Raw genomic sequence first — 115,343 nt, 5'->3', positions numbered from 1 at the left:
TTCTCAAACTCGATGTCGATGTCGAAGGACTCGTGCCAGGGCAGTCCCTGACGAGCCACCTCCTCGAGGAAGGGATCTGGATCAAACTGCTCAACGTTGAAGACGCCAGCGCCTCCCCATATGCCCTTGGCGAGCATCAGTGCGCCCGTCGTAGCGGGGACACCCGTCGTGTAGCTGACACCCTGCGTGCCCGTCTCACGGTAGGCTGCTTGGTGAGAGCAGTTGTTCCATATATAGTAGGTACGCTCCTTGCCGCCCTTGACACCACGGATGCGACAGCCGATAGAGGTCTCGCCCGTATAGTTCTCGCCCAGCTCTTTAGGATTAGGCAGGACAGCCTTGAGGAATTGGATTGGCACGATCTCCTGACCGTTGTAGTTGATCGGCTCGATGCTTGCCATACCAATGTTTTGGATCACCTCTAGGTACTTGAGATACTCCTCCCCGAAGGTCATCCAGAAGCGCGCCCGACGTATCGTGGGGAAGTGCTTGACGAGTGACTCCAGCTCCTCGTGGTAGAGCAGATAGGACTCGCGTACGCCGATACCTGGGTAGTGTAGCGGGCGATGTATCTCCTGAGGCTCCGTCTCGATCCACTCGCCCTCGTGGTAGTACTTACCCTTTTGGGTGATCTCACGGATATTGATCTCTGGGTTGAAGTTGGTTGCAAACGCCTTGTGGTGGTCACCACCGTTGCAGTCCACGATGTCGAGGTAGTGCATCTCGTCAAAGTGATGCTTAGCCGCATAAGCGGTGAAGATACTGGTCACGCCTGGGTCAAAGCCACACCCTAGGACAGCCGTCAGGCCAGCTTCCTTAAAGCGGTCGTGATACGCCCACTGCCAGCTGTACTGATACTTAGCCTCATCGAGGGGCTCGTAGTTTGCCGTGTCAAGGTAGTTAACGCCCGCCTTGAGACATGCCTCCATGATGGTCAAGTCTTGGTAAGGGAGCGCCACGTTGATACAGATGTCTGGGCGGAAGCTCTCGAAGAGTCGTACCAGTTGCTCCACATCGTCAGCATCCACCTGAGCGGTCTGGATCTTGACGTTCTTTATTTGTGCTGCGATGGCGTCACACTTAGACTTAGTGCGGCTCGCCAGCATAATATCGGTAAAGGTCTCAGCATTCTGAGCCACCTTGTGAGCTACTACGGTGCCTACGCCACCAGCTCCGATGATGATCACTCTTGTCATAGAGGTTGTATAGTTAAAAGCGTTAGAGATTCATGAGGTTTGCGGTAGCTACGCCGGCATCCTTTGCGGCTGCTCGAGCGTCGTCGCTACTTTGCTCTGCCAAAGATACGAAAAAGAAGTTAGAGATTAGAGGTTAGAGATCGGAGCTGTCGGAGCTATCTGGGCCATCGGAGCTATCTGAGTGATCGGATCTCTAGCTTCTAACCTCTAACTTCTAACCTCTCAAGTCCAGCTTCCCCTTTGTCGTGGAGAGAGTTTTTATTATCTTTGTGGTATAATCAGTAGATAGGAATCATATATGAAGTTTACCGTCAATAGCAACGAGCTCTCCACGCTCTTGCAAAATGTGGGACGCCTTGTCCCTGCGAGCAATGTCTCTATGCCAGCGCTGGCTAACTACCTCTTTGAGGTGACTCCCGAGCGGATCTCCGTGACGGGTGGGGATACGATGATGCGCTCGACTGGTGTGATCGCTCCGCTAGAGTGTGATGGCGATATGCACTTCCTGATAGCTCCTACGCCACTACTAGACTATATCAAGTCGCTGCCCGTACAGCCGCTGACGCTGGAGATGCAGACGACTGAGGAAGGGGCGAGATTTATCCACTTGATCCACTCGACGGGATACCTGGATATACCCATCGGAGACGCTGAGCTCTATGTCTCTCGTGAGTCTCCCGAGGATAGTGAGGGGGCTGCGATGATGAGTATGAATAGCTCTAGCCTCCTCTCTGGTATATCGGCCGTGCTACCTGCGGCTTACCCTGACACGTCGCGCGAACAGCTACATGGTGTGCACTTCGTCATGCTCACGGATCGCCTCGAGCTCTGCGCGACGGACAATGTACAGCTCGTACGCTACATAGACTACGATGCGCGGATCGTCGAGAAGGAGGGCGAGGTGGCACAAGCTTCGCTCAAGGACCCAAGCTTCACACTCCCGATCAAGGTCTCTAGCTTCCTTCAGTCTATCCTACCAAACTTTGCCAATGAGGAGGCGCTCGTCATCTTCAATAATAAGCAAGTTGAGGTACGCTTCGGCACTTACAATGTGGTTTCGCAGGTGAGTGTGCTGGATTTCCCCAACTACAATGGGCTCCTCCCCGACGCCATGACCTACATGATCGAGATAGACGGTCAAGTCCTCCAGCGCGCTACGACGCGTGTCAACTATCTGAGCAATATCGTGGGGCTGGGCGCTGACTCGAGCTTGCTCTGTATCACTTTCGAGGAGCATGCGATGGTGATGAAGGGGGGCTTCTACGCACAGGGCGCCAACACGCCTGGAGTCGATGTCGAGGAGCGTATACCGGTGGACTATCCTGAGCAGATGGAAGGGATGCAGATCACCTTTAAGACGAACACCTTCATCAAGTTCCTCAAGGCGTTCAATGCTGAGAGCCTACAGCTACACATTACCAATGCTACGCAGCCGATCATGATCACACCGACTAAGGTGGCTGACCAGACGGATCTGCGAGGTATCACGGCTCCTGTACGTATCTAAGAACATCGAATCAGATAAACTATGAAGTTACAGCTGGAACGTCCGCTAATCTTCTTTGACATAGAGGCTACGGGACTGGATATTACGAATGACCGCATCATTGAGTTGACCATTCTGAAGCTGATGCCCGATGGCGAGCGGATTGTACGGACGCGACGCTTCAACCCTGAGATGCCTATCCCCGCCGAAAGCACGGCGATACATGGTATCACGGACGAAGATGTGCGTGACTGCCCTCCCTTTAGAGCTTGTGCCAAGAGCTTAGCGGAGCTGATCGACGGGTGCGACCTAGCGGGCTACAACTCGCAGCGCTTTGACCTGCCGATGCTCGGGGAGGAGTTTCTCCGTGCCGGCGTAGAGGTGGATCTGCTCTCTAGGCAGCATATTGACGTGCAGACGATCTTTCACAAGATGGAACCACGTACCCTCGAGGGGGCTGTACGCTTCTATTGTCATCGTGAGCATATCGGAGCGCACGGTGCAGAGGCGGACACGATCGCTACGCTCGATGTGTTGATGGCGCAGCTGGATAAGTATGGCGATGAGCTTCCACAAAGTGTCAAGGAGCTGTCCGACCTGACTACTTACCATCGCAATGTAGACCTTTCGGGACGCATCGTCTTAGACGACAACGACGTGCCAGTCTTTAACTTTGGCAAGCATAAGGGGCGCTCCGTCGAGGAGGTCTTTCGCCAAGAGCCAGGCTACCTGAGCTGGCTCATGCAGGCGGACTTCTCGCGAGACACGAAGCGTCAGTTCCTCCTGATCAAGGAGCAGATGAAGCCTTAGAGCGAGCCCTCACGCTACACGAGAGATAGCCATGCGCTTACAGAATAAGCATATAGTCGTAGGGATCACGGGCGGGATAGCTGCCTACAAGAGCGCCTCGCTCGTACGCCTGCTGGTCAAGGAGGGTGCCGAGGTGCAGGTGGTTATGACGCCCGCGGCTAAGGAGTTTATCACGCCGCTGACGCTCGCCACGCTCTCACAGCATGCGGTGGTCTCAGACTTCTTCGATCGCCGTGACGGCTCGTGGCATAGTCACGTGACGCTGGGCACGTGGGCTGATCTGATGATCATAGCGCCGGCTACGGCTAGCACGATCGGCAAGATGGCTCACGGTATTGCAGACAATATCCTCGTGACCACTTACCTAGCGATGCGTGCGCCAGTGCTGATCGCGCCAGCGATGGATCTAGACATGTGGTCTCACCCGACGACCGCCCGCAATCTGGAGATACTGGCGCAGGACGGTGTGGCGCAAGCGTTGCCCGCTGAGGGCTTTCTCGCGAGTGGTCTGACGGGTCGTGGACGTATGCAGGAGCCAGAGAAGATCTTAGAGCAGGCAGTCGCGATGCTCTCGGACACAAAGGCGAAGTTACCCTTAGCGGGGGAGTGCGTCACGATCACGGCGGGGCCTACTTACGAGCCGATCGACGATGTACGCTTCATTGGCAACCATTCGTCGGGACTGATGGGCATCTCACTGGCGGAAGCTTTTGCGCAGCAGGGCGCTGAGGTGCATTTGGTCTTGGGACCAACGCATCTACGGCCGACCAACTCGCACATTGTCGTACACTCTGTGATGACTGCCGAGGAGATGCTGGCGGCGGCTGAGGAAACCTTCGGGCGTAGCTCGGTAGCGGTCTTTGCAGCAGCGGTGGCTGACTACCGACCCGAGGAACGTGTCCAGGGGAAGATCAAGAAGGAGCGTCGTGGCGGTGAGCAGATGCAGCTCACGCTGACGCAAAACCCCGACATCGCAGCGACCCTTGGGGCGAAGCGTCGTGCGGGACAGTACTTAGTTGGCTTCGCTCTAGAGACTTCCGTGGACACTTCGGCAGCCGAAGGCAAGCTGTGTAGCAAGCATCTCGACGCAATCGTGCTTAACTCAACGAGCGATGCGGGAGCGGGCTTTGGAGTCTCGACGAATAAGGTGCTAATCCTGGACAAAGCGGGCGCTCGTTGCGACTTGCCTCTGGAGAGTAAGGCGGTTGTGGCGAAGCAGATCGTGGACTTCGTCTTAAAGCATCGCACGCAGCTCGTTTAGTCTTATGAACTTCCACCAGATGAAGCGTCTACTCCTCGCCCTTGTGGCAATACTTCTGTGGCTTCCTCAGCAAAGTCTGGCGCAAGAGCTGAATGCTCGCGTCACGGTCAATGCAGATCGCCTCGGCTCCTCCGCCGATCAGGCGATCGTGTCCGACTTAACCCAGCAATTGACCGATATGATCAACCAAACGCGCTGGACGAACGCCACCTTTTCACCCGTAGAGCGGATCGAATGCGCCTGGGGGCTGAACCTTTTGACCGCTTCGGACGACGGACTCTACACGGCCGAGCTGAGCATTTCCGCACAGCGTCCCGTCTACGGTGCATCCTATACGACTCCTCTGGTGGTACATCTGGACCGTGAGCTCAACTTTCAGTACGCTCCCTACCAGCAGCTGGTCTATTCGCCGACACAGATTGACAATAACCTCGTGGCGACGGTCGCTTTCTACGCTTATCTCATCTTAGCCTTGGACTTTGACTCCTTTGCGCCACTAGGAGGCGACTACGCCGCACGGCAGATGCAGCAACTAGTGGCGACAGCTCAGCAGATGATGGACTGGTCGGGCTGGAAAGCTTACGCCAGCGACAACAACCGCTACGCTATCAGCCAAGCTTACAACGATCCAGCGCACCAATCGTGGCGAAACTACTGGTATCAGTACCACCGCCAGGGACTAGACCTCCTTACGAGCAACTTGCGGCGTGGATATACCAACATACTCGACCAACTCTCTCTCCTCGAGGAGACATGGCAGGCGAATAGTCTGTCGCCGCTCCTACAGATCTTCGCGCAGACCAAGCTAGACGAGCTACCTCTTCTGGTAGAAGGCGCTTCGCAGGAGAGCCGTACGGCAGCTTACAAGACACTCTCCAAGATCTTCCCGACAGAAGGGAGCAAGCTCTCAGCCTTAAAGAAGTAATCCGCCACATGCTGCACAGCTTATACATACGGGACTACATTCTCATCGAGGAGCTCAGTTGCACCTTCCCCACGGGACTCATAGCGGTCACCGGCGAAACGGGAGCGGGCAAGAGTATCTTCGTCTCAGCCCTGCAACTGCTGGCGGGAGGTCGTGCCGACATGTCGACCATTCGTCAGGGTTGTGCGAAAGCCGTCATCGAAGGCGAGTTCACTCAGCTCAGCCCTCAGGTCATCGAATGGATGCAAGCGCAGGAGCTGGAGGTCGAGGAGAGCTGTCTCGTACGACGTGAGATACGACAGACGGGACGTAGTCGCATTTTTGTCAACGATACCCCCGTAACCCTCGCTCAGCTGGAGGAGCTAGGCGCACTCCTGCTGGACGTTCACTCGCAGCATCGCAATCTTTTGCTCCGTGAGGGCGCTTATCAGATCGCGCTCATCGACTCGCAGCTAGGCGCCGAGGTCGATCTCGTCGAGGCTTACCATCGATCCTACCAGCGCTACCACGACAACGCCATACGACTTAAGAAGCTTCGCACAGAGGCGCAGCAAGCCGAGGCGGAGTACGAGATCAACAGCCGAGCCTACGAAGAGATCTCGGCGCTCAAGCTCGAGCAGTACTCGCTCACCGACCTCACCGACGAGGCCGAGCGACTCACCCACACGCAGGAGATACAGGAAGGTCTGCAGAGTATCCTTGCGCTCCTCAATAGGCCTCACAGTATCGTCGATCAGCTCACCACGGCGCAGGAGCAGATGGAGCAGACCGCCACTTACCTCCCCGAGCTCAGCAACTATACCGAGCGCATGCGGAGCCTCGTCATCGAGCTAGACGACATCGAGAGCGACCTAAGCCGTCTGCAGGGCGAGGTCGCTTACAATCCCTCACGCCTAGAGGAAATAAACACCATCCTAGGCGGGGTCAATGCTTTACTCAAAAAGCATAACCTCTTATCCCCCGAAGAACTCATCGAGTACAGCCAAGAGTTGGGCGCTAAGCTTGCTCACACCGCTCAGTACGAGCAAGAGTTAGCCGCACTCCGCACCGAAGTCCTCCAGCAGCGCACCGAAGTGCTCACCCTAGGCAAGCAACTTCACGAGGCACGCGCCAAAGCTGCTAAGGCCATCGCACGAAGCGTCACCGAGACGCTCTGCCAACTGGAGATGCCGCACGCACGCTTTGACATAGCCCTGCAGCTCCTCGACAAGCCGACCGAGCGAGGTATGGATCAGGTTGACTTCCTCCTCTCAGCCAACAGCGACCAGCCACTCCGCCCCGTCACCGACATCGCTTCGGGCGGTGAGATAGCCCGACTGATGCTAGCGCTCAAAGCGTTGCGCAGTCAAGCCACCACAAGCTCCGCCGAGCTAGCCAGCTCGCCCGCCATCGTCTTTGACGAGATCGACACCGGCACCTCCGGCATCGCCGCCTCCCGCATAGGCGACATGCTCCACACGATGGGCGAGCGCCAGCAGATCTTCGTCATCACCCACCTTCCGCAGATCGCCTCGGCAGCCACCCAGCATATACTCATTTATAAAGAGGAGACCCGCGGCGAGACCCACTCGCACCTCCGCCTCCTCACCCCCGAAGAGCGCATCAGCGAGATAGCGCGCCTCCAGAGTGGCGACCAGATAACCCCCGAGGCCATCGCTGCCGCACACACATTACTCACAGCTCATGATTAAGCAAAAACTCATCTACGGCATCCACGCTCTCACCGAGAGCCTCGCCTCCCATAGCGACATAGACAAGATCTATATGAAAAAAGGAGCTGCCACAGGCGAACTCCTAGAGATCAAACGCACCGCACGTGCCCAGGGCATCCCCGTCATGGAGGTCCCCGCCGAGCGTCTCAACCGCTTCACACGAGGTGCCCACCAAGGGGTCGTAGCGCTCATCTCGCCGATCACTTACACCCGTCTAGAGTCGCTCATACCGATGCTTTATGACGAGGGGCAGATGCCTTTCATCGTACTGCTCGACGGAGTCACCGACGTGCGCAACTTCGGCGCCATCGCTCGTACCTGCGAGTGTGCTGGCGTCCACGCTATCGTCATCCCCGAGCGCGACAGCGTCTCCGTCACGGCCGATGCGGTCAACGCTTCCGCTGGAGCGCTCATGCGCATCCCCGTCTGCCGTGAGCGTGACCTCGTGACCGCTTGTCGCTTCCTACGCGATAGCGGGCTGCAGCTCATCGGAGCCGATGTGGATGCCACGACAAACTATACCTCCCTCCCGATGACGCCACCCCTCGGCATCGTCATGGGTTCGGAGCAAAAAGGCATCTCCACGGGCGTCCTCAAGCAGCTCACCGACCGCGTCTCCATACCGCAGCTGGGACAGATCTCCTCGCTCAACGTATCGGTCGCCACCGGCATCATGCTCTACGAAGTTGTCCGTCAGCAAGGCGCAAACCTATAAAAAGTTCACAATACAATCAGAAGTATACTATGAAAAAAGTAATCTCCACTCCCAATGCTCCTGCAGCTATTGGTCCTTACAGCCAGGCAATAGCCTTCGGCGACATGCTCATCACCTCTGGTCAGCTCGGGCTCGATCCCCAGTCTGGCGCTTTCGTTTCGGAGGATGTCTCAGCACAGACGGAGCAAGTCTTTCGCAATCTGAAGGCTATCCTCGACGAGGCTGGCTTTACCTTCGATCAGGTCGTCAAGACCACATGCTTCCTCGCCGACATGGGCGACTTTGCAGCGATGAATGCAGTCTACGAGAAGCACTTCTCGGGCGCCTTCCCCGCACGCTCAGCCGTAGCTGTCAAGACCCTTCCCAAGGGCGGACTCGTTGAGATCGAAGTGATCGCACACAAGTAGAAACTGTTGCAACAGTCTCAAGTAGTAGACCCCAAGTAAATAATAGCAAAACAGCACCTTGACCGCAGTCAGGGTGCTGTTTTGATTTAGTATGTAGCGAGAGAGGGTCACGATCCCTCGACCTCCGGATTATGAATCCGACGCTCTAACCAGCTGAGCTACCTCGCCATCCACAGAGGGGTTACCCCCTTAGATGGTGCAAAGGTACATAATATTCCCGAACAAACCAACGCCCCAACGAAACTCCACCATCTCGTCGCTCAGACTCCTTCGAGTTTTTCCGACATTTCCGAGGCAATTCGAGTTCCTCGGGGGGGGAAAGGGCTCCTTGGACGAGTAACGAAAAGTAGGGACGCACGGTGAGTATCTAGTGGGAGGGCGTCCGTTGTGTCAAAGCGAGACGTGTAGCGAAATGTAGGGACGCACGGTCGTGCGTCCGTCCCCGTTAAAACCAATGGTTGCTGTAACCTTTGACACAACGGACGCTCGACCGAGCGTCCCTACAACCGTTACACGTCTCGTCGTTCGACAACGGACGACCTCCCGCTAGACACGTCCCGTGCGTCCCTACCAATTGTCACGCATATCGTGCTGTGTCCGTAGTACATACGAGTTCCAAAAATAGTTCCCCCCTTGGAACTTTTTAGTTCCAAGGGGGGAACTTTTTAGTTCCAGCGGAGGAACTTTTCGGTTCCCACGTGGGGATCACTTCGTTCCTCCGTGGGGATTTTGAAATCCCTCCCTTGGGATTTTTTCGTCCCACACGGGGTGGAAGATTTTGGTTCCATCAGTATGGGACGACCTTTCCGAGCTATTTGCCATGTTGGCTGTTGGCTAGACTCTCTAGTTGCACTAGCGCTGTTAGTGTCACTAGAGTCACTAGCCACACTAGCACTCCGATCCCTAATCTCTCTCTCCTCTTGCCCAATCCGAAATAAATGTATAACTTCGCAGAAAATACAACTCACACGGCAGAGCCATCACAGCTCCCCATCACGCTACAACTAAGCACTAACTACTAATCACTAGCTACTTATCCCCCCATGAGCAAACAACTACGCATCTGGCTTTTCGTCCTCCTCGGCACGCTACTCACCTCCACCACCCTCCTCGCCCAAGGTGTCATAACCATGACCACCTCCAGAAAAGTCGGAGAGACCATCGAGCTCATGATCATGGCAAATGGCTCTGTGTCAATCTCTGGCGTTCGAGAGAATGCCCGAACAGATGGATCTTATACTAGGTACACCCTCACCAGCCAGACGGTCACCATCCGAGGCAATGTTACAGAGCTTTCGTGCAGCAACTTCTTAAACCCCAGTCAATTGACCAGCTTGGACATCTCGGGCTGTACCGCCTTGACAACGCTTTACTGCTCTTACAGTCAACTAACCAGCTTGGACGTGTCAAAGAACACCGCCTTGACAACGCTTTATTGCTCCAACAATCAACTGACCAGCTTGGATGTCTCGAATTGCACGACCTTGACATCTCTTGACTGCAAGGACAATCAATTGGCCAGCTTGAACGCATCGGGCTGTACTGCTTTGGCTGAGTCAAATTTCAAGTGTCAAAACAACCCACTGACTAGTATCAATCTTTCGGGATGCCAATCGTTGAAAAGTTTCTCGTGGACTGGTGGCAAACTAACCAGCTTGGACGTCTCGGGCTGCACCGCCTTGACAACACTTTGGTGCTACAGCAATCAACTGACCAGCTTGGAAGCCTCTGGCTGTACGGCTTTGACAACGCTTGGGTGCTCCAACAACCCACTGACTAGTATCAATCTTTCGGGATGCCAGTCGCTGAAGAGTTTCTCGTTTCCCAATCGCGAACTGACTCGCTTGGAGGTCTCAGGCTGTACGGCAATGACATCACTTGATTGCTCTGGCAACAAGTTAACCAGCTTAAATCTCTCGAAGAACGTAGCCCTGACAACGCTGAACTGCTCCAACAATCAACTGTCTAACTTAGATCTGTCAGATAACAGAGCCTTGAAGACGCTTAACTGCGTCAACAATCAACTGACCAGCTTAGACCTCTCGAACCACAGTACTCTAGAAAGCCTCTCTTGCGAAAAGAATCAGCTGATCCGACTCAATCTCTCTGGTTGTAGTGGCCTGAAAGAGCTTTCTTGTCATACCAATCAACTGATTCGACTAGATATATCTGGGTGTCGTGGCTTAACAAAGCTACATTGCTATGGCAATCAACTGACCAGCCTCAACGCCTCAGGCTGTAGCTCTCTGACGGAGTTAGACTGCAAGAGCAATCCGCTGAGGCGCTTGGACGTGTCGGGCTGTACTGCGTTGAAACAGCTTTACTGCCAGGAGAACCAACTGACGAACTTAAATGCTCAGGGCTGTACAGCTTTGACAAAGCTTTACTGCCAGGAGAACCAACTGACGAACTTAAATGCTCAGGGCTGTACTGCCTTGACGGAGCTATGGTGTCAGAGCAATCAGCTGACGAGCCTCAACGTCTCGGGGATGAGCAACTTGACCACGCTCTCCTGCTGGAAGAATCAACTGAGCAGCCTAGATGTAACGAGCTGTACTGCCCTCACAGAGCTTGCGTGCTACGACAATAGACTGGCCAGTCTAGATGTATCCAAGAACAATGGCTTGACAACGCTTGATTGCCAGCAGAACCAGTTGGCGAGCTTGAACCTGTCGGGCTGTCGTGCCTTGACAACGCTCAAGTGCAACAAGAATCAATTGACCAGTCTGAACCTTTCGGATTGTGTCGCGCTACAAGAGTTTTATTGCCCGAGCAATAAGTTGATCAGCTTGGACTTCTACACTTGTCGCGCGCTGACGAAGCTAGACTGTAGCGACAATGCGCTGAGCGGTATAGACCTACTCCAGTGCCGTGAGCTAAGCTGGCTACGCTGCAGCATTAATCAGATCAAGACGAGTGCTATGACCGCCTTGATAACTAGCTTGCCGGATCGCCAAGGTAAGACGGCTGGCATGCTACAGGTCGTGGACAAGGAGTCGACAAAAGAGGGCAACCTATGCTTCGCCGATCATGTAACGAAGGCTAAGGCTAAGAATTGGCAGGCGCAGTCTTTCCAAAGCGATAACTGGTCTGACTATGCGGGCTCAGAGGTGCCGACATTTGCTGTGACCAGCTCAGCAACTACGGGCGGCATGGTCGCTATCATAGGTGCTCCAGACCTGACGAAGGTGCCATACGGCACGGAGCTGACGGTCATCACGGAGTTTGCCGATGGCTACAAGCTCACAGCCCTGACGGCTAATGGTAAGGACATATTGGCTACGAAGAAGTTCCTCGTCACGGAAGCCACAGAGGTGAAGGCGACCTTTATGCCGCTCACCTGCAGCGTGTCGCTCATCTTCAATCAGGAGGAGGGTACGATCACTGTGCCTGGCGTTAGCAACCTTGATGAGGTGGTTCCAGACACGGAGCTGACGATCGAGGTGACTCCAGTGGCAGGCTACGAACTGACCTCGCTCACAGCCAACGGTAGGGACATCCTTGCTACCAAGAAGGTGGTGGTCACGGAGAATATGACGATCAAGGCGACCTTTGCTAAGAAGCACTTGAAGGTCTCTACGGAGAAGGTCGGCGAGGGTCTCTTTGAGGTGACGGGTGCTGACGACCTCAACTCGGTACTCTATGGTACGGAACTGACGGTCTCTGTGACACCTGCCACGGGATATGAGTTGACCTCGCTCATGGCTAACGAGACCGATATCTCCGCCACCAAGAAGGTGATCGTCAAGGAGAATCTCACGATCAAGGCGACCTTCACAAAGAAGGCCTTTGCGGTCACGCTCTCTAAGGAGGGCGAGGGTACTCTAGCGACCACTGGTGCGGAGGATCTGAAGGCTGTGCCCTACGGTACGGAGGTGACGATCGTCGCTACACCAGCTACGGGCTATGAACTTAAGTCTATAGAGGCCAACGGCACGGACATCACTGCTACTAAGAAGGTAGTGGTCAGAGAGGCTGTCGCAGTTAAGGCGACCTTCGTCAAGAAGACGTTTGCCGTCGAACTGACTAAGACGGGCGAGGGTACGATCACCGCGGATGTGGAGGATCTTAACGCTGTGCCTTATGGTACAAAGCTCACGATCACAGCAACGCCTGCCGAGGGCTACGAATTGGTCGCTTTGGTGGCTAATAATGTGGACATCTCCGACACGAAGAGCATCGAGGTTACCGAACCTATGACTATCAAGGCAACCTTTGCGAAGAAGAACTTTGCTGTCACCTTCGACAAGGTGGGTGAGGGTACAGTCACCGCGACAGGTGCAGATGATCTCAATGCTGTGGCTTATGGCACGGAGTTGACCATTGTTGCTACACCTGCTGCGGGTTACGAACTTCAATCTCTCGTCGCTGATGGTGTAGACATCACAGCTACGAAGAAGATCGTTGTCAAGGACAACCTGACCGTCAAGGCAACCTTTGCTAAGAAGAGCTACGCTGTCACCTTCGCTAAGGAGGGTGAGGGTACAATCACCGCAACGGGTGCCACCAGTTTGAATGCTGTAGCTTACGGCACAGAGTTGACCATTGTCGCTACTCCCGCTGCGGGTTACGAACTAACGGCTCTCACTGCCAATGGCACGGACATCCTCGCTTCTAAGAAGGTGATTGTTAAGGAGGCTGTCGAGGTTAAGGCAACCTTCTCTAAGAAGAGCTTTGCAGTCTCTCTAACTAAGGAGGGCGAGGGTACGATCTCCGCGACGGGAGCCAGCAACCTCAACTCAGTCGCTTACGGCACGGAGCTGACGATCGTTGCGACTCCAGCCGAGGGTTACGAACTAACGGCTCTCACAGCCAACGGCACAGATATTCTTGCTACGAAGAAGATCGTTGTCACGGACAGCCTAACTGTCACGGCAACCTTCACGAAGAAGAGCTTCGCCGTCACTCTAACTAAGGAGGGTGAGGGTAGGATCACCGCTACGGGTGCTAGCAACTTCAACGCAGTCGCTTACGGCACGGAGTTGACCATCAATGCTACACCTGCTATGGGTTACGAACTCGTATCCATTACGGCTGGTGGTACGGATATCACAGCTTCCAAGAAGGTAGTCGTGACCGACAACCTAACCGTCAAGGCAACCTTTGCTAAGAAGAGCTTTGCTGTCTCTCTAACTAAGGAGGGCGAGGGTACGATTACCGCGACAGGTGCCAGCAGTTTGAATGCTGTGGCTTACGGCACAGAGCTGACGATTGTCGCTACGCCTGCCAGGGGCTACGAACTCGTATCCATTACGGCTAATGGTGCTGACATCACAGCTACAAAGAAGATTGTTGTCAAGGATAACCTAACCATCAAGGCGACCTTTGCGAAGAAGAGCTTTGCTGTCACCTTCGACAAGGTGGGTGAGGGTACGATCACCGCTACGGGTGCCAGCAACCTCAACTCAGTCGCTTACGGCACGGAGCTGACGATTGTTGCTACGCCAGCTATGGGTTACGAACTAACTGCGCTTACTGCCAACGGAACGGATATCCTCGCTACGAAGAAGGTCGTTGTCGAGGGCAACCTGACCGTCAAGGCGACCTTTACTAAGAAGAACTTCGCCGTCTCTCTAACTAAGGAGGGTGAGGGTACGATCTCCGCAACGGGTGCAGATGATCTCAATGCTGTGGCTTACGGCACAGAGTTGACCATCAACGCGACACCTGCTATGGGTTACGAACTTCAATCTCTCGTTGCTGGTGGTGTAGACATCACAGCTACAAAGAAGATCGTTGTCAAGGACAACCTGACCGTCAAGGCGACCTTTGCGAAGAAGAACTTCGCTGTCTCTCTAACTAAGGAGGGCGAGGGTACGATTACCGCTACGGGTGCTAGCAACCTCAACTCAGTCGCCTACGGCACAGAGTTGACGATTGTCGCTACACCTGCCAAGGGTTACGAGCTTGTATCCATTACGGCTGGTGGTCCGGATATCACAGCTTCCAAGAAGGTAGTCGTTACGGACAATATGACTGTCAAGGCAACCTTTGCTAAGAAGAGCTTTGCCGTCTCTCTAACTAAGGAGGGTGAGGGTACGATCACCGCAACGGGTGCTAGCAACCTCAACTCTGTCGCTTACGGCACGGAGTTGACGATCAATGCTACGCCTGCCGAGGGTTACGAGCTAACGGCTCTTACGGCCAATGGCACGGACATCCTCGCTACGAAGAAGATCGTTGTCAAGGACAACCTAACTGTCAAGGCAACTTTCACGAAGAAGAGCTTCGCCGTCTCTCTAACTAAGGAGGGTGAGGGTACGATCACTGCGACAGGTGCCACCAGTTTGAATGCTGTGGCTTACGGCACAGAGTTGACGATCAATGCTACACCTGCCAAGGGTTACGAACTCGTATCCATTACGGCTGGTGGTATGGATATCACAGCTTCCAAGAAGGTAGTCGTGACTGGCAACCTAACCGTCAAGGCAACCTTTGCGAAGAAGAACTTCTCAGTCTCTCTGACTAAGGAGGGCGAGGGTACGATCACCGCTACGGGTGCCAGCAACCTCAACGCAGTCGCTTACGGCACAGAGTTGACCATCAATGCGACACCTGCTATGGGTTACGAACTTGTATCCATTACGGCTGGTGGTACGGATATCACAGCTTCCAAGAAGGTAGTCGTGACTGGCAACCTGACCGTCAAGGCGACCTTCGCTAAGAAGAACTTCGCCGTCTCTCTAACTAAGGAGGGCGATGGTACGATTACCGCAACGGGTGCTAGCAACCTTAACTCAGTCGCTTACGGCACGGAGTTGACCATCAATGCGACACCTGCTATGGGTTACGAACTCGTATCCATTACGGCTGGTGGTACGGATATCACAGCTTCCAAGAAGGTAGTCGTGACTGGCAACCTAACCGTCAAGGCAACCTTTGCGAAGAAGAACTTCGCCGTCTCTCTAACTAAGGAGGGTGAGGGTATGATCACTGCTACGGGTGCTAGCAACCTCAACTCTGTCGCTTACGGCACGGAGTTGACCATCAACGCTACCCCAGCCAAGGGCTATGAACTCGTATCCATTACGGCTAATGGTACTGATATCACAGCTACGAAGAAGATCGTTGTCAAGGACAACCTAACCGTCAAGGCAACCTTCGCTAAGAAGAGCTTTGCAGTCTCTCTAACTAAGGAGGGTGAGGGTACGATCAGCGCTACGGGTGCTAGCACCCTCAACTCAGTCGCTTACGGCACAGAGTTGACGATCAATGCTACTCCAGCTATGGGCTACGAACTTGTATCCATAACGGCTGGTGGTACGGATATCACAGCTTCCAAGAAGGTAGTCGTGACTGGCAACCTGACCGTCAAGGCGACCTTCACGAAGAAGAGCTTCGCCGTCACTCTAACTAAGGAGGGTGAGGGTTCGATTACCGCAACGGGTGCTAGCAACCTTAACTCAGTCGCTTACGGCATCGAGTTGACCATCAATGCTACACCTGCCAGGGGTTACGAACTCGTATCTATTACGGCTAATGGTACTGATATCACAGCGACGAAGAAGATCGTTGTCAAGGACAACCTAACTGTCAAGGCAACTTTCACGAAGAAGAGCTTCGCCGTCACTCTAACTAAGGAGGGTGAGGGTACGATCACCGCAACGGGTGCCAGCAACCTCAACTCAGTCGCTTACGGCACGGAGTTGACGATCAACGCTACACCTGCCGAAGGCTACGAGCTTACTGCGCTTACTGCCAACGGCACGGATATCCTCGCTTCCAAAAAGATCGTTGTCAAGGATAACCTAACCGTCAAGGCGACCTTCACGAAGAAGACGTTTGCGGTGACGCTGACGAGCAACGAGCATGGAGATATCACGATCGTTGAGCCAGTTAATCTAGAGGCTGTGCCTTATGGTACGACTCTGACGGTGAAGGCTACGGGCAAGAATGCGCAGTGCGTACTGACGGAGCTGACGGCCAATGGGAAGGATATCCTCGCTACAAAGAGCTTTGTGGTCACAGATGTGACGGAGGTCAAGGCGACGTTTGTGGATCACACGGGTGTGGAGACGACGGTCACGCAGCAGACCCAGCTTTACCCGAACCCAGCGACTGACTATGTCATCGTGGAGGGTGTAGCGCCTGCCAGCGAGGTGACGCTCCACAGCATGACTGGCGAACGGCTCTATGCGGGTCGTGCGGATAGTCGTGGCGTGCTGCAGATTGACTTGACACCCTATGCGGACGGGGTTTACCTAGTCTGCGTAGCGGGCGAGACTTACCGAGTGGTGGTAAGGCGATAGAATCAAAAAAGGGGCGAACGAGGGTTCGCCCCTTTTTTGATTAGAGATTAGAGGTTAGAATTTAGAGGTTAGAGGTTAGAAGGGACGAGTAACGGCTGTAGGGACGCACGATCTGTGCGTCCGTTCCCGTCAAAACCACGATGCTGTAACATTTGACACAACAGTCACAGTAACCTTTGACACAACGGACGCACAGATCGTGCGTCCCTACACGGGGCTACACGTATCGTTTTTGACACAACGGACGCCCTCCGACTGGACACTTTCGTGCGTCCCTACATTTCGCTACTCGTCTCGTGCGTCTCTACAACCGTTACTCGTCGGCTGGGTTGACACATTTTTGGAGATGAGCCATTTTTCAGTATCTTTGCAATGTACATGTTGACGAAATGACGCACGACGAGCAACTACAGGTGGACGCACTCTACCGAAACGCTATGCGACTCCTTGAGCAGCGTGACTCGCTACGACAAGAGGTGGAGACGCAACGTCTAGAGATAGCAGATCTCAAGGGACGGCTCGGTGAACTGTGTGACGAACTGGAGGAGCTGAAGAGTCGCAACCGGCAACTCCTGATGGCGCGCGCCCTAATCGTCAGTGGTGCAGATATGGGTATCGCTAAGGAGCGAATGACCCAGATGATCAAACGAATGGACCAAAGCATAGCTCTCCTAGAGCTACAGCATAGTATAGATACAACTCAGCCTCACTAATGGCACGGATGGAGCTAGAGGGTAGCAAAACCCTAGAGGATCGTCGGAACGAGATGCAGAGTATCACGCTACTTGTCGACGGTATCGCTATCCCCATTGATGTGCCACGTAGCGAGGAGCCTTACTATCGTCGTGCACAGCATACGATATCGGCTCTCGTCAAGAAGTATCGTGCAGCTTACCCACAGCCAGCAGAGAGCGATGAACAGCTTCACTGGCTTATGGCGGCTGTGGATATTGCCGTACAGTGTGAGGTGCTCAAGGAGAGCCAGGACACGACTGAGCTCCTGAAGCGTCTCTCTGAGGTTAACAGTCTACTGGAGCGAAAGCTGTAGACGAGGTGTGTGCGGGGCGTCGTGCCCCCACCTTTTTCCTCAGAAGAGCTGGAATATATAGCTAAGACCGGTCGTTTGACCACTGGGACACCTCTCAGTAGGGCGACTCTGTATCTCTACCGATCATGTCAGAGATATTGTGACAGATTAGATATACACACTTTAGGCAGAACGATTTATGGAGATTAGCATATACCTACTGATTCTATTCATATTATTAGCCCTAGTCGTAGGCGGAGGGGTCGTATGGCTCGCTGTGATGCGACTCCACAAGCAACGAGCGGAGCGCGTCGTCAAGGAAGCTGAGGAGCGCGCAGAGAAGGTCATCCTCGAGGCTCATAAGACAAAAAAGAAAGAACTACGTGAGGCTGACGGCATCCTTGAGAAAGCTAAGCAGGATGCTGAGATACTGAAGCAACAAAAGGTGATTGAGGCTAAGGAGTACGCCCTACAGCTCAAGAGTGAGCTGGAGGAGCGCTTGGCCGATCGCACGGCACAAGTACAGAGCCGAGAGGCTACCCTGCAGCAACTCGAGCAGACGCTTACAGCACGTACCAAGCAACTGGAGGATGTCTCGACAGAGCTAGAGCGTGAGCGCAAGCAGATGACCCAGCAGGAGCAGCTAGTTGCTCAGAAGCAAGAGGAACTAACCCAAGCGATCCGCACACAGCAAGCTAAGCTGGAGGAGATAGGTGGCCTGTCGGCTGCACAAGCCAAGGAGCAACTCATCGAGTCCCTGCGCCTAGAGGCTCGTGATCAGGCGGCCGCTTACACGGCTGAGGTGATCGAGGAGGCTAAGATGAATGCTTCGCAAGAGGCACGACGACTGATCGTGGCAACGATACAGCGTGTCGCTACTGAGACGGCTGTGGAGAACTCTGTCTCAGTCTTTCACATAGACAATGACGAGGTCAAGGGACGCATCATCGGCCGTGAGGGTCGTAACATTCGCGCTCTAGAGGCGGCCACGGGCGTGGAGATCATCGTAGACGATACGCCAGAGGCTATCGTGCTCTCAGCCTTTGACCCTGTGCGCCGTGAGATAGCTCGCCTAGCGCTACATCAGTTGGTACAGGACGGACGTATCCACCCGGCTCGCATTGAGGAGGTGGTAGATCGTGTCAGCAAGCAGATCGAGGAGGAGATCATCGAGACGGGCAAGCGGACGATCATAGACCTCGGAATCCACGGTATGCACCCAGAGCTAGTGCGTCTGGTGGGCAAGATGAAGTATCGCTCCTCGTATGGGCAGAACCTCCTGCAGCATGCACGTGAGACGGCCAATCTCTGTGCCACGATGGCATCTGAGCTGGGGCTCAATGCTAAGAAGGCGCGTCGTGCGGGCCTCCTGCACGATATCGGCAAGGTGTCTGACGAGGAGCCCGAGCTACCACACGCTATACTGGGTATGAAGCTCTGCGAGAAGTACAAGGAGAAGCCCGACATCTGCAACGCTGTCGGTGCTCACCATGAGGAGATAGAGATGGAGACGATCATAGCGCCTATCGTCCAGATATGTGACTCCATAAGTGGTGCTAGACCAGGAGCTCGTCATGAGATCGTCGAGGCGTACATCAAGCGTCTCAAGGACCTCGAGCAGCTGGCGCTCTCTTACCCAGGTGTGGTCAAGACCTATGCGATCCAGGCGGGCCGTGAGCTACGTGTCATCGTCGGTGCTGACGAGATAGACGATCAGGCTACCGAGACGCTCTCGGCAGATATCGCTCACAAGATACAGACTGAGATGACTTACCCAGGACAGGTCAAGATCACGGTCATCCGTGAGACACGTGCTGTGAGCTATGCTAAGTAGTCGGCTAGCAGATCCATCTCTAAGCACAAGCTCTCGGCAGGGGCTCCTCCGGAGGGCGCAAGCTACGATGTAAAGCTTAATATTTCGAGAGACAGATGCGTCGCAAGGTAATCTCCACGGTCGATAGGTACATCTTTACCCAGTTTCTGGCGACCTACTTCTTCTCCATTGTCCTGATCCTGGCAGTGGCGATAGCCTTTGACGTGACCGAAAAGCTGGACAAGCTCCTACAGCCTGACGTCCCGCTACGAGCTATCATATGGGACTACTACGCTAACTTCGTCCCTTACTATGCAAATCTCTTTAGTCCGCTCTTTGTCTTCATAGCGGTCATCTACGTCACCTCTCGCTTAGCAGAGAATAGTGAGATCATCGCTATCCTGAGCTGCGGCGTGAGCTTTCGTAGGCTCCTCAAGCCGTACATGCTGGGCGCTGCCGTGATTGCTATTTTGACTTTCTTCTTGAGTAGCTTCGTCATACCGCCAGGCAATCGCATCAGGATCGACTTTCAGAATCAGTATATCAAGGACAAGCGTATCACCTACGCCAATACGATCCAGATGCAGGTGGCGCCTGAGACCTTTATGTTTATGTCCTATTATAATGATGAGAGCAAGGTCGGGTACACCTTCTCGATGGATCGCTTTGAGGGCAAAGATCTCAAGAGTCGCGTGATGGCGAACAGTATCATCTACGACACGCTCTACAACTGGCAGCTACAGGACTACACGATCACTTACTTCGGCGAGCGACAAGACACGCTCCTTAGAGGGAATCAGCTCGACACGATCATACCGATCACGCCGCGGGACTTTCTCGTCACTGAGGGAGATGTCGAGATGCTCACCACGCCACAGCTATACCACTCCATCCAGAAGCAACGCATGAGAGGCGCAGCTACACAGCTCTACGCTATCGAGCTACACAAGCGCATAGCGATGATCCCCGCCTCGTTTATCCTAACGCTCATGGGCGTCTCGCTCTCGGCTCGCAAGCGCAAGGGGGGCATGGGTCTGGCCCTCGCTGTAGGGCTTTCGCTCAGCTTCCTCTATATCCTCTTTATGACGGTCACTGCCTCCTATGCAGTGACAGGAGCTATGGCTCCAGTGGTCGCAGCGTGGCTGCCGAACTTGGTTTACCTCGGCATCTCCTTCGTGCTCTACCGTCTAGCGCCTCGCTAGATAGAGCCTAGCGACGCCAGAAGGCAGGAGCGAAGAGGCTCAGCACGGTGAAGAGCTCTAGACGACCCGCCAGCATAAGAAAACTCAGCACAAGGAGGTCAAAAGAAGAGGCACTCGAGAAGTTGAAAACGTAGTTGCCAAAGGCGGGTCCCACGTTGCCGATAGCCGTCACAGAGGCGGTGCTGGCAGAGATGAAGTCATTGCCCGTGAGGGTGAGACAGAAGGTGCCTAGGAAGATGAGCGCGATGTAACCGAAAAAGAAGCCCATCACCTTGTAGACCACTTCATCGGGGACGCTCTTACCATTGATGCGCAGCGGAGCTACGAGGCTAGGAGAGATGCGGTGAGCGATCTCCTTGGGGAGTGTCTTGGACATGATGACGAAGCGGATTACCTTGAGACCTCCCGCCGTGGATCCTGCGCAGCCACAGACCAGCATGACGAAGATTCCGCACAGCATGAAGAAGGGACCCCAGCTAGCGTAGTCCGCATAGACATATCCTGTGGTAGAGATGAGCGAGATGATTTGAAAGAAAGCGTCACGTAGCGCTTTTCCTAGGTGAGGCTGTATGCCGTTGAGGACAAGGTGCAGGGTCACGAGAGAGGCTGTGACGAAGATGATGCCGAGGAACCAGCGGGTCTGCTCGTCGCGGAAGAGTTGCTTGATCTGCCCCTTGAAGGCAAAATAGATGAGCGTCATGTTTAGACTACCGATCACCATAAAGATCATCAGGATCGTCTCAAAGTAGGGACTATTGATCACCTCAAAAGGCTGATCATAGATTGAAAATCCACCTGTCGAGAGACAGGTAAAAGCCATACAGGTAGCATCGAAGAGAGGTATCGGCGTGAGGCGTAGCAGTACGATCAGCACCAGCGTCAGTAAGGTATAGACTGCCGAGAGACGTATGGCGACCTCCTTGATACGAGGCATAAAGCGGTCATGATCCACGCCCGTTACCTCGGCTTGGTAGAGGAGGCCGATGTCTTTGCCCAGCACAGGGCTCAGGGCGAGGGAGAAGACGACGATGCCGATACCGCCCTGCCACTGTATGATGGAGCGCCAGAAGAGGATCCCCTTGGGGAGATGCGCCACGGAGGTAAAGGCCGAGGCGCCCGTAGTGGTAAAGCCCGAGACCGACTCAAAGAGTGCATTGCTAAAGCGGGGCAGGTAACCCCCCACGAGAAAAGGAATCATACCTATCAGTGCCACCACCAGCCACGTCATCGCCACGGCGAGCATAGCCTCACGACGACCGAGTTTGTCGCTATGTTTCAGCCGTCCACATAGGAGTAGCGCTATGCCTACCACCAGTGATATACCTAGCGTGACTAGGAGTGGTGCTATGGTGTAGTCCCGCATTATGAGCGATACGACGATGCTGAGGAAAAGGAAGATGCACTCGATCAGACAGATCCCCCCCACGATGCTCCCCACGAAGGGTAGATTGATACGTCTCATGAGCTTGATTGAGTCAATATAGAAGTAGTGAAATTAGAAAGCGGCGGGGCTTTAGTCAAAGAGCTTAGCGAGTCGCTCCATAGACGTATTGGTACAGAAGACCACGACGCTGTCGTAGGGCTGGATCTCCATATTACCGTCGATCAGCATCGGCACTCCGTTGCGCACCAGACCGCCGAGGGTGATGCCCTGCGGTATGTCTAGCTCCTTGACGGGGCACTCGGTGATCGTCGAGCCACTCTTAGCCTGTAGCTCCGCCACGTCCGTGTGAGCGATGGTGAGCGACTTGACAGTCTTCGTGTCGGAGCCGAGGAGTGCGTGGAAGATGTTGCCCGCGGCGATCACCTTCTTATTGATGATCGTGCCGATGTCCAGCTTCTCCGCCAGGGGGATGTAGTCAATGTTCTCCTCTTTCGCAATGGTCTTGGCCACTTGAAAACGCTTGGCAGCGAGGCAGGCGAGGATGTTCGTCTCCGAGTTCTCCGTCAGAGCGACGAAGATGCTCTCCTCGTCCAGTCCGATCTCGGAGATGAGATTGAGGTCACGGCCATCGCCGTCGTAGAGCTTGACATTGGAGGGGATCTCGTCCTCGATCTCCTTGATACGCTCTAGATCTCGCTCGATAAGGTGAAAGTCAATATTGCTCGGAGCCTTCGAAACGGTGCGTAGCGCAATGAGGCTTCCGCCGAGGATGACCACACGCTTGACAGGGCGCAGATTCTTGTCGCAGTACTGACGGACGAGGTCAATGTCTTTGTTGAGACAGGTGAAGAAAACAACGTCACCGTGCTCTATGATCGTCTGACCATCAGGTATGAGCGTCTCCTCGCCACGCTTGATAGAGACCACGTGAAAGGCTTTATCGCCCAGCTCCTTAGTCCAGCTCAGTGGACGCCCCACGAGGATGCTCCCCTGGCGCACCTTGACGCCCACGAGGACGAAAGCCCCGTTGAGCAGCTCCACATAGACTCTCGCCCAGGGGTGCTTGAAGCTGTTAGCAATCTCCTCAGCGGCCAGCTCCTCAGGGTAGATGAGCTGGTCCACGCCTAGGCTCCCGAAGAAGCGGCGGTAGTGATCCGCCAGATAGCGGTGGTTGTTGATACGAGCGATGGTGCGCTTGGCTCCAAGCTGCGCAGCGAGCATGCAGGCCAGTAGATTCTCCGCCTCACCCGGCATCACGCTGACGAAGAGGTCGCAGTCGTGCACCTCCGTCAGCTGCAGATCCTCCAGCTTTGTCGGATCACCCACGATCGTGTAAGCGTCAAACTTGCGCTGCACACGACGTAGCAACTCCTTGTCAGAGTCAATGAGAGTCGTGGACTGCTGCTCCTCTCCCGACAACCTATAGGCTAGGTGGGTGCCCACTTCGCCAGCTCCAGCAATAACTATTCGCATAGCTCAGCTTTGATTCTATTATATATTGTGTCGGCATCGACGCCACAGTAGCGTCGTTGCTCGGCGACAGTGCCTTGCTCGATAAAAGCGTCGGGCAGGCCAAAGTGTATCATCCGTCCTCGGAAGCCCTGACGCTGAGCCAGGGCTGCAATCCGCTCGCCCACGCCTCCGATGAGTGTGCCCTCCTCAAGCGTGGCAATGCGGTCGTAACGCTCTAGAGCCGTCGTGATCAGCTCTTCGTCTAGAGGCTTCGCAAAGATCAAGTCGTAGTGCGCCACCTCGACACCCTCAGCGAGTAGGCGCTCCCGCACCTCCTCGGCGGTCACACCAATGGTGCCGATGGAGAGCAATGCGATGCGTCCGCCCTCATGTAGTGCGCGCCCCTTGCCTATCGGGAGGATCTCCGCTGGACAGCGCCAGTCCACCAGCGACCCCTCACCACGTGGGTAGCGGATCGCCATCGGACCCTCCTGCCCCTCGTAAGCCGTGCGCATCAAGTGGCGCAGGTAGTGCTCATTCATCGGAGCCGCAACCGTCATATTGGGGACAGTGCAGAGGTAAGCTAGGTCAAAGGCTCCCTGATGCGTCGCTCCATCCTGACCGACCAAGCCAGCACGGTCGATGCAGAGGACTACGTGGTAGCCTGGCAGAGCGACATCGTGGATGATCTGGTCATAAGCGCGCTGTAAGAAGGAGGAGTAAATAACACAAAACGGGATCATCCCCTCACGCGCCATCCCTGCGCTAAAGGTAACTGCGTGCGCCTCCGCAATCCCCACATCGTAGCTTCGCTCGGGGAAGGCTCGCATCATCACATTCAGCGAACTACCTGACGGCATGGCGGGTGTGATCCCCACGATGCGCTTGTCCTCAGCCGCTAGCTCGGTGACGGTCTCTCCGAAGACCTCCTGGAACTTCGGTGGATGCGCTCCTCGCTCGCTCTTGACGCGCTCTCCCGTCTTTACATCAAAACAACCAGGCGCATGCCATACGGTCGCATTCTCCTCGGCAGGCTTGTAGCCCTTCCCCTTGATCGTCCTGAGGTGTAGTATCTTCGGTCCTCGCATCGGGAGGATGCGTCGGAGCGTCTCCACGAGATGCTCTATGTCATGCCCATCAACTGGACCAAAGTAGCGAATCCCCAAGCCGTCGAAGAAGGAAGAGTGGTTTTGCGTCAGGAGCGACTTGACACTGTTGTTGATCCGCTGAATGTTTTTCTTGCGACGATCACTCATCAGATTCATCTGTCGCAGACCACGGTAGAGGTCGTAGCGGATCGTATTGTATGCGTGACTGGTGTTGAGGTCGACGAGGTATTTGTTTAGTCCACCCACATTAGCGTCGATGGACATGTTGTTGTCATTGACCACGATGAGCAGATCGTTGGGATAGGAGCTCACATTGTTTAACCCCTCGAAGGCGAGCCCGCCCGTCATCGATCCATCGCCAATGACCGCCACGACGTGACGCTCCTCTTGCTTGAGCTTGGCCGCAATCGCCATGCCGAGCGCAGCCGAGATTGAGTTTGAGGCGTGCCCTGCGGGAAAAGTATCGTACTCGCTCTCGCTAGGGAGCGGAAAGCCCGAGAGCCCGCCCCACTGTCGTAGAGACTCAAAGCGATCTCGTCTTCCTGTCAAGATCTTATGCCCATAAGCTTGATGCCCCACATCCCAGACGATGCGATCGTAAGGGGTGCGACAGACGTAGTGGAGCGCTACCGTGAGTTCCACCGCACCCAGACTAGATCCCAGGTGACCTGGTACGTGCGAGAGCACCTCCAGCTCATAGCGACGGAGCTCCTGACACAGCTGAGGAAGCTGCGCGAGAGAGAGCTGACGTAACTGCTGGGGCGTATCAATATGCGATAGTATAGGGTAGTCGCTAGCGTTCATGATGTCGTGTATCTACATGAAGGGTGGCTCCTCCGCATCGGTCGTTGCTGACTTATATAGATGCCTACTCTTCTTATCTTATGCAAAGATACTAATATGCGACAACACCTCATAGCCCAGGGCAGGGGTGACGCATGATAACCAGTCGTCTAGAAGCTGCATATGACGATAACTAGGGATGTGCAGTTCGGCCGCCGCTACAGAGGGCTCGAGCATCATTACAGAGGGGCTGCGGGACCTCACCGATTACACCTCCCTCCCGAAGCATTGAATTCCTACCTAGGAATTTGCCAAATAGGTACCTAGGAATTGCCCCAATTCCTACCTAGGAAATAAAAAATTCTTCGGACTTATTTTTTGATTCCTCCGAAGTTTCATTTGATTCCTCCGAAGAGTTTTTCCGTTCCTCGGTGGAGCATGTTCATTTCCTACGGAGCTGTTGGAAAACGCCTTCGTGGATATTGGTGTTTATAGGCACAGCGTGTCACGTCTGGTCGCACATGCTCTCAGCACCTCCAGAGAGTGATTGGCCTAACTGCGAGCACCTCTATCGCACAGGGTGTACCACAGAGAGATGCTGTATCCCCTCTCTACGGTACACCCCGTTTATCCCCTCGTGGAGCTAAGACAAAAGGAGTTGAGATCCAAGGATCTTAAGCCTCCTATATAGACATCGGCACATAGAGCTTATAGCACGCATCACCGACGAGGAGGATGTAGGATCCACGCTCTAGGGATGCCGTAGCAATTGTAGCCATACCATCGGAACCAGAGGTGGTGGAGATAATCTCCTCCCCCGAGATGGAGAGTAGGCGAATGAGCGTGTGTGGTGTCGTGCCAGTTATCTGGACCTGCCCCTCCACGAGCTCAATAGTCACAAGCTCCCGAGCGCCGATATGCTCATTGCTCAAAATGACTTCTCCACGACCATCATTTATCCCACCCTTAAAGTCAAGAGCCTGCCAATACTTAGGACGGATAATCTCAAGAAAGTCATTAGCAAATTGATTCTTCTCGCGTGTGGACTCAGAGTCTATAACAGTAATATGTCCTGCATCTATGATACAACCCTCTTGTGGTCGTACAGGGAGATCCGTGAGGAGTTGCTTCATCGCCTCTAGAGCTATATTGTTTTGGTAGATGCGCACCTCTTGTAGATCCTTTAGTCCTTGGAGAGAGAGGGCTTGGAGTGCATTTGCTGAGAGGTCTAGCACCTGTAGCTTTGTGTTGTGAGATAGGTCGATGCTTGTTAGATTCGTTCGAGCACAAAGTAGCGTCTCTAAGGCTCTGTTCTCCTCTAGGTTAATCGTCGTAACAGGATTCCCAGAGAGTGTGAGCTCTCGAAGTGTGAACAGCGTAGAGAGATCAACGTTTGCCAGTCGATTGTCAGCTAGGTTCAACTCCTTAAGATCTAGATGGACACCGCATATGATAGAGCTGAGTTGATTTCCAGACAGGTCTAGAGATTTCAGTTTCCCATTGTGAGATAGATCTATCTTCGTAAGCTGATTAGAAGCGAGAGACAGGGTCTTAAGATTGGGTTGACGAGACAGGTCTATAGCAGTCATCTTGATGGCTGGAGCTGAGAGGGAGGCTAGATCTCCTCTGATTGTAATCTCCTGGCTGGCAACGAAAGTCTTCCCCTGAGTGTCTACCGTCAGCCCCTCAATGCGAGGCTCCACACCGTTACTACTAGTCGCTTGTATAGTAATCGGGTCGCCTATGGGTAGAGCTGTATGGAGCGTCATGTAAGGCTCCTCCTGCGGAACGAGGTCTATAGGATTACCATTATTATAATCTAGCGGACGCCAACCTTTTGCCTGGAGATCTGCAATTTGCTCCTTTGAGAGATGCTCGTTTCGCTCTTGAGGACTTTGAGTATCTAGGAGGGTGATTTCAGCCTTAGTTTGTGAAGAGTGTGTCGGCAAGGCTGTCAGCAGATCTGCAAGAGCAGTCCCCTGCAAATTGTTGTGGTAGCAATTTACTTTGCTAAGCTTGGTCGCCGAGGGAGACACTGTAAGCTGTGTCAGCTCATTGTCCTCGGCCAAAACATCGGTGAGCTTCATGTGCTGGGATAGATCTAGTGTGCGAAGCTTATTACCAGAACATTTTAAAACCCACAAAGCCGTGTTTGACGACAGGTCAAGTGTGGCGAGTTTATTGCGAGAGCAGTCTAGGTTGGTCACCTTCGAAGTAGGAGCCGGCTGTAGAGACTCTAGCTGATTGCCGGCACACCACAGGAGTAGTAGCTCTGGGGTATACGAGAGGTCTAGTGTGGTAATCTGATTATCACTACAGTCCAGTACCGAGAGTCCCGAGAGGTTCGTTAGGTCTAGCGAAGAGATCTTGTTCCCATTACACCATAATGAAGAGAGCGCTGTCGATTTACTTAGATCCAGCGTCTGTATCTTATTATTGGCACAGGAGAAGTCGTTGAGCTGACTGAGCGTGCTGATGTCAATAGCGGAGAGCTGATTCTTGGCGCATGACACCTTGCGCAGGTTCTTTGCTTTAGAGAGATCTAGAAAGGTCAGCTCGTTCTCATAACAGTAAAGTCTTTGTAGTCGGTCATTACCTCCTAGCGTGAGTGTCTGGAGACTATTTTCATAGCAGTTGAGCCATAGGAGATCTGGGTGCGTTGAGACATCTAGAGTCGTAATCTTGTTCTTGAAGCACCAGAGCTTCTTAAGACTCTTAGCGTGCGTTAGGTCAAGTCCGACCAGCTGGTCCTCAGAGCAGTCTAGAGTCGTGATCTCGCCTCGTATCGTAATCTCACGAGATGTAGGGGTGTAGTAGTTCTTAGCGCTCGTCTGGACAGCCTCCTCTTTGACGCCTTCGATGGTCCATGGGCCATTTGCCTCGATAGTAAGATGTATCAATTCATTCGTTGCATCCTCGCCGAGCATCAGCGTGATGTACTCCTGAGCCATAGATAGACTCGGGATAAGAAGCGCCACAAGTAGTGACAAGCAGGTGGTAACTATAGGTCGTTTCATAAATGTAAAGGTTTGGTTTATACAAGAGTATGGCTACATCTTCTGTCGTAGTCAATAATTCCCTATGGCGAAGGTACTGTTTTTTTGCAAACTTCATCGTCTCTCACAACTTTGTCAAAGCTCGTACATTCCACCCGCTAATGCAATTTCTCAAGAATGATGTTTTTGATGACTTCATTGGGTGTCTTATAGTTTAGGTTTTTACGAGGTCTATTGTTTAGTAGGTTCTGAAAGCGTCTAAGGTCTGCGTCAGTTAAGTCTTCGAAAGTAGAGGACTTAGGAATAAACTGGCGTAGCAGTTTGTTTAGGTACTCAATATGAGGCTTATCCCAGGATTGATAGGGATGTGCAGTTCGTCTGCCGCTACAGAGGGCTCGAGCATCATTACAGAGGGGCTGCGGGACCTCACCGATTACACCTTCCTCCCGAAGCATTGAATTCCTACCTAGGAATTTGCCAAATAGGTACCTAGGAATTGCCCCAATTCCTACCTAGGAAATAAAAAATTCTTCGGACTTATTTTTTGATTCCTCCGAAGTTTCATTTGATTCCTCCGAAGTATTTTTTATTTCCTAGGTACTTATTGGGCAAATTTCTAGGTAGGGATTTTGGAAATTCCTAGGTAGGAAATCAGACGAGCTCATTTTTACAATGTGTCACCCCTGGTCGCAAGCTTTAGATTTGCTAGTCGGGCCCCTAGATGGAAGGGGTAGCACGCTGTGAAAAGGAGAATCGGAGAGGGTGAGGAGGTCGGGTGCGTGATGATGTCTACCGCCCATACGGACCGTCCCCCACCCAAGTGCATAGCACTCAGATGGGGGACGGCTTCTGTCTTGTTTAAGTGTGTAGCGACCGTGTGCGATGGCTACATGCTAGAGGGTGTGGAGGTAGCGAAGCCCTAGAGGCGACACCTCCGTGTGTGTCTTAACCCTCGATAGCGCCTGATGGGCAAGCAGCAGCGCATGCGCCACAATCGATGCAAGTATCAGCGTCGATAGAGTAGATATCGCCCTCAGAGATTGCGCCTACGGGGCACTCATCGATGCAAGTGCCACAAGCTACACAGCTGTCAGTGATTACGTGTGCCATAATTCTATTGGTTTTAAGTTGAGTATTAAGATTATCTATGATATTACCACAGCTTGGAGAGACTAAATGGGGTGTCTCTCATGCTTTGGTAGTGCAAAGATACAACAAACTTCTGAGAATACCTACTTCTAGGTATTGGAATGGTGTTTTTTTCTTCGTAAGGAGCAGAAGTAGGTAGCGAAGTAGCTCGCTGATACCTGCTTATTGGGATAAACTCTGGGGCTATCCCTAGGATTTCACCTCGCTGCCGATCATCGTTGCCGAGGTGACCCGCTCCACACGTACGGTGACCAGCTTGCCGATCTGATTATTGCCCTTGGGGAAGACGATCACTTTGTTTTGCTGGGTGCGCCCGAAGAAGTCATCGTGCGAGCGCTTGCTGTAACCCTCGATGAGCACCTCAAAGCTCTTGCCCACGTCACGCTCGTTGCTCTCGAGGCTCAGCTCGTTTTGCAGAGCGATCATACGATTGAGTCGCTCCACCTTGACCTCCTCAGGCACATCGTCGACGAGATGATGCGAAGCGTAGGTGCCGGGACGCTCGGAGTACTTAAACATGAAGGCGCTGTCCAGCCGTGCCAGCCTCATCACCTCCAGCGTCTCCTGAAAGTCCTCCTCCGTTTCACCCGAGAAGCCGCAGAAGACGTCGGTACTCAGCCCGCAGTCAGGCATATAGTCACGGATGCGCTCCACACGCTCTAGGTACCACTCACGCGTATAGCGACGACGCATGCGCTCTAGGATACGATTGCTGCCACTCTGCAGGGGGAAGTGGATATGATTACAGATATTATGGTAACGGCTCATCACCTCGAGCGTCTCGTCCTTCATATCTTTGGGGTGAGGCGAGGTAAAGCGAATGCGCATCGTCGGCACCGCTTCAGCGACGCTTCGTAGCAGATCGGCGAAAGTGTAGCTAGCGCCCGTCTCAGTATGCCAGCAGTAGGAGTTGACATTTTGCCCTAAGAGGGTCACCTCACGGTAGCCCTCCTGCGCCATGCGCTGCACCTCACGAGTGATGCTCTCTGGGTCACGGCTACGCTCACGACCTCGTGTGTAGGGGACGATGCAGTAGGTGCAGAAGTTGTCGCATCCACGCATGATCGATACGAAGCCACTGATGTGCAGCCCTGGAAGTCGCACGGGGATCACATCACTGTAGGTCTCACTCTTGGAGAGCTCAATGCTAATAGCTGGCTCGCCTGCCTCGGCTGCCGCTATCAGGTTAGGGAGGTCCGTATAAGCGTCAGGACCTGCCACCAGATCCACCCCATGATCCTGTATGAGGGTCTCCTGCACACGCTCCGCCATGCAACCGAGCACACCGACGATCTGCGGATGCCCCGAGCGTCTGCGCTGACCGTTGAGATTGTCCAGACGACGTATGATACGTAGCTCCGCATTGTCCCGCACCGAGCAGGTATTGATGAGGACAGCGTCCGCCTCGTCGATCTGATCGGTGAGCTGGTAGCCCGCCAGTTGCATCTGTGCAGCTATGATCTCGCTGTCAGCCACATTCATCTGACAGCCATAGGTCTCGATGTAGACCCGCTTGCTTTCTTGCTCTACTCTCTCGGTCATAGTAAGCGCAAAGGTACGAAAAGACTAGTTGTTGAGGCGCTCCCTCTGGATCCGCTTGTAAAGGACGACGTATAGAGCGACCGCTACACCCTCAGAGCCGATTGTCATAGCGACGATGATCGGTTGCTGCTCTAAATCGTAGAGCCATCCCATGAGGAAGGAGCCAAGGAGTAGCGACAGACCGTAGATCGTGTTAAAGATACCGAACCCTATGCCACGCTTGCTGAATGGTGTGATGTCGGCAATGGCAGATCTCATAACCGTCTCGTGCGCTCCCAGCACGACCCCCATCAGTGCCATGCCAGCCCAGAGCATCCCCATAGAGTGAGACAGGGTTAGCAGTGGCACAAAGGCTGTCAAGATAGGGACAATGAGCAGAATTAGCACACCCCCCGTCTTGTGCCCCAGCTTGCGCTTCAGACGATCGTAACCCTTCCCGATGAAGATCGCGACGAGGGCATCCACCGCCATGGCGACAGCATAGAGGATCGGCACCATCTCATCAGAGACGATCTGCTGCGTCTTAAGATGATAGCCTATCAAGCTGAAGTTGATCAGTCCGAAAGCAACGAAAAAGGTAAATGCCGAGTAGATCCAGAAGATCGGTTGTAGGCGCGGAGGCTTTTCGGAGGCATTCACCTGCGGGGTGAGCGCCTCTCGTACGAACTTGCGATGCACTAAGGCGAGGAACACCATCAAGATGATAAAGGGGATGACCAGCATCTGATAGCCTAGCTGAAAGACCTCTAGGCCACTGCGCCCCATGAAGTAAAAGAGTGCGGTAAAGATCAAGGGACCTAGGAATGCGCCCAACTGATCGAGCGCCTCCTGAATTCCGAAAGCGTACCCGAGGCCGATCTGATTCTCTGCGACGGCTGAGAGAATCGTGTCTTTAGCTGGGCTGCGCAAAGCTTTGCCTATTCGCTCGAGTAGGATAAAGGTGTAGAGCCACCCCCACGAAGTGGTCAAGCCCATCAACGGGATCACTAGATGCACCCCATAGCCCACAAAGAGGAAGAGCCAGTAGCGCTTGCTCTTGTCCAGCCAGGCACCTGAGAGCAAGCGTAGCGCATAGCCGAGGAATTCGCCCAACCCGAAGACTAGCCCCACCTGCGTTGCCGAGAGCCCCACCAAGCTGAGGTACTGCCCGTTGACACTGCGAGCGGACTCATGCACGAGATCTCCCAGCATGCTGATCACACCAAAGAGGAGCACGATCGTCAGCGCAGGAGAGCTATTCCGTAAGCCTATCTTTCTTTGTTGCCTTGCCACTGCTTATGCTACTAGAGTTCAGTCTAGTAGTTGACCTGCTAGGCTGTCTGATTACATCGTGAGGTTAAAGTTACGACTATAATCCCATACCAGCTATACACTTCACAAGGCTCACGAGTTATGACGTGTAACAACCTTGACGAGTATACTCGTCTCGCTTTAACGAGAGCTTACACTCTCTGCTAGTCTTGCGACTTGCCTTTCGACTTCGCTATCGGCTTGTGATCGCAGGCAGAGCAACCAGCGCAGCCTGAGGCTCCTCGCGGTCGGCGTATCAGTCGCCACACGCTACGAATGATGTAGAGTAGCGCGACAAGCAGTATGAGTAATACGACGATGGTCTGTAGATCCATAGACTTTTCTAGCTCTATAACTGCTATCGGAGTGTAATGAAACCGTTTGAGGCTGGCACCTATTGAGGTCTCAGTCGGCTAGAACTGGACTTTACGGATATCCATAAATCCATTCTCCAGATACACCTTGACCACCATAGAGCGCGGCAACTCACGTAGTGAGATCGCATGCTCGAGGGTCTGCGCATTGGCCGCTGAGGCATAGCGGTAGACTTGCTGCCCTGAGAGATCGTACACCTCGATGAGCGCAATAGGCTGATTGGCCTGGACTAGACAGCTCTCCTCGACCGCGTGGATAGAGATCTCTGGCGTGACAACTGCATGAGCAGGCTCCTCTACAGCCGTGGGTACGCCATAGCGCTTGAGCTGCAAGCTGAAGCGAGGATCGGCGACGCCCAGCTCGTGCACGAAGCGGTACTGAGGCTGACGCAAGAGGTCTTGCTCACGACCACTCTTGCGGTCGGTCAGTGTCATATACTCGTAGAGGCTCCTGTCCATATCACTGAAGTCTAGAACCATCTCAGATGCGTAACTAGCGCGTACACCGACATCTAGTCGTCCGGTCTCTCTCTTGGGATAGAGAACCATCTCACCCTCACCGCAGTCTGCGTCGACAACGTACACAAGAGGAGACTCACTATACTCATTATTGCCTAGTGCTGGGACATTGTCGCCCTCGGCATCCCACATGACATAGGCTGAGGCTAGTGGCGCATCGCCACCATGTCCCATCTGTAAGTGTATAGGCAGCGTGGTACTCTTGTGAGGCATCTCTGCACTCTGTACGGAGACTAGATCTCCACGACCAAGACTCCACGAAGCGAGTAGTACGGACTTGTCTCCTGAAGTGGGGAAGCGTAGCTGTGATGAGCTACCAGACTTGCTGCGTAGTAGGACGGCCTGCAGTGGGGCTATCGCCTTACCGCGGGTCGAGGCGATAGAAGCCTCGAGGCTATAGACCCGCCACTGATTATCCTCAAATACGTAGTAGTAAGGATAGATGACATCCTTATTGAACTCCCAAAGCTTGTCAAAGTCTATGGGCGTCATAAAGGGATTACCTACCATAAAGTAAGATCCAGCAGCGACGCCACTGATTGGCAACGCATATCCCTGCATCGTCACGCCACCATCAGTGATCGTGGCAATCTGGCTGGATGTAGGCTTCGCTGCATTGTAGCGCTCATATACGAAGCGGTAGGGATAGACTCCCTTGCCTCGATTGGCCCGCTCTGTATAAGCTAGTGGAGCAAGCGTCTCCTCGTTGTAGTAACGGAAGGTGCTACGACCTGTCGCCGCATCGTAGCTGTGCAGCGGATAAGCGGCAGCACGACTAGCGTCTGCGAAGAAGGGGACGCGTATGATACCATTGATCTGATTCAGATACTTATGATCGTCATAGCCCTTACGTCCAGACTCCCAGCCAGCAACCTTGAGTGCGAATCCATGGTAATATGCAGTGGGAGCAAAGGTCTGCGTCATAGTATCGAAGGGACGTGTAAAAGCTACATCCGTAGCACTATTAGGACTCTGTGATGCGACAAAGTAACGCTGATAGGTCTTCGGGTAGCCTGCTAGAGAGAAGTCTCCAGAGACCATATTGTTTAGCGGGGTGGCTACCATGTACCAGCGATCACGAGCCAGGAGCTTGCTATCGGCAGTCGTATGACCGGTTTGTTGATGCGCTACGGTCGTGCCACCATTATTCATCTTACCAAAGTTGTAGTCAACGAAAGCTCGCTCATAGGTGAGTAGCTGAGGACTACCTAGCTGTGCTCCATAGTGGAAGTAGATATCACTACATACAGGATCACCAAAGACATCTCTAATAGTGCCCTGAGCTGATAGGTCGGGGTAACCCTTGTCTACCTGTGCTGGGATATGAACGTCAGTACAGGCGGTGGGAACAGCCTGGATGGGTGTGCCATCAGCTTGAGACCAGTTGTTAGGATTGTTCCAGTTCTGATCCTTAGCATCTTGTCTCCACCAGAGCTCGCGAGGAGAGACAGAGATATCTGTAGTAAGCTCTATTACAGTTGCTTTGCCATCACACACGACCGTTGATACCGAGACTGTATACGTACCAGTATGCCCTAGCTCAGCCTGATCTATGACGAGCTTACGACCAGTCCTCTGCTCACCATTAGGCAAGGTCCAGGTGTAAACTTTATCGCCTAAGTTGATGACCTCTAGCTCTATCCGATCGCCTACGCAGAACTTACGCTGTTGCTCCTTAGAGCGTATGGCTGATGGCGATGCTAGAGAGTATATGGCGATAACCTCCTCTGAGGTATTGTCACACTGCTGATCGGTAATCTTAACGCGGTAACTCGATGGAACAGGGTTCTCGGTAGTACCCTTGAGCTCTTGGGTGATTCCCGCAGTCTTATCCACGTTGTTAAACGTATACTTCAGCTCTCCGGTCTCAGTATCGTAGATCTTGATGGTCGCATTTCCTACGCAGTTTACTGGGACGATATGCAACAAGCCTGAAGTGCGAGACGGACAGCTATAACCGATATAGGAGTCTCGATCATACGTCAGAGGAGGATTTTCTAGCGACAGCTGCGTCGTTGGTAGACAGGGCAATGTAAAACATTGCTCGTATTGACTCCAAGAACTAGGTTCAAAGTAGTACATTTCGAGTTCCACACTTCCATCCGTAGCGGGGAAGTCTATATAGATCGACTTCGGATCAGCTATATCTTTGTAGGAAGAGGTAAGTATCTTAAATCTATTCCAATAGAGATCGTCATTTGAAATGTTGGATCTAATATCACTATATGAAACGCCCTTTGGGAGTTTTGTGATCCTAAAGTAAGGCTGATCGGGAACTCCATTGAGGGTAAGTATGCCCTCCGATCCACCTGCAAATGGATAGATACGTACACGACCACAATCTACTTTGACAGTGCGTGGCTTTAAGCGACTTATATCTCCGACATAGTGTATTTTATTCGGAGTTATAGTCTGGTTAAGATTATAACTCTTGCCACAAGGATCCGTAAGCACAAAACGATACTCTCCCTCAGGCACATCGTAGTAGAGGCTGCTATTTATCCTCGCTTTGGGTGAGAATGGATAAGCATAATCACCCTTCATGTTTTCAGGAATTTTGTACGTCTCCCCAACGGCCAGGGCACCCTCTACGGGTTTAAACCCTGCTGGCGCAGACACAAATCGAATCGTATATCCTGCGAATGAAATGCGATCCTTAGACCTATATATGTAGAGTCGATATTTTTCCTCCCCTGTACACTTATCGTTTGTTCTAGACACATCAAGATAATAGCTGTATGTCTCAGCTTTTACCTCTTCTGTCTTGGTCTGTCCATTGCCAGCGATCGTAGTCAGTGTATAGTTCTCGCTATACTTTAGCGGTTTAGGAAAATCGGTATAGGAAGAAGCATCTTCGGTCAGCGTGATCTCTTGCTTATCATTAGGATTTGTCTTAGAGACTACACGAACGGTGATGGGAAGACATAAGAGTACATCATGATCCCTACGAGGTTTTACTTGAAGCACATAAGTAGGACTACAAGGGTCTGAATTGTTTCTCTCATAATCAACGTCAAGCGAATTCCAGTCATAATTAGTTGCAGAATATCCTCTAGGTAGTTCCTCTGAAGAGCCCTTAACACGAATGAATGCTAGAGGATGATATAAACTAGATTGTTGTCCCATCATCTTATAGGTCACTCCATCGGGAAGCTTATAGTAAATAGCTTCTTCGTCAGAGGCATAATTGGTTGAGCCAAAAGGAGCTGTCTTTTGGAACTCATGATACACTCTCGGCTTACTAGCATTCCAATCAGACCAAGTCTGCCAAGCATATTCATAGTAACGTGCCAAGGTGTCTTTATGATCAAAATAAGGCCTTAAGTCAGGCTCATTCGTGTTATTCTTCGTACTCTCATAGTTAAGTCTCAACCATCCGCACTGACGCATACGCATATCGGACGTCACCATGAACCATTTCCTGAATGGCATATTTTCATCGTTTATATTGGCGTTGGGCAGGTCTCTACGAACGTTCGTCATCTCAAGCGTCTGAACAGGAGCGACTCCACAAGCGTCAGAGACCTTGAGACGATACTGGCCTGCGGGCACCTCGTAGAGGAAGAGCTCCTTACCCTTCTCCAAGGAGAACTCCTTCTTCCCTTTATAAGCTGTCGGTGCCGCTTCGATCGTGAGCGTATAGGGCCCATTGCCATCCAGCACCGTGACGGAGAGGATGCCTGTAGGAACGGGCGCACTACTACTATTGGGGCGATAGTTGTTGAGAGACTTACGCACTTCACGAACCTTGACGGTTGGATTCTTGTAGGTGGAGGTGATAGTAGCCTTTTTAGGCGGCAAGTCTATCTTAAGGCCTGTCTCCTGGACCTCGATCCGTACGAGAGCCGTATAGGTGCCTGGGTAGAGGTTCGCGACAACATTGTTTGCAACATAGCCTTGAGGTGTCGTAACCGAGGTCTCCTTAGAATTGAGGAGATCGTAGTAAGCTTTGTAAGTATAGTTGGTCGGAGCCCCAGGGACTTTGCTTACCTTTATCTCGACCTTACCATTTTGTACGCAGGTAGACGGAGTCGAGACCACCGTAACGGAAAAGTCGGAGGCACTCTGCGCAAAGATGGAGAGCGTACCCAAGAGGAGCATCAGCCAGACTAGACTAAAGCGTCTAGCTACAGCACTGAGCGTAATATTATGTGGTGAAGGGGTATTCATAATCATAGTACAAGCGAACATAGGTGTTAGAGATATGGGCGACTTAGAACTGCTTGCCCACTATATTGACCTGAATCTGGTAGAAGCGATTGCGGTAGACGCACCAATCGGGTCGATCAGTCAATCCAGCCAGCACCGTCTCGTAGTCGGTAGAAGCGGGGGCGCCGTTTTGAATGGGGTAGATCTTGCTCAGCTTATCGTCGGAGCCTGCCACCTGATAGGTGATCTTGATGGCGGGCCTCTGCGCCTCTGCGAGTTGTGAAGAGGCTAGATACTCGGGTAGATAGAGCGTGATCTTGTAGTCGCCCACATAGATACCTCCGATAGAGGGGCCTGTCATAGTAGGTGGAACGATATATGCTGGATTGGGGCCTTTACTGAAGCTAAACTGATAAGGAGGCAGTGTACCCACCGTCGCTATGTCAGTCAGCCGATTGCTCGGGAAGAGCGTGTAGCTCTTCGGCATATTGAGGATCTCGATAAGGAGCTTCGAACTGTCTTTGTAGCCGTACGGGAGTACCCAAGAGTAGTTGTACTGAGGGTTGCTGGCAGTGGAGCCTGGCTTAGTACGGATAGCTACGATCCCCTTAAGTGTTAGCTCCACTTTGGCTAGGGAGCGCATCAGCTCGGCAGGAGCTCTATTTGTGGCGGTAAGATTGGGACGCTGCTCTTTATTGAATTTAGTCAGGTCAATAATATAGGGAGAGCTCTGAGTACCATCTCCTTGCAGAGACTCCGAGATGAGCACCCCTTTATAGAGTGCCGTCATCATAATCGAAGCCCCGACACCAGTCAACTCCTCTTCGGAGACAATGTTGGGAGCTTTTACCGTCTTCATCCCTTCGAGTTGACTACGCAGTATCACCTCCTGATTGTCGAGGAATGCCAGGTCAGAGCCCTTCTGCCCTGAAGCAGACTCATTGGCGATGAAGTAGAAGTCATACTTCTGTAGCTTGCTAAGCTTGAAGATAATGCGCTTATTTTCTCGTTGCTGGTTGGTTGCTAGGAGATTGATAACCGAGGCATTCTCACCCTCAGGGAAGACGATCATACGCAGCTCTTGGAGCTTGTTATCTAGCTCCTCCGTCGAGTTTCCAGCTCTGAGACTATTGGAGTGCAGGGCATGAAGTAAGTCAAACTGAATCGATACATAACCTGTCTCATCCTCCTCAAGACTATTGTAGTCCCGCACACAGCTGGTGCAAGTGAAGAGCGCCCCCAAGATGAGGAGGAGCGTATATATATGGGTATGTCGTAGTCTATTCATAGTGATGTGACAGCGTTGATTAGGGGGAAATGCTTAAAGTTCTATCTCGTAGGAGTGTACCATCCAGCCATCGACAAAGATATCGACAGCGTAGTGCGTGTTGTCGGGAAGCGTCTTGAGACGTATCTCTACGTCGTACTCAAACTGGCACTCGGGGCGGTAGTCAGGCTTCTTAGCGAGCAGCTTCTTGAGATCGTAGGTAAAGATCTTAGCACCCGTGTCGGAGCGCACGAGGCTCAGCTGAGGAAGGGTCTTCGGATCATCCAGTCGCAGTGTGCTCAGACGCGTGCTGCGCGTCGTACCCTCGTTGGGTAGTGGCGCCTGGTAGATGACATGCTTCGTAGGATTGGTCAGCTGACCCATGAAGTCGTAAGCAGCGTTGTTATCCTCGATCTCTATATGGAGCGGATAGATCACGTTGCGAGGCAACTCGGTAAGGCTTATGTCAAAGTCGTTGCTGTAGCGCGTGAGGTTTGGCGCGACGGGCACTCTAGTGCTTACACCCCCTCGAGGCATAGGGCAAACGATGGTGTCTGTAGCGAAGTAGAGTGGCTCGGGCAGTAGACCCTCGTGTTTGTCTTGCTCGTTGAGCCGGAGTGCCAGTCGGCAGTCGGGGTGCTTATTGCCCGAGGCTGGCTCTAGCTCACTCATAGTATAGTGCTGGGGGGTAGCTCCTACCCAGATAGTGTATCGATAGGTCTCGCCGCACTCGTTTGGTACGGGGATCTCTATGCTAGAGGCTGCCGTCAGATCGACAGACTCTAGATGCTTATAGGCGATGATCTCTCCTGATGTAGGGTCACTGATGACTAAGTGTAGCTCTGCAGCCTTGCCTATGTAAGCCGAGTCAGACATACAGGGCGTCTGCATATAGGGTGTGAAGACCAGTATCGTAGGGCACTCGCCTCGATCGTATACGAACTTGTCACAACTGACGAGTGATAAGACGAGGAGAGGCAGCAGAATTATATAGTGTATAGTGTGTCGCTTCATAAAGTGTACGCAGTAATTGAGGACATTCGTGCAAAGTTAAGTATAATGTAGCGAACTCTTCCTTGATCTGCTTGACATAATCGGTATTTCTTTTGACATAATCGGTATTTCCTCACGGAAATAGAGGTTAGAGATTAGAGATTAGAAACGTGTAACCCTTTGTAGGGACGCACGGAAGTGTCTAGCGGGAGGGCGTCCGTTGTGTCAAAGGTTACAGCGTCGTGGTTTTAACGGGGACGGACGCACAGATCATGCGTCCCTACAAAGGGCTACACGTCAAGGGCGTCCTCTGTAGAGCGCACCGCTAGCCTCTCGACTTCTTCGGAGTAGCGACCGTGCTATGGTGGCAAGCGGAGCAACCAGCACAGCCTTGGGCTCCTTGGGAGTGGCGGATCAGTCGCCACACGCTATAAATGATGTAGATGAGTGCGACGAGTAGTATGAGTAGTACGATAACTGTCTGCAGATCCATGGCGACACCTATATTATATAATGAGTAGTCCTATGAGTCGTGCTAGATAAGCCACGATCCAGGCTAGGACGCAGGTGTAGACGACTACAAAGAGTCCCCACCAGCCACTGTTGAGTTCCTTAGAAACGGCCACAACCGTAGCGACGCAAGGCATATAGATGAGTACGAAGATGAGGAAGCAGATGGCTATCAGTGGTGTGTAGAGTGGCTCGCCCGTGACGGGGTCTTTCTCTTGGCGCAGCTGTTGGGAGAGCGCCGAGCTACCCACGGCAAAGTCTTCGCTATCCTCGTCCACGGTCTCACTGCCCGTGTAGATGACGCTGAGGGAGCTGACGACCACCTCTTTGGCCGGTAGTCCTGCCACAAGCGCCACGCTGAGCTTCCAGTCGAAGCCGAGCGGAGCTAGGACGGGCTGCACCGTCTGTCCTATGCGTCCCAGGTAAGAGTCTTCTTGCTGCTCTATATGCGCTTGTCGCTCTATCTCAGCGACCTGCTCGTTGCGCTCGCTCTCAGAGAGTGTGCTCTGCTGCTGCACCTGAGCTATCTGCTCCTCAGCACGAGCCATCACCTCCTCACGAGGATAGTAGCCCAGCGCCCAGATGATGATCGAAGCAACGAGGATGACCGATCCCATCTTATGCAGATATTCGCGCGCCTTGTCCCACATATGTATGCCCACGGCACGCGCCATCGGGATGCGGTAGGGTGGTAGCTCCATGACAAAGGGAAGATCCTCCGACTTGAAGAGCACCCGGCGGAAAAGCTTCGCCAGTAGGAAAGCCAGCAGCACACCAAGAGCGTAAAGTCCGAAGAGTACCAGCCCAGCACTCTGTGGAAAGAAGGTACCCGCAATGAGGATGTAGACTGGCAGTCTGGCGCTACAGCTCATCAGCGAAGTCACTAGCACCGTGATGATACGACTCTGTCGGCTCTCGATCGTGCGAGAAGCCATCACAGCGGGGACGTTGCACCCGAAGCCCATGATGAGCGGTATGAAGGACTTGCCGTGCAGTCCCATGCGGTGCATTAGTTTATCCATCAGGAAGGTGGCTCGCGCCATATAGCCCGTGTCCTCCATGATAGATATGAAGAGGTAGAGGATGAGGATGTTGGGCAGGAAGACGAGGACACCGCCTACACCGCCTATGACACCCGTCACCAATAGGTCGCGTAGAGGACCAGGCGACATCAGTCCATAGATCCATTTCCCAAAAACGTCCACGCCCTGTTCGATCCAGTCCATCGGGAAGGCTCCCAGCGCGAAGGTAGCCTCAAACATGATAAAGAGGAAGGCGAGAAAGATCGGATAGCCCCAGATGGGGTGTATGAGGAGGTTGTCTATACGATCCGTCATGGTGCGTATGCGCCGTTTGTTCGGACGGTAGGTCTCTCTGAGCGCACCAGCGATGAAGCCGTAACGCTGATTGATGATATAGTTCTCCAGATCCTCCTCGTTGGAGTGATTCTTGCGCAGTCTGTTCTCCTCGTAAGCTGTAGCGGTGAGAAGGTAGTCGCCCTTCGGTTGCTGCTTGATAAAGCGTTGCGTGTGCGGGTCTCCCTCGAGGAGCTTGACCGCTAAGTAGCGAGGGGATAGGTGGTCGGGGAAGGTCGCATGCTCGGTGAGCTTCGCCTGAAGGGTTGCTATGCTCTGCTCGAGATCTGTCCCGTAGTTGATCTGTAGGAAGCGACGATCGGCGTAGAGATTTTCGTCAACGAGCTGACGCACCTTATCAAAGAGCTCTGAGATACCGACACCCTTGCGGCAGATGGTTGGTACCATCGGCGTACCTAGGAGGTGGGATAGCTGCTGTACGTCGAGTTGATTCTTCTTCTGCTCGAACTCATCCCACATGTTGAGCGCCGTAACCATCGGGATGCCCATCTCACGCACCTGCACGGCGAGGTATAGCTGTCGCTCTAAGTTGGTCGCATCGAGTACGTCGATGACCACATCGGGACGCGTCTCCTCATTGGTCAGATAGTCGCGGATGTAAAGCTCCTCAGGCGAATAGGGAGATAGCGAATAGGTCCCTGGAAGGTCGATCAGTTCGTAGCGAATGCCTTGATAATCGAAGTGTGCCTCCTTAGCCTCGACGGTGACCCCGCTGTAGTTGCCGACGCGCTCATGCGCTCCGCTGGCATGGTTGAAGAGGGTCGTCTTGCCACTATTCGGATTGCCAATGAGCGCTACCCGTAGTGAGCGGGAGATGGCGACACGGTCGGAGGCTGCGGTCTCTGCCAGTGGCTCTCCGGAGCCTTCATGTACGAACGCATGAGTCAGTGGTGGCAGCTCCTCCGCGGAGGAGGACTGGTCGATGAGCTCGACCGTGATGAGTCCCGCTTCCTTGCGCCGCAGCGAGACGTTGTAGTCCATCAGTCGATAGTAGATAGGATCCTTGAGTGGAGCTGCTTGTATCACCTCCACCACCTGTCCCTGCACAAAGCCCATCTCTAGGATACGCTTGCGAAAGGCACCATGACCGCCTACCGATAAGATGCGAGCTCGGTCGCCATTATGTAACTCCGACAATTTCATGCGCCACAAAGGTAGCGAAAGCTGACTGAGTGACCTGCATTAGCGGATACCTAATACTAGGTATTGCCCCCCTCCTCTTCTGGGTAGTAAAGGACGAAAATCCCAGCGCCAAACGTAAGAAACAGCAAAGCTAACGTACCGTAATCGAAGGCTCGTCTGATGTCCCCAGCGAGGAAATGGGGATTAGAGATTAGAAGTTAGAGATCTTGTTGTTGAGGGTTTGCTGGGAAAGTTTGGGGTCTGCTCGCTTTTCGTTACTTTTGTAGCGATGCAAGCAGACAGCCCCGATGGATAGGCATAAGATAAATACGATAGCCGTGTATGGAAGCCACGCTACGATGCGTCTCACGGACGATGTGGCGGCGCTCCTGACTGCGCTGGCGGAGCACGGCGTAGACCTATATATAGAGACCCCGCTCTGGGAGGCGCTCTCGCAGGCGGGCATCCCCGATGGGTATCCGCAGATGCGACTGGGAGGGGAGACGCCCTATGGCGACATAGCGCTGAGCCTCGGAGGCGACGGTACGTTGCTGCGGGCGGTACACAAGTTGCGAGACGTGGAGCTGCCTATATGGGCGATCAACTGTGGGCACCTCGGTTTCATGACTGAGATGGAGCCACAGGAGGCTCGGCATCATCTGGACGATCTGCTGGCTGGACAATATAATATAGAGACTCGCACGCTGATTGACGTGAGCGTGGCGGGTGAGCATGTGGGCACTGCGCTCAACGATCTGGCGGTGCAGAAGCGCGAAACGGGTTCTATCATCAAGATACGAGTCGACCTAGACGGAGATCTGCTTGCCGAGTACGCTGCCGATGGCTTGGTCATGAGCACGCCCTCAGGGTCGACCGCTTATGCGCTTAGCCTAGGGGGCCCCATTGTGACGCCTCAGTGTCAGACTCTGCTACTGGTACCGATAGCGCCTCACACGCTCAATATGGCTCCACTCATCTTCCCCGATACCAGTGTGCTGACGATGAGAGTCTCCTCGCTACACCCCACCTTCTCCGTTGTGATAGATGGCAATCTGCGGGTCTACGACTGTGGCGTCGAGATCGCCGCCCGCAAGAGTGACAAGCGAGCCCACCTGCTACGCCTCTCGCACAAGCCGTATGCACAGGTAATCCGCGAGAAGCTCCTCTGGGGACGTGACTTGAGGTAAAAAGATTGCCTGAGCCGGACGATCTCTTAACTGTTTGCGAATCAGCACTCTGCGGCGTGTTTTTGGCAAGGTCGGGCTCCTTTTGGAAGATTTTCTTGCGAGAATCTTTTGTCGGAAGAAAAATTTGTAGTACCTTTGCATCACAATTGCCCGAGAGCTGAACGTTTGAGGGGTGATTGACAAGTAGTAGCTGGCCCTTTCGTCTAACGGTTAGGACGTCAGATTCTCATTCTGAAAATAGGGGTTCGATTCCCCTAGGGGCTACAAATAGATATGAAGCGCTCCGCTTGGAGCGCCTTGTATGTTGAGTATACCTAGTAATTAAGTATCACAAGAATGGCAAATCATAAATCAACGCTGAAGAGAATCCGTCAGAGTTCCACTCGTCGCCTTCGCAATCGCTATGCGAGCAAGACGTCGCGTACGATGGTCAAGCAGTTTCGTGCGATGACTGATCGTCAGGAAGCTGAGCAGGCTTTGCCGAAGGTGTATTCTACACTAGATCGTCTAGCTCGTAAGAATATCATCCATCGCAATAAGGCTGCCAACCTGAAGTCTAAGATGGCTCTTCATCTCAAATCTCTCTAGTCTACAACGACGTATCGCAACACTGTATCAGTTCGCTGAGGATATAATACGATATTAAGGATACTGGCGCACGATTTGGCCCTTTCGTCTATCGGTTAGGACGCCAGGTTTTCATCCTGGAAAGAGGGGTTCGACTCCCCTAGGGGCTACACAGAGAGCCTTGCCAGCCACCTCCCTTTCCTCTAAGCCGTCTCACCACGCTAGGCTGATACCACAAGCGAGCATATACCACAAAGAAGAGGAGTGTTCTTGGACCAGATCGAGAGCACTCCTCTATTCATTTGCGCTAGAGCAGATTGGTGTGGGTTGCTTTATGTACACTTGTCCACATCTCTGCATTGTAGCAGACGCATCATCGGAAATCATTATAAGACCCATTACGAAGAATACATGACTAAAGCAGAAGTTGTAAAGAGTATCGCCGATGCGACAGGCGTAGACCGACAGGAGGTCCTGCAGGTCGTAGAGGCTTTTATGGATACAGTCAAGAACGCCATGAGCCAGGGCGACAATGTCTATCTAAGAGGCTTCGGCAGCTTCGTTGTCAAGGAGCGCGCAGAGAAGACTGCTCGCAACATATCCAAGCAGACGACGATCATCGTGCCCGCTCGCAAGGTCCCCACGTTCAAGCCTTCGAAGGCCTTCACCAGCATGATCAAGTAGTATACCAGGGAGTGAGCAGAGGTAGCTACGCCCTAGGACGACAACACAAAGACTCCTGCAAGACACCTAGCTACAGACCTCATCACCTTGGATCAGTATAGACCAATTCAAAAGAAACAATTATGCCAAACGGTAAGAAGCACAAGCGTCGCAAGATGTCGACGCACAAGCGTAAGAAGAGACTACGTAAGAATCGTCATAAGAGCAAGAAGTAGACGAGCGGTCCTGGACGACCGTGTGTGACCCACCTAGACTAGCAAGTCATCCTACGGAGTCGCACAGTCTACACACTAGAGAGCCATCGTATATGTGTGGCGATCTAATCTTAACGCACGAAACGTATCAAGTAAGCCGTCATGACCGACCTCTCATAGACGAGAGGCCGGTTGTGGCTGGCTTCGTTGCATAGCAACTCATCCTATCACCCTGCAGTAGTCCCTCACACGCTGACCAGACTAGAGCCTGTCGCAACAATTCGCAGGCACCCTGCATCAGCCCGAGGTCACGAGTACTACGGCAGCACCTGTAGACCGCCCCTCTCTGTGCATCCAGAGACTCGCTAGAGACGAGAGAGATACACATAGAGACCAGCTACTCCAGTAGAGGTGTAGCAACTAGGTACTTCGATAGCTCACCAGCTCGGGTCAGTGCAGTGGCACGGCGTAGCTGTGAGACGGAGGAGAGAAGAGGCTCGGTCATACTAGACCTCTACACGTTTCCAATCTATTAATGCACAGATTATTTGAGACACCGTGAATAGTGAACTAATCATCGATGTAAAGCCCAAAGAGGTGTCTATGGCAGTGCTCGAAGACGGCGAGCTCGTAGAGCTACGGACGGAGAATAGAAATATCCGCTACGCTGTCGGAGACATTCTGCTCGGAGAGGTAGACAATGTCGTAAGAGGCAACAATGCCGCCTTCGTCAATATAGGCCCCATGAAAAACGGCTTCCTACACTACAATGATCTAGGCAAAGTATTTGGAGCGACCACCCACTTATTAGAAGAGATAGCGGAAAAGAAGAAGGTACCCCCCATCGACAAAGTCAAAGAAGGGGAGCCCCTTCCTAAGGATGGTAACATCATCAACTCGGGACTCAAGAAGGGAGACAAGATCCTCGTCAAGGTAACACGCGAAGCCTTCGGAACCAAAGGACCTAGCCTCTCCGCAGAGCTTTCCATAGCGGGCCGATTTCTAGTCTTAGTACCTTTTAGCGATCAGGTAGCCATCTCTAGCGAGATACGCTCTATGGAGGAGCGTACGAGGCTCAAGACCATCGTGCAGAGCGTCATCAAGAGTGGCTATGGAGCCATCATCCGGACGCAAGCTGCGGGCAAGAAGACCCAAGAGCTCGTCGAGGAGATGGTCGATCTGATAGATCGATTTGAGACAAGCATCAAGAAGCTCGTCCGTGCCAAGGCGCCTACGCAGATTTACGAGGAGCGAAACCGTGCTATCAACCTCATCCGAGACTCCTACAACAAGAGCTTTACCAAGATCGTCGTCAACGATCCTGACTACTACAAGGAGCTCAGAGGCTACGTAGCTGATATCGACCCAGGCAGAGAGCAGATCGTCACGCTCTATGAGGACGATGCTAAGCGACCCCTCTTTGACGCTTGCGGTGTGACAAAGCAAAAGAAGACCCTCTTCGGGCGTAAAGTCACCCTGCGCAATGGTGCCAATATCATCATCGAGCAGACCGAAGCTATGCACGTCATCGACGTCAATAGTAGCAAGAAGGCTCGCAGGACTTCCGGACAGGAGGAGACCGCCTTTGATGTCAATATGGCTGTCGCAGACCTCATTGCCCGTCAGATCCGCCTGAGAGATCTCGGAGGTATCATCGTAATCGACTTCATCGATATGAATGAAGCTGCTCACAACAAGGAGCTATACGAGCATATGGTGAAGCTTATGGCAGACGATCGAGCCACACACAAGATACTACCGCTGAGCAAGTTCGGTCTCATGCAGATCACACGACAGCGTGTACGTCAGGCGACCATCATACGCACCGAGGAGACCTGTCCTACTTGTCAAGGCACGGGCAAGATCAAGACCTCCATCACCTTTACCGATGACCTGGAGGAGATGATAGCCCAGCTGACCACGGGCGACAAGCCCATCCGCAACTTCGCCATGCACCTACACCCCTATGTAGTGGCCTATATCAAGAAGGCTCCACTCCTGGGGTCCTCTCTCTTTACTAAGTGGAAGAAGAAATACTCCAAAAACATCAAGCTGATCGAAGATCAAGATGTAGCACTCCTAGACTGCAGGATCTACGACAAGGATCGTAACCTGATCACTCTAGAGAAGTGACCAGCGAGCCGCACACCCATCCCGTGTGCTAGCTCCCATATAAATACGCGAAGAGTCCCTACGAGAGCACCCCTGCTCCCCGTAGGGACTCTTTTGCTATGTTTCCTCTTCATCTGTCAGGACTGACGCATTGTGAAAATGAGCTCGTTTCATTTCCTACCTAGGAAATGGGCAAAATTCTAGGTACTTATTTGGGGAATTCCTACCTAGGAATGGGCAAATTCTTCGGACTTATTTTTTGATTCCTCCGAAGTTTCATTTGATTCCTCCGAAGTATTTTTTATTTCCTAGGTAGGAATTGGGGGAATTCCTAGGTAGCTATTTGGCAAATTCCTAGGTAGGAATTCCATCCTTTGAGACTGTTGTAAAAGTCAACAGTCTCACAATCTTGCTTGCAAGATTGTCCTGACTTTGCAGAAAGGATGAAGCGCAAGGCGCTGAGGGTGAGGTCTGAAGGAAGCATACCTCCGTATGTGACCGAAGCCGAATCCCGAAAGCAACACAGCGATTCGCCTTTATGCAACAGTCTCTCTTCGGGAGGACGGTGTAATCAGAGAGGTCTCGCAGCCCCTCTGTAATGATGCTCGAACCCTCTGTAGCGGCGGCCGAACTGCACATCCCTCGTTGTCGCCATGCGCCACTCCTAGCCGGCTGGCTATCATGCGTCAGCCTTCCCTGCCACTTGCCATATCAAGATTATTTTGTACATTTACAGAGCCTAAAATGCGGAGGTGCGACCTTATCGTAAGCTTCGCTCGAGGCATTGACTATATAATGTGCTAGTAATGAGCTGTAAACCGTCTTATATCCACGTTGTCCAGATCGCCCACTTGGCGAGCCTAGCGCCTTGGTCTGCTCCTAGCCTATACACGCTCCCTATGACAAAAAAAATAAAACAACATAATGACGAACGAATGGCAATACACTCCCTTCACCCAAGAGGAGGAGGTGGGTGGCTCTCAACTGGCGCACGCCTTGAGAATACCCGCTGTGGCGGGACGCCTACTCTATCGTCGCGGTATCCGTACGGAAGCAGAGGCTCAGCGATTCTTTCATCCATCGCTGGAGGATCTGCACGACCCCTTTCTGATGCAAGATATGGATCTGGCGGTCAAGCGTCTCAACAAGGCGCTCGGGCGCAAGGAGCATATCATGATATACGGCGACTACGATGTAGATGGCACGACGGCTGTATCACTAATTTATAAGTACCTCCGCTCGGCGGGCTGTAGCGAGCACCTCCTGAGCTACTATATCCCAGGACGGGACGATGAGGGGTACGGCGTATCTTATCGGGGCGTGGACCATGCCCACGAGATAGGTGCGACGCTAATCATTGTGGTGGACTGTGGCATCAAGGCTATCAACGAGATAGCCTATGCTAAGACGCTGGGGATAGACTTCATCATCTGCGATCACCACCACCCAGACGACCAGCTACCCGATGCAGCGGCCGTCCTGGATCCTAAGCGACCAGACTGTCACTATCCCTTTGAGGAGCTCTGCGGGTGTGGCGTGGCGTTTAAGTTTATGCAGGCCTTTGGCATGGACAATGGCTTCCCCTCCGCTTCGCTCTTTAAGCTCCTAGACTTGGTCGCTGTGAGTATCGCTGCCGACCTCGTCTCTGTGATGGATGAGAATAGGATCCTGGCGCACTACGGCTTGCGTCAGCTCAATCGCAATCCATCGATGGGACTCAAGGGGATCATCAAGACTTGTGGGCTCGAGGGGCGTAAGATCACGATGGCCGACATTATCTATAAAATCGGCCCGAGGATCAACGCCTCGGGGCGTATGATGAATGGCCGCGAAGCGGTCGATCTCCTTCTGAGCAATGATGCGAAGACGACGGCCCGCATGAGCGAGCTGATCGATGAGTACAACGTCCGTCGCCGTGAGCTGGACCGCTCGACGACCGATGAGGCGATGCAGCTCCTACAGGTCAATCCTGAGCTGGCGCATCAGCCCATCGTAGTCCTCTACCAGCCTGACTGGCACAAGGGGGTCATAGGAATCGTCGCCTCTCGTGTGGCGGAGTATACCAATAGACCGACGATCGTGCTGACTGGCACGAGCGATCGTATCGTCGGTTCGGCGCGCAGTGTGGGTGGCATAGACATCTACAGCATCATCGAGGAGGCGAGAGATCTGCTCCTGAACTTCGGTGGCCACACCTATGCCGCTGGACTAACCCTCTTGCCCGACAAGTTGCCCGACTTTAGAGCCTACATACAGAGCGTCAATGCGGTAGCTGATAGTGATCGCGCACAGTCCACACCGATAGAGGTCGATGCCGAGATAGAGCTTCGCGAGGTGTCGCAAAGACTATACACGACGATACAGCGCTTTGCACCGTATGGCCCAGACAACTACCAGCCACTCTTTGTCACGCAGCAACTCTATGATGGCGGTGGTAGTAAGACCGTGGGGCGCAACGGCGAGCACTTTAAGGTAGATGCGATACCGACACTAGGATCTAGGAAGCACTGCCCAGGGATAGCCTTCAACCAAGCCCCCGCCTTCCGCTTTATCAAGAAGTCTTCGGCAGGAAGGGCAAGTGCCCCCTTTGCCCTTGTCTACCAGATAGATGAAAACCACTTTAACGGAGTTGTTTCCCTACAGTTACTAGTCAAGGATGTCAAGCCACAACGACCTGGAGAGGACCTCTTTGCCTCCCAGCGATGAGACGCCTGGCACCCCTTCTGGACGTGGCGAAGCTGTCGACTGGGACTTGCTCCTCGAGGAGCAGGATGACCTGTGGCGCGACGCAGCGACCGACCCGCGAGCTGAGACCGAGCGTGAGGGGCTAAGCGAAAAGCCTTCCCAGCCGACGGACGATCGACCAGAAAAGGCTGGCACCGCCTCTGCGGACGATGAAGCTACCCCGCTAGGAGTGCTTCATCGCTACTGGGGTTACCCGACCTTCCGACTCAAGCAGGCGGAGATCATCGAGAGTGTCTTGGCGGGACGAGACACGCTTGGGCTGCTCCCTACGGGCGGTGGCAAGAGCATCACCTTTCAGGTGCCGACGATGCTACACGACGGGCTGACACTCGTCGTCACGCCACTCATTGCACTCATGAAGGATCAGGTGGACGGCCTCAACAAGCGGGGCATGTATGCCGTGGCTATTCACTCGGGTATGGAGTACAAGGAAATACAGCGCGCCTTGGACAATTGCTTGTACGGTGGATGCAAGTTCCTCTACCTATCGCCCGAGCGTCTAGCGTCGCCACTCTTCCTCGCCTGTCTGCCCGAGCTACCGATACGGCTGATCGTGGTGGACGAGTGTCACTGTATCTCGCAGTGGGGCTACGACTTCCGCCCCAGTTATCTAAAGATCGCAGAGATACGTCGCTACTACCCCGCCGTGCCACTCCTAGCACTCACAGCGACCGCTACGCCAGAGGTTGTCGCCGACGTGATGGCGCGCCTGAATTTTCGTAAGCCGCATGTCATCAGTAGCTCTTTCGCGCGGGACAACCTGCAGTATATCGTACGTCCTACGACGGACAAGGCGACGGAGCTCCTCCATATCCTCGCCTCGACGAGCGGCAGCGCGATCGTCTACTGTCGCAATCGCAAGAAAACGCAAGAGCTGGCTGAGATGCTGCAGGAGACTGGCATCTCGGCACACTACTACCATGCGGGGCTGACCCACGCCGAGCGAGAGATCAAGCAAAACGCTTGGATGGCTGGCGAGGTGCGTGTGATGGTCTGCACCAATGCTTTCGGCATGGGTATCGACAAACCCGATGTGCGTCTCGTCGTGCACTGGAGTATGCCCGTGGCTCTGGAGGAATACTTCCAAGAGGCGGGACGTGCGGGGCGTGACGGACAGCGTGCCTTTGCCGTGGTGCTATACGAGCGTCGGGATCGTGGGATGCTCCTGCAGCGGGTGCAAAACGAATTTCCCGACAAAGCTTACATTCGTGATCTATACGACACCCTTTACAGCTACCTTGGCATTGGTCTCGGCGAGGGCATGGAGCGTAGCTACGAGATAGACCTCGAGGCGTTTGTGCGGACGGAGCATCTGCACCCGATACGGAGCTTGAGTGCCCTGCATATCCTCGAGTTGGCCGGCGCCTGGGAGCTACTCCTCGACGAGGCACGCTCACGACTCATCGTGGAGGTCTCTAGAGAGGAGCTATACTACATCCGAGGCTTGTCCGCCCAAGATGACAAGGTGCTACGGGCTGTCTTGAGAAACTACTCGGGACTCTTTTCCGATTACGTCTTCATCGACGAGCGTACCCTCTCCATACAGACCCGCCTGACGGGAGAGGCGGTTTACGAGAGCTTGGTCCGGATGAGCCAGCGAGGCATCATTCACTATATTCCGCGAAAGCGCTTGCCCCGCATCCTCTTCTACACACGGCGGGAGCGCAAGCATCACTTCCTCATTCCCCCCGAGGTGTACGAGCTGCGCAAGGAAGCGATGACCAAGCGACTCGCCGCTACGATCGCATACCTCGACAGTCAGCAGGGCTGCCGACAGGCGATGCTCCTACACTACTTTGGCGAGGAGCTGGCTGAGCCGTGCGGACGCTGTGACCTTTGCCTAGCTCGTAAAGCGCGCTCCCAGCGTAGCGAAGAGACTCTGGAGATGCGACTCAAAGCTCTTTTAGAGCAAATGGAGGAGCCGTCGCCTACTTTGCGGGAGTTGGCCAAGAGGCTAGGGGTCAAGACGAAAGCTTTGCTTCCGATCCTGCAGAAGCTCCTCGAGGAGGACGACCGCTACCGTACTGACGGGGTACACCTATATAAGAATAAGTAATCGAAAGAGTCACCACGATATGATCCTACACCCACACGCTAAGATCAACCTCGGGCTGCGTATCCTACGCCGTCGCCCCGACGGCTACCACGACATCGAGAGCTGTATGCTCCCCATCGGCTGGGCGGATCAGCTCACGGTAGAGATAGCTGCAGGAGCTACGGAGGACTCGTACGAGATCGCTGGGCTAGCGGGTGAACTGCCCATCGAGCGCAATCTCATCTACAAAGCGGTGCAGCTACTCCGAGCGCACCACCACGAGATACCTCCGCTACGGCTCAAGCTCGAGAAGCTAATCCCGTCAGAGGCTGGTCTCGGTGGTGGCTCTGCCGATGCGGCCTACACGCTCCTAGCGGTCAACGAACTGTGCCACTTAGGACTCTCTACCACAGAGCTAGAGACGTTGGCGGGAGAGCTCGGCAGCGACTGCCCCTTCTTCATCCAGTCCCGCCCCGTGCTCGTCACAGGCCGTGGCGAAGTGCTCACACCGCTCACGATGCCGTCCGCACTGCACGGCAAATGGCTCCTCGTCGTCAAGCCCCCCATCGGCATGAGCACCGCCGAAGCGTACCGACAGGTGACACGTCACCCCGAGGCGGAGGGCAAGCTCGCTGCACTCCTCGAGCAACCGATAGGGGAGTGGCGAGAACTCATCGTCAACGACTTCGAGACCGTCGTCTTCGCACACTACCCCGAGTTAGCCGCACTGCGAGACACGCTCTACCACCACGGTGCTCTCTACGCCGCCATGTCCGGCTCCGGCACCGCCCTCTACGCCCTCTTCGCCGACAACCCCCTCTCGTCCACCCCCTCTTCTGTCTCCACCTCGTCTTCTGCCACCCCCTCCCCGCTCGCTCCCCACCTCGCCGACCTCCCCGTCTGGCTCGAGCGCCTCTCCTGACCCTAGTCTCCGCAAATCTCACGTTGCGTCAAAACGAGACGTGTAACGGTTGTAGGGACGCACGGGAGTATCTAGCGGGAGGGCGTCCGTCCCCGTTAAAGCCCTGACACCATAACCTTTGACACAACGGACGCCCTCCGGCTAAACACTCACCGAGCGTCCCTACACCGGTTACACGTCGGCTGGTTCGACAACGGACGCCCTCCGACCCGACACTATCCGAGCGTCCCTACAACCGTTACACGTCTCGTGCGTCCCCTCATTGGACTATTCGCCCGATTCCTCCGATGGCTCCGACACCTCCGATAGCTCCGATTTCCCCCCTCTAATCTCTAACCTCTAATCTCTAATTTCTAATCCCCCTCCCCCCTCTTGCTCAACTCGCAATAAAGGTATAACTTCGCAGAAAACACAGTTCGTACGGCCGAGCCTTCACAGCTTCCCCCACTTCTAATCTCTAACCTCTGATCTCTAGCTACACTATGAGCAAACATCTACGCATCTGGCTCTTCGTCCTCCTCGGCACGCTCCTCACCTCCAGCTCCCTCCTCGCCGAAGGTGTCATCACGATGACCACGACCAAAAGAGTCGGTGAGGACATCTATTTGGGCATCAAAGCCAATGGAAACGTCACCATTGAGGGGGCTCAAGAGACTGGAAAAACGGACAATCTCGATCGCAAGTCCTACACTCTCACCAGCCAAATGCTCACTATTCGTGGCGATGTGAAAACGCTTTTCTGTGGCAGTTGGGATCAACTAACCAGCCTAGACGTTTCAAAGAACATCACCTTGACAGAGCTGGACTGCTCTTGCAATGACCTGACCAGCTTGGATCTGTCGCAGAACACCGCCTTGAGATATCTTGATTGTGGCCTCAATCAACTGACCAGCTTGGACGTATCAAAGGATACTGCCTTGACAGAGCTTGGGTGCTCCGGCAATCGACTGACCAGCTTGGATGTGTCGCAGAACACCGCCTTGACATATCTTAATTGCTCCGCCAATCGACTGACCAGCTTGGACGTGTCAAAGAACACCGCCTTGACAAAGCTTGAGTGCGACGAGAATCAACTGATCAGCTTGGACGTGTCAAAGAATACCGCCTTGACAAAGCTTATTTGCCTCGACAATCAACTGAAGAGCTTGGACGTGTCAAAGAACATCGCCTTGACAGATCTTGATTGCGGTCTCAACAAACTGACCAGCTTGGATCTGTCGGGCTGTCCCTCCTTGACAAAGCTTGACTGCCAGATCAATCAACTGACCAGCTTGGAACTGTCGGACTGTACCTCCTTGACAAAGCTTTACTGCCAGAACAATCAACTCACCAGCTTGGACATGTCAAAGAACACAGCCTTGGAAACGCTTTACTGCAACTCCAATAAGCTGACTAACTTGAATGTATCTGGGTGTGCTAGGTTGAATGCTCTTTATTGCTACAGTAATTGTATCAATGGCAAGGCTATGACCAAGTTGGTGAATAGTCTTCCCAATCGAAGGAAAAAGAGTCGTGGTACTCTTGTGGTGATAGATCGCTCCTCTGAGAGAAGGGATAAAAACAGGTGTAGCGCTGCTGACGTAACTACAGCAAAGCGAAAAAACTGGGAAGTTCTAAAAAACAAAAGGATTATGGCTGGGTGAGCCTCGTCTAGTCCGACCCACAATGGGTCGATCCTCTAGCGTGTTCACCTAACCATCGGTCGTTCGGGGCTGTTGCCCCTCCGACCGACGGCTACGAAGCGTCCGACCGCAAGCGGTCGTCTGCTCTCCGTAAAGATGCAGAGGACGGGTAGCCCCGTGTAGGGACGCACGGATGTCTCTAGTCGGATGGCATCCGTTGTGTCAAAGCGAGACGTGTAACAGTATGTACAGACGCACGGGACGTGTAACCCTTGTAGGGACTCACGGTCGTGCGTCCGTCCCCGTTAAAGCGATACGATGTCCAGTTTTTACGATGACGGGTTATACGTCTCGCTTTTACCCAACGGACGCTCGACCGAGCGTCCCTACAACCGTTACTCGTCCCCTCTAATCTCTAACCTCTAAACCCTCCGATGGCTCTTATAAAAAAGGACCTCGTGAGAGGTCCGACGCATCGTAGCCGTCGGTCGGAGGGGCTACAGCCCCGAACGACCGATGGGGGCAAGACGGTAGCAGTTTATCGACCCCTTGTGGGTCGGACTAATGCCTATCTGAGCTCATCATCATTTAGTCTGAAGATGATCTCTAGTTCTTTTGCGACATCAAACTTGCTGTGATGTTCTTGTTGCATTTCAATGTACCTGCATATAGCTGCAACATCTCGCTTGCTAACCGTACTAACAAAGTACCCATCTTGCCAAGCAAAAGAGCCATTCATACCCATCGCAGTATTGAGAAACTTGTTTGTGGACTTCTTTATCTCTCTTACGAAGTTGGAGATGACAAAGTCCCCTGAGTAAGCCATCAACAGTATGTGGATATGATCGCTCATGCCATTTACCTTGATTATGGAATGGCTCTTAGACTTCGAGCAATGTTGCAGATAGGCGTATAGTCTCTGCTGAACATCAAGGGAAAGCAAAGGCTTTCTCCCCTTAGTTGAGAATACAATGTGATAATACAGAGCTGTGTAGTTGCCTACATGCATGACTTATTGATTTACTTGGCGGGATGGGCGAAGAGCGCTTTGTAGAGCGTGGAGAGGATTTTGTCGGCTTGGTAGACGGTGGTGACGTTATGCCACTTGACGCTGCGGTGTCCCTCACGGGTCTCGCGCACTTCGCACGCTTTGCCGTAGCTGGCCACGCTCTTGAGGAGTATGTCGAAGGCTTTGCTCTGATAGTATGCTGAGCCGCTGGGCGGGAGGAAAAGGATCATCTGCTCACGACGTAGCGAGACCTTGACGATGCCTAGGTGGCTGGCCAAACGTCGCAGACGTGGCACCATGAGAAGCCCCTGCGTCTGCGGTGGCAGGGCGCCAAAGCGGTCTCGCAAGCGATCGGCAAACTCTTTTAGTTCGCGGTCGCTCGCCAGCTCGTCCAGTTCACGGTAGAGCAAGATGCGCTCGCTGTCTTGCGGGATGTATTCGTGGGGTAGGGAGAGGTCGAGGTCGGTATCGATCGTGGTGTCGGTGAGGGCATTGCCCAGCTCCGCCTGCTGCTCCGTCTGAGCGGCAAAGAGCGCAGCAAAGTCCTCCTGCTTGACCTCGCGGACTGCCTCCTCAAAGACTTTGCGGTAAGTCTCGAAGCCCAGATCCGCGATGAAGCCGCTTTGCTCGGTACCTAATATATTGCCAGCACCTCGTATGTCCAGATCTTGCAAGGCGATGCGCATACCACTGCCTAGGTCGGAGAGACTCTCGATCGCCTTGACACGCCGTGCGGCAGCCTCCGTGAGGGTGCCCAGTGGCGGGGTGATCAGGTAGCAGTATGCCCGCTGGCTACCACGCCCCACACGGCCACGGAGCTGGTGCAGGTCGCTGAGTCCGTAGCGGTGAGCAGAGTTGATGATGATTGTATTGACATTGGGCATGTCGATGCCGTTCTCGATGATCGTCGTGGCTAGGAGCAGGTCGTACTTGCGCTCCGCAAAGTCTAGCAGTATCCGCTCCGTCTCGCTCGGGGTCAAGCGCCCGTGAGCAATCGCTATGCGAATGCCTGGGACGCACTCCTGGATCTGTCCCGCCACGCCGTGGATCGACTCGATGCGGTTGTGGACGAAGAAGACTTGCCCGTGCCTTGCCAACTCGTAACCGATAGCGTCGGCGATGGTCTCTTGCGACCAGCGAATGAGGCGTGTCGTGACGGGCTGACGATTGCGCGGAGGCGTATTGATATTGGAGAGGTCACGAGCACCCATCAGGGAGAACTGTAGGGTGCGGGGTATCGGTGTTGCCGAGAGCGTGAGCGTATCCACGTTGACCTGTAGCTTGCGGAGCTGCTCCTTAGCCTTGACGCCAAACTTCTGCTCCTCGTCTATGATGAGCAGTCCGAGCGACTTGAAGGTGACCCCTTTGCCCAGCAGTCGGTGCGTGCCGATCAATATGTCGACCCGTCCCTCGGCTAGGTCCGCTAGGATCGCTTTCGTCTGCTTATCGCTCTTAGCTCTCGAGAGGTATTCGATGCGGCAGGGCAAACCCTCAAGTCTCTGGCTAAAGGTTTGGTAGTGCTGGTAAGCGAGGATCGTCGTCGGCACTAGGACCGCCACCTGCTTGCTGTCGGCGACCGCCTTGAAGGCAGCTCGTATCGCTACCTCCGTCTTGCCAAAGCCCACGTCACCGCAGACCAATCGATCCATCGGGCGGTTACTCTCCATGTCCGCCTTGATCTGCTCGATCGCTTTCAGTTGGTCGGGCGTCTCCTCATAAGCAAAGGAAGCCTCCATCTCGTGCTGCAGGTAACTATCGGGCGAAAAGGCAAAGCCTGGTTGCTCCTTGCGCGCTGCATAGAGCGCAATGAGGTCACGAGCGATCGACTTGATCTTGGTCTTCGCACGCTCCTTGAGCTTTGTCCAGGCTCCAGTACCTAGTTTGCTGAGCTGTGGCGAACCCTCCTCTTGTGCCTGATACTTTGAGAGCTTGTGCAGGCTGTGGATGCTGACGAGGAGCACATCTTTGTTTTGGTAAACCAGCTTGACCACCTCACGTGGCTTGCCGTCTACCTCCGTGGTGAGGAGCCCGTCAAACTGCCCCACGCCGTGGTCGCTGTGGACGATGTAGTCGCCAGGCGAGATGGCGTGTAGCTCCTTGAGCGAGATCGCCGCATCGGCATTGCGTATGCGGTCGCTCTTGAGCTGGTAGTGGTGGTAGCGGTCGAAGACCTGATGATCGGTCAGGAGCAAGACGTCCAAGTCCTTATCCTCAAATCCCTCGTGAACGACCAGTGGCACCCACTCGGGGAGGAGCTCCTCGGCTTCACGCTCGATGAGTATCTCCTTGAGGCGCTGCGCCTGTGCGGACGACTCGGAGAGGAAGAAGCTCTTGAAGAAGCCCCGCTTGCGCACCTGCAGCTCCTCGACCAATAGGTCAAAGTGGCGATGGATCAGTAGCTGTGGCTTCGTCGCAAAGGTGATCCGCTGGTCGACGATTGACAGCCCTTTCGTCGGAGTGCCTAGGATCTTCGTGCGCTGCGCCACTTCAGCCGAGAGTTTGTCTGGAGGAAGTAGCAGCTCGCGCATCTCCTCCTGTGTGGTAAAAGCCCCTTCGTACTCTACCGCTAGCTCCGCATCGTAAAGCCCTTTGCACTGCTCAGCTAGCGACTCGTAGCGACTGATCCAGAGTTGGTAGTCAGGGGATAGGAGCGACAGGAGCGAAGTCTCTCCGCCTGCGGCATCGCCTTTGACCTGTAGTGCGGGGGCTATCTCAGCTCGCTCGCACTGATCCACAGAGAGCTGGCTCTCGATGTCAAAGCGACGTATGCTATCGATCTCATCGTCAAAGAAGTCAATGCGGTACGGGTAGGTGCTCCCGTAAGAGAAGATGTCCACAAGACTACCACGGTAGACCACTTGACCAGGACTGTAGACGTAGTCCACCTCTTCGAAGCCCTCCTCGAGTAGTCGCTCTCGTAGCTTATCTCGAGAGATCACATCGCCCACGCTGAGCGTGAAGCAGCTCTGCGCCACCTCCTGCTGGGAGGGTATTGCCTCGGCAAGAGCTTCGGGGTAAGAGACGATCAGCGGTGTATCGCCCGCAGCAAGGCAGGCGAGCAATTCGGCACGCAAGACCTCCTGCGCTGGTTCTCGCTGACCATACTTAATATGTCTATTGAAGGCTGAGGGGTAGTAGTAAGCTTTGACACCCAGAGCCTCTAAGTCGCCCAGCATATAGCCCGCACTGTCGTCATCCTCGGCAATCACTAGATAAGGATGCTCACGCGCCAAGGTGGCGAGGATAAAGGCGGGCGCCGAAGCGGTCACCCCCTCGAGCTCTACACAATGATCCTGCTGTAGGGCTTGGCGAAGCTCTACGATGCGCGGATGATCGTGCCAGAGATCGAGGAGGGACATAGGGGAGAGACTACTTCTGGCGTAGCTGGCGAGCCAGGATCGTATTGCGCATCAGCGTGATGATGGTCATAGGACCTACACCGCCTGGCACAGGCGTGATGTAGGAGCAGTGCGGAGCCACCTCGTCAAAGTCAACGTCGCCTACGATGCGAGAGCCACTCTTCTTCGTTGCGTCGGGGACACGTGTGATGCCCACGTCGATGACGATGGCACCCTCCTTGACCATCTCCTTCTTGACAAAGAGCGGGATGCCGATCGCAGCGACAACGATGTCAGCCTGACGGCAAATGGAGGCGATATCTTTCGTACGGCTGTGGCAGATCGTCACGGTCGCATTGCCCTGCGCACCCTTCTGAAGGAAAAGCTGAGCGATCGGTTTGCCAACGATGTTGCTTCGTCCGAGGACTACCACATGCTTGCCCTCTGTGCTGAGGTTGTAGTGCTTGAGTAGCTCGATAACCCCCTTCGGCGTGGCAGGTACGAGGCACGGCTCGCCGAGACTTAGGAGTCCCACGTTGATCGGGTGGAATCCATCCACATCCTTGCGGTAGTCCACAGCGTGAATGACCGCCTGCTCGTCAATATGCTTCGGTAGCGGGAGCTGGACGATGAAGCCATCGACCTCGGGATCTTTGTTGAGCTGCTCGATCTCGGCGATGAGTTCTTCCTGCGTGATGGACTCATCGAAGCGCTTCGTCAAGGAGATGAAGCCGACCTCCTCGCAAGCCTTAATCTTGCTCGCTATGTAGGTCTCACTGGCACCGTCATGCCCCACGATGATAGCGCCTAGACAGGGTGGACGCTGCCCCGCAGCGACCATCTGCTGTACCTCTTTGGCAATCTCCTTCTTGATTTCAGTCGCCGTGGTCTTGCCATCTAGGCGAATGAATGATTCTTGTGTCATAGAGTAGTATTTGTATAGATGAATTTGTTGTTCTGCTTGTGCTAGCGAGGTGAGCAAAGCTCTCTTCGTGGCATCACCTTCGCAAAGTTGCTGTACAAAGATACCGAAATCTGAGAGATTAACTCGGTCGTAGCCTACCCGCAAATAGTTTCCTAGGTATGAAACTAGAGTTTCCTAGGTAAGAAACTGGAGTTTCCTAGGTATGAAACTAGAGTTTCCTACGGAAGAAACTTTAGTTTCACTCTATTGGCACCAATGTCTCAGGCGTATCGGAGGAAATGAAGAGGAGCGACTGGCTAGCGACGCTGGGGATAGATGTAGGGTCGGCCGGAGGCGGGGGCGGGCTGCACGAGGACGGTGGTGTGGTAGGCCGCCTGCAGGTGCGCCTCGGTGAGAACCGTCTGGGGGGTGCCGTGAGCGAGCAAGCCGTCGGGACCGAAGAGGATGAGCTCCTCGCAGTACTCGGAGGCTACGTTGATATCGTGGAGGATCATCAGGATCGTCAATCCCTCTGCGTGGAGCGTCTCGAGGAGCTGCATGATCTCGGTCGTGTAGCCGATGTCTAGGTGCGAGATCGGCTCGTCGAGGAGGAGGAGCTGAGGCTCCTGCGTGAGTGCCTGTGCTATGGCGACCATCTGCTGTTCGCCACCGCTCAGTTCGTCGAGTCGCTTGTCGGCTAGTCGTGCGATGCCGGTGCGCTCGAGGTAATGGTCGCAGCGTGCATGATCCTCTTCGCTGTATCCGATCTGAAAGCGCTTGAAGTAAGGCAGTCGTCCCATGAGGACGTAGTCGTAGACCCTGAGTGGCTGAGGAATGATCTGTTGATTGACCATCGAGACGAGGCGAGCACGCTCACGGAGGGTGTAGTTGCTGAGGAGTTTGTCTAGTAGGCTAACCTTTCCAGAGAGTGGGGGCAGGACGCCCGTGAGGGTTTTGAAGCAGGTGCTTTTGCCAGCCCCATTAGGCCCGATGATAGCAGTCAGGGAGCCACGAGCGATGGCGAGGTCGAGAGGGCCGATGACCGCCTTGCGACCATAGCCACAGATGAGCTGCTCGGCACGTAGGATCGTCTGACTGGTCATATTTGGTGCGAGCGTCTAGTGCGGTGAATGAGGTAGAGGAAGGCGACGCCACCGATCAAGCCGGTGATGACACCTATCGGGAGCTCAATGGGCGAAAGGATGGTGCGGGCCAACATATCGCAGAGGATGAGGAAGATGCCGCCATTGATGAAGCTCCCGACGAGGAGGACGCGGTAGTCATTGCCGAGGAGGATACGTGTCGCCTGCGGAATGACTAGCCCGACGAAGCCGATGACGCCAGCTACGGAGACGCAGGCACTGGTCAGCAGCGAGCTGAGGACGAAGAGCCACAGCACGACTCGTCGTGTGTTGATGCCGAGCTGCTGCGCTTTGAGTTCGCCCAGACGGAGCGCATTGAGCGACTGTACGAAGAGGTAGCTCACCCCTAGGAGGAGCAAGGTGAAGAGGAGCATGCCCCAGACGATAAACGGCTTGCTTTCCTGTAGCGAACCCATCGTCCAGAAGATGATGCGGGAGAGTTGCTCGGCACGAGCCACGGAGAGAAGAAGCATGACGCCTGACGAAGCCATGAAGCTGACCATCACACCGACGAGGAGCATGCGCTGTACGCTTAGTCCGTGGCGCTGGTAGCTATTGGCATAGACCAGTAAGATGGTGACCAAAGCTCCGATGAAGCCGAAGGCGGGGAGCGTCAGGAAGGCGGTGGACAAGCCTAAGACGATGGCGAGCGTGACCCCTAGCGAAGCACCGCCCGAGATGCCGAGGGTGTAGGGCTCGACGAGCGGGTTGCGAAAAAGCCCCTGCAGGATAGCTCCGCAGAGGCTTAGCCCGCCACCGATGGAGATGGCGTTGATGATACGTGGCAGACGAAGCTGCGTCAGGATCGTGTACTCGACAGAGGTGGTGTCTGAGAGGATCTCCGAGAGCTGCCAGAGGGAGATGGGATGCGCCCCGACATGTAGCGATAGGATGGCGACGACTAGGAGCAGCAGCACCATCAGAGGGAGCGTCCAGTAGGACTTAGCGAGGGTCGGTCGGTGGGGCATGGGGAAGAAACTTTTACTCACTAAGGTAGTCGGTCATCAGCTGCAGTGCCTCGACAAAGTGCTGTGGCGTGGGCTGGCTGACGATTTCTCCTGGGAGCGGGCAGTAGTTGCTTTGCTGCACAGCTGTGACCGAGCGCAGCGTGTGCCACGACTCTTCTGATCCGCTCTCGCTGCCATGATTGGTGATGAGGAAGAGCACCTCGGGGTCTTGCTCTACGACATACTCTAGGCTGAGCTGACCATTGCCCGCCACGGTGACGATGTTCGTACAACCGCTGAAGGTGATTAGGTCATTCATATAGGTCGAGGTGGAGGCACCAAAGAGCGGGTCAAAAGCTATCTGCATGAAGGCACGAGGATGCCAGGGGCGTGTCGCATTGAGCTGCTTGAGCCAGTCGACTCGCTGGTTAATCTTTGCGAGCTGAGACTCGGCACGGTCGCTCGCGCCGACGAGTGTGGCAATCTGGCGATACTGCGCCTGTATGGTGTCGTAGCTGGCGGGATTGGTAAACTGAACGACCTCGATGCCAGCGTTCTCCAGTGCGGAGATGGTCTGCGGAGCGGTGAAGTCGGAGGCGAAGACAAGGGTCGGACGCTGTGCTATGAGGAGCTCGAGATTGGTCTGTATGGCGGAGCCAACGACGGTGACGCTATCGGCAACGGCTCGGCTACAGTAAGAGGTGCAGCCGACGAGGAGCGAGTCGCATCCGAGGTCGTAGAGCTGGTCAGTCACGGAGGGGACGAGCGAGACGATGCGTGGCGCTTGCGTCTCGTCTTCTTGCTGGCTCGCCTTGTGGCAACCGACCAAGAGAGGGAACAGAAGTAGGAGCGGAAGGAAGCGCAGGAGCGGTCTGCGCAGCGAATGGGTTAGAGCGGTCATAGTACGTTAGGAGTGAAGGGTAAAGGGGTCACTGTCGCGCCATACGGGGAACTTCTGCCGAAAGGCTGCCAGAGGCTCCGGCTCTAGCGTGGCGCTCAAGAGTTGGTCTGCGTAAGGTTTCGCTTCGATGAGCGGGCTGCCGAGATAGTCGTAGGCTAAGCTTTCGCCTGAGTAGTCGGTGCCAAAGGGATCGGAGCCGATGCGGTTGACGCCGATGACGTAGGCGACATTCTCGACGGCGCGAGCTTGTAGGAGTGTGCGCCAAGCGGTGATGCGGGGACGAGGCCAATTGGCGACGACGAGCAGGAGGTCGTAGTCGAGCGAGCCGTCCGTATGGGTACGATTGCGACACCATACGGGGAAGCGTAGGTCGTAGCAGGTGATCAGTCGTATGCGCCAGCCACGATAGGTGACGATGTCGTAGTCCTTGCCTGGCGTGAGGAGGCGGTCTTCGCCAGCTATGGAGAAGAGGTGCCGCTTGTCCTGCGCATAGAGCGATCCGTCGGGGAGCGCCATGTAGGCACGGTTGTAGTAGTGCGTCGGCTGCGCCTCGTCGTCCCAGACGAAGGCGGAGGAGGCGATCGCTATCTGATGCTCCTGCGCCAAGGCTCGCAGGCGCTCCAGCTCAGCACCCCGCCAGGGACGGGCCGACTGAGCCACCTTGAGGTTAAAGCCCGTGAGCATCACCTCGGGGAAGACAACTAAGTGCGCTCCCTCCTCGGCAGCCGTGCGTATGTCCTCCGCCATGAGGCGAAGGTTTGCCTCGGGATCTGTCCAGACGATCGGGCGCTGTGCGAGAACCACCCGCAGTGTCTCCTGCTCCATCAGCTTATAGAGTCTGCTCGCTAAAGAGCTCAGGCTTCTTCGCCTGGTCGGCGTGGTACTTACTCCTTATATATAGTATGTCCTTGTCGAGGTCTCCCGTCGGGACAAACTGCTCGAAGATGCCGATGCGCTTACGCTTGTAGTCTATGACCGCCAGCTGTATGGGTACGCCCGCCTCCTCGGCGATGTGATAGAAACCTGTCTTCCATCTGTCCCGAGCTTTGCGCGAACCCTCAGGCGTGATCGCCACGGCGAAGTCGTCCTTAGCACGAAAGCGCGCTACAACCTGTTCGACCGTATTGCCCTTGTGGCGACGATCTATAGGGATGCCTCCCATCGCCTTGAAGAGCCATCCGAGAGGCGGGACGAAGAGCTCGCGCTTCATCAAGAAGTGCGCTCTCTGTCCTACCGCCCAGTAGTATAGCTTGCCCCATATGAAGTCCATATTGCTCGTATGGGGCGCTACACAGATGACGCTCTGCGGTGGATAGGCGGCGGGCTCAATGAGCTGCCAGCCACACCAGCGCAGTATGAGACGTGCTAGCTTCATCAGCAGACTAAGCCTCTGGAGTTAGTAGCTCGTCACCGAGCTTGTTGACCTCGCCCTCGATCTCATTGGCGAAGTGCAGGTACTCCTCATGGAGCTTGTTGTAGTAGCTGCGAACGAGCTTAGACTCGCCACGGCCGTCTGTATGTGAGATGCGAGCGATGAAGTCATTCTCGCTGTCGATCACCTTGCTGATCAGCTCCTCGATGGCGGGCTTGCGCTCCTCAGAGGCTACTGCATGGAGGATAGATAGGTCAAAGAGCATCTCTTCGACATCTGTATGTATGGTTTTCTTTAGGTTTCTACGACTTGCCATAGTTTGATTGATTAGTTGGTTATTAGCTTACGAAAAAGATGATGAGCATCTGTGCCGTCAAGACACGGAGGAACATCGTCAGTGGGTAGACCGTCGCATAGCCCACGGCGGGCGCATCCTCCTCGGTGAGTCCGTTGGCATAGGCCAGTGCAGGGGGATCGGTCATACTACCAGCCATCAGCCCTGAGAGCGTGAGGTAGTTGACCTTAAAGAGCTTCTTGCCGAGGAAGCCCACGATGAGCATCGGTATGATCGTGATGATAAAGCCGTAGCCGACCCAGTGATAGCCTCCATTGATGATCGTATCGACGAAGCCATCGCCAGCGCCGATGCCGACGCAGGTGAGGAAAAGCGCGATGCCGATCTCACGGATCATCAGGTTGGCACTATGTGTCGTATAGGTCACAAGGCCAAACTTAGGACCGAAGTTGCTCAGCAGGATCGCCACGATAAGCGGACCGCCCGCCAAGCCCAGCTTGATAGGCTGAGGGATGCCAGGGAAGGCAAAGGGGATAGAGCCAAAGAGTACACCGATAGCGATACCGATGAAGATCCCGATCAGGTTCGGTTCGTTAAGATGCTTCTGGGAGTCGCCGACCAGCTCACGCACCTTGTTGACAGAGGCATCAGAGCCTACGACCCGTATCTGGTCGCCCATCTGCAGGCGCATATTAGGATGTGCTACGAGGTCCACTCCAGCACGTGTCACACGGGTTACATTGACACCGTAGATCTGACGTAGCTGTAGCTCTCCGAGACGCTTACCGTTGAGCGTTTTCTTCGTGATTGTGTACTTGTTGCTGATGAGGTTTGACCCCGTGGGGATCCACTTCTTACGGTCTATCTCGATGCGCTGCCCGAAGATCGCCTCCGAGTGATCTAGCTCGTGAGGCTGTCCGATGACGAAGACACGGTCATGCTCCTCGAGGATAGTGCTCCCCGTAGCGACCGTGATCTCCTGAGTCTCATGATTATAGTGCCGTGACACGACGATGTCGCCATGCTCGAAGTAGCTCGAGAGTAGCTCCATGATGGACTTGCCAAAGACTGCGGGATTTGCCACGACAAAGGAAGCCGCACGCGCCGTATGCTCTAGGGCATCATCTTGAGAGACGAAGTCTTGCTCCTCCTTGCGGATATTGATCCGTAAGACACTGCGTACCACCATCATCGAGAGTATGATACCGATCACCCCGAGCGGATAGGCCACCGCATAGCCCATTGCAATGGAGGGGTCAGACGTACCCATGATATCTGAGTAAGTTTGCTCCGCAGCACCTAGGCCAGGCGTATTCGTCACAGCACCCGAGAGGATACCCACCATTGTTGACATAGGTAGTCCTGAGATATACTTGATAGCGATCGTGACGCCCACGCCGAGCATGACCACGAGGACCGCCAGAAGATTGAGCTTCAGACCGCCCTTCTTCAGTGAGGGGAAGAAGCCTGGTCCCACCTGCAGACCGACCGCATAGATAAAGAGTATGAGGCCAAACTCCTTGACAAAGTGCAAAACCCCAGGCTCGATCTGCATCCCTAGAGCACCGAAGAAGATACCCACGAAGAGTACCAGCGTCACACCCAGGGAGACCTTGCCGATCTTGATGCGTCCTAGGAGCATCCCCACAGCGATGACTAGAGCTATCAGGAAGACAGAGTGCGCTATCCCCGAGCCGACAAATAAGTTTTCAAACCAATTCATTGTACAATAAGCTTTTTACTTGATGTGATGTAGAGTATGTAATAATAAGATGTGTGCGTTACAAGAAGCCTCTAGGTAGGGGAGCGTGGGGTTACTTACCTTTGAGTAATTGGTGATAAGAGGTCGGGTCTCCGAGGAGCGACACAGCACGCTGCGCCACCTTGTCTCGTGACATATAGTACTCCAGTCGTCCCTCGTCGTAGTAGTAGCGTGAGATGATCTCCATATTGAGGTAGTCCCGGATGAAGCTCTCGTACGTCTTCATCAGCCGAGGCGTGTCGGCCTTGAGGCTTTTCTGAAATGCGGCAAACTCGTCCGACACCTCGTCGTAGCGCTGCTCCCCCTTGAGCGCCTCCTCCACCTTCTTGACCAGTTCGTCAGCAATAGACTTAAAGGTAAAGCCACTCTCTATCACCTTCTTCTGATAAGCTGCATAAGCCTCATCCCCTAGATCGAAGCTCCTGAGCGTACTCCGCTCGGGAGCTTTGTGCGTTAGTAGGTAGTCGGTGACAAAGTCATAGGTAAGTGTGTCAAAGAGCAGAGTGCCTAGCAACGAAGGAATCGAGTCTGACGGACAAACGATGTCGGGCATGATGCCTCCCGCGGCGTAGACGGTGCGTCCCCCCGTAGTGCTGTAGGGTACGCCCAGCGAATCGGTCGCATTGACCTGCTCAGAGCCACCACGATGGTTGTAGGAGAGCTTCTGTATAGAGCGTCCACTAGGTATATAGTAGCGAGCCGTAGTCAGCTTGAGTAGTCCGCCATCGGGCAGCTCGAGGGTGCCTTGCACCAGTCCCTTGCCAAAGCTCTTGCGCCCCACGATCACTGCACGATCATAGTCCTGCAAGGCTCCCGCCACGATCTCAGAGGCAGAGGCTGAGCCCTCGTTGATCAGCACGACGAGCGGTATCTTCGTGTCGAGAGGATCTTTGGTCGTCTTGTAACTATTGCTCTGCTGCGGGTAGCGCCCCTTGAGTGAAACGACCAGCTGTCCCTTGGGGATAAATAGATTGACCAACTGTATCGCTTGCTCCATCAGCCCGCCACCATTGTCACGAAGGTCTAGGATCAGCCCGCTCAGCTTACCCCCAGCATCCTTCTGTAAGCGGTCGTAAGCTTTGAGAAACTCTTGGCAGGTGGAGGTGGAGAAGGTATTGAGCGAGATAAAGCCCACACGACCATCGAGTAGCTCCGCATAGGAGACAGGACTCAGGTCGATGCGCTCACGGTTGAAAACCACCGTCAGCGAGTCCTTGGCATAGCCCGGACGGCGCACCACCAGTGTGATAGGCGTGCCCGGCTCACCACGGAGCTCATTGCGCACGTCGACCACCTTCGTGTGAGAGAAGTCCTTGCCATTGATTCGCCATATGACGTCGGCCGGGCGTAGCCCCGCCTTGTCGGCCGCTTTGCCCTGCATGAGCGAGCCAATGATGACGACCGAGTCTTGATGCTGTCGTAGGATCGCTCCAATGCCACCGTAGAGGCCCGTCGTACTCTCCTCAAAGGCTTTCGTCTCCTCCTCGTTGAAGTAAACCGTGTAAGGGTCCAGCTGCTGTAGCATGTAGGTGAGTGCACCGTCGTAGAGCGTGGTCAGGTCGACCGTATCAACGAAGAAGTTGCGTACATTGCTCAGTACGCTCCCCATCACCGCCATAGTGGTGGTAAAATCATTGGTAGGGCGTGACGTAGAGGTCTCTTGAGCCACCAGACTCATCGGAGCCAATGTCAGGGAGCCGACGAGAAGTAGCGCGAGTAGGGAGTGAGCGAGTTGTTTCATACGATATTTACGACGTTGGCACAAAGATACGGAATAACTCGATACCTATCTCGTTGAAGCCTATCCCGCAACCCCCTAGTGACACTTGTGCTTTTCATGCTTTGTGGCACGAGTTCACGAGTTGCCGAAAATTCCTCAGGAGGAATTGTCTAAATAGGCATGAGCCCTGCCCCCGAAGGTGCGCTAGACGAAGCTATTTTGTAAGCATTATCTGTCCGGTGTTGTAACTGAAAAGCCAGACAGCGTAACATATCAGCACGAAAAAACCAACGCATGCAGAGGCAATGATCCAGTTCCGTGCTTGTCGACTAGCGTAGGCTGCTCTCTCGTAGTCGCCAGCTAGATAGCGTGAGGAGACCCGTGATGAGTAGATGATTGCGATGATACCTCCTAAATTACAGCAGAAGAGGGTGACAAGGATACTCCATACGAGGTAGCTGGGCGGTATGGGCGGGAGCTCCGAGGCTGTATCGTGCTGAGGAGCACTAGCATACTGTGACGCATTGTGGCCTTGTGGCGCTTCGTAGGTGGGTGCGCTGTAGCTAGGAATTGGCGGTGTCGTGGGGGTAAAGAGCGCATCCAGCTCGCGCACCTCACGGGCGGGAGCCCAGTCGCTCATACCCTCCGTCCAGACCATCGTCTCAGGCGTAAGCGCTAGCCTCGCAAGCTTCTCGATCGTGTAGGGACCAGCCTGCTTGTCATTGTAGATGATATAGTATTGCCTCATCGTTGCTGTGTGGTTTGATTACTTTTCCTCCAAAGGTACAGAATATTTGCAGATTTCGCTACTGGGGTGCTATCGGAAACGAAGCAGGCTCCCCGAGGTGTATGCCTCAGAGAGCCTGCTCGCTGTTGTCATCACCACTCCTAGCAGCTAGGAGGGTAAGTCTTTGCTATAATTAGAAGCGATAGCCTAGACCTACGTAGAAGTTCATGTTGTTGACCTTCGTCTTCTCCACTGCGGAGGTGTTGAGTAGACCATACTCGAAGCCTAGGTTGAGACCGAACTGCTGATACTCAAAGCCAGCCTGCATGCCGACACCTAGATCGAAAGGCTTAAGTGTAGCAGGGATAGTTACACCAGCGATCTTAGACTCCTTATATGGGTTGTTGTCACGCTTGTTGAGCTCTTCAACAGCCTTCTTTGAAAGCTCAGCAACGGTACCCTCGCCAGTTGCCTTGTAAACGTTCTTACCAAGGAAGCCGTAAGAGAACCAAGGACCAGCCTGGATAGAGACAGCCATACCAGGAGCTACAGCTGCGCGGTATCCTACATGTACAGGGATCTCGACGTTGTGGAGCCAAAGAGTATTGTTTACCTTAGCGCCCAGCACCTCTGTAGCCTCACCCTTATGACCACGGCTGAGGAAGTACAGACCAGGATTGACGTAGAAACCGTCTGTGATGCCGAACTCGACACCGACACCAGCGCGGTAGCCGATCATCATCTTGCCGTCCTGAGACTGATCTCCGACCTTAGTAGTCTGGTTAGCGAAGTTAGCACCTGCCTCTACCTTGATAGCGGGGCGCATCTGAGCTGTAGCTAGCGTAGTAGCTGCGAGCATCGTAACGATTGCGAGAATTACTTTCTTCATTGTTAGTTGATTGATTATAGGTTAGTTAATTAGTTAATTTGGTTTCGGATTTTTCGGAAGGCTCTCCCCTAATACTTCGCCAGATACGCTTATCTAGCCGTGTGGAAGCGCCTTTACGATGGCAAATATACAGAAAAACAATTACAGCGCAAGTATTCTTGACTCCACAAGTCTAATAAGTCGCTTGCTGTAGGAGCGCATGGGCCGTGAAAGAGTCCGCGCTCCCGGAGGTTTCGGAGCAAACAGAAAGACGACCACAGGGATTGCTCCACGTGGTCGTCAGACGTTGGCGCCTTACTTCGCTATGCTAGGCGAAGCGAGGGCGTGTATACTATAGATTGGGATTGACCGTGTGCCAGTCAGCGACAGCGGGGATGATGCCCATCTGTATGATCTGATCGCGCATAGCCTGTAGGTGCTCGTAGCTCTTGTCGAGAGCTGCCTCTTCGTCGGGTAGCCCCTTGACTTCCTTATAAGCTACACCGTCACGTGTGATAGTGGTCTCACGAGCCATCATCACATTCTTGTAACGGCTGTCACGAACGAAGCAACCAGCTGGCCAGCGGAAGGGCTCGCCACCCATAGCCGCGCGTATCATCTCAATGGATACGTAGGCTGGGCTCTGAAAGCTAGAGCGACCACGCAGAGCGATGATGTTGGCACCGCCCTTGATGACGCGCTGCTGGAGTGCAGCCCAGTCGTCGTGCGTCAGCCGGTCTGTGCCGATGAGGTCTGTGAGCGGGGTGCCGTCGACACGAGCGGTGCTGGCGAAGACAGCCATCTGCTCACCGTGACCACCATAGGTACGGGTATTGGTTACTTGGCTCTGCTGGAGACCAAAGTGCTTGGCTAGCTCGCTCTGCAGACGTGTGCTATCGAGCGCTGCCAGGGTGGTCACCTGCGAAGGCTTTAGCCCTGAGTGAATGAGCGTGACGAGACCGGTGATGTCAGCGGGGTTGAAGATGATGACCACGTGGTGCACGTCGGGGCAGTACTTCTTGATGTTGCGTCCTAGCTCAGCAGCGATCTCAGAGTTCCCCTTGAGTAGGTCTTCGCGGGTCATACCCTCCTTGCGAGGCGCACCGCCCGATGAGACGATATACTTAGCCCCTCGGAGAGCCTCAGCGATGTCTGAGGTGAAGGTGAGGTTTAGCCCCTCGAAGCCACAGTGGCGCATCTCCTCCCAGACGCCTTCGAGTCCCTTGGCAAAGGGGTCGTAGAGGCAGATGTTTGGAGTTAGGTGCATCATGGCAGCAGTCTGCGCCATATTTGATCCGATCATACCGGCAGCGCCGATGAGGACCAGTTTGTCTTGCGTTACAAAGTTCATAGTGCTTATTTAGTCTGTATTGAAATTGTCAGCTTATTGCGTTGCGCCCCTATTAATAAAGAAGAGAGACTGGGAGGAAAGCTTTGCGACCCTACAGGTCTGACTGCTCACACCCCCAATCTCTCCACTAAGCGATCGCTTCTACGGGTTTGCGCTTATCGGCTTACGCCTCGTAGCGACGTGCGATCTCCTTCCAGTTGATGATAGACCATAGGTCCTTGACGTGATCGGCACGACGGTTCTGATAAGTGAGGTAGTAAGCGTGCTCCCATACGTCGAAGCACATCAGCGGCTTGAGGCCCTTGCGTAGAGGGTTGCCAGCGTTAGGCTCCTTCTCGATAGAGAGCTTGCCCTTGTCGTCACTAGCTAGCCAAGCCCAGCCTGAACCAAAGAGTGAGGTGCAGGCATCGTTGAAGGCTGTCTGGAACGCCTCAAAGCTACCGAAGTCGCGCTTGATAGCGTCAGCGAGCTTGCCCTCGGGGTGCCCACCAGCGTTTGGTGCGAACTGGAGGAAGTACATGTTGTGATTCATCACCTGGCCAGCCTGATTGTAGAGCTTGCCCTCCGCCTTGCGAACGATCTCCTCGAGAGAGGCGTCCTTGAGGTCAGAGTCGGGCAGGAGCTTATTAAGCGTGTCGACATAGCCCTTGAGGTGCTTGCCGTGGTGATACTGAATCGTCTCAGCGCTGATTACTGGCTCAAGCGCATCGTTTGCATAGGGGAGCTTTATTAGTTCGTGTGTCATATTGCTTTATCTGTTTACTTTAAGTGTGACATGTGCAGTTCCAGGCTCATAGCATTCTGAGCCTAGACTGCGTCACAAAGGTATACAAAATGAATTACAAAAACAAGTCCCCAGAGTGCGGGATCAGAGGGCAGCCTCCTTGAGGCGCTCGGTATTCTCAGCAACGATGAGCGCATCGATGATCGGCTGCAGGTCGCCACCGAGGACGCCTGGCAGGTTGTGCACGGTCAGACCGATGCGGTGATCGGTGACACGACCCTGAGGGAAGTTGTAGGTGCGGATCTTTGCCGAGCGGTCGCCCGTCGAGACCATCGTCTTACGACGTGAGGCGATCTCGTCAATATACTTCTGGTGCTCCTTGTCGTAGATGAAAGTGCGAAGGCGTGAGAGGGCACGCTCCTTGTTCTTCGGCTGGTCGCGCGTCTCGGTACACTCGATCGTTATGTCCTCCACGACGCCCGTATTGGGGTTGCGCCACGGATAGTGCAGACGTACGCCCGACTCCACCTTGTTGACGTTCTGCCCACCAGCACCACTGGAGCGGAAGGTGTCCCACTTGATCTCTCCCTCGTTGATATTTACCTCAAACTTGTCCGCCTCAGGCAGTACCGCCACGGTCGCTGCCGAGGTGTGGATACGTCCTTGCGTCTCCGTCTGCGGAACACGCTGCACACGGTGCACGCCACTCTCATACTTGAGCGTACCGTAGACGCCCGTGCCTGTGATGTTGAGGACGATCTCTTTGTAACCTCCCGTACCGCCCTCGGTGTAGCTACTGACGGTGACGTTCCACCCCTTGGTCTCGCAGTAGCGCGAGTACATACGGAAGAGATCTCCCGCAAAGAGCGCAGCCTCGTCACCGCCCGTCCCAGCGCGTAGCTCTAGGATAGCGTTCTTGTCGTCCTCAGGGTCATTCGGTAGGAGGAGTAGCTTGATCTCCTCCTCCATCTTAGGGATCTCCTCCTTAGCCTCAGCGAGTAGTTCGCGAGCCATGGCCTTTAGCTCCTCATCGCTGTCGCTGTCCTGGAGGGTGCTCTCGGCCTCCTCCTGCTGGGTCAGAAGTTGCTTGTACTGCCCCCCAGCCTTGAGGATCTCTCCGAGGTGAGTGTACTCCTTGCTCAGGGTGGCAAAGCGCCTGCCGTCGGCGATGACGCTAGGGTCTGTGATCAAAGTCTCTAGCTCCTCGTGGCGCGCCACCAGAGCTTCTATGCGGTTGAGTAAATCGTTCATATAGGTCTGCTAAGTGATGTAAGGGGTGGGTCAAAAGCTATCGCTCTACCGTGCCAAAGGGCGTAATGAGCGTCAGGCGGTTCTGGTCGGCCGACTCGACACGGCCGATGACCTGCGCATCAATGTTGAAGTGTCGTGCCACGGCGATGGCCTCTTCGGCCTGCTCTGCGGGCAAGTAAGCCTCTAGGCGGTGCCCCATGTTGAAGACTTGGTACAGCTCCGCAGCATCGGCGCCACTCTCCTCGGCAATCATCTGGAAAAGCGGCGGGACGGGGAGCAGATGATCCTTGATAATGTGCTTGTTCGTGACGAAGTTCATCACCTTCGTCTGAGCACCTCCGGTACAGTGGATCAGTCCATGTATGGCGGGGCGCATCTCCTTGAGCAGCTTCGCCACAAGCGGAGCGTAAGTGCGTGTCGGTGAGAGGATCAGTTCGCCGACCGTCAGCCCGGTCCCTGGCACCTCAGCGAGTAGCTCACGGCTCCCGCTGTAAACCAAGTCGTCAGGCACCGCAGGGTCGTAGCTCTCGGGGAACTTCTCGGCCAATGCGTGCGAGAGTATATCGTGTCGTGCGGAGGTTAGTCCGTTGCTCCCCATGCCGCCATTGTAACGCGCCTCGTAAGTCGCCTGACCATAGGAGGCGAAGCCGACGATCACGTCTCCGTCAGCGATATGTGCGTTGTCGATGATGTCGCTCCGACGCATACGACAGGTCACCGTGCTGTCCACGATGATCGTACGAACCAGATCGCCCACGTCAGCCGTCTCACCTCCCGTAAGGTAGATCTCTACGCCGAGATCGCGCATCTGCGCTAGGATCTCCTCGGTACCATTGATGACTGCACCGATCACTTCGCCTGGTATGAGCTGCTTGTTGCGCCCGATGGTTGAGGAGAGGAGCATCCCCGAGGTCGCTCCCACGCAGAGGAGGTCGTCGAGGTTCATCACGATCGCATCCTGCGCAATGCCTCGCCACACGGATAGATCGCCCGTCTCTCGCCAGTAGATATAGGCTAGCGAAGACTTTGTGCCAGCCCCATCAGCGTGCATGATATTGCAATAGTCAGGATCACCACCCAGTATGTCAGGGAGGATCTTGCAGAAGGCTTGCGGGTAGAGCCCTTTGTCTATGTGAGCTATCGCCTTGTGTACATCTTCTTTTGCGGCAGAAACGCCACGGCGCATATATCGGTTCATAGAGACCTTAGAGGTTAGAGGTTAGACTTTAGAAATTAGAAGTTAGAGATTAGCGAAGCCTGAGCACGTCGCCCTCCTCGGGGACGTAGTCGTAGTCTAGATGGTTCATACGGTAGAGTCGAGCGAGGCGGATGCCGTAGCGCTGGGAGATGTCGTGCATCGACTCGCCTACCTGCACCACATGGTCGGGGTAGTCAGGCGTGGCACGCTTGTTCTTGCGCTCTAGGTAGATCACGTCGCCAGCCTGTAGCGGGAAGTCTACTGGCATATCGTTGTAGTCGGCCAAGCGCTTGAGGCTTATGCCCATCTCACGAGCGATCGACTCGAGCGAGTCCCCTTCGTTTGCCAATATATATAGGAGTCCATAGCTAAAGTATCCCTCGTGCGTCAGCTTCATCTCCGGATCCTTTTCAGAAGGCGTATAAGTCGGAGCGGGACGGCCCGACATCCAGCGCGGGTAGCGCCCACGATCCAGCTCGTATAGCTCGTACTGCTCGATCACCTTGATGAGCATGTTGGCGTAGCCCTTGTTCGTCGCATAGCCACACTGCTGCAGTCCCCTAGCCCACGCCTCATAGTCCGTGATCTGGTAAGTGTATAGCACCTTGTAGCGAGGCTGCTTGAGGAAGTTCGAGTGATCCTCGTAGGAGTCACCCGCAGAGCGGTACTTGCGAAAGCACTCTCCCTTGAGATCATCGTCGGCATAGATACGCTGCCCCTGCCAGGCGCGGTGACACTTGATGCCGAAGTGGTTATTACCATCGCGCGCCAGACGACTAGAGCCAGCGCCCGTCTCGATCAGCCCCTGCGCCATCGTGATGCTCGCAGGGATCTTGTGACGCTTCATCTGGCGAATGCACTCATCGGCATAGGTACGTATATAGGTCTGGTAGTTAGGATTCATCGGCGCCTGCCCCCACGCAGTGGTGCAGAGCAAGAGCAGACAAGCTATCGAGAGCAGAGACCGTGACAGATCGGTGAAGAGCTTCATAGGGCTTTAGGCGTTAATCTATTAGGTGTGTAGCTAGGGACCAAGCACTTCTCCACAAAGTGAGAGGAGCTACCTGAACTACAAAGGTACTAAATAGATCTGTAGTCACTAGCTTCGGCATCGACGCAACGCTTAATCGGCTAGTCGTCACGTATGTAAGAATTTTCGTACCTTTGCGCCATTGTACAGAGTATCTATACATACAGTTTTACCTATTAAATCACCACAACTTACTAAATGAGTAACAATCCAACGGATCGTATCCAGCCACTCGCAGACTTCGACTGGTCTGGCTACGCACAGGACACTGACATCTCTCCGGAGATGCGCAAAGAGCGCGAGGCGATTTATGACAAGACCCTCACGACCATCAAAGAGAACGAGGTCGTCATGGGCAAAGTTATGTCTATCAGCAAGCGCGAGGTACTAGTCAACATCGGCTACAAGAGTGCAGGTATCATCTCTGCCAACGAGTTTAACTACAACAAGGACCTCAAGGTCGGAGACGAGGTAGAGGTACTTGTCGAGAGCAAGGAGGATCGCCATGGTCAGCTACAGCTCTCACACCGCAAGGCGCGTGCTGCTCGTGCTTGGGAGAAGATCGCTGCTGCTCAGGAAAACGACGAGGTCATCCTCGGCTACATCAAGAGCCGTGTCAATGGCGGTATGATCGTCGATGTCTTCGGCATCGAGGCCTTCCTGCCAGGATCACAGATCGACGTACGTCCTATCAAGGACTATGACGCTTTTGTCGACAAGACGATGGAGTTCAAGATCGTCAAGGTCAACCCCGAGTACCGCAACGTAGTCGTATCGCACAAGGTCCTCATCGAGGCAGAGCTCGAGCAGCAAAAGAAGGAGATCATCTCCAAGCTCGAGAAGGGTCAAGTCCTCGAGGGTGTCGTCAAGGGTATCACCTCTTATGGTGCCTTCGTCGACCTCGGTGGCGTAGACGGTCTAATACATATTACCGACCTCTCTTGGGGTCGTATCGGAGATCCCTCCGAGGTGGTCTCTATTGATGAGAAGATCAACGTGGTCATCCTCGACTTTGATGAGGAGAAGACACGTATCGCTCTCGGTCTCAAGCAGCTCATGCCTCACCCATGGGATGCACTCGATCCTAACCTTAAGGAGGGTGACATCGTCCATGGTCGTGTTGTAGTCATCACAGACTACGGTGCATTCGTAGAGGTGATCCCAGGTGTCGAGGGTCTGATCCACGTCAGCGAGATGTCCTGGACGCAGCACCTACGCAGTGCTCAGGAGTTCCTCACAGTAGGTCAGGAGGTAGACGCTGTCGTCCTCATGCTCGACCGCGAGGATCGCAAGATGAGCCTCGGTCTCAAGCAGCTCAAGCCCGATCCATGGGAAACCATCGAGCAGCGCTTCCCCGTTGGGTCCAACCACGAGGCTCGCGTACGCAACTTCACCAACTACGGTGTCTTCGTTGAGCTAGACGAGGGTATCGACGGTCTGATCCACATCAGCGACCTCTCCTGGACTCGCAAGGTCAAGCACCCCAACGAGTTCGTCAAGGTTGGTCAGATGATCGAGGTACAGGTCCTCGAGATCGACAAGGAGAACCGTCGTCTCAGCCTCGGTCACAAGCAGGTGACAGAGAATCCTTGGGACGAGTTCGCTAAGGAGTTCACCATCGGCTCTATCCACGAGGGTACAGTCGTTCGTATGAATGAGAAGGGTGCCACCATCGCGCTACCTTACGGTGTCGAGGCATTTGCCACACCTAAGCACCTCATCAAGGAGGACGGCACGAGCGTTGCTGTAGACGAGAAGCTCCCCTTCAAGATCCTAGACTTCAACCCCGAGATGCAGCGCATCATCGTCTCTCACAGCCGTATCCACGAGGATGCTGAGCGTGCAGAGCGTCGTCAGGCTGCTAGCGAGGAGCGCAACCAGCAGGTACGTGATGCTGCAGCTGTCGCAGCTACACAGCAGAGCGTAGAGCGTGCTACTCTCGGAGACCTGGACGAGCTAGCAGCTCTCAAGGAGCGTCTAGAGAGCGCTGAGTAACAAATAGTGGAAGTCACGGAGCGGTGCCCAGCACCCCCTGAGACTAACCATAGCAAATAGTAAGAGAGGTGATGTCCCATCGGGAGGTCACCTCTCTCTTATTTGTCGTTGATCGCACTATCGCTGTGTCTGCTAAGCGCTTACCTCTAATAAAAGCATTCGCTCGAGGCTTCGCTACAAATTTCCTACCTAGGAATTTGCCAAATAAGTACCTAGGAATTTGCCCAATTCCTACCTAGGAAATAAAAAATACTTCGGAGGAATCAAATGAAACTTCGGAGGAATCAAATGAAACTTCGGAGGAATCAAAAAATAAGTCCGAAGAATTTGCCCATTTCCTAGGTAGCAATTGTGGAAATTCCTAGGTAGGAAATGAGAGGAGCTCATTTTTTCTATACTGCTTCAGCCCTTGCGTCAGTCCTGCGGCACGAAGAGGGGTGGGGCATCACCTATTTTTGTACCTTTGTGCTACACACAACAGTAAAAAAAGAAGGCGGCCTCCGCTATGAGAGACCGCCAGCTTGTTATTTTCACTATGACTGATCAGGAGATTATAGTACACGACAAGACCTTTGTACCATACATCAAGGGCGAGCAGCTACGTGCTGCCACACGGCGACTAGCGGAGCAGATACGCCACGACACGGAGGAACGTGACCCACTCTTTGTCTGCATTATGAACGGCTCCTTTATGTTTGCCGCAGAGCTGCTGCAGGCGATCAATACGTCTGCAGAGGTGGCCTTCGCACGCTACTCCAGCTACTCAGGCATGGGGAGCACCTACCAGCTCAAGGAGGTGATGCCCGTGACAGCGCCTCTAGCGGGTCGTCTGGTCATCATTATAGAGGATCTGATCGACACGGGCTTTACGATGATGAAGCTCAAGGAGAAGTTTCTCGCTGACGGCGCTGCCGAGGTGCGCATAGCTACTATGCTACTCAAGCCCGAGGCGCTCCAGTGTCCTATCCATGCCGACTATGTGGGTATGGAGATCCACAACAGTTTCATCGTCGGCCACGGCCTCGACTACAACGACCGAGGACGTATGCTCGATGACATCTATATACTTAAAGAGTAATCATACAGGAATAATCATACGGTCCACAGAGACCATCTAAACCACTACTAAAAGCAATGATCCACGTAATAATCTTCGGCGCTCCTGGCGCTGGCAAGGGTACACAGAGCCACTTCATAGAGCAACGTTATCACCTAGAGCATATCTCTACGGGCGATCTACTTCGCCAAGAGATCGCTCGCCAGTCTCCGCTAGGCAAGCGTGTGCAGAGCATCATATCCCAGGGGCATCTCGTAGATGACGAGACCATCATCGACCTTATAGCCAACGAGCTACACCATCTGCCCGAGGGTGTCGATGGCGTTATCTTCGACGGCTTCCCTCGTACGGTAGCTCAGGCCGAGGCGCTGGATGCTCTCCTAGAGAAGGACAAGACGAGCGTGGACTGCCTGATCGAGCTCAAGGTGCCCGAAGAGGAGCTTCGCACACGACTCCTCAATCGCGCCAAGATAGAGGGTCGCGCTGATGATACGCCCGAGGTGATCGCTGACCGTATACGTGTCTACAACGAGCGTACGCTCCCGATCGTAGACTACTACCACCGCAAGGGGCTACACTACGAGGTGCCAGGCGCTGGCTCCATAGAGCAGATCACGGAGGCTATCTTTGTGGCTATAGACAAGAGCATACAGGACAATAAGTAAACAATGGCAGGTGAGAGCAACTTTGTAGATTATGTCAAGATCTATCTCCGCTCGGGCAAGGGCGGTAGAGGATCGGCACACTTTCGTCGTGAGAAGTACATCCCCAAGGGTGGTCCCGACGGAGGTGACGGTGGCCGTGGCGGTAGCATTTATATAGAGGCTAACCAAAACTACTGGACGCTCCTACACCTGCGCTACAACCGTCATATCATCGCTGAGAATGGCGGAGCGGGCGGTGCTAAGCTGCAGACGGGTGCCGATGCGCCTGACATTGTCATTGAGGTGCCTTGCGGGACGAGCGTGCATGACGCCACGACGGGCGAGTTTATCCTAGATGTGTCGCAGCATGGCGAGCGACACCTCCTCCTCCCTGGCGGTCGTGGGGGCAAGGGCAATAACTTCTTCAAAACCTCGACAAACCAAGCGCCTCGCTATGCACAGCCTGGCGAACCTAGTCAGGAGCGTCTCGTGGTGCTACAGCTCAAGACGCTGGCCGATGTGGGACTGGTAGGCCTGCCTAATGCGGGCAAGTCGACACTTCTTGCCGCACTCTCAGCGGCGAAGCCTAAGATTGCGGACTATCCCTTCACGACGCTACAGCCAAACCTCGGGATGGTCTCCTATCGTGACAACCGCTCCTTCGTAATGGCGGACATTCCTGGTATCATCGAGGGAGCTGCCGAGGGCAAGGGCCTAGGGCTTCGCTTCCTCAGACACATCGAGCGCAACTCGATCTTGCTTTTTATGGTGCCTATCGACAGCCCCGACATCATTGCCGAGTATCGGATGCTATGCCGTGAGCTGGAGGAGTACAACCCTGGGCTGATCGACAAGCGACACATCCTGGCGATCACCAAGATAGATATGGCGGACAGCGAGCTGATCGACCTGGTCTCGGAGACGCTCCCCGAAGAGGTGCCGACGATCTTTATCTCTGCCGTGGCACAGCGAGGACTGACCGAGCTGAAGGACCTGATATGGCGAGAGATCAATGCGCCCTCGCTACACGATCCTAACGAGATCCTACGCCAACCGCTCAACGACCGAACCACACAAGAGGACGATGATCCAGACAACCCGCTACCTAAGCTAAAGGTGGAGGAGGATCACGACCTCATCGATGACATCATCTGGGAGGAGTAACTGCCTACGAGGATGATGGTCACGACACTTTTATCTTATAACTACTAACCTAGCATATACCCTATGAACTATCATCAATACAGTACCCCCGAGCTAGTCACGACACAGCTCGCACAGTTTATCGCTGAGGCGGTTGAGGCGACCGAAGGCGACTTTCATCTAGCACTCTCACTAGAGGAGCATGCGGAGATCTTGGCCAAGGCGCTCACATCGGAGCCTTGGCGCAGTCGCATAGCGTGGGATCGGGTACACTTCTACCTCCTTCACGAGCAGCTGGGCGGAGCCGACCTAGCGCACCGCTCACGACTACAGCGCTTGCTCTTTGATCCGCTACAGATCCCTGCAGATCATATCCACGCTCTGGAGGAGCCCGCACAAGAACCCGCACAGGCTGCGACGGCTCTGCAGCAACATCTAGCGGCGCGTGTACGACACCTGGACGGCCGCCCGCAGTTTGACCTAGCTCTCCTGGAGATGGGCGTGGACGGTCATCTTGCTGGGGTTTATCCCGATCAGGTGGAGCTGTACATCTCGGACGATGTCTTCGCACCCAACGAGATGACTACCGAGCAGGGTGAGCAGCGTCAGCTGGTTACCGTCACGCTGGAGGCCCTCGAGGAGTCTAAGCGTCTGGTCTTCCTCGCGCTCGGACAGGATGTGCGCCATGCTGTGGGACACATTATCAATCTACTGCCCGAGGCGAAGGCTTATCCCGCCAACTTCCTCGCGGCGAAGATTCCCTGGGTACATCTCTTCGCCGATGATCAGGCGATGCGTGAGAAGTCGTACGCTATCTATTAGTCCTCCTGTATGAAAGAGTTTATCAAGACTTCTCAATCTAGTGAGCGCACGATCCTCGTGGGTCTCATCACGCCCGACGTGTCGGAGACACAGGCGGAGGAGTATCTTGATGAGCTGGCCTTTCTCTCAGAGACTGCTGGGGCAGAGCCTGTGGCACGCTTCTTACAGCGTCTCGACACGCCGAACCCCGCCACCTTTGTGGGCAAAGGCAAGCTCGACGAGATCACCGAGTATGTCTCTGCTCACGAGGTGGGGCTGGCAATCTTTGACGATGAGCTGGCGCCCAATCAGCTGCGCAACATAGAGCGTCAGCTCGGCATCCGCATTCTGGACCGCACTTCGCTCATACTCGACATCTTCGCCACAAGAGCGCAGACGGCTCACGCCAAGACGCAAGTGGAGATGGCGCAGTACCAATATATGCTCCCGCGTCTGACCCGACTGTGGACGCACCTCGAGCGGCAGCGTGGTGGTAACATCGGGCTACGTGGTCCAGGTGAGACGCAGCTAGAGACCGACCGACGGATCATCCTACGCAAGATCTCGCAGCTCAAGGAGCAGCTCAAGAAGATCGACAAGCAGAAGAGCGTACAGCGCCAGAACCGTGGCAAGATGGTGCGTGTCGCTCTCGTCGGCTACACGAATGTGGGCAAGTCTACGCTGATGAATGTCCTGGCGAAGAGCGACATCTTTGCCGAGAACAAGCTCTTTGCGACGCTCGATACGACCGTTCGTAAGGTCGTTTTGGGCAATCTTGCCTTCCTTCTAGCCGACACCGTGGGCTTCATACGCAAGCTCCCGACACAGCTGGTGGAGTCGTTCAAGAGTACCCTCGATGAGGTGCGCGAGTCGGACCTGATCCTGCACGTTGTGGACATCTCGCACCCCGAGTTTGAGGATCAGATAGCAGTGGTCACGGAGACGCTCCGAGAGATTGATGCGCTGGGCGACAAACCGCAGATCCTGGTCTTCAACAAGATCGACGCTTACCAGCATATCCCCAAGGATCCCGACGATCTGACGCCGGCGACCAAGCTTAACCGCACACGGGAGGAGCTCGAGAAGAGCTGGATGGCGCGCATGGGCAACGACTGTACCTTCATCTCGGCACGCACGGGCGAAGGTATGGACGAGCTGCGACGACTCCTCTACGATCGTGTCAAAGAGATCCACATACAGCGCTACCCCTACAACGACTTCCTCTACCAAGACTATAGCGATCTGACGGACGATGGCGCAGAGTAACCAGCTCACACGATGGCAGCGACTAAGGCTTCGGCTGATGCGCTCTACATTGCGGGGCTTGGCACGCTTGCCACGCTCTTTCGTTGACAAGGTGCTGGTTCCCTCGTTGGACTGGCTCCTCTATCATCTCTTTAAGTACCGCCGTCAGGTGGTGGAGGAGAACATTCGCCTCACGCTCACGGACCTCTCTCCCGCTGAGCAAAAGACTGTCGGCAAGCGTTTCTACCGTCACCTCGCAGAGCTGATGCTTCACGAGGCTCGCTACGCTTACGGCTCTGACGAACGGGTGCGCCAGCTCTTTCGTCTTGAGCAGACGGAGCTACTAGACCAACTCTACGAGGCCGGGCACCGACAAGTTTTCGCCCTCTTGGGACACATTGGTCCTTGGGAACTGATGGGCTCTTCATCACTACACCTAGACCGTAGTCGCTATCAGCTCCATGTCATCTACAAGCGACTGCACGATCCCGTCGCAGACCAGCTCACCCATGAGATGCGGGAGCAGCACTACGCTCACTGTATCGAGATGAGTCAGCTAGCTCGGGACATCTTACGGCATCGAGATCAGGAGCACGATACCCGTATGCATATCTACTGTCTATTAGCTGACCAATCACCTAGCTACGAGCAGATGCGCTACGCTTCGGTGCTCTTCGGGCGCACCACCTCCTTTGTCACAGGGTGGAGCCATCTAGCTACCAAGCTACAGATACCGCTCCTCTTCTGTGAGATTCGCCATGACGACCAAGCTAAGCAGTGGGTCGGCACCTTCCGTCTGCTCTGTGAGCATCCGACGAGCGAGCTACAATACCAGCTCATCGACGACTACGTGGCACAGCTCGAGGAGAACATTCGTCTAGCCCCACATCGCTGGCTCTGGAGCCATAAGCGCTGGCGCTTTGATCCACACGACTTCCCGCAGATGGTCTACTCACCACGCTGCAATCACTCATCTATATAGCACTCTTATGTCTTCACACACCGACGTCGCTAGAGGTATCTCGCGCTACTTCTACCTAGTTATCTTAGTCATAGCACTCGTTGTCGCAGGCATCGTAGCCCTCACGGGAGCCTATCCTCGGCATACGCCTGGCTCGCTCCTCGCCGTAGATGTACTCCGCTTCACTCCCTTGCTACTCACCGTGAGCCTGCTCATGGTCTTTGGCGCTTTGCTCCTCCCATGGCTCTTGGAGAAAGGGGCGTCCCGTACGACTGGAGCAAAGCTAGACTACCGACATCACTTCGCCCCCCTCCTCTGCTTCGGCTTAGGCTATGCGAACCTATTGCTTGGCGTGGTGACTAGTTACCTAGGGTTGGTAACGCCCTTCCTCCTCGGTATACTCATCGACAACCGCTGGCGACGACAAGGCCCTCTCCTACAGACGCTTCGTGCCAGACCGCTCTACCCGCTACTCCTCTGTGTCGCTCTCTACGTCCTCTACACACTCATCGTCGCCGTGGGCTGGTCTACCGACAGAGGGTTGGCTTTTAGCTATTGGGACAAAGAGATTTGGCTCCTCATCATCCCCCTCTGCTTCTTCATCTATAGTGGGGCTTCGCAGCGACTGATGCAGAGCTTTTGGCTCAGTGCACTACGCATCGGGTGGATCTACATCGTGACCTTCCTAGTCTTTTTCTACGCACTACTAATCAGCTGTGGCAGTAGCCCGTTCATTACACTGACGCTAAATAAGTATTATCTAGGTGAAGCTGGCTTTGTCGTTAGTAGCTCTCACATGCTGATGCCCTTTACCTTCACGCACTACACGTATCTCGGCGTCTTTCTTTTGACTCCCATTGTGATGACCATACGTAGTAGCAGTCGCTCTCTACGCCTCCAGGCTGAGTGCCTACTCCTTGGGGTCATCCTCTACGCCTGTGCGCTGCAGGCGCGCTATCTGCTCCTGATGACGCTTCTCCTGGTAGTGTATGCCGTCGTCTGCCATCTCCTTGACTGGATCAAAGTCACACGACGTCAGCCTCACCTCGTCGTCACCTACCTGATGCTCGCTGGAGCTAGCCTCTTTACCATTGTCTATACCACCTCACCTAATCTTGTAGAAGGCTATCTAGGAGGGGGCATCCGCAACGACCTCTTACAGATGAGCTATCAAGCCCTCCGTGAGGTTCCCGTCTGGATCGGTGGAGGACTAGACTATGTCTATCGACTCTTACTCCCCCTGTCGATTAATACCGAGCAGGAGAGCTTTATCATACACTTCCACAATCAATATATGCAGTCGCTCGTCCAGAGTGGCATCATCGGACTTTTACTCTGGATCTCTATCCTCGGCTCTATGCTCTGGACAGCTCGTCGCCAGCGCAATAAGGCTCTCGTCGTCCTAACCTCCCTATGGATCATACTCTGCAATGTAGACCTTGTGAGCTATATGGCCAACTACCTCATCGGTATGATGTTCGTCCTCTGCCTAGCACTCAGCACGCAGGGCGAGGACAAGTTCCAGCCGGCGGACTAACCAGCCTTCCATATATAAGAATAGCCACCCTCTCTACAGCGAGTGGGTGGCTATTTTTGCGAAATGGACTAACCGAAGGCCTCTCTAGAAGTGGAAGGAGAGGTCTGCACCGAAGGTGCGTGGCTGAGCCTGCTGGAGGAACGAATTGCCAAACGACTGGAAGTAGAAGGTCGCATAGCGCGTATCCGTCAGGTTACGACCCCACAGGGTTACCGTCACGTAGGGGAAACGTACTCCGAGGCGAGCTCCGAGCGTCATGTAGGGTGCCTGCTGGTGCTTATTCTCCGACTCCCAGTAGATCGGTCCATTGCCACGTAGCTCCACGGAGGCGAGTACGCCCTTGAGCCAAGAGGTCTGGATAGGTTCGTTCAGCTGAAGCATCGTAGCGTAGGTATGCGCAGGAACGTAAGGGATAAAGTTCCCCTTGTAGTTCACCTCTATCGGTGCGCCACCCTGAGGATTGGCACGGCTCGTGAGGTAGTCCTGGAAGGTTGCGTGCGTATAGCCATACTGCGCCGAGATCGTTAGTGAGCGCCATAGACGCGCCTTGACACTCGCCTCAGCACCGAGCGAGAGTGCCTTGCCCGCATTGACCGTCGTACGACCCGTACCGGTCGTTACGAAGCGAGCCACCTGTAGGTCTCGTATCCACGAACCGAAGAGCGTAGCCGATACGAAGAGACGATCTTGTAGCGTCAGGAGTCGTCCGCCCAACTCTAGATTGTAAGCATGCTCAGGCTTGAAGGCTGCTAGATTCGCATCGCCATTCTGCACCTGTGGTTGCTGCTTGCCCTGCGACATGACCAGCGCCATCATCTCGCGCTGAGTCTGCTGCATGAGCACCTCAGTCATCATCTGCTCATTGTAACCACCCGTCTTGTAGCTCTTGGAGGCTGCGACAAAGAGGTAACTACCAGCCGTGGGGCGATAACTCAGCGATAGCTTCGGCAGGATCTGGAAGAAGTCCTGATAACCGCCCTCACCCTTCAGACGACTCGTCGCGTCAAAGTGTCTCTTTGCATCGGGCTTTACCTTCGGCGCCACGTCTAGCCCTAGGCTAAAGTCGCTATCGAAGTCCATCGCCTGACGCTCCGCATCAAGGCGTACGCCCAGGTTAAGGTCGAAGCCCGTCCAGCCAAATGGCTCGTGCAGGTTGCTCTCGTGATAAAGAGCGACACCGTAGCTACGCTTGTCAAAGAGATTGTGGTTGACCCGCTCCTTAGAGGCATCGACCGTCAGGAGTACAGGCACCTTGTCATTTTTGTTCGCTTTGTTCAGTCCTGGCTGTATCATCGCCATCAAGCCGTCGGGGCGTATCGCTACGGGCACCTCCATATGATTCATCTGGTAGATACCATTGACACCCACAGTCCAGTTGTAGGTCGTCTGCTCACGGTTTCGCAAGATGAGATCTGCCGTGACCGCATCTTGATGCTGCTTTTGGTTGATCGTAAAGATATCCCGAGCCGTGTAGTCCTGATCCATCAGCATATTATCTCTGAGCGCTTGATAGCTCGTGGTGAAGTCTAGACGTATCTCGTCCCAGCTCTTGTCATAAGCCAGACGCGCCTCACCGATGGTACGGTCGTAGGAACCAGGTGCGTTGTAGTTGATCGGCATCGTCTCGCCACTCTTAGGATGGATCATCGCATAGGGGAAAGCTCCCTGCCGTACCCCATCCCAGACGCCAGCCAGGCGAAGTCTTTGCGTCGCATCGGGGCGCCACTCGAAGTGCAGGTTAGCACCGTACGCCTCCTCCGCATCAGCAGAACGATTGTCGAAAGCATTCGTATAGAACCCACTATTCCTATTATAGTACCCACCGAGGGCCAGGCCCACTTTGGAGTTAAAGGCGTGAGCTAGTCGCGCCGCTCCCTCGATGATCCCGTGATTGCCGGCTCTAGCCGTTACATCCAGTGCAGGGTCGTCAATAGGCGAGCGAGAGGTCAGCAGGATCGTCCCCGCCATAGCGTTGCGACCATAGATATTGCTGTGCGCACCGCTCATCACCTCAATAGACTCGATGCCGAGGAGGTAGCGATTGATCGACTGGTTGAGCACAGGAACCCCATCGATAAAGAAAGCGGTGGACTGTCCGCCACTACGCGTCCCGATGCCACGCATATAGATCGGCGAGGTGAGACGTGAGCCGTAGTCTGGCATGTAGAGATTAGGCACCACGCCCGTCAAGTCTGAGAGATGCTTGATGTCATACTCTCGTAGCATGGTCGGAGTCACCAGGCTCATAGCGCCAGGCGTGCTCATCATCAGCCCCGCCTGACGTAGTAGCGGACGGCTCGTGATCACCCGCACCTCGTCCAGCTCGTAGCTCATTACCGAGTCCGTGACCACGGGTGTCTCGTCAATAGCCCCGTGGAGTGGCAAGAAGAGCAGACTCGCCAAGGGGGCAAAAAGTAGTTTTCTTAGCTTCATCATGTATTGAAAATGGATTACTGGGCGCAAAAGTAAGCAAACGAGATAGAAAAAGAGGTCTATTAGTACGTGCCTGTGCCAAATGTCTGAAACCGTTTGATATTTTCAGTTAAGTTGGTTTGGGAACGTATCTTTCAGAGCGCTCGTCAAGACTTGCTAGTGCTCCTAATGCCTCGAGTGCTCCTAAGGACTAACCTCTCATTTTGATCCTCTCCCCATTTCCTACCTAGGAATTGCCCAAATTCCTCCGTAGATATTTTTGATTTGCTACCTAGGAAATAAAAAATTCTTCGGACTTATGATTTGATTCCTCCGAAGTTTCATTTGATTCCTCCGAAGAATTTTTTATTTCCTAGGTAGGAATTGGGCAAATTCCTAGGTACTTATTGGGCAAATTCCTAGGTAGGAATTTAATTCTTCGGGAGGAAGGCGTAATCAGAGAGGTCCCATAGCCACTCTGTATCGCTAGTCGCACCGTGTATTCCTGGTTATCGTCATGTGCAGCTCCTAGACGACTGGTTATAATGCATCAGCCCTGGTGGAGTGGGCGCTTCATTCGGGCTCATTTTGTATCTTTGCGAGAGCTAGGGTTATATCACTAGTCGTTTTTCCCATCATGAGCTACACCAAACATCCTAATAAATATATCGGAGCGCACGTGAGCGCTGCCGGTGGCGTGGAGGAAGCGCCGCTGCGTGCTGGCGAACTGGGCGCACGTGCCTTCGCGTTCTTCCTCAAGAATCAGCGCCAGTGGCAGGCTAAGCCTTACACCAAGGAGCAGATCGATGCTTTCATCGCAAATTGCGACCAGGTGGGCATCCGACGGGAGCATATCCTACCCCATGCGAGCTACCTATATAACATAGGTAATGCGGACGCTGCCAAGCGCCTGCGCAGTCGCCAAGCAATGATCGACGAGATGCACCGCTGCGAGCAGCTGGGGCTGAGTCTGCTCAACTTCCACCCTGGGAGCCACCTCAAGGAGATCTCCGAGGAGCAGTGCATGGAGTACATCGCAGCTGAGATGAATGCTGTCTTGGCTGAGTCGGAGGGCGTCAAGCTGGTGCTGGAGAATGTGGCGGGTCAAGGAACCAACGTGGGCTATACCTTCGAGCAGCTCGCTTACATCATCTCGCACGTTGACGATGCTAGCCGTGTGGGCGTCTGCATCGACACGGCGCACACGTTGGCGGCTGGCTATGAGATACGTACGGCTGATGGCTACACGGCTATGTGGCAAGCTTTCGACGACATCATCGGTTACGACAAGCTCTGTGCTATCCATCTGAATGACAGCAAGAAGGACTTGGGCACGCGTGTGGATCGACACGAGTCTATCGGCAAGGGCTTTATGGGTACGGAGCTATTCAAAATGCTGATGGACGACCCACACCTAGACAATATCCCGATCGTCCTAGAGACGCCTGTGCCTGAGCTCTGGGCTGAGGAGATCGCTTACCTCTATGCGCTCTAACATCATATGCTAACGAAGATATACGCTGACACACCTGACTACGCTGTAGTGCGTGAGGTGGTCCAATGCCTGGAGAGTGGCGGAGTCATCATCTATCCTACGGGTGTAGGCTATGCGCTCGGTTGCTCGGCACTGAAGAAGCGTGCCGTGGAGCAGGTGTGCCAGATCAAAGGGGTGGACAGCAAGCGCCACACATTGGCGATTATGTGCCAAGACCTTGGCGAGGTAGCACAATATGCTAAGCTGGGGGATGAAACTTTTGCCCTGATGAAGTCGGGCAAGTACGAGCCAGCAACCTATATACTGCCTCCGACGACGACACTGCCGATGCCCTTCCGCCAGCGCAAAGAGGTGGGCGTGCAGCTCTGCAAGCATCCCGTGACACGGATCATCCTGGAGGAGCTGGAGGCTCCGCTCCTGACCGGCTCACTGCCTGATCTGCCTGAGGGGTATGACACGAACTACCTGACAGATCCAGAGCTCATCGAGGAGTATTACGGGCATCAGGTAGATTTGATCATCGACGGTGGTGTGGCTCCAGGCGGTCATGGCGCAATCATTGACTGTACGGGTGCGGAGCCGCAGCTTCTTCGTGAGGGAACTTTCTAACGACACAGTCGCCATCGCATATGCTTCATTCGCACCAGCACTTCTCCACGCTCTTAGTTACCTTCCTGCTCCTAATCCTAGGCGCTGCGGGGTGTGCCAAGCAATCTTCGCCTGAGGGTGGACCCTACGATATGACCCCGCCTCGGGTCGTGCGCTGCACGCCTGAGATGGGGAGTACAAATGTCTCGACGCATCGTGTGCGCATCACCTTCGATGAGTACATACAGCTGGAGCGAGGCGAGGACAAGATAATCTATTCGCCGCCACAGCGCATCCCGCCGAAGGCTTTGGTCAATCAGAAGCAGCTGGTTGTCACTTACCAAGATAGTCTCATCGCAAACACGACCTACACGATCAACTTCAATCGTGCTATCAAGGACTATAACGAGGGCAACTACATAGAGCAGTATGTCTACGCCTTCAGTACCGGTGACTACCTAGACACGATGCAGGTCTCGGGGCAGGCGCTCGATGCCTATACGCTACAGCCAGTGCCTCGTATCCTAGCGGGTGTCTATAATACGCCACTTCCTACGGACTCACTAGACCGGCCGATGACCCGTATGACCTATACGGACGACAAGGGACACTTTACTCTGCAGAATGTACGGGACGGCGATTACTATGCCATCGCACTGGTCGATATGGATCGTAGCTATAGTTACAACGCTCCGAACGAGAGCTTTGCTATCACGCTCGACAGCTTCCGTACCGAGGTGGTACCTCGCTCGGCTCTGATGCCCGCCAAGGAAACAAAGGAGACAAAGGTAGACTCGCTTGGCAATGTGGCGGACTCACTTGGGGTGCGTGCAGACAGCTTGATTGCTAAGGAACAAACTCCTACGACTGCTACAGATACGACTGCCACGGCCACAGACAGCATCTCGCCTTACGTTTACCTGCCCAACGACCTTGTCCTCCTGCTGACCCGTCCGAAGACGCACATTGTCCGCCTCGAGCGACTGGTGCGACGTGACTCGATGTCCCTGATGGCGACCTTTACGGAGCCTATAGACACGCTACCTCAGATCAAGATCCTCTCGCCAGACTACCTGACGACACCTACGAGCTACTATCCTGACCTCTCGACCGATCGCAAGAGTCTCACCTACTGGCTTTCTCCTCACGACTCACTGGCGAGAGACTCTGTCGTGGTGGCATTCGCCTATCCTACGACTGACTCAATAGGCAGTCCGATCAATAAGCTTGATACGATGACGCTGCATGCCCCCAGAGTGCAAGCGGCAAAGGCTAAAGCTAAGCCAAAGAAGCAACCGAAGGTAGAAGCCCCCGAGACAGCTGCCGATGGCCTCAGCCATGCTAGTGACACCACCGCTCTGGCAGAGACACAGCGTGAGCTCAGGGCTGTCACGATCCTTTCGCAAGAAGATATCCATAAGGAGACGACGCGTGACTCCCTATGGATTAGCTATGATGTGCCGATTCTAGCCATTGACACGGCGCAGGTGCAGCTCGCTAAGTTGGTCGACTCGGTGCCGCATCCGATCCCTTGCCAGTTACGACCTGACAGCATACGACGCTGCCGATGGTTGGTGGACTTTGCCAAAGAGCCAGGCACCACGTATCGTCTCACGGTAGATACGGCTGCCATCACGGGACTCTATGGGGGGACCAGTGCTCCTGCGCAAAAAGATCTCAAGATAGCCTCCGCCACTGAGCTGGGCTCCCTAGCGATCACGCTCACGGGACACCCTACGGAGCATCCGCTCTACGTCTACCTACTCAGTAGTAAGGAGGAGATTCTAGCGACTGCTCAGCCTGACAGCGCAGGCTTGGTATCCTTTACGGAGCTGGCTCCTGGAGCTTACTTTCTCAAGCTTTATGTAGACCTGAATGAGAATGGCTCTTGGGATGGGGGCATCTACCCAGCGACGCCTCCTGAGCCTGTGCGCTATCTACCTCAGTCGGTAAATGTGCAGGCGCGCTTTGCCACAGAGCAGAAGTGGGCATACGATGGTACGCCTCTAGCAGAGCAGCGTCCGAAGGACCTGGAGGGTGATAAGCCAGCGGAGGGTGATGGCAACCGTGCTAATGAGACTAATCAGAAGCGAGACCTCAACGTCGAGTACGCTCAGCGTATGCGGGAGCGCTACGGCAAGCGGTGGAACCCGACGGATCGCGAGCGTAAGATCATGGGGCTGCCCTCACGTGCCGAGGAGCGAGAGGCGCGAGCGCGTGGCGAAGAGGTGGAGATAGGTGCTCCGCCCAAGGATAAAGAGCAAGACGATAAATCTCAGACGCAGCCACTCGGCGCTGGCAGTGGTGCTCCCACGCGGCAGTCTGCGGGACAGCTACAAGGCCGCTCTCAAGCGAGCGTTCGCTAAGCTTCCTTCTCTAGACAACGAGCGGGGCTCACTCCATCATGGCGTAGACCAACGTATGCTGAAGGGTGGGTAGCGCTGCGAGGAGTTGGTCGGGTGTAAGCGGACTGACGAGCCGCTTGCTAGGACGTGGCGCGAAGAGGAGCTGGCGACGCTGGCGTAGGAGACAGTAGCGACCGCTATTCGTCGGAATCTGTTCGTCGAGTAGGTCAAAGACGATGCGCTCTGGATCTATATAGAGCGCTGCGGAAGCGAGCTGATCCACCTCCAGCAGGCTTAGCTTGATAGCCCAGCCGAGCAACTCAGCAATGCGCAGGGGACGTAGCATACCGAAGGGGGCTTTTAGGTCAAAAGGTTTGTCGGCAGGCACCTTCGCAGGGGGGATGGCGAGGATACTTTGCCTCTTTCCCTCAGCATCTCTATAATAATAGTAGGTTGTCTCTCCGATCGTACCGATGCCGCCGTCCTCGAGTGCTAAGCTCGCTAGGAGCGTGCGCCACTGATGGTAGCTATGCGCGACGGTGGGGTAGTGCTCGGCCAGTGCAGCCTGCCAACTTCGGTATTGTTGCCAAGCTTCGCCAGAGGGTCGGTCGGTGGGCTTCCCTTCTAGAGTAGGAGTAAGGCGCTTGCCATAGAGCGTGGCGTAGCCCATCTTGCGATAGAAGTGATAGAGCCACTCTTCGGCTGGTATGAGGAAGGCAAAAAGACACCCGTCTCGCCACATCTGCTGATGACTCTCTCGCATGAGATGCTGCACGAGCCTTTTGCCTCGCTGGTCGCTTGCGGTGGCTGCGCCCGAGATGTAGCCAGCATGCCACAACTGGTCACGGTAGCGCATTAGGTAGGGGAGGTACTGCACATGACTGAGTGCACGGCCCTGGTCTAGCGTCGTGAGCAGATGGGTGCGACGAGGGTCAAAGGTGGTACGACTGTAGAGCGCGATGAAGTCATCGCTATCCCCAAAGGTAGTGCGCCAGATCTCTTCGTAGAGTCGCTGCGTCTCAAACTTCGGTCTCATGCTTAGGACTCCAGTTCGCCAGCCCAGTCGGGACGACGCCACACGCAGGTGTGCTTGACGAGGCGTATCTCAGGGCGATAAGACTCTTTCGCCTGACGCAAGCCAGGCAGGCCAAGGTCTTCCTCCCTATTGACATAGGTGTACTGCTCGGGGATGCTACGGGCGAACTCACGGTTGATAATCGTATAGGCGCCATCGATGTCGGTGCGCGCCTTCTCAATATGCACGTCAAAGGTGTCCTCCGTGATGGGCGACCCAAGTGTAAAGGCAACGATCTCGCCTCCGATCTCGATCATCCCGCCACGCATCTCCAGCGCCTCATAGTTGTCTAGGAATCGCTGGATGACCTTGCGCTCTGTATGCAAGCTGGGGTCAGGATCTCCCGTCGCCTCAGCATGCGCTAGCCACTCATCGGCAAAGTGCGCTACACGCTCTAGGTCGTCCGTGGTGATGGGCAGGTAGCGGTAGTCGGGGTAGGAAGCTTCGAAGCGGTTGATGTGATTGCGCTTCGACTGAAGCTTCTTGCCATTGAGCCGTGCGAGCTTTTCCCTGAGATAGACGTAGTCGATGTAGTCGTCGTCCTGAATATGGACGAACTCATCGGGAAAGAGCTTCTCCAAGCGCTCCTTGCAGCCTGGCGTAACGCCCATGAAGACGAGTGGATAAGCCTCCTGCTCGGAGATCTCCATGAGCTCCTTGATGGTCGTCGTCCAGGAGTTGTCATCACGACAGAAGGGGCAGAGGTAGACGGGGTGGTCTCGGCGTGGTGAGCGAAAGCGGATCACCAGTGTCTGTGTGCCACCGATCGCCCACGAGGTCTCGTACTGTACCGCCCAGCCATAAAGATTGGCAAAGGAGATGTCGCAGATCGGCTCTGCACCATAATATATATAAGGAAAGACTGTGGAGCGGTCGGCTACATCAATCTGTCTAAAAGGGGTCATAATCTATCTCCTAGTGGCTCAGAAACTCCTGAGCACGTCGTCTGATCGTCTCGTACATCGACTGAAGACCGTTGCTTCGTGTCGGTGAGAGGTGTGACTGGAGTCCCAGTCGGTCAATGAAGTAAAGCGGTGTCTCTACGATAGCCTGTGCAGGCTGGTCATTGTAGCAGTAGAGGAGCATGGCGGCAATGCCCTTGGTGATGAGCGCATCGCTGTCAGCCTTGAGGTGTAGCGTGCCGTCTTCCTGTGGTGATATGATGATCCACACGCGGCTCTGACAGCCGTCGATGAGGTTTTCGGTCGTATGCTCCGAGTCCTCGACAGGCTCCAGCTGGTCGCCCAGATCGATGATCATTTGGTATCGATCCATCCAGTCGTCTACCAGTTCAAACTGTGAGATAAGTTCCTCTTGCCGTTCGTCTATAGTCATAAGTTTAGGAAGCTAATCAGTGTTGAGCATCTAGATCCTTGAGCACTGCCATGACGGTATGTCCGACAGCACCTAGCGTCTCCGCCGAGATGTTGCTCATGTTGTCTTGAAGTGTGTGCCAATAGGGGGCAAAGCCCTCCTCGCTCTGAGGATTATAGTTGACAATGTCAATGCTGGGGATGCCAAGATTGCGAATGACTGGCACATGGTCGTCGGTCAAGCCCCCGCCGTCAGCTTGGTGAAAGTAGGATCCGTCGCCTATCTCGGCCGCTTTGCTCCACACCTTCGTAAGAAGCTGCGGGGCATAGCTCTTGGAGAAGTACTCCCAGTAGAAGGTCGCATCGCGCCCTCCGACCATGTCTAGCAGGATGCCACCCATCGCTTGGTAGCCAGCCACATGCGGGTTCTTGCTCCAGTGAGTAGAGCCTAGGCACCAGCTCTCTTCGTTGGAGTAAGTGCCGTAGTCCTCTCCATCGAAGAGCACGATGTCCACTCCAATCGTCTGAGGCGCTGCGACACTGCCCAGTAGCCGAGCCACTTCGAGCAGGACGCCTACACCGCTACCTCCATCGTCAGCACCGAGGATCGGCTGCGTATGGTTAGCAGGGTTAGGATCTTTGTCGGCCCAGGGGCGTGTATCCCAATGCGCCATCAGGAGGATTCGCTGAGAGGCTTCGGGATTGTACGAAGCAATCAGATTGGTCAGCGGGAGCTTTGTCCCGTCATGCGCCGTCGCCTCGAAGCTTTGCTCCACGACCGTAGCGCCATACTGTGTCAGTCGCTCTTTCATCCAGGCGAGACAAGCGGTATGCCCCTCAGAACCTGGGATGCGTGGTCCGAAGGCGACCTGCTTGGCGACAAAGTTGTAAGCGCTATCCGCCTCAAAGGGGGTAGCCACGCGGGGTGTCTCCTCTTCTCCCTGAGCCGTCTGCTGGCTCTGCTGCTCCTTATTGCAGGAGAGCAGTGAGAGTCCGAGGAGCAGCGGTAAGATGTATTGTGTGATACGTATCATATGAATTAAAAGCTAAGCGGGTCAATGCTCGATCCCAGTACGAGAGAGGATGCCCTCGTGGTAATAGTGCTTGACCTCTGCAAAGTTAGTGACAAGCTGGCAATATGGCAGTAACTCCTCACAGTAGTGTCGTCCCGTGAGTACCAATTCGCACTCATCGGGGCGCTTTTTTATAGCATCGATGAGCGCCTCGATCCTGAGCAAGCCCAAGCCGACAGCCATCGAGACCTCATCCCAAATGACTAAGTCGTACTGTCCCGAGCACATCTGCTCGACGGCTCGTGCCAGCCCCTGCTCGGCAGCCTGCACGTCCTGAGCACTAGCCGCATGGTCTATCAGGCAACCCGTGCCACCGTACATCGATCCGTACAGCTCGACGGCACACTCCTCACGCTTCGTATGTTGCTCCAGAAAGAGCACATCGCCGTAGCGCATCGTCTTGATAAACTGCCCGATGTAGACCCGCCCGCCGTGCCCCAGCGTGCGTATCGCCAGCCCCATGGCCGCGGTGCTTTTACCCTTGCCCGTACCGTAATAGTAGTGGACAAAGCCTCGCTCCCACATGCTCATTAGCGGCTGACAGGCTCATAGTGAAAGCCTCCGCCGTCCTGCTGCTTAGCAGACGAAGAGCTCCCGCTGTCTCTCAGCTGGCTAGCCGCTTGACTGCTACTCTTCTTATGGAGCGACTTGAGCTGTACCTTAGGCCCTTGCGACATAACTCCAGGACCACTGTAGTACTGTCGTGCCTCGGGGAGGAACTCCTGAATGGCACGGATACGGTTCTGATCGCTTGGGTGGGTGCTGAGGAACTCAGGCGACTTCTGCCCTTGCTGTGCCATCTTTTGCCAGAGCGTCACTGCGGCTGCAGGATCGTAGCCCGCCATTGCCATGAAGACCATGCCGATCTTGTCCGCCTCGTACTCCTGCTTGCGACCATAGGGTAGGGAGACCAAGAGCTGCGAGCCAATAGGATAAACCTGCTGGAGGATGCCCCCCAGAGCCGCACTCTTCGAGCCGACCATCCCCGTCAAGACCTGTCCGCCAAGCTGCGTAAGCATTTCACGGCTAATGCGCTCGTTGGCATGCTTAGCCACAGCGTGAGAGACCTCGTGCGCTATGACCGCAGCCAGCTCGTCGTCGGTAGGATGCGTCGCCTGGAGCAAACCACTGTAGACGACGATCTTGCCACCAGGCATACAGAAAGCGTTGACCTGACGATCACGGACGAAGTTAAACTCCCACTGTGTCGCCTGCGCTATCTGGTCGTAGCCATTGTTGCGCAGATAGTTGTCTGTAGCCTGCGCTATGCGTCGTGCCACACGGAGCGTCTGCTGCCCTTGGGGCGAGTTGTTGTCCACCGTCGCTTTGCGGATAAACTGATTATATTGCTGTGCGCTGGCCGCCGATATCTCAGCGTCCGACACAAGGTTGAGTTGCTGTCGTCCCGTGATCGGCACGACGCCACACCCGGCTAGTAGTAGCATCAGGGTGAGTGCTGTAAGCCATTTTGCTATCTGTGTCATCTTCGTAGTATGTTGATTGAGTCTATGAGATCGTAGTCTCTACTACTGCAAAGATACTCTTTTCGCGGTAGCTGTGCTATCATTTCCTTTCGTTTTCTTCTCTGCTAAGTTAGGAGTGGCTGACCATTAATGAACTATTGCATTTCTAGTTTCAAAGGTTTATCTTTGCGCTTAAACGAAACGTGCTGTAAAGGGCCGTGGTGTAAGAGGTCCATTCTTAAGCATTCGGATAAAAGAATTTGTGACACGTTCGTATAGGCTGACTATCACTTAAACACCAATAAACTATGAAACTAATCAAGCAGTATGTGGATCGTCTCTTGCAGTACATCGACAGTGGACGATTCTTCCGGAGTCCTATCAAGGTGTTTTACATCTTAATCGGGGTCTCTACCTTCCTCCCTGTGGTCCTTCCTATCGCACTCCTGTTCATCCCCCAGGTTAATGACTTCATCAGCTCTCTGGGGGGATGGCCTACTGTCGTGAGTTACCTTGGGGTGCTGGTCCTCATCGTCTACTTCTTGGCGCTGGGCTTCTTCGGCTTTTACTATTGGCGCAATAGGCAGCGCGATCTCTATGCCACAGTTAGGCCTGGAGACAAGATCAAAGCCATCCCCGTATGTGCTCACATCGTCAGATGCCTAGGGGAGTGGAATGGCATATACCTCTTTGTCTCGATCATGGGAGCCTATCTGATCCTCTATGTCCTTGCTCTCATTTCCGGTGGAGGAGACTTTCTGGGTTTCTTGATTATCCTCTTCGGAGGTCTACTCGCGATCCCTCCATTGTGCTTGGTCCTCTTCCTCATTAGCTATCCGATCATACTGTCTGCTCACGCTATCTCAGAGCGACTGCTGATCAGAGCCATCGTGGCTAACAATGTATCAGACCTTGGCGACATACATCGTGCAGCAGTGATGCCAGAGACTGAGGAGTCACTGGCTAGTGGTGCCAACAAACAAGAAATGCCGACTGTGTCTTCTGTTGTCACAGAATCAGCTGCAGAGAGTACCCCTACCACTAACGAGGAGTAGATATGACTAGGCTAAACTTAGTAAATGTGAGGAGGTGTCCTACTTGTGGGCACCTCGTCCCTAAGAGCTATAAGACCTGCCCTTACTGTAGCAATGCTGAGGTTAAGCTACCGACGGCTTCAAGCTCACAGTCTCAGCCCACTCCATCCGAGGCACCTCGTCAGAAGAAGCCTATGTCTCCACAGGCTAAGAAGAGACTACGAAAAGGCCTTATCATCGGTGGCTCTGTGGTTGCGGCTCTAGTTATAGGTATCTTCGTGTGGAACACTGTGTCTGAGGCGAGACTCCTCAAGAAGAGTATCTTGGAGCCACTGACGCAGCAGCAACTAGAGGCAAAGCGGGAGAGCTGTCCACAGCTCCTTCAGTACAATCGCCTCTTCAATGAGATACGCGATAAGGTGGTAGGCACGCCAGAGGAGGATACCTATCGCTCCATCACCTACGAGCAGATGATCGACTACCTAGACTACACCAGTAGCGAAGAGGTGAAGCAAAAGCTCCAAGGTGAAGCCCGAACAGCATACGCGGACTATAGTAAGGATTACGAGGCAAAGTTTGAGACGCTCTCGCAGGAGTGGACTGAGTTTTACAAAAAGCATGACCCGAGTGCTTACATCCAGCTCACCTTCCATACGACGTATCAAAGAGATGACGACTCTTACTATACCATGTATCATCCAGCTTTTTGGGTGGATATAGCCTATCCCAATGGTGCTATAGAGGATTGTGAGGTCTACTTCGGACTATGGAATGAGGAGAATGAACAGTGGAACTATGGATCCACAGGCACTTGGCAGCTAGAGAGACTGAAGAATTGCACACGGTCTAATTCTTCTTATTGGACTTACATCTCTAGTTATGAGCCTGACATCTATGATCGATACACGATCAAGTATGAGGTGAAAAGCGTGACGCTACGAGACGGTTCGCTCATAACATCGACCGATGTACAAAACATCCCCTCCGAAATGTTGCGATACTTAGAGGATTCTACGCAGGAGAATAAGGATGCAGTCATCAAAGCTCTTGTTGACTCCGAGTACGAGACCGAAGAGGAGTATGTCGCCTCATATATCGACAAGTCCTATGAGAAGAAAGACGAGCTGTGCTACAAGCTCCTCAAGACCGTCAATGAGGATGACTAGTAAACCTTGATCTCATGAGGCTGTCCCAGTGACAGTATCTCAATGGAGACTGTTGCAAAAGTTTCCAATGGGTAGTAGACGATATCTCGCCTGCTCCTTGAGACGAAAACCGTAGCCCCCTCACTAGCACAGCGTAGTGAGGGGGCTACTTGCGTATCTGGAGGAGTGCTCTATGTGTAGACTATACGTTATCAATCCTCATCTACCCACCTTGCTGCATCTTCTGCTGCTTTCATTGCATCTTCCGCTACTGCCACCTCTTTCGCTTCTTGAACTTTGTAGCGCTCTATGGCTCTCAGCCTAGACTGCTTGCACCGCTCCTTGAGTCCCTTAGGGAAGGTGTCATTCCCCTTTAGATCCACATAGCCGTAATGCTCTACACTGCCATCATCAGGGCAGATGCCCAGCCATTCACCCATATAGCTAATCCCGCTATACTCTATTAAGACTACAGGGATCACGCCATTAGTGAGGTCTATTTTTCCCGGTTCGAAATAGATACTAGCCTTATCGTACTCTGCAGGAACGATTATCTTGCCGTTGGCATCTTTCACGCCCCAGAGTACTATCTCACCCATCATCCCGCCGTACATCTTATCTGTGTAGAGCGTGTGTGTGAAGGTCTGAGCTTGGCCAGCGGAGGCGCGCTTTGTGATCTGCTCCATCTCGCTGTCACTCAACTCTTTAACCTTGTTGCCCTTAGTGTCATAAACGTTGTATCCTGACTCCCCCTTGGGGATGTAGAGCTTACCATCAATGAACTTCTCGATATAAATTGGTGCGGCATAAGGCATCATTCCGAAGCTACTATAGGGGGCATAGGAACCTTTGCCATAACTCCCTTGGAAAACTTTACGTCCCTCCTTGTCCAGGACGAAAAAGTGATCATTACCCTCGTTCTTGACAACTACTAGCCCTTCAGAAAAATCGCCTGGCACCGCTATCTCTCGACGATGTCGGATCACCTCACGCCCCGTGGTATCGATGAAGCCATAGCTTGAGTCATAAGAAAACCGCACAGAGGCTAGCCCTTCATGAAAGGGATTGGCCCAATCATACTGACACGGTATCACCTCCCGACCCGTCTTGTCGATGTAGCCCCACTTGCCATTCTTACAGACAGCCGCATACCCCTCGCTAAAGAGGCTGAGCTGGTCATACTTCTGGATGGCTTCAATGAACTCAGGGGTTAGCTGGACTAAGTTCTCGTCTACGCTCTCCACTTCTGTTGTAGCGCTCCTTGTTGGATCCAAATCGACTGAGGGCGCCTTCTTAGCGCACCCCTTGGGCAGCATAAAGAGGAGGATGCAACACACCCCCACGACAACAACGGCTGCTGCGATGATGATCGTCCACATCTTCTGCCTCGGTTTGTTCTCGTTTTGACCCATAGGGTTACCACACTGTGGGCAGGTTGCCGAGCCTTCTGGTACTGAGGCTCCGCACTTGGTACAGTTCTTTAAAGCCATGACGCTATAATGTTTTTGAGTTTGACATGCTACACAACGGGCCGGAGACTCAGCACTAGGTCTACCAGCTAGATCGTTCATCGCAAGGAATCACCCCTTTAGCGCAAAGATACAAGTTTATAGATTAGAGGGAGGAGGGGAGAAGAGATCGGAGAGAATCGAACGAATAGCCCGCATCATAAAAACTAAACGCTGTAACCTTTGAGAGAACGAAGCGGACGCCCTCCGGCTCGATACTCACCGTGCGTTCCTACCGCAGTTACACGTCTGGTGTGGGCATTTCGCTACTCGATCATAAAGAGCTGAGCCGATATACGTACCCACTCGTTGATCTTCTTCACCTGGACGACCCGAGCGTAAAACTCTTTGCCAGCGTCCATCAAGCGAGAGATGACTAGGTTGAGCTCTTGTGGCACGTAGCCTATGCGGTGCTCCTCGTAGTAGATGGCGATGGCGTGCTCGTCGTGTCCGTTTTGTGGCTGGCGTACCATGCGTAGCACCGTGTCTGGCAGTAGCGTCGGGTAGAGCTCCTGTACTACAGGGCAGAAGGTGGTGCCAGCGACTACGATGTCTAGCAAGAAGATCTCTCGCTTGGGCAGTCCTAGTGCGTTGATGCCCTCTGTGCCAATGAGCGCTAGTAGCTCTGGGCTAACAGGTATGATCTCATGTTTCATAGGTCGTGTGACTTGTACTCCTCCATTAGCGATATGATAGTCTGCATCTCCTGCTCGCTATCCTCTAGCTCCTTGATGACCGCTTGCAGCTCAGCTTGCTTTTCTTGTATCGCCACGGGATTGGCCAGCAACTCTTTCTGATCAAAGGGAAAGCTGTCCGATCGCTTGATGACCTTAGCTTCGATAAGTCTCAGCTTCTTTTGTAGCTTCTCGATCTCTACTGAGAGCGACTCCGAGTCCAGTGGTATGTCTGCTGGCTGATCCTTGTTTACTAGTGCCAGTATGGCTTGTAGCTGCTGGAGGTCGCAAGCTTTGTAAGCTTTGACCGCAGCGAGAAAGAACTTCTTGTCCTCCTCCGTGTAGTGCGGGTTGAGATCTGGGTGGAGACGCTTGACGAGAGTTTTGTAGATCTCCTTGAGCTCTTTGCTCTCCTCACGGGTGAGACGAGGGGCATCCCAATAAGCTTGTGCCGCCTTGAGCTGGTCCAGCTTTCGCTCCAAGAGCCTACGATACTCGAGCCGCTGCTGCGCCATCTGCTTGTCTACCTCGACGAGGTCGGGCGCTTGGTCACGATTGATGTAAGCCTGTAGGAGCGAACGCCGCAAGCGTAGTGCCGCTAGGGAGAGGCCTAGACGCAACTGAGTGTACAGCAGCTTGCCGAAGTAGTGCATATAGAGCGCTGATAGGTGGGGCGCCTCGTGATCCGTCATGTCCTGATACTGGGATACGAGTGTCGTGTAGGCTGCGACGAGCATATCGTACTGCTCTCGCAGCATCTGATACTCCGGGGAGCATGCTAGCTGGTCCGTGTCTGTCATCGCATTCAATCTGTTAGCGCTACTAAGGTAACGCTTTTAGCGCAAAGAGCCTAGTCTCTCGACTTGCTGCCAGAAAGGTGTCGCTGCCACGCGCTCTGCCAGCGCCTCGGGGGTGATAGCGAGTGCCTCGGCTAGATGGGTGTAGGTCTCCGCTAAAGCCTCCCGATGGGTAAGCCCCTGGGGCAGTTCATCGGTCTCGACAAGCAGCGCACGCGCCTCATAGGCTAGTTGCAAAGCAGCTGGGTCGTAGTGACGGCCGAAGGAGAGCGCGAAGCCCTGGCTCAGCATCATCTGAGCCACCTCACTCTTAGCCCGAAAGCCATGTAACACCATCGGAGGGAGCTGGTCAAACTCTTGCGCCAGCTCTCTACGTATCTCAATCGTTTCGCTCCAAGCACGTACCGTGTGTAGGAGGATGGGTCGATGGAGCTGACAGGCTAAGCGCAGTTGCGCCTCTAGCCAAGCTCGTTGCTCTGCGAGAGAAGCGTTGCTCCGCACCTTGTCGATGCCACACTCGCCGACAGCGACGATCTGAGGGGTAGACGCTAGGAGGCTTCGCATCTGATCGATGAGATCTGTCAGACGCTCCGCTAGAGGCAGAGACCAAGGGTGAAGGCCTATCGAATAGAGCTGTCCCTCCCCAATCGTTACGCCACTGCTCCACTCCTCGTAGGTGAGCGAGCGAATGGCTAGCCCGTTCACCTTGTGGCTATGTGTGTGACAGTCTAAAAGCCCTCGGGAGCTGAGGTGTTGCTCGTGGATCATCGTCGTGGTGGCACGGGGTCGTAACCCACATGTCGATTGAAGGGGTTACATCGTAAGAGTCTCCAAATGGTTAGCCAGGTCCCCTTTAGTGCGCCATGCACTCGTAGCGCCTCCAGTGCGTACTGCGAGCAGGTGGGTGTGAAGCGACAGCTGGGCGGTAGCAAGGGCGAGATGCAAGCGCGATAAAACTTGACGGGGTAGCTCAGCAAGCGGACTGCCAGTGAGAGCTGTTGCGAGTCAGCTTGATTAGTCTCATCAGCTTGGACAGAAGGGGCTTTCGCAGTCTGCTCTGGACGATCGAGCGAGGCTTTCGCCTCTGGGGCTGTAGGGCTTGATTTGTCTATCTCCTTGACGATACGAGCTATAGCTTGCTCTACCGCTTGTGCTAGCTCAGGGTAGGTTGGCATTGTCTTAGCAACAGACTGAAGCGCTAGTCGCACCGTGCAGTGATGCTGGAGGGCAGCTTGCCAGAGCGGATTCTTGTGGATACGATAAGCCGAGCGGGTCATGCGCTTGACACGGTTGCGATCGACGGCATGCTTGAAGCGCCGCTTGGCGACCGAAGTCATGACAGCCACCTGCGCCTGCTCACTAGGGGAGTGTGTGGCGATAGGCTCAGCGAGCCATACGATGCGAATGGGATAAGAGACAAATGAGTGCCCTCGGTCATGTAGTCGCTCTATCTCCTCACGCAGATAGAGTCGCTCACCTTTGGGTAGACGTCGGTTCTGGAGGGAGCGAGGGGTGCCTTCCTCCGTAGTCATCCTTCCTGCTCGGTAAGGAAGTTGCTCAGCAGCTCAGGCATCGGCGGATCCTGACGACTGCCCGTAGACTTGATATCCACTCTGAGCCCTAGCTCCTCGGCCCTCTGCGCAGTCTTGGGCCCGACGGTAGCGATGATCATATCCTCTTGCTTGAAGTCGGGGACATTCTCAAAGAGTGAGGTGATCCCGACAGGGCTAAAGAAGATGATCATATCGTAGGGCAGTGGCTTCTCAAGCTCTAACTCCCGAGGTATGGTGCGATACATAACCGACTTGGTATAGTCTATGCCAGCCTCCGTAAGCAGGTCGGAGAGCTTGTCGCTGTGCTCCTCAGCGACGGGTAGGAGATACTTCTCACTCTTGTGCTTGGTAATGACCTTGACCAGATCCTCGGTACGTCCAGTCGGTGAGAAGAAGACTTTGCGCTTACGGTAGTTGACAAACTTCTGCAGGTATGGAGCGGACATCTCGGAGCTGCAGTAATACTTCATCGTATCTGGGATGGAGATGCGCATCTCCTTCATCAGTGTGAAGAAGTGCAGGATAGCAGTACGAGAGGTAAAGATGATGGCTGTGTAATCCAACGGATTGATGCGCTGCTGACGAAACTCTTTCGCTGCAACCGTCTCGACACGAATGAACTGCTTGTAATCAAGTTCCACTTGATACTTCTCAGCAACTTCGGTGTATGGATTGGCCATCAGTGGGGCGGGCTGAGAAATAAGTATTTTTTTAATCCGTGACATACTCACAGGCAGGGTGCTAATGGTATACGATAGATTCTTTTATAGGATCAGCATTCCAAAGCCTATGAGATAGGCTAGAGGAGCCACTTCCTGACTGCAAAGGTACAAAGAAATAAGCAAAGGAGTTACTCCAGCCTCCCCTAGCCATCGCGCTGTGGGCAGGATAATCGCAAGGCGCCATAGTAGAATTACAGCGACTGTGAGCCAAAGTGCGACACCCTGCCAGACGCCCGACAATAGTAACAAACAGCTGATGTAGAGGGGTAGTGGCCATAGCCACTCTAAGATGCTGTAGTGACGTATCCAGTGTAGGTAAAAAGCTGAGTCAAGATAGATCCCCGCCAGCAAGCGGTTGACGCCTAGATAGAGTCCGCTCAGGATCAGACTACCGAGGGCTAGACCGCCTACCTGCGAGAGCGTCGTCCAGAGATCGCCTGAGGGCACGCCTCCATAGTAGCGCAAGAGTAGATAACCTGTCACGCCGACCAGCAGATGCCGTTGCAACACGCCTAAGAGTGCGTAGGTGCCGACAGAGACTCGGTGTACTAAGCTGCGAAAGAAGATATGTCCTCTATTATATAGTAGCGCATCTACCGAGCGAGACATAAGAGAGCCGACCCACATCTGCATGAGTGCTGGAAGCAAGAGGAGCAAGAGGAGCAGCAGTAAGATGATATCCTCTGCTCCCCGATCTACCCCAAAAGGGGTCAATGCCCATACCCCGACCGAGCTCTCCATACACGTAAGACTTACAGAGCGGCTAAACAAGCGAGGAGTTGTGCTACCTGCTCCTCCAGTTCCTGCACACCATCATTCTGGATCTGATAGAGCGGTAGCTCTGGATGCTCCTGCTGAAGAGCGGCAAAAGAGTAGCTTGCCTGGCGATTGATCCGTGCTTGCACCTGCTCGAGCGAAGCTCCGTCACGCTCCTGAACACGAGCTACACGTACCGCCTCAGGAGCTGTCACGACGACCACCGCGTCGCAAAGACGATAGAAGCCTGACTGCCATAAGATGGCACTCTCTAGGACGACCCACCCCTCGGGGGCTTGCTGCTCCTTAGCCCAAGTCTCTAGCCGGTCAGACACATAAGGGTGAATGATCTGCTCTAGATCGTGCAATAGGGACCGTCCTTCATCAGACGGTGCGAAAACTTTGCGAGCGATCACATCGTAGCGAGGCTTTCCCTCAGGATCATAGACCTCCGCACCTAGTAGCGCCGTCACCTGCTGACGTACCTGCTCACTATCGGTGTAAGCCCCCCGAGCCACCGCATCGCTGTCCATAAGGGGTAGCCCAGACTGGACAAGCATTTGCCCGACGAAACTCTTACCCGCACCGATCCCGCCTGTCAGCCCTAAGATGCGAGGGTTTGTTGATGTGGTGAGACGCTTTTCACTCATAGTGCGGAGTCCTGCAGGGCTCACTGCTCGGCAGCCTCTAGGATATACTGTACCGCCTTGGGCGAGGGGGTAGCACGCGCCACCCAGTCGGGTAGACCCTCGACTCTTACGGGGAGCATCTCAGGGTGCTTCTCACCATTCTGTACAGCTTCTGAGATCTGACTCAGATCCACCACCACCGAGATCTTGTCTCCGATAGGCTTGTTGTAGTCCGTGATCGGCATCGTCAAGGTCAGAGAGACACGAGCTGGAAGGAGCTTGGCGACAAAGCCTGCCGGCGTGTTCAGAGCTTTGACTGGCAGCTCGATGCGTTTCTCCGTGAGCTCGACGACAGAGATCTGTAGCTGCACACTATCGGGAGAGCTATGGACATTGGGGATCGCTTCGAGAGGCACTCGCAGCACCTTGTCTTGCGACAAGTCCTTGTAGAGATGCTCTTTAGTACGCACTTCGTTAATTCCCTCCAGCGCTTCACGACTACCATACAGCTCGACCGTAGTCGGAGTCATTGAGAGCGGGAGTACCATATAGCCATCCTTGGCTGAGGCCGACACCTGATTGATGACTGGCACCTCTTTTCTCTGGAGAGGAAAGGCTCGCAGCGAGATCTGATTGGGGTAGATCTCACGAATCTGCACGGCGCTCCCGAGGCTCTCACGAACCTTCTGTGTCAAGACCGCATTGCTAACGAGGATGCGCCCTCCCTGGGGTATCCGCTGAGGCATCGATAGCTTGATCGGTGTCACCCCTTTCATCCAGCGAAAGAGCAGCTGCGAACCTTTTGCCGAGACGCTAACGTCCAGCATGGTCGGCTGCTCGCCCTCTAGACCGATCGCCTTCGGCATCTCCTCGTATACGATGGGGATGTGGACGATCGAGGTCGTCCCACGAGAGAGCGTCTGCATAAACCATAGTGCGGTCGCTAGGAGCACCCACACAGCGATCGCCAGCAGTCGTTTCAAGCCAGGGATACGCTGCTTACGCACCACAGGTTCTCCACCTGGGCGAAGCTTAGGGGTCAGATTGAGTCGCACCGCTCTCGACTTAGCAGTTCGGGGAGTCTACTAGCGTGCGTTAGGATCCGTGCCGTTCGGATATACGGAGCTCTTGGCGATCTCTATGCAGACATCCCTTGCTATCTCCACCTCGAAGGTCTGCTCGTGCACCTTACGGACCACGCCATGCACACCGCCAGCGGTTATGACAGAGTCACCCACAGCGATGGCATCACGCTCCTGCTGCAGTTTCTTCTGTCGCTTGCTCTGAGGGCGAATGAAGAAGAGCCAGAAGATCAAGATGATGACAACAAAGAAGATAAGCGAAGTCCATGCAGGCGCTCCCTGTGGTGCTGCCTGAGCAGGCTGTGCTGCCTGTAGAAGGAATATATTCATAGGTATCTATAGTTGATGAATTCAATTACTTCTGCAAACTTACAAAAAACCGACCGCATAGCACAGCCTTGCCCCTCCTCTCCTACCTCTTAGACTTTAAGTCTTAGCTAGCGTATCTCTTGAGGTGTGGTAAGAAAGTGGCTAGCGGCCCGAGCGGATCGGAGCGCTGCCCCAGCAGAGCTGGCGCTGAGGATCGTAGATGGTGGCAAACTGTCCCGCGGCAATGCCCTGTATCGGCACGCTGCTGACCAGCTGATAGCCACCTGAGGGGAGATGCTCGAGGCGTCCTGCGGTGAAGTCGGGCGTGTGCCTTATCTTGAAGGTGACCTCTAGCGGACTGTCTGACGGAGTCTTCGTCCAGAGCCACGGATCGGTCGTGAGCCAATGCATCTCTTCGGTCTCAATGATCGTGCCGTACTGCGTCTTGGGGTCGTAGCCTCGTGAGGCGTAGAGGATATTGTGCTCCACATCCTTTGCCACGACATACCACGGGCCGCCCGAGAGCCCGAGCCCTTTGCGCTGGCCGATGGTGTGAAACCAGTAACCACGATGCTCGCCGATCTTCTCGCCCGTCTCATGGTCGATGATATCGCCTGTTTGGGTGCCTAAGTAGCGCTCGATGAAGTCGTTGTAGTCGATTTGCCCTAAGAAGCAGATGCCCTGGCTGTCTTTGCGCTGCGCATTGACCAGATGCGCCTCGAGGGCGATGCGACGTACCTCCTCTTTTGGCAAATGCCCGATGGGAAAGAGGAGACGCTCCATCTGCCGAAAGCCGATCTGCGCCAAGAAGTCGGTCTGATCCTTCACAGGGTCAGGAGAAGTGCCAAGGAAGGTCAAGCCATCCTCCGTCTGTCGTATCGTGGCGTAGTGGCCCGTGGCTATGTAGTCGTACGAGGCACCGCACCTTTCCTCAAAAGCTCCGAACTTGATCAACTTATTGCACATCACATCGGGATTGGGCGTGAGCCCCCGCCTGACCGCATCCATCGTATAGGCGACCACACGATCCCAATAGACTTGGTGCAGGTCGACAATCTCTAGGTGCAGGTCGTAGCGACGAGCCAGGAGCGTCACCAGCTCAATGTCCTCCTCGGCAGGACAGTCGAGGAAACTGCCATCCTCGTCCTGCATGCCGATGCGTATGTAGTAAAGGTCTGGACGAAAGCCCGCCTCGACGAGTAGGTGCATCGCCACACTGCTATCCACTCCGCCCGAGGCGAGCAGTGCGATGCGACTATCCCGTGGTAGTGCTGTGTAGAGAGTGGTCTCCATACACCTCCTGTGTCAAGCCCTCAGAGCGGACTACATGCGCTCGGGCAACTCAATGCCGAGAAGCCCCATGGCACTATGTATCGTCTCGGCAACGGTCTGGCTGAGCTGCAGGCGCATACTACGCAGCGCCTCGTCCTCCTCACGCAGTACGGAGCACTCGTGGTAGAACTGGTTATACCCCTTGACCAAGTCATAGGTATAGTTGGCAATGCGGGCTGGCGAATAGCTCTCGGCAGCCTCCTGCACGACGCTAGGATAGTCGAGTAGCTGCTGGACGAGTGCCGTCTCATAGGACGAAAGAGTTAGCTCTCCGCCCTCGGGGAGCTGATGCTTGTAGCCCATCTCGTCAGCCTTCTGCAGGAGCGAGCAAATACGCGCATAGGTGTACTGGATGAAGGGGCCCGTGTTGCCGTTGAAGTCGATAGACTCCTCGGGGTTGAACATCATATTCTTCCTCGGATCCACCTTGAGGATGAAGTACTTGAGCGCGCCCAGCCCGACCATCTCGGCGGTGCGTAGCTCCTCGGCTGTCGGCTCGGTGGCTAGCTCTGCACCCTTAGCTTGCTGAGCTGTCCGTGCCACCTCTAGAGCGGTGTCGCGCATAGCGTCCATCAGATCGTCCGCATCGACGACCGTCCCCTCGCGACTCTTCATCTTGCCGTGAGGTAGCTCCACCATACCGTAGCTAAAGTGTGTCAAGCTCTTGCCCCACTTATAGCCTAGGCGGTCTAAGAGTAGCGATAGCACCTGGAAGTGGTACTCCTGCTCGTTGCCCACGACGTAGATCATCTGGTCTATCGGGAAGTCCTGATAGCGAAGCTTGGCCGTGCCAATGTCTTGGGTGATGTAGACCGAGGTGCCGTCACTGCGGAGGAGGATCTTCTTGTCTAGACCCTCCGCCTCAAAATCGGCCCAGACGGAGCCATCCTCGTGCTGCTCGAAGAGTCCCTCTTTCAGACCACGCAAAACCTCTTCACGCCCCACGAGGTAGGTGTCGCTCTCGTAGTAGATCTTGTCAAAGGAGACCCCCATACGGCGGTAAGTCTCGTCAAAGCCTTTGTAGACCCACTCATTCATCTTTCGCCATAGTGCACGAACCTCTGGGTCGCCCTGCTCCCACTGACGGAGCATCTGTCGTGCGTCAGCCATCAGCTGAGACTTAGCCTCGACCTCTTCGTCGCTCCAGTCGGGATGCTCAGCACGTATCTGCGCCAGCTCGGCACGATACTCCTTGTCAAAGCGCACGTAGTAGTCGCCGATGAGGTGGTCGCCCTTTTTGCCCGAAGATTCAGGCGTTTCGCCATTGCCCCAGCGTAGCCACGCCAGCATCGACTTGCAGATATGCACGCCACGGTCGTTGACGATATTCGTCTTGACCACACGATGCCCGCTCGCCTCTAGTATCTGAGCGAGGCTGTAGCCGAGTAGGTTGTTGCGTACGTGTCCCAGGTGCAGGGGCTTATTGGTATTTGGTGAGGAGTACTCGATCATCACGAGAGGCGACTGCTCTGTCGGTGTGATGTGCCCGTAGTGCGGGGTCTCGGCAATCTCTCGCAGTGCTGCGAGCCACGCTGAGTCGGTCAGCGTGAGGTTGAGAAAGCCCTTGACCACGCCATAGGAAGCTATGAGATCTGTCTGCTCCTGTAGCTTGGCACCGATCGTCTCGGCGGTCTCTTGAGGAGACTTGCGCGAAGCCTTGAGGTAGGGGAAGACGACGAGCGTCACATGCCCCTCAAACTCAGGTCGTGTGGCGGTCAGCGTGATCTCGTCAGCGGTCGTGGTGAGATCGTATAGTGTATGTAGTGTCGAGGCGATCGCCTCGCTAAGCTGTTTGTAAAGGCTCATAGTATATAGTATAACGTGTTAGAGGACTTTCATGCGCCAGGTGACTCCCACATTGATCAGCGTGCGCTGGTTATGTAGCACAGCTTGCGGATTCGTGTTCGTACCAAAGGCGTAGTCAGCATGTGCATGCAGGCGCACCTCGGGGATCGGTGAGTACTCGACTCCGCCCCCGAGACAAGTGATCTGCGTGCCATCGGTGACGCCGTAGTCTGCGTGAAAGCCACTCGTATTATGATCGTAGCTCCCCTTCAGGTAAAGCTTCGTTTGCTCAGTCGGGTGGTAGGCTAGCTGTCCATAGATAGAGTAGTCGGAGAAGAGCTTTTTGCCATCTCCGTCTAGTGGCGCACGGTGCATCAGGTCTAGGTCCACGAAGGTGCGAGGGGTCAGCTGGAAGCGATTGCCCAGCGAAATGTAGTTCATAAAGCGCCTAGGGGCATACTCCATAAAGTTGACACTCCACATCGGCACAAACCAGTCGTGGTGCGCAGTCCAGACCAAGTTGTAGGCATACATATCGGCAGGCTCGCCACTTCTCTCTTCGTAGGCTTTGCGATAAGGGCTCTGGATCACCTGCATATGGAGGTTGTCCTGTCCATTGGGCAAGGTGTAGCTCACCGTAGCACCCCACTGATAGGCTGGCATATGGTAGCAAAACTCGCCCACCTGGAAGACATCTATCGGCGCTGGCTCAAACTCCCACCCACCGACGAAGACGATCCACTTGCCGAGTCGTACACTCAGCTGCTCGATCGGGTTGTACTGCAGGTAGAGGAAGTCGATCGACTCAAAGAAGGAGCGATCTAGATTGATCGAGCTAAGTCGCTGTCGATAGAGGTAGCTAAACTTTGGCGAGAGCGTGCCACTGAGTACGATGTTAGCAATGTTTCCCTTAAAGCCTGAGCCCGCCTCATCGGTGTGGCTCCCTAGATAGATACGCTGGTAGTCACCGCGCGCCTCCAGCGAGAGAGAGACCTTCTTGTCATGAGGAGCCTCTAGCTCAGCATCGGGCACAGGCTCCTGAGCCATCAGTGAGCCGAGAGCAAGTGTCAGTAGGAGTATGAGAGCCGAGAGATACTTCGTAAGATGTGACATGGTCTAGAGAGTCAATAAGTTGATACTTAAAAGGTGCTTTCGTCAGGCGTGTCCGTCTCGACCGGCAGCTCCTCACGCTGGCCCTTCTTGCGCCACAGCCCGTACACCTCGCTGACCGGGTCTGAGGTGATAAAGGGATCCATACGCTCAGCACGCAGATGGTCTAGCAGCTTGCCAAACTCATCTCTCGTCAAGATACACTCCAGCTGCTTGTGCTCCTCGCCTGAGTAACCACCCGTCACGGGGTGGATCGTCACCCCACGATTCAGCGTGTGGATCACATAGTTACGGATATGCTCCCAATCCTTAGAGATGACATAGACACGTGTCCGCGAGCTCATGCGGGTCATAAAGTAGTCGAGGATCAAGCCATTGAGCCAGGTACCCACGAGACCCATGATCACAAGCCCCGTAGGACTGGTCAGGAAGGCGGAGCAGCAGATCAAGCCCCCAGCGATCGTAACCGACACACCTAGTGGCACATGGAGGAACTTGTTGAAGATCTTTGCCAAGATATCTAGCCCGCCCGTTGAGGCGTTGATGCTAAAGAGGATCGCCTGCGCTGCACTCATCACCAAGATGAAGCAGACCAAGTCAAACCCCGGGTTAGTCACCATCACACCATGAACCTCCTGGGCAAACATCGACCCACTGACCGGATCGAGCCACCCCATCAAGTCCACAAACGGGCCTAGGATCAGTGCCGTGTAGCAAGTCTTAGCACCAAACTCGTTGCCGATCAGGATAAAAGAGAGGAGTAGCAAGATCGCATTGATGAGAAACATATAGGACCCCAGCGACATCACTGGGAGCAACCGCTCCAGCACGATGCCCAGTCCCGTCACCGATCCAACGATCAGACCACTAGGAGCCAGGAAGTAGTGTACCGCCATAGCGCCGATAAACATGGCAACGGTCATCAAGACCAATTCGTACCAAAACTTACGACTAGAGAGTAGCTCGGTAGCCTGAGCAGGCAGAGCTGCGAGGCGGGCACGAAGTTCATCCTTACTGGGGAGCTTGTATTTCATTAGATGTGTATTACGAAGTATGAGACCCATCGAGAGGGCACCACACGGGGTGGCGATGCTCTTCGACAGTTATCTGCGTGCAAAGATACAAAATAGCACATACCCGCCAGCTAACTCTGCCCTTCACCTAGATTTTGCAGACCTAGCGAGTAGCTACTTATATTTGCCGATGATGGGCTGCAAACGTCGCACTACGCTCCATACGAACGTAGTGACGCAGATCACGAGGAGCCCCCCTCCTACTACCCAGACTAGTAGCCTAGTGAGCAGACTGGGACGACGACTTGCTGTCTGGCGATCCGTCACCTCTTCTTGCTGAAAGTCCTCTTGCCGTAGCGCTGCACCCTGTTGTACTATGCTATCTTGCTTCTTGACGACCGTTCGCCTAGCGCGTATATAGCGCACATGGGGTGTCTGCAAGCTATACCCTGCAGGTAGCGAGTCTCCTACTAGAGGCTCTAAGCCTGACAGTAATTCTAACCCCTTCTGACTGGGCGGAATGCTGTCTAAGAGGAGCAGCTCCCACTCTTCTAGGGTGGTGTCACGGAGATGTTGCTCAGCCTGGCTCACCGCCAGCTCGCTACGCTGCTGCGACGCATCCGCGAAGTGGTGTCGCCGTGTGCCACAGCTTAGTAGTATGCTGGCGGTGAGGATCAGTGCGCTCACGCGTCTCTTGAGACTGTTGCAAAAGTCAACAGTCTCACAATCTTGCAAGCAAGATTGTCCTGACTTTGCAGAAAGGATGAAGCGCAAGGCGCTGAGGGTGAGGTCTGAAGGGAGCATACCTCCGTATGTGACCGAAGCCGAATCCCGAAAGCAACACAGCGATTCGCCTTTATGCAACAGTCTCCTCTTATAGGTCTGCATGGTACTTGTACTTATAGTCTAGCCCGAGGAGGGCTCCGACGAAGGTCATCACCTCACCGTACGCTACGAGCACGGAGCTGTCTATGACCCCGAGCGGAGGTGCTGTAAAGCCCGCTGCCAGGAGTCCTATGCCAGAGATGCTCAGGAGCACCGCTAGGCAGAGTTGCTTCCCTCCCTGGGGTTTTATCGTTTGTGCCATAGCGATAGATACTCTTTGAATGCATCAAAACAGGGGCACGCCTTCATCCACTCGTGAGGCTCTATGATGCCGTTGTGGTTTAAGTCGGGGCTCAAGTCTCTATGCCCCACGATCCGTGCCTTAGGGTAGGTAGCTACAAGCGTCTTGAGTAGCTGGCGCATAGCGTCTCGCTGCTCGGGCGTACGGGTATCCCACAGAGTCCCGTCGGGCCTCAGTCCCCCCTCGTAGCATACGCCTAGGCTACAGCGATTGTATCCGATAGCGTGTGCTCCGGGCATGGTGAGAGGACGCAGAGACTCGATGACGCCGGCACGTGTGATGTAAAAGTGGTAACCAGCCATGGCAAAGCCTCTGGCTCGATGGTCTTGATCTAGCTGCCATGCGCTATAGGTCATATTACTACGCGTGGCGCTACAGTGGATTACGATATATTTGATGTCGTCTGGCTTCATGATTATAGAGATTAGACTTTAGAAATTAGAGGTTAGAGGTTAGAGATTAGACTTTAGAGGTTAGAGGGGATCAGATTACTCCGATCCCCTCCGGTTACTTGGATAGACTCAGATTACATACCTGTCTGACCACTGTTTGGATTGGTGCTTCCACCCGTTTCGTTGCCTGTGGAGGGCGTCTGAGACCCTGACTCGCCCGGCGTACCATTACCTGGTGTCGCATTGGGCTTCTCACCCGACTCTGACGATAGGCTGGTGGGGTTATACTTGAGGTAGCTAGCGCTTGTCATCTTCTGGCGTATCTGTGCCCCTGGGACAAATATGACCCTGTTGCCATGGATCATCTCCCGCTTAAACTCCTCAGGCTTCTCGCAAGACTTGCTACGCAAAGTCGCTCTAAAGCGTCCTAGATCGCCTAGCTCCACGATACGTCCATTAGCCAGCTCTATGGAGAGCAGCATAGAGACCGTATTCATGACGCTGAGCACGTCCCCAACAGATATAGCGGAGATCTGTGAGACCATCTGAGCGATGTCTTCTTGTGAGGTAACACCATCGTACTTAGCTTGTGCGTAGTAGCGAGTAATCTTACTGTCTGGAGTTGCGCCTTTTCGATTGATTTGCTGGATTGCATACTTGATTGCCATAGTAAATTGATTTTGTTGAGTTAGTAAATTTAGTTCGTCTCCCACACTGTGATGCTGCCGTTGCTACGTCTGAGGATCTCCTATATATAATAGGTGTCATGGAGCATGCCAGCGATTGCTCTCAGGGACCATCTACAGTTAGGAGCTTGCAGAGCCTATTTTTCTCTACCTGCTGACCCGCTTACGAGGAGCGCGTGGCCGTATCTCTGAGGAGACGATGCAAAGGTACGACACGCCCCCAGGGGGCCCTGCCATCAAGAGACGCCAGCAGATCCCTCGGAGCATAAGAGGACCGAGTGCTCCTGCAACCGCTGTGCAACGAGTGACCCGTGTGTCCGTCCCATCAAAAGGAGACGAGTAACCCGCTGTAGAGACGCACGGAAGTGTCGAGTCGGAGGGCGTCCGTCCCCGTTAAATCGGGACGTGTAACGGCTGTAGGAACGCACGGCCATGCGTCCGTTGTGTCAAGGCGAGACATATAACCTAGTAATCATACAAACTGGACATTGTAATCTTTAACGGAGACGGACGCACGACCGTGCGTCCCTACAACCGTTACTCGTCTCGCTTTGACACAACGGATGCCCTCCCGCTAGAGACTCCTGTGCATTCCTATGGTTCCCATCGCAATGCGCTCTATCTATGCGAGATATCGCTCGTGCTCCCATGCTACCCGCAAGCCTCTTAAAGGAAGAAATCAGCGGATTGCGAAAAAAGTTGATCCAAGCGCTTGCAGTATTCAGAAAAAGTTGTACCTTTGCATCACAGTTCAGGAAGGAAGTCCTTGTGACTCTCCCGAATGAAGCTTGACTTCGTAGCTCAGTTGGTAGAGCAACTGACTCTTAATCAGTGGGTCGAGGGTTCGAGCCCCTCCGAGGTCACCGCTTGAATATTTAATGAGAGCCTCTCGCATCTAGCGGGGGGCTTTTTCTTTGTCCCCTCTCTGCCTCCCTACGCAGGGGGATACGCTTCGAGCAGCACTACGCAGTGGCTACGCGACCTCTCTGATTACCCCTCCCTCCCGAAGAGAGACTGTTGCATAAAGGCGAATCGCTGTGTTGCTTTCGGGATTCGGCTTCGGTCACATACGGAGGTATGCTCCCTTCAGACCTCACCCTCAGCGCCTTGCGCTTCAT

91 protein-coding genes, 4 tRNA genes and 3 pseudogenes (1 of these 98 cut by a window edge) are annotated in these 115,343 nt (G+C 54.3%); 37 read left to right on the top strand and 61 right to left on the bottom strand.

From position 1 onward, the window contains the following. Positions 1–1,196, bottom strand: the 5' portion of a protein-coding gene (locus tag L215_RS0108285) for a saccharopine dehydrogenase family protein (RefSeq protein WP_025882958.1). The gene continues 4 nt to the left of window position 1, outside the view; 1,196 of the gene's 1,200 nt are visible here — the first part of the coding sequence; it begins with the start codon at positions 1,194–1,196; its stop codon lies off the left edge, out of view. A 298-nt stretch (positions 1,197–1,494) separates the two neighbouring features. Here L215_RS0108285 and L215_RS0108280 point away from each other — a divergent pair, with 298 nt between their 5' ends. From L215_RS0108280 to L215_RS0108250, 7 genes are read left to right on the top strand one after another with little or no spacing between them, the layout of a single operon-like run. Beyond that, positions 1,495–2,703, top strand: a complete 1,209-nt coding sequence (locus tag L215_RS0108280) for a DNA polymerase III subunit beta (RefSeq protein WP_025882957.1) — start codon at positions 1,495–1,497, stop codon at positions 2,701–2,703. A 21-nt stretch (positions 2,704–2,724) separates the two neighbouring features. Then, positions 2,725–3,492 carry a 3'-5' exonuclease gene (locus tag L215_RS0108275; RefSeq protein WP_027451627.1) on the top strand — a complete coding sequence of 256 codons (768 nt, stop codon included), beginning with the start codon at positions 2,725–2,727 and terminating at the stop codon, positions 3,490–3,492. A 31-nt stretch (positions 3,493–3,523) separates the two neighbouring features. After that, positions 3,524–4,753, top strand: coding sequence for a bifunctional phosphopantothenoylcysteine decarboxylase/phosphopantothenate--cysteine ligase CoaBC (gene coaBC / locus L215_RS0108270; RefSeq protein WP_027451626.1), 1,230 nt, complete (start codon positions 3,524–3,526; stop codon positions 4,751–4,753). Between the two features lie 4 nt (positions 4,754–4,757). Continuing rightward, positions 4,758–5,678, top strand: coding sequence for a type IX secretion system protein PorD (porD, locus tag L215_RS0108265; RefSeq protein WP_025882956.1), 921 nt, complete (start codon positions 4,758–4,760; stop codon positions 5,676–5,678). Positions 5,679–5,686: 8 nt separating this feature from the next. After that, positions 5,687–7,369, top strand: a complete 1,683-nt coding sequence (locus L215_RS0108260) for a DNA repair protein RecN (RefSeq protein ID WP_027451625.1) — start codon at positions 5,687–5,689, stop codon at positions 7,367–7,369. Continuing rightward, positions 7,362–8,105 carry a 23S rRNA (guanosine(2251)-2'-O)-methyltransferase RlmB gene (gene rlmB, locus L215_RS0108255; RefSeq protein ID WP_025882954.1) on the top strand — a complete coding sequence of 248 codons (744 nt, stop codon included), beginning with the start codon at positions 7,362–7,364 and terminating at the stop codon, positions 8,103–8,105. The genes L215_RS0108260 and rlmB overlap by 8 nt, the downstream gene beginning before the upstream one ends. 29 nt (positions 8,106–8,134) lie before the next feature. Then, entirely contained in the window at positions 8,135–8,512 is a 378-nt protein-coding gene (locus L215_RS0108250) for a RidA family protein (RefSeq protein ID WP_007366122.1), read from the top strand. Between the two features lie 94 nt (positions 8,513–8,606). On the opposite strand, the gene L215_RS0108245 is transcribed toward L215_RS0108250, so the two are convergent. Beyond that, positions 8,607–8,680, bottom strand: a tRNA-Met gene (locus L215_RS0108245). Positions 8,681–9,555: 875 nt separating this feature from the next. Here L215_RS0108245 and L215_RS10370 point away from each other — a divergent pair. The 5 genes from L215_RS10370 to L215_RS0108220 all read left to right on the top strand — a co-directional run bounded on the left by L215_RS10370 (position 9,556) and on the right by L215_RS0108220 (position 20,803). Then, complete coding sequence (locus L215_RS10370) at positions 9,556–16,761, top strand: InlB B-repeat-containing protein (RefSeq protein WP_244869680.1); 7,206 nt, start codon at positions 9,556–9,558, stop codon at positions 16,759–16,761. 389 nt (positions 16,762–17,150) lie between these two features. Beyond that, complete coding sequence (locus L215_RS0108235) at positions 17,151–17,474, top strand: hypothetical protein (protein ID WP_027451624.1); 324 nt, start codon at positions 17,151–17,153, stop codon at positions 17,472–17,474. Further along, entirely contained in the window at positions 17,474–17,809 is a 336-nt protein-coding gene (locus L215_RS0108230; protein ID WP_025882948.1) for a cell division protein ZapA, read from the top strand. Before L215_RS0108235 ends, L215_RS0108230 begins: the two co-directional genes overlap by 1 nt. Before the next feature lie 178 nt (positions 17,810–17,987). Continuing rightward, positions 17,988–19,622, top strand: a complete 1,635-nt coding sequence (gene rny, locus L215_RS0108225) for a ribonuclease Y (protein ID WP_036871735.1) — start codon at positions 17,988–17,990, stop codon at positions 19,620–19,622. A gap of 95 nt (positions 19,623–19,717) precedes the next feature. Further along, positions 19,718–20,803, top strand: a complete 1,086-nt coding sequence (locus L215_RS0108220; protein ID WP_025882945.1) for an LptF/LptG family permease — start codon at positions 19,718–19,720, stop codon at positions 20,801–20,803. 7 nt (positions 20,804–20,810) lie between these two features. Here L215_RS0108220 and L215_RS0108215 read toward each other — a convergent pair whose 3' ends face one another. The 5 genes and pseudogenes from L215_RS0108215 to L215_RS10460 all read right to left on the bottom strand — a co-directional run. Next, positions 20,811–22,265 (bottom strand): TrkH family potassium uptake protein, encoded by a 1,455-nt coding sequence (locus tag L215_RS0108215; protein WP_027451623.1) that lies wholly within the window; start codon positions 22,263–22,265, stop codon positions 20,811–20,813. Between the two features lie 51 nt (positions 22,266–22,316). Beyond that, positions 22,317–23,660 carry a Trk system potassium transporter TrkA gene (gene trkA, locus L215_RS0108210; RefSeq protein ID WP_027451622.1) on the bottom strand — a complete coding sequence of 448 codons (1,344 nt, stop codon included), beginning with the start codon at positions 23,658–23,660 and terminating at the stop codon, positions 22,317–22,319. Next, complete coding sequence (gene dxs, locus L215_RS0108205) at positions 23,651–25,552, bottom strand: 1-deoxy-D-xylulose-5-phosphate synthase (RefSeq protein ID WP_025882941.1); 1,902 nt, start codon at positions 25,550–25,552, stop codon at positions 23,651–23,653. Before dxs ends, trkA begins: the two co-directional genes overlap by 10 nt. Before the next feature lie 662 nt (positions 25,553–26,214). Continuing rightward, entirely contained in the window at positions 26,215–28,548 is a 2,334-nt protein-coding gene (locus L215_RS0108200; protein ID WP_154657871.1) for a leucine-rich repeat domain-containing protein, read from the bottom strand. Between the two features lie 137 nt (positions 28,549–28,685). Next, a pseudogene (locus L215_RS10460) lies at positions 28,686–28,898 on the bottom strand (transposase); the annotation flags it as partial. 369 nt (positions 28,899–29,267) lie between these two features. Between L215_RS10460 and L215_RS10155 the strand changes: the two are divergent. Next, on the top strand, positions 29,268–29,450 hold the full coding sequence (locus L215_RS10155) for a hypothetical protein (RefSeq protein WP_154657870.1): 183 nt from the start codon (positions 29,268–29,270) through the stop codon (positions 29,448–29,450). Positions 29,451–29,472: 22 nt separating this feature from the next. Here the strand turns inward: L215_RS10155 and L215_RS0108190 are convergent, their stop codons facing one another. From L215_RS0108190 to feoB, 9 genes are all read right to left on the bottom strand, one after another. Beyond that, positions 29,473–29,637 (bottom strand): DUF362 domain-containing protein, encoded by a 165-nt coding sequence (locus L215_RS0108190; RefSeq protein WP_007365969.1) that lies wholly within the window; start codon positions 29,635–29,637, stop codon positions 29,473–29,475. 228 nt (positions 29,638–29,865) lie between these two features. Then, positions 29,866–31,218, bottom strand: a complete 1,353-nt coding sequence (miaB, locus tag L215_RS0108185) for a tRNA (N6-isopentenyl adenosine(37)-C2)-methylthiotransferase MiaB (RefSeq protein ID WP_025882937.1) — start codon at positions 31,216–31,218, stop codon at positions 29,866–29,868. Positions 31,219–31,242: 24 nt separating this feature from the next. Further along, positions 31,243–32,490, bottom strand: a complete 1,248-nt coding sequence (locus tag L215_RS0108180) for an MFS transporter (protein WP_025882936.1) — start codon at positions 32,488–32,490, stop codon at positions 31,243–31,245. A 182-nt stretch (positions 32,491–32,672) separates the two neighbouring features. Then, positions 32,673–32,843, bottom strand: coding sequence for a FeoB-associated Cys-rich membrane protein (locus L215_RS09980; RefSeq protein WP_081780302.1), 171 nt, complete (start codon positions 32,841–32,843; stop codon positions 32,673–32,675). Positions 32,844–32,921: 78 nt separating this feature from the next. Beyond that, a complete protein-coding gene (locus L215_RS0108170; protein WP_027451620.1) occupies positions 32,922–37,571 on the bottom strand; it encodes a hypothetical protein in 4,650 nt (1,549 codons plus the stop codon). Between the two features lie 43 nt (positions 37,572–37,614). After that, the gene (locus L215_RS0108165; RefSeq protein ID WP_025882933.1) at positions 37,615–38,838 is read right to left on the bottom strand and encodes a hypothetical protein; all 1,224 of its coding nucleotides are present in this window, start codon (positions 38,836–38,838) and stop codon (positions 37,615–37,617) included. Between the two features lie 33 nt (positions 38,839–38,871). Next, positions 38,872–39,831, bottom strand: a complete 960-nt coding sequence (locus L215_RS0108160) for a FimB/Mfa2 family fimbrial subunit (RefSeq protein WP_025882932.1) — start codon at positions 39,829–39,831, stop codon at positions 38,872–38,874. 304 nt (positions 39,832–40,135) lie between these two features. Then, positions 40,136–40,303 (bottom strand): FeoB-associated Cys-rich membrane protein, encoded by a 168-nt coding sequence (locus L215_RS09975; protein ID WP_081780301.1) that lies wholly within the window; start codon positions 40,301–40,303, stop codon positions 40,136–40,138. Positions 40,304–40,316: 13 nt separating this feature from the next. Beyond that, positions 40,317–42,839 (bottom strand): ferrous iron transport protein B, encoded by a 2,523-nt coding sequence (gene feoB / locus L215_RS0108155; RefSeq protein WP_025882931.1) that lies wholly within the window; start codon positions 42,837–42,839, stop codon positions 40,317–40,319. 287 nt (positions 42,840–43,126) lie between these two features. Here feoB and L215_RS0108150 point away from each other — a divergent pair, with 287 nt between their 5' ends. The 10 genes from L215_RS0108150 (at position 43,127) to L215_RS09960 (ending at position 54,907) form a co-directional block, all read left to right on the top strand. Next, positions 43,127–44,005 (top strand): NAD(+)/NADH kinase, encoded by an 879-nt coding sequence (locus L215_RS0108150; protein ID WP_052343486.1) that lies wholly within the window; start codon positions 43,127–43,129, stop codon positions 44,003–44,005. Between the two features lie 192 nt (positions 44,006–44,197). After that, positions 44,198–44,269 (top strand) — tRNA-Glu (locus L215_RS0108145). 72 nt (positions 44,270–44,341) lie between these two features. Beyond that, positions 44,342–44,593 (top strand): 30S ribosomal protein S20, encoded by a 252-nt coding sequence (gene rpsT / locus L215_RS0108140; protein ID WP_004331479.1) that lies wholly within the window; start codon positions 44,342–44,344, stop codon positions 44,591–44,593. Positions 44,594–44,670: 77 nt separating this feature from the next. After that, positions 44,671–44,742: transfer RNA gene (locus L215_RS0108135), tRNA-Glu, on the top strand. 205 nt (positions 44,743–44,947) lie between these two features. Further along, complete coding sequence (locus tag L215_RS0108130; protein WP_262498980.1) at positions 44,948–45,256, top strand: HU family DNA-binding protein; 309 nt, start codon at positions 44,948–44,950, stop codon at positions 45,254–45,256. 752 nt (positions 45,257–46,008) lie between these two features. Next, a complete protein-coding gene (locus L215_RS0108115) occupies positions 46,009–47,583 on the top strand; it encodes an Rne/Rng family ribonuclease (protein ID WP_027451618.1) in 1,575 nt (524 codons plus the stop codon). 903 nt (positions 47,584–48,486) lie between these two features. Further along, complete coding sequence (gene recJ / locus L215_RS0108110; RefSeq protein WP_027451617.1) at positions 48,487–50,268, top strand: single-stranded-DNA-specific exonuclease RecJ; 1,782 nt, start codon at positions 48,487–48,489, stop codon at positions 50,266–50,268. Further along, positions 50,219–52,363, top strand: a complete 2,145-nt coding sequence (locus L215_RS0108105; RefSeq protein WP_036871820.1) for a RecQ family ATP-dependent DNA helicase — start codon at positions 50,219–50,221, stop codon at positions 52,361–52,363. Before recJ ends, L215_RS0108105 begins: the two co-directional genes overlap by 50 nt. Positions 52,364–52,382: 19 nt before the next feature. Beyond that, positions 52,383–53,264 carry a 4-(cytidine 5'-diphospho)-2-C-methyl-D-erythritol kinase gene (ispE, locus tag L215_RS0108100; protein WP_025883212.1) on the top strand — a complete coding sequence of 294 codons (882 nt, stop codon included), beginning with the start codon at positions 52,383–52,385 and terminating at the stop codon, positions 53,262–53,264. Between the two features lie 482 nt (positions 53,265–53,746). Beyond that, the gene (locus L215_RS09960) at positions 53,747–54,907 is read left to right on the top strand and encodes a leucine-rich repeat domain-containing protein (RefSeq protein ID WP_025883213.1); all 1,161 of its coding nucleotides are present in this window, start codon (positions 53,747–53,749) and stop codon (positions 54,905–54,907) included. A gap of 547 nt (positions 54,908–55,454) precedes the next feature. Here the strand turns inward: L215_RS09960 and tnpA are convergent. The 18 genes from tnpA to L215_RS0108005 form a co-directional block, all read right to left on the bottom strand. Next, on the bottom strand, positions 55,455–55,895 hold the full coding sequence (gene tnpA, locus L215_RS0108090) for an IS200/IS605 family transposase (RefSeq protein WP_025883215.1): 441 nt from the start codon (positions 55,893–55,895) through the stop codon (positions 55,455–55,457). Between the two features lie 11 nt (positions 55,896–55,906). Then, complete coding sequence (gene mfd / locus L215_RS0108085) at positions 55,907–59,254, bottom strand: transcription-repair coupling factor (RefSeq protein WP_025883216.1); 3,348 nt, start codon at positions 59,252–59,254, stop codon at positions 55,907–55,909. A gap of 10 nt (positions 59,255–59,264) precedes the next feature. Next, a complete protein-coding gene (gene folD, locus L215_RS0108080; protein WP_025883217.1) occupies positions 59,265–60,158 on the bottom strand; it encodes a bifunctional methylenetetrahydrofolate dehydrogenase/methenyltetrahydrofolate cyclohydrolase FolD in 894 nt (297 codons plus the stop codon). Positions 60,159–60,454: 296 nt separating this feature from the next. Then, on the bottom strand, positions 60,455–61,240 hold the full coding sequence (locus L215_RS0108075) for an ABC transporter ATP-binding protein (RefSeq protein WP_025883218.1): 786 nt from the start codon (positions 61,238–61,240) through the stop codon (positions 60,455–60,457). Beyond that, entirely contained in the window at positions 61,237–62,247 is a 1,011-nt protein-coding gene (locus L215_RS0108070) for a FecCD family ABC transporter permease (protein ID WP_025883219.1), read from the bottom strand. Before L215_RS0108070 ends, L215_RS0108075 begins: the two co-directional genes overlap by 4 nt. A gap of 13 nt (positions 62,248–62,260) precedes the next feature. Continuing rightward, a complete protein-coding gene (locus tag L215_RS0108065; protein WP_025883220.1) occupies positions 62,261–63,127 on the bottom strand; it encodes an ABC transporter substrate-binding protein in 867 nt (288 codons plus the stop codon). Between the two features lie 6 nt (positions 63,128–63,133). Further along, entirely contained in the window at positions 63,134–63,952 is an 819-nt protein-coding gene (locus L215_RS0108060) for a nitrilase-related carbon-nitrogen hydrolase (protein WP_025883221.1), read from the bottom strand. Between the two features lie 4 nt (positions 63,953–63,956). Next, positions 63,957–64,502 (bottom strand): lysophospholipid acyltransferase family protein, encoded by a 546-nt coding sequence (locus L215_RS0108055; RefSeq protein WP_025883222.1) that lies wholly within the window; start codon positions 64,500–64,502, stop codon positions 63,957–63,959. Between the two features lie 7 nt (positions 64,503–64,509). Continuing rightward, a complete protein-coding gene (locus L215_RS0108050) occupies positions 64,510–64,815 on the bottom strand; it encodes a hypothetical protein (protein WP_025883223.1) in 306 nt (101 codons plus the stop codon). Positions 64,816–64,837: 22 nt separating this feature from the next. Next, positions 64,838–66,517 carry a putative transporter gene (locus tag L215_RS0108045; RefSeq protein ID WP_025883224.1) on the bottom strand — a complete coding sequence of 560 codons (1,680 nt, stop codon included), beginning with the start codon at positions 66,515–66,517 and terminating at the stop codon, positions 64,838–64,840. A 91-nt stretch (positions 66,518–66,608) separates the two neighbouring features. Beyond that, positions 66,609–68,297 (bottom strand): S41 family peptidase, encoded by a 1,689-nt coding sequence (locus L215_RS0108040; protein WP_025883225.1) that lies wholly within the window; start codon positions 68,295–68,297, stop codon positions 66,609–66,611. A gap of 193 nt (positions 68,298–68,490) precedes the next feature. Beyond that, a complete protein-coding gene (locus L215_RS0108035; protein ID WP_025883226.1) occupies positions 68,491–69,024 on the bottom strand; it encodes a CD225/dispanin family protein in 534 nt (177 codons plus the stop codon). A 172-nt stretch (positions 69,025–69,196) separates the two neighbouring features. Further along, positions 69,197–69,892: a porin family protein gene (locus L215_RS0108030; protein WP_025883227.1), complete on the bottom strand. Its 696-nt coding sequence runs from the start codon at positions 69,890–69,892 to the stop codon at positions 69,197–69,199. 331 nt (positions 69,893–70,223) lie between these two features. Next, entirely contained in the window at positions 70,224–71,222 is a 999-nt protein-coding gene (locus L215_RS0108025) for a malate dehydrogenase (RefSeq protein ID WP_007365665.1), read from the bottom strand. Between the two features lie 163 nt (positions 71,223–71,385). Further along, a complete protein-coding gene (locus L215_RS0108020; RefSeq protein WP_027451614.1) occupies positions 71,386–71,967 on the bottom strand; it encodes a superoxide dismutase in 582 nt (193 codons plus the stop codon). A 123-nt stretch (positions 71,968–72,090) separates the two neighbouring features. Next, on the bottom strand, positions 72,091–73,197 hold the full coding sequence (prfA, locus tag L215_RS0108015; RefSeq protein ID WP_025883228.1) for a peptide chain release factor 1: 1,107 nt from the start codon (positions 73,195–73,197) through the stop codon (positions 72,091–72,093). A 37-nt stretch (positions 73,198–73,234) separates the two neighbouring features. Beyond that, the gene (locus tag L215_RS0108010; protein WP_027451613.1) at positions 73,235–74,395 is read right to left on the bottom strand and encodes an AIR synthase related protein; all 1,161 of its coding nucleotides are present in this window, start codon (positions 74,393–74,395) and stop codon (positions 73,235–73,237) included. A gap of 49 nt (positions 74,396–74,444) precedes the next feature. Further along, positions 74,445–75,386, bottom strand: coding sequence for a glucosaminidase domain-containing protein (locus L215_RS0108005; RefSeq protein ID WP_027451612.1), 942 nt, complete (start codon positions 75,384–75,386; stop codon positions 74,445–74,447). 237 nt (positions 75,387–75,623) lie between these two features. Here L215_RS0108005 and rpsA point away from each other — a divergent pair, with 237 nt between their 5' ends. From rpsA to L215_RS0107965, 8 genes are all read left to right on the top strand, one after another. Beyond that, a complete protein-coding gene (gene rpsA / locus L215_RS0108000) occupies positions 75,624–77,420 on the top strand; it encodes a 30S ribosomal protein S1 (protein ID WP_025883230.1) in 1,797 nt (598 codons plus the stop codon). A gap of 535 nt (positions 77,421–77,955) precedes the next feature. Next, positions 77,956–78,498, top strand: a complete 543-nt coding sequence (locus L215_RS0107995) for a phosphoribosyltransferase (protein ID WP_025883231.1) — start codon at positions 77,956–77,958, stop codon at positions 78,496–78,498. 56 nt (positions 78,499–78,554) lie between these two features. Next, entirely contained in the window at positions 78,555–79,142 is a 588-nt protein-coding gene (locus L215_RS0107990; RefSeq protein WP_025883232.1) for an adenylate kinase, read from the top strand. Positions 79,143–79,145: 3 nt separating this feature from the next. Further along, complete coding sequence (gene obgE, locus L215_RS0107985) at positions 79,146–80,285, top strand: GTPase ObgE (RefSeq protein ID WP_025883233.1); 1,140 nt, start codon at positions 79,146–79,148, stop codon at positions 80,283–80,285. A 63-nt stretch (positions 80,286–80,348) separates the two neighbouring features. Next, positions 80,349–81,086, top strand: a complete 738-nt coding sequence (locus L215_RS0107980) for a 6-phosphogluconolactonase (protein ID WP_027451611.1) — start codon at positions 80,349–80,351, stop codon at positions 81,084–81,086. A 9-nt stretch (positions 81,087–81,095) separates the two neighbouring features. Next, entirely contained in the window at positions 81,096–82,331 is a 1,236-nt protein-coding gene (hflX, locus tag L215_RS0107975) for a GTPase HflX (protein WP_025883234.1), read from the top strand. Continuing rightward, complete coding sequence (locus L215_RS0107970; protein ID WP_025883235.1) at positions 82,318–83,292, top strand: lysophospholipid acyltransferase family protein; 975 nt, start codon at positions 82,318–82,320, stop codon at positions 83,290–83,292. The genes hflX and L215_RS0107970 overlap by 14 nt, the downstream gene beginning before the upstream one ends. Before the next feature lie 7 nt (positions 83,293–83,299). Beyond that, positions 83,300–84,808, top strand: a complete 1,509-nt coding sequence (locus L215_RS0107965; RefSeq protein WP_025883236.1) for a polymerase — start codon at positions 83,300–83,302, stop codon at positions 84,806–84,808. 84 nt (positions 84,809–84,892) lie between these two features. On the opposite strand, the gene L215_RS0107960 is transcribed toward L215_RS0107965, so the two are convergent. Further along, positions 84,893–87,244 (bottom strand): TonB-dependent receptor, encoded by a 2,352-nt coding sequence (locus L215_RS0107960; RefSeq protein WP_027451610.1) that lies wholly within the window; start codon positions 87,242–87,244, stop codon positions 84,893–84,895. 613 nt (positions 87,245–87,857) lie between these two features. On the opposite strand from L215_RS0107960, the gene nfo reads away from it, so the two are divergent. From nfo to L215_RS0107945, 3 genes are read left to right on the top strand one after another with little or no spacing between them, the layout of a single operon-like run. Continuing rightward, entirely contained in the window at positions 87,858–88,715 is an 858-nt protein-coding gene (gene nfo, locus L215_RS0107955; RefSeq protein ID WP_027451609.1) for a deoxyribonuclease IV, read from the top strand. Between the two features lie 6 nt (positions 88,716–88,721). Further along, positions 88,722–89,324, top strand: a complete 603-nt coding sequence (locus L215_RS0107950) for an L-threonylcarbamoyladenylate synthase (RefSeq protein ID WP_025883845.1) — start codon at positions 88,722–88,724, stop codon at positions 89,322–89,324. A gap of 20 nt (positions 89,325–89,344) precedes the next feature. Next, positions 89,345–91,669 (top strand): Ig-like domain-containing domain, encoded by a 2,325-nt coding sequence (locus tag L215_RS0107945; protein ID WP_027451608.1) that lies wholly within the window; start codon positions 89,345–89,347, stop codon positions 91,667–91,669. A 28-nt stretch (positions 91,670–91,697) separates the two neighbouring features. Here L215_RS0107945 and L215_RS0107940 read toward each other — a convergent pair whose 3' ends face one another. Genes L215_RS0107940 through L215_RS0107915 form a run of 6 tightly spaced genes read right to left on the bottom strand, consistent with a single transcriptional unit; the run spans position 91,698 to position 96,593 of the window. Then, entirely contained in the window at positions 91,698–92,684 is a 987-nt protein-coding gene (locus L215_RS0107940) for a GNAT family N-acetyltransferase (RefSeq protein WP_025883843.1), read from the bottom strand. A 2-nt stretch (positions 92,685–92,686) separates the two neighbouring features. Then, positions 92,687–93,628, bottom strand: coding sequence for a DUF2156 domain-containing protein (locus L215_RS0107935; RefSeq protein WP_025883842.1), 942 nt, complete (start codon positions 93,626–93,628; stop codon positions 92,687–92,689). 10 nt (positions 93,629–93,638) lie between these two features. Next, positions 93,639–94,058, bottom strand: coding sequence for a SufE family protein (locus L215_RS0107930; protein WP_025883840.1), 420 nt, complete (start codon positions 94,056–94,058; stop codon positions 93,639–93,641). A gap of 16 nt (positions 94,059–94,074) precedes the next feature. After that, positions 94,075–95,070 carry a M28 family peptidase gene (locus L215_RS0107925; protein ID WP_025883839.1) on the bottom strand — a complete coding sequence of 332 codons (996 nt, stop codon included), beginning with the start codon at positions 95,068–95,070 and terminating at the stop codon, positions 94,075–94,077. A 21-nt stretch (positions 95,071–95,091) separates the two neighbouring features. After that, positions 95,092–95,640 carry a cob(I)yrinic acid a,c-diamide adenosyltransferase gene (locus L215_RS0107920; RefSeq protein WP_036871978.1) on the bottom strand — a complete coding sequence of 183 codons (549 nt, stop codon included), beginning with the start codon at positions 95,638–95,640 and terminating at the stop codon, positions 95,092–95,094. Then, positions 95,640–96,593 carry a M48 family metallopeptidase gene (locus tag L215_RS0107915; RefSeq protein WP_025883837.1) on the bottom strand — a complete coding sequence of 318 codons (954 nt, stop codon included), beginning with the start codon at positions 96,591–96,593 and terminating at the stop codon, positions 95,640–95,642. Before L215_RS0107915 ends, L215_RS0107920 begins: the two co-directional genes overlap by 1 nt. 287 nt (positions 96,594–96,880) lie before the next feature. On the opposite strand from L215_RS0107915, the gene L215_RS0107910 reads away from it, so the two are divergent. Both L215_RS0107910 and L215_RS0107905 read left to right on the top strand, forming a co-directional pair. Further along, a complete protein-coding gene (locus L215_RS0107910) occupies positions 96,881–97,627 on the top strand; it encodes a hypothetical protein (protein ID WP_027451607.1) in 747 nt (248 codons plus the stop codon). A 2-nt stretch (positions 97,628–97,629) separates the two neighbouring features. After that, on the top strand, positions 97,630–98,772 hold the full coding sequence (locus L215_RS0107905; RefSeq protein ID WP_044111923.1) for a zinc ribbon domain-containing protein: 1,143 nt from the start codon (positions 97,630–97,632) through the stop codon (positions 98,770–98,772). A gap of 191 nt (positions 98,773–98,963) precedes the next feature. On the opposite strand, the gene L215_RS09675 is transcribed toward L215_RS0107905, so the two are convergent. The 20 genes and pseudogenes from L215_RS09675 to L215_RS0107815 all read right to left on the bottom strand — a co-directional run bounded on the left by L215_RS09675 (position 98,964) and on the right by L215_RS0107815 (position 114,207). Continuing rightward, positions 98,964–100,163 (bottom strand): WG repeat-containing protein, encoded by a 1,200-nt coding sequence (locus tag L215_RS09675; protein WP_027451606.1) that lies wholly within the window; start codon positions 100,161–100,163, stop codon positions 98,964–98,966. 3 nt (positions 100,164–100,166) lie between these two features. Next, positions 100,167–100,241, bottom strand: a pseudogene (locus L215_RS10445) (zinc-ribbon domain-containing protein); the annotation flags it as partial. 284 nt (positions 100,242–100,525) lie between these two features. Continuing rightward, positions 100,526–100,915 carry an HIRAN domain-containing protein gene (locus tag L215_RS0107895; protein ID WP_025883828.1) on the bottom strand — a complete coding sequence of 130 codons (390 nt, stop codon included), beginning with the start codon at positions 100,913–100,915 and terminating at the stop codon, positions 100,526–100,528. Next, positions 100,912–101,733, bottom strand: coding sequence for a J domain-containing protein (locus L215_RS0107890; protein ID WP_025883826.1), 822 nt, complete (start codon positions 101,731–101,733; stop codon positions 100,912–100,914). Before L215_RS0107890 ends, L215_RS0107895 begins: the two co-directional genes overlap by 4 nt. Positions 101,734–101,769: 36 nt before the next feature. Beyond that, on the bottom strand, positions 101,770–102,498 hold the full coding sequence (locus L215_RS0107885) for a TatD family hydrolase (protein WP_025883825.1): 729 nt from the start codon (positions 102,496–102,498) through the stop codon (positions 101,770–101,772). After that, a complete protein-coding gene (gene yidD, locus L215_RS10365) occupies positions 102,495–102,719 on the bottom strand; it encodes a membrane protein insertion efficiency factor YidD (protein ID WP_238296551.1) in 225 nt (74 codons plus the stop codon). Before yidD ends, L215_RS0107885 begins: the two co-directional genes overlap by 4 nt. Before the next feature lie 144 nt (positions 102,720–102,863). Next, a pseudogene (locus L215_RS10360) lies at positions 102,864–103,262 on the bottom strand (ribonuclease P protein component); the annotation flags it as partial. Then, on the bottom strand, positions 103,259–104,008 hold the full coding sequence (locus L215_RS0107875; protein WP_025883821.1) for a uroporphyrinogen-III synthase: 750 nt from the start codon (positions 104,006–104,008) through the stop codon (positions 103,259–103,261). The gene L215_RS0107875 and the pseudogene L215_RS10360, both read right to left, overlap by 4 nt. 39 nt (positions 104,009–104,047) lie before the next feature. Next, entirely contained in the window at positions 104,048–104,746 is a 699-nt protein-coding gene (locus L215_RS0107870; RefSeq protein WP_025883820.1) for a DUF4271 domain-containing protein, read from the bottom strand. An 11-nt stretch (positions 104,747–104,757) separates the two neighbouring features. Beyond that, positions 104,758–105,411, bottom strand: coding sequence for a dephospho-CoA kinase (gene coaE, locus L215_RS0107865; RefSeq protein ID WP_025883818.1), 654 nt, complete (start codon positions 105,409–105,411; stop codon positions 104,758–104,760). A gap of 20 nt (positions 105,412–105,431) precedes the next feature. After that, positions 105,432–106,445: a CdaR family protein gene (locus L215_RS0107860; protein ID WP_025883817.1), complete on the bottom strand. Its 1,014-nt coding sequence runs from the start codon at positions 106,443–106,445 to the stop codon at positions 105,432–105,434. A gap of 30 nt (positions 106,446–106,475) precedes the next feature. Further along, positions 106,476–106,802 (bottom strand): preprotein translocase subunit YajC, encoded by a 327-nt coding sequence (yajC, locus tag L215_RS0107855; RefSeq protein WP_025883816.1) that lies wholly within the window; start codon positions 106,800–106,802, stop codon positions 106,476–106,478. A gap of 141 nt (positions 106,803–106,943) precedes the next feature. Further along, a complete protein-coding gene (mnmA, locus tag L215_RS0107850) occupies positions 106,944–108,074 on the bottom strand; it encodes a tRNA 2-thiouridine(34) synthase MnmA (RefSeq protein WP_025883815.1) in 1,131 nt (376 codons plus the stop codon). 30 nt (positions 108,075–108,104) lie between these two features. After that, positions 108,105–109,919, bottom strand: a complete 1,815-nt coding sequence (argS, locus tag L215_RS0107845) for an arginine--tRNA ligase (RefSeq protein WP_027451603.1) — start codon at positions 109,917–109,919, stop codon at positions 108,105–108,107. A gap of 18 nt (positions 109,920–109,937) precedes the next feature. After that, the gene (locus L215_RS0107840) at positions 109,938–111,011 is read right to left on the bottom strand and encodes a porin (protein ID WP_025883814.1); all 1,074 of its coding nucleotides are present in this window, start codon (positions 111,009–111,011) and stop codon (positions 109,938–109,940) included. A gap of 26 nt (positions 111,012–111,037) precedes the next feature. Then, positions 111,038–112,072 (bottom strand): YitT family protein, encoded by a 1,035-nt coding sequence (locus L215_RS0107835; RefSeq protein WP_027451602.1) that lies wholly within the window; start codon positions 112,070–112,072, stop codon positions 111,038–111,040. 123 nt (positions 112,073–112,195) lie between these two features. Beyond that, positions 112,196–112,708, bottom strand: coding sequence for a hypothetical protein (locus tag L215_RS10240; RefSeq protein ID WP_036871982.1), 513 nt, complete (start codon positions 112,706–112,708; stop codon positions 112,196–112,198). A gap of 187 nt (positions 112,709–112,895) precedes the next feature. Beyond that, positions 112,896–113,108: a hypothetical protein gene (locus L215_RS0107825; RefSeq protein ID WP_025884432.1), complete on the bottom strand. Its 213-nt coding sequence runs from the start codon at positions 113,106–113,108 to the stop codon at positions 112,896–112,898. Continuing rightward, entirely contained in the window at positions 113,093–113,560 is a 468-nt protein-coding gene (locus L215_RS0107820) for an N-acetylmuramoyl-L-alanine amidase (protein ID WP_025884429.1), read from the bottom strand. Before L215_RS0107820 ends, L215_RS0107825 begins: the two co-directional genes overlap by 16 nt. Before the next feature lie 113 nt (positions 113,561–113,673). Further along, positions 113,674–114,207, bottom strand: a complete 534-nt coding sequence (locus L215_RS0107815; RefSeq protein WP_025884428.1) for an HU family DNA-binding protein — start codon at positions 114,205–114,207, stop codon at positions 113,674–113,676. A gap of 808 nt (positions 114,208–115,015) precedes the next feature. On the opposite strand from L215_RS0107815, the gene L215_RS0107810 reads away from it, so the two are divergent. Beyond that, positions 115,016–115,088: transfer RNA gene (locus L215_RS0107810), tRNA-Lys, on the top strand. The last annotated feature ends 255 nt before the right edge of the window (positions 115,089–115,343 follow it).

The organism is Porphyromonas uenonis DSM 23387 = JCM 13868 (assembly GCF_000482365.1).
In the GTDB taxonomy this organism is placed as follows: Bacteria; Bacteroidota; Bacteroidia; order Bacteroidales; family Porphyromonadaceae; genus Porphyromonas; species Porphyromonas uenonis.
This window is presented reverse-complemented; position numbering and strand designations above follow the sequence as displayed.

Excerpts from the sequence above, each read along its gene's own strand:
- L215_RS0107945 (WP_027451608.1), top strand. The coding sequence starts at position 89,345 with ATGCTTCATTCGCACCAGCACTTCTCCACGCTCTTAGTTACCTTCCTG.
- L215_RS0108055 (WP_025883222.1), bottom strand. The coding sequence starts at position 64,502 with ATGAAGCTAGCACGTCTCATACTGCGCTGGTGTGGCTGGCAGCTCATT.
- L215_RS0107995 (WP_025883231.1), top strand. The coding sequence starts at position 77,956 with ATGACTGATCAGGAGATTATAGTACACGACAAGACCTTTGTACCATAC.
- L215_RS0108035 (WP_025883226.1), bottom strand. The coding sequence starts at position 69,024 with ATGAGGCAATACTATATCATCTACAATGACAAGCAGGCTGGTCCCTAC.
- L215_RS0107935 (WP_025883842.1), bottom strand. The coding sequence starts at position 93,628 with ATGACCCCTTTTAGACAGATTGATGTAGCCGACCGCTCCACAGTCTTT.
- L215_RS0107840 (WP_025883814.1), bottom strand. The coding sequence starts at position 111,011 with ATGTCACATCTTACGAAGTATCTCTCGGCTCTCATACTCCTACTGACA.
- rlmB (WP_025882954.1), top strand. The coding sequence starts at position 7,362 with ATGATTAAGCAAAAACTCATCTACGGCATCCACGCTCTCACCGAGAGC.
- yajC (WP_025883816.1), bottom strand. The coding sequence starts at position 106,802 with ATGAATATATTCCTTCTACAGGCAGCACAGCCTGCTCAGGCAGCACCA.
- L215_RS0107930 (WP_025883840.1), bottom strand. The coding sequence starts at position 94,058 with ATGACTATAGACGAACGGCAAGAGGAACTTATCTCACAGTTTGAACTG.
- L215_RS0107960 (WP_027451610.1), bottom strand. The coding sequence starts at position 87,244 with ATGATGAAGCTAAGAAAACTACTTTTTGCCCCCTTGGCGAGTCTGCTC.
- L215_RS0107885 (WP_025883825.1), bottom strand. The coding sequence starts at position 102,498 with ATGATCCACGAGCAACACCTCAGCTCCCGAGGGCTTTTAGACTGTCAC.
- L215_RS0107890 (WP_025883826.1), bottom strand. The coding sequence starts at position 101,733 with ATGACAGACACGGACCAGCTAGCATGCTCCCCGGAGTATCAGATGCTG.
- L215_RS0108280 (WP_025882957.1), top strand. The coding sequence starts at position 1,495 with ATGAAGTTTACCGTCAATAGCAACGAGCTCTCCACGCTCTTGCAAAAT.
- L215_RS09960 (WP_025883213.1), top strand. The coding sequence starts at position 53,747 with ATGAGCAAACATCTACGCATCTGGCTCTTCGTCCTCCTCGGCACGCTC.
- L215_RS0108065 (WP_025883220.1), bottom strand. The coding sequence starts at position 63,127 with ATGACCGCTCTAACCCATTCGCTGCGCAGACCGCTCCTGCGCTTCCTT.
- L215_RS0108275 (WP_027451627.1), top strand. The coding sequence starts at position 2,725 with ATGAAGTTACAGCTGGAACGTCCGCTAATCTTCTTTGACATAGAGGCT.
- L215_RS0108190 (WP_007365969.1), bottom strand. The coding sequence starts at position 29,637 with ATGGCACACGTAATCACTGACAGCTGTGTAGCTTGTGGCACTTGCATC.
- L215_RS0107910 (WP_027451607.1), top strand. The coding sequence starts at position 96,881 with ATGAAACTAATCAAGCAGTATGTGGATCGTCTCTTGCAGTACATCGAC.
- L215_RS0108200 (WP_154657871.1), bottom strand. The coding sequence starts at position 28,548 with ATGAAACGACCTATAGTTACCACCTGCTTGTCACTACTTGTGGCGCTT.
- L215_RS0108215 (WP_027451623.1), bottom strand. The coding sequence starts at position 22,265 with ATGAGACGTATCAATCTACCCTTCGTGGGGAGCATCGTGGGGGGGATC.
- trkA (WP_027451622.1), bottom strand. The coding sequence starts at position 23,660 with ATGCGAATAGTTATTGCTGGAGCTGGCGAAGTGGGCACCCACCTAGCC.
- L215_RS0107920 (WP_036871978.1), bottom strand. The coding sequence starts at position 95,640 with ATGAGCATGTGGGAGCGAGGCTTTGTCCACTACTATTACGGTACGGGC.
- L215_RS0108250 (WP_007366122.1), top strand. The coding sequence starts at position 8,135 with ATGAAAAAAGTAATCTCCACTCCCAATGCTCCTGCAGCTATTGGTCCT.
- L215_RS0108020 (WP_027451614.1), bottom strand. The coding sequence starts at position 71,967 with ATGACACACGAACTAATAAAGCTCCCCTATGCAAACGATGCGCTTGAG.
- L215_RS0107915 (WP_025883837.1), bottom strand. The coding sequence starts at position 96,593 with ATGACACAGATAGCAAAATGGCTTACAGCACTCACCCTGATGCTACTA.
- L215_RS0107990 (WP_025883232.1), top strand. The coding sequence starts at position 78,555 with ATGATCCACGTAATAATCTTCGGCGCTCCTGGCGCTGGCAAGGGTACA.
- L215_RS0108235 (WP_027451624.1), top strand. The coding sequence starts at position 17,151 with ATGACGCACGACGAGCAACTACAGGTGGACGCACTCTACCGAAACGCT.
- L215_RS0107870 (WP_025883820.1), bottom strand. The coding sequence starts at position 104,746 with ATGGAGAGCTCGGTCGGGGTATGGGCATTGACCCCTTTTGGGGTAGAT.
- tnpA (WP_025883215.1), bottom strand. The coding sequence starts at position 55,895 with ATGCATGTAGGCAACTACACAGCTCTGTATTATCACATTGTATTCTCA.
- L215_RS0108045 (WP_025883224.1), bottom strand. The coding sequence starts at position 66,517 with ATGAATTGGTTTGAAAACTTATTTGTCGGCTCGGGGATAGCGCACTCT.
- L215_RS0107815 (WP_025884428.1), bottom strand. The coding sequence starts at position 114,207 with ATGGCAATCAAGTATGCAATCCAGCAAATCAATCGAAAAGGCGCAACT.
- L215_RS0107940 (WP_025883843.1), bottom strand. The coding sequence starts at position 92,684 with ATGAGACCGAAGTTTGAGACGCAGCGACTCTACGAAGAGATCTGGCGC.
- L215_RS0107980 (WP_027451611.1), top strand. The coding sequence starts at position 80,349 with ATGAACTATCATCAATACAGTACCCCCGAGCTAGTCACGACACAGCTC.
- L215_RS0107895 (WP_025883828.1), bottom strand. The coding sequence starts at position 100,915 with ATGAAACATGAGATCATACCTGTTAGCCCAGAGCTACTAGCGCTCATT.
- L215_RS0107820 (WP_025884429.1), bottom strand. The coding sequence starts at position 113,560 with ATGAAGCCAGACGACATCAAATATATCGTAATCCACTGTAGCGCCACG.
- L215_RS0107970 (WP_025883235.1), top strand. The coding sequence starts at position 82,318 with ATGGCGCAGAGTAACCAGCTCACACGATGGCAGCGACTAAGGCTTCGG.
- ispE (WP_025883212.1), top strand. The coding sequence starts at position 52,383 with ATGATCCTACACCCACACGCTAAGATCAACCTCGGGCTGCGTATCCTA.
- dxs (WP_025882941.1), bottom strand. The coding sequence starts at position 25,552 with ATGAACGCTAGCGACTACCCTATACTATCGCATATTGATACGCCCCAG.
- L215_RS0108230 (WP_025882948.1), top strand. The coding sequence starts at position 17,474 with ATGGCACGGATGGAGCTAGAGGGTAGCAAAACCCTAGAGGATCGTCGG.
- prfA (WP_025883228.1), bottom strand. The coding sequence starts at position 73,197 with ATGAACGATTTACTCAACCGCATAGAAGCTCTGGTGGCGCGCCACGAG.
- L215_RS0108160 (WP_025882932.1), bottom strand. The coding sequence starts at position 39,831 with ATGAAGCGACACACTATACACTATATAATTCTGCTGCCTCTCCTCGTC.
- L215_RS0108075 (WP_025883218.1), bottom strand. The coding sequence starts at position 61,240 with ATGACCAGTCAGACGATCCTACGTGCCGAGCAGCTCATCTGTGGCTAT.
- L215_RS0108220 (WP_025882945.1), top strand. The coding sequence starts at position 19,718 with ATGCGTCGCAAGGTAATCTCCACGGTCGATAGGTACATCTTTACCCAG.
- L215_RS0107965 (WP_025883236.1), top strand. The coding sequence starts at position 83,300 with ATGTCTTCACACACCGACGTCGCTAGAGGTATCTCGCGCTACTTCTAC.
- L215_RS10370 (WP_244869680.1), top strand. The coding sequence starts at position 9,556 with ATGAGCAAACAACTACGCATCTGGCTTTTCGTCCTCCTCGGCACGCTA.
- L215_RS0108040 (WP_025883225.1), bottom strand. The coding sequence starts at position 68,297 with ATGAAACAACTCGCTCACTCCCTACTCGCGCTACTTCTCGTCGGCTCC.
- miaB (WP_025882937.1), bottom strand. The coding sequence starts at position 31,218 with ATGACCGAGAGAGTAGAGCAAGAAAGCAAGCGGGTCTACATCGAGACC.
- L215_RS0108050 (WP_025883223.1), bottom strand. The coding sequence starts at position 64,815 with ATGGCAAGTCGTAGAAACCTAAAGAAAACCATACATACAGATGTCGAA.
- L215_RS09980 (WP_081780302.1), bottom strand. The coding sequence starts at position 32,843 with ATGGATCTACAGACCATCGTCGTATTACTCATACTGCTTGTCGCGCTA.
- L215_RS0107875 (WP_025883821.1), bottom strand. The coding sequence starts at position 104,008 with ATGTCACGGATTAAAAAAATACTTATTTCTCAGCCCGCCCCACTGATG.
- L215_RS0108005 (WP_027451612.1), bottom strand. The coding sequence starts at position 75,386 with ATGAAGCTCTTCACCGATCTGTCACGGTCTCTGCTCTCGATAGCTTGT.
- porD (WP_025882956.1), top strand. The coding sequence starts at position 4,758 with ATGAACTTCCACCAGATGAAGCGTCTACTCCTCGCCCTTGTGGCAATA.
- coaE (WP_025883818.1), bottom strand. The coding sequence starts at position 105,411 with ATGAGTGAAAAGCGTCTCACCACATCAACAAACCCTCGCATCTTAGGG.
- L215_RS0108010 (WP_027451613.1), bottom strand. The coding sequence starts at position 74,395 with ATGAACCGATATATGCGCCGTGGCGTTTCTGCCGCAAAAGAAGATGTA.
- L215_RS0108260 (WP_027451625.1), top strand. The coding sequence starts at position 5,687 with ATGCTGCACAGCTTATACATACGGGACTACATTCTCATCGAGGAGCTC.
- obgE (WP_025883233.1), top strand. The coding sequence starts at position 79,146 with ATGGCAGGTGAGAGCAACTTTGTAGATTATGTCAAGATCTATCTCCGC.
- rpsA (WP_025883230.1), top strand. The coding sequence starts at position 75,624 with ATGAGTAACAATCCAACGGATCGTATCCAGCCACTCGCAGACTTCGAC.
- feoB (WP_025882931.1), bottom strand. The coding sequence starts at position 42,839 with ATGAAATTGTCGGAGTTACATAATGGCGACCGAGCTCGCATCTTATCG.
- L215_RS0108105 (WP_036871820.1), top strand. The coding sequence starts at position 50,219 with ATGTCAAGCCACAACGACCTGGAGAGGACCTCTTTGCCTCCCAGCGAT.
- mfd (WP_025883216.1), bottom strand. The coding sequence starts at position 59,254 with ATGTCCCTCCTCGATCTCTGGCACGATCATCCGCGCATCGTAGAGCTT.
- L215_RS0107825 (WP_025884432.1), bottom strand. The coding sequence starts at position 113,108 with ATGGCACAAACGATAAAACCCCAGGGAGGGAAGCAACTCTGCCTAGCG.
- L215_RS0108165 (WP_025882933.1), bottom strand. The coding sequence starts at position 38,838 with ATGAATAGACTACGACATACCCATATATATACGCTCCTCCTCATCTTG.
- nfo (WP_027451609.1), top strand. The coding sequence starts at position 87,858 with ATGAGCTACACCAAACATCCTAATAAATATATCGGAGCGCACGTGAGC.
- rny (WP_036871735.1), top strand. The coding sequence starts at position 17,988 with ATGGAGATTAGCATATACCTACTGATTCTATTCATATTATTAGCCCTA.
- folD (WP_025883217.1), bottom strand. The coding sequence starts at position 60,158 with ATGACACAAGAATCATTCATTCGCCTAGATGGCAAGACCACGGCGACT.
- L215_RS0108030 (WP_025883227.1), bottom strand. The coding sequence starts at position 69,892 with ATGAAGAAAGTAATTCTCGCAATCGTTACGATGCTCGCAGCTACTACG.
- L215_RS09975 (WP_081780301.1), bottom strand. The coding sequence starts at position 40,303 with ATGGATCTGCAGACAGTTATCGTACTACTCATACTACTCGTCGCACTC.
- L215_RS0107925 (WP_025883839.1), bottom strand. The coding sequence starts at position 95,070 with ATGATACGTATCACACAATACATCTTACCGCTGCTCCTCGGACTCTCA.
- L215_RS0108170 (WP_027451620.1), bottom strand. The coding sequence starts at position 37,571 with ATGAATACCCCTTCACCACATAATATTACGCTCAGTGCTGTAGCTAGA.
- L215_RS0107835 (WP_027451602.1), bottom strand. The coding sequence starts at position 112,072 with ATGGGTCTCATACTTCGTAATACACATCTAATGAAATACAAGCTCCCC.
- argS (WP_027451603.1), bottom strand. The coding sequence starts at position 109,919 with ATGAGCCTTTACAAACAGCTTAGCGAGGCGATCGCCTCGACACTACAT.
- mnmA (WP_025883815.1), bottom strand. The coding sequence starts at position 108,074 with ATGGAGACCACTCTCTACACAGCACTACCACGGGATAGTCGCATCGCA.
- L215_RS0108060 (WP_025883221.1), bottom strand. The coding sequence starts at position 63,952 with ATGGAGCAGGAGACACTGCGGGTGGTTCTCGCACAGCGCCCGATCGTC.
- L215_RS0107905 (WP_044111923.1), top strand. The coding sequence starts at position 97,630 with ATGACTAGGCTAAACTTAGTAAATGTGAGGAGGTGTCCTACTTGTGGG.
- L215_RS0108025 (WP_007365665.1), bottom strand. The coding sequence starts at position 71,222 with ATGAACTTTGTAACGCAAGACAAACTGGTCCTCATCGGCGCTGCCGGT.
- recJ (WP_027451617.1), top strand. The coding sequence starts at position 48,487 with ATGACGAACGAATGGCAATACACTCCCTTCACCCAAGAGGAGGAGGTG.
- L215_RS0107950 (WP_025883845.1), top strand. The coding sequence starts at position 88,722 with ATGCTAACGAAGATATACGCTGACACACCTGACTACGCTGTAGTGCGT.
- rpsT (WP_004331479.1), top strand. The coding sequence starts at position 44,342 with ATGGCAAATCATAAATCAACGCTGAAGAGAATCCGTCAGAGTTCCACT.
- L215_RS09675 (WP_027451606.1), bottom strand. The coding sequence starts at position 100,163 with ATGGGTCAAAACGAGAACAAACCGAGGCAGAAGATGTGGACGATCATC.
- L215_RS0108150 (WP_052343486.1), top strand. The coding sequence starts at position 43,127 with ATGGATAGGCATAAGATAAATACGATAGCCGTGTATGGAAGCCACGCT.
- coaBC (WP_027451626.1), top strand. The coding sequence starts at position 3,524 with ATGCGCTTACAGAATAAGCATATAGTCGTAGGGATCACGGGCGGGATA.
- hflX (WP_025883234.1), top strand. The coding sequence starts at position 81,096 with ATGAAAGAGTTTATCAAGACTTCTCAATCTAGTGAGCGCACGATCCTC.
- L215_RS0108070 (WP_025883219.1), bottom strand. The coding sequence starts at position 62,247 with ATGCCCCACCGACCGACCCTCGCTAAGTCCTACTGGACGCTCCCTCTG.